This is a genomic window from Jujubicoccus corallicola, from assembly GCF_047345645.1.
Lineage (GTDB): Bacteria > Pseudomonadota > Alphaproteobacteria > Rhodobacterales > Rhodobacteraceae > JBLEFH01.
In genome coordinates, this window is record NZ_JBLEFH010000008.1 from 112,069 (window position 1) to 216,720 (window position 104,652).

At 63.7% G+C, this 104,652-nt stretch carries 100 protein-coding genes, 1 pseudogene and 2 riboswitches; of the genes and pseudogenes, 39 read left to right on the plus strand and 62 right to left on the minus strand.

The window, feature by feature from the left end; all coding sequences use genetic code 11:
• Positions 1 to 69: 69 nt before the first annotated feature.
• Positions 70 to 1,131: a recombinase RecA gene (gene recA, locus ACMA5I_RS12620; protein ID WP_525886638.1), complete on the minus strand. Its 1,062-nt coding sequence runs from the start codon at positions 1,129 to 1,131 to the stop codon at positions 70 to 72.
• A 183-nt stretch (positions 1,132 to 1,314) separates the two neighbouring features.
• Between recA and ACMA5I_RS12625 the strand changes: the two genes are divergently transcribed.
• The gene (locus tag ACMA5I_RS12625) at positions 1,315 to 1,872 is read left to right on the plus strand and encodes a gamma-glutamyl kinase (protein WP_525886639.1); all 558 of its coding nucleotides are present in this window, start codon (positions 1,315 to 1,317) and stop codon (positions 1,870 to 1,872) included.
• Here the strand turns inward: ACMA5I_RS12625 and ACMA5I_RS12630 are convergent.
• From ACMA5I_RS12630 to ACMA5I_RS12755, 26 genes are all read right to left on the minus strand, one after another.
• Positions 1,830 to 4,004: a hybrid sensor histidine kinase/response regulator gene (locus ACMA5I_RS12630; protein WP_525886640.1), complete on the minus strand. Its 2,175-nt coding sequence runs from the start codon at positions 4,002 to 4,004 to the stop codon at positions 1,830 to 1,832. The genes ACMA5I_RS12625 and ACMA5I_RS12630 overlap by 43 nt on opposite strands.
• Before the next feature lie 52 nt (positions 4,005 to 4,056).
• Positions 4,057 to 5,220: an RsmB/NOP family class I SAM-dependent RNA methyltransferase gene (locus ACMA5I_RS12635; protein WP_525886641.1), complete on the minus strand. Its 1,164-nt coding sequence runs from the start codon at positions 5,218 to 5,220 to the stop codon at positions 4,057 to 4,059.
• 41 nt (positions 5,221 to 5,261) lie between these two features.
• Positions 5,262 to 5,963 (minus strand): DUF2793 domain-containing protein, encoded by a 702-nt coding sequence (locus tag ACMA5I_RS12640; protein ID WP_525886642.1) that lies wholly within the window; start codon positions 5,961 to 5,963, stop codon positions 5,262 to 5,264.
• Positions 5,960 to 9,805 carry a baseplate multidomain protein megatron gene (locus ACMA5I_RS12645; protein ID WP_525886643.1) on the minus strand — a complete coding sequence of 1,282 codons (3,846 nt, stop codon included), beginning with the start codon at positions 9,803 to 9,805 and terminating at the stop codon, positions 5,960 to 5,962. Before ACMA5I_RS12645 ends, ACMA5I_RS12640 begins: the two co-directional genes overlap by 4 nt.
• Entirely contained in the window at positions 9,805 to 10,242 is a 438-nt protein-coding gene (locus ACMA5I_RS12650) for a C40 family peptidase (RefSeq protein ID WP_525886644.1), read from the minus strand. Before ACMA5I_RS12650 ends, ACMA5I_RS12645 begins: the two co-directional genes overlap by 1 nt.
• Entirely contained in the window at positions 10,220 to 11,095 is an 876-nt protein-coding gene (locus ACMA5I_RS12655; protein ID WP_525886645.1) for a phage/gene transfer agent baseplate hub protein, read from the minus strand. Before ACMA5I_RS12655 ends, ACMA5I_RS12650 begins: the two co-directional genes overlap by 23 nt.
• Positions 11,092 to 11,712, minus strand: a complete 621-nt coding sequence (locus ACMA5I_RS12660) for a phage distal tail protein, Rcc01695 family (protein WP_525886646.1) — start codon at positions 11,710 to 11,712, stop codon at positions 11,092 to 11,094. The genes ACMA5I_RS12655 and ACMA5I_RS12660 overlap by 4 nt, the downstream gene beginning before the upstream one ends.
• 15 nt (positions 11,713 to 11,727) lie before the next feature.
• On the minus strand, positions 11,728 to 12,279 hold the full coding sequence (locus tag ACMA5I_RS12665) for a phage tail tape measure protein (protein ID WP_525886647.1): 552 nt from the start codon (positions 12,277 to 12,279) through the stop codon (positions 11,728 to 11,730).
• Positions 12,266 to 12,478, minus strand: coding sequence for a rcc01693 family protein (locus ACMA5I_RS12670; protein WP_525886648.1), 213 nt, complete (start codon positions 12,476 to 12,478; stop codon positions 12,266 to 12,268). Before ACMA5I_RS12670 ends, ACMA5I_RS12665 begins: the two co-directional genes overlap by 14 nt.
• Positions 12,475 to 12,789, minus strand: coding sequence for a GTA-gp10 family protein (locus tag ACMA5I_RS12675; protein WP_525886649.1), 315 nt, complete (start codon positions 12,787 to 12,789; stop codon positions 12,475 to 12,477). The genes ACMA5I_RS12670 and ACMA5I_RS12675 overlap by 4 nt, the downstream gene beginning before the upstream one ends.
• Positions 12,789 to 13,199, minus strand: a complete 411-nt coding sequence (locus ACMA5I_RS12680) for a phage major tail protein, TP901-1 family (RefSeq protein WP_525886650.1) — start codon at positions 13,197 to 13,199, stop codon at positions 12,789 to 12,791. The genes ACMA5I_RS12675 and ACMA5I_RS12680 overlap by 1 nt, the downstream gene beginning before the upstream one ends.
• 2 nt (positions 13,200 to 13,201) lie before the next feature.
• Complete coding sequence (gene gp17 / locus ACMA5I_RS12685) at positions 13,202 to 13,621, minus strand: tail completion protein gp17 (protein WP_525886651.1); 420 nt, start codon at positions 13,619 to 13,621, stop codon at positions 13,202 to 13,204.
• A complete protein-coding gene (locus ACMA5I_RS12690; RefSeq protein WP_525886652.1) occupies positions 13,618 to 13,950 on the minus strand; it encodes a head-tail adaptor protein in 333 nt (110 codons plus the stop codon). The genes gp17 and ACMA5I_RS12690 overlap by 4 nt, the downstream gene beginning before the upstream one ends.
• The gene (locus tag ACMA5I_RS12695) at positions 13,947 to 14,507 is read right to left on the minus strand and encodes a head-tail connector protein (protein ID WP_525886653.1); all 561 of its coding nucleotides are present in this window, start codon (positions 14,505 to 14,507) and stop codon (positions 13,947 to 13,949) included. The genes ACMA5I_RS12690 and ACMA5I_RS12695 overlap by 4 nt, the downstream gene beginning before the upstream one ends.
• A gap of 123 nt (positions 14,508 to 14,630) precedes the next feature.
• The gene (locus ACMA5I_RS12700; RefSeq protein WP_525886654.1) at positions 14,631 to 15,818 is read right to left on the minus strand and encodes a phage major capsid protein; all 1,188 of its coding nucleotides are present in this window, start codon (positions 15,816 to 15,818) and stop codon (positions 14,631 to 14,633) included.
• Complete coding sequence (locus ACMA5I_RS12705; RefSeq protein ID WP_525886655.1) at positions 15,815 to 16,369, minus strand: HK97 family phage prohead protease; 555 nt, start codon at positions 16,367 to 16,369, stop codon at positions 15,815 to 15,817. Before ACMA5I_RS12705 ends, ACMA5I_RS12700 begins: the two co-directional genes overlap by 4 nt.
• A gap of 12 nt (positions 16,370 to 16,381) precedes the next feature.
• Entirely contained in the window at positions 16,382 to 16,618 is a 237-nt protein-coding gene (locus tag ACMA5I_RS12710) for a GTA head formation protein, RCAP_rcc01685 family (RefSeq protein WP_525886656.1), read from the minus strand.
• On the minus strand, positions 16,615 to 17,784 hold the full coding sequence (locus ACMA5I_RS12715) for a phage portal protein (RefSeq protein WP_525886657.1): 1,170 nt from the start codon (positions 17,782 to 17,784) through the stop codon (positions 16,615 to 16,617). The genes ACMA5I_RS12710 and ACMA5I_RS12715 overlap by 4 nt, the downstream gene beginning before the upstream one ends.
• Positions 17,785 to 17,842: 58 nt before the next feature.
• Positions 17,843 to 19,189, minus strand: coding sequence for a DNA-packaging protein (locus ACMA5I_RS12720; protein WP_525886658.1), 1,347 nt, complete (start codon positions 19,187 to 19,189; stop codon positions 17,843 to 17,845).
• Positions 19,146 to 19,430, minus strand: coding sequence for a hypothetical protein (locus tag ACMA5I_RS12725; RefSeq protein ID WP_525886659.1), 285 nt, complete (start codon positions 19,428 to 19,430; stop codon positions 19,146 to 19,148). The genes ACMA5I_RS12720 and ACMA5I_RS12725 overlap by 44 nt, the downstream gene beginning before the upstream one ends.
• A 145-nt stretch (positions 19,431 to 19,575) precedes the next feature.
• Positions 19,576 to 20,640 carry an endolytic transglycosylase MltG gene (gene mltG, locus ACMA5I_RS12730; RefSeq protein WP_525886660.1) on the minus strand — a complete coding sequence of 355 codons (1,065 nt, stop codon included), beginning with the start codon at positions 20,638 to 20,640 and terminating at the stop codon, positions 19,576 to 19,578.
• Positions 20,640 to 21,899, minus strand: coding sequence for a beta-ketoacyl-ACP synthase II (fabF, locus tag ACMA5I_RS12735; RefSeq protein ID WP_525886661.1), 1,260 nt, complete (start codon positions 21,897 to 21,899; stop codon positions 20,640 to 20,642). Before fabF ends, mltG begins: the two co-directional genes overlap by 1 nt.
• Before the next feature lie 160 nt (positions 21,900 to 22,059).
• Positions 22,060 to 22,293, minus strand: a complete 234-nt coding sequence (locus ACMA5I_RS12740) for an acyl carrier protein (protein WP_525886662.1) — start codon at positions 22,291 to 22,293, stop codon at positions 22,060 to 22,062.
• 110 nt (positions 22,294 to 22,403) lie between these two features.
• Complete coding sequence (gene fabG, locus ACMA5I_RS12745) at positions 22,404 to 23,141, minus strand: 3-oxoacyl-[acyl-carrier-protein] reductase (RefSeq protein WP_525886663.1); 738 nt, start codon at positions 23,139 to 23,141, stop codon at positions 22,404 to 22,406.
• A gap of 108 nt (positions 23,142 to 23,249) precedes the next feature.
• Positions 23,250 to 24,188, minus strand: a complete 939-nt coding sequence (fabD, locus tag ACMA5I_RS12750) for an ACP S-malonyltransferase (RefSeq protein WP_525886664.1) — start codon at positions 24,186 to 24,188, stop codon at positions 23,250 to 23,252.
• A 68-nt stretch (positions 24,189 to 24,256) separates the two neighbouring features.
• Positions 24,257 to 25,273, minus strand: coding sequence for a hypothetical protein (locus ACMA5I_RS12755; RefSeq protein WP_525886665.1), 1,017 nt, complete (start codon positions 25,271 to 25,273; stop codon positions 24,257 to 24,259).
• Between the two features lie 210 nt (positions 25,274 to 25,483).
• On the opposite strand from ACMA5I_RS12755, the gene rpsF reads away from it, so the two are divergent.
• From rpsF to rplI, 3 genes are read left to right on the plus strand one after another with little or no spacing between them, the layout of a single operon-like run.
• The gene (gene rpsF / locus ACMA5I_RS12760) at positions 25,484 to 25,843 is read left to right on the plus strand and encodes a 30S ribosomal protein S6 (protein ID WP_525886666.1); all 360 of its coding nucleotides are present in this window, start codon (positions 25,484 to 25,486) and stop codon (positions 25,841 to 25,843) included.
• A gap of 23 nt (positions 25,844 to 25,866) precedes the next feature.
• On the plus strand, positions 25,867 to 26,094 hold the full coding sequence (gene rpsR / locus ACMA5I_RS12765) for a 30S ribosomal protein S18 (RefSeq protein WP_525886667.1): 228 nt from the start codon (positions 25,867 to 25,869) through the stop codon (positions 26,092 to 26,094).
• A gap of 10 nt (positions 26,095 to 26,104) precedes the next feature.
• Positions 26,105 to 26,734 (plus strand): 50S ribosomal protein L9, encoded by a 630-nt coding sequence (rplI, locus tag ACMA5I_RS12770; protein ID WP_525886668.1) that lies wholly within the window; start codon positions 26,105 to 26,107, stop codon positions 26,732 to 26,734.
• A gap of 151 nt (positions 26,735 to 26,885) precedes the next feature.
• On the opposite strand, the gene ACMA5I_RS12775 is transcribed toward rplI, so the two are convergent.
• A complete protein-coding gene (locus ACMA5I_RS12775; RefSeq protein WP_525886669.1) occupies positions 26,886 to 27,686 on the minus strand; it encodes a hypothetical protein in 801 nt (266 codons plus the stop codon).
• Between the two features lie 256 nt (positions 27,687 to 27,942).
• On the opposite strand from ACMA5I_RS12775, the gene ACMA5I_RS12780 reads away from it, so the two are divergent.
• Together ACMA5I_RS12780 and ACMA5I_RS12785 are read left to right on the plus strand one after the other, a co-directional pair.
• A complete protein-coding gene (locus tag ACMA5I_RS12780) occupies positions 27,943 to 28,512 on the plus strand; it encodes a shikimate kinase (RefSeq protein ID WP_525886670.1) in 570 nt (189 codons plus the stop codon).
• 286 nt (positions 28,513 to 28,798) lie between these two features.
• Positions 28,799 to 30,277, plus strand: coding sequence for a replicative DNA helicase (locus ACMA5I_RS12785; RefSeq protein WP_525886671.1), 1,479 nt, complete (start codon positions 28,799 to 28,801; stop codon positions 30,275 to 30,277).
• Here the strand turns inward: ACMA5I_RS12785 and ACMA5I_RS12790 are convergent.
• Positions 30,274 to 30,777 (minus strand): GNAT family N-acetyltransferase, encoded by a 504-nt coding sequence (locus ACMA5I_RS12790; RefSeq protein WP_525886672.1) that lies wholly within the window; start codon positions 30,775 to 30,777, stop codon positions 30,274 to 30,276. The two genes, ACMA5I_RS12785 and ACMA5I_RS12790, sit on opposite strands and share 4 nt — an antisense overlap.
• A 136-nt stretch (positions 30,778 to 30,913) precedes the next feature.
• On the opposite strand from ACMA5I_RS12790, the gene alr reads away from it, so the two are divergent.
• The 8 genes from alr to ACMA5I_RS12830 all read left to right on the plus strand — a co-directional run bounded on the left by alr (position 30,914) and on the right by ACMA5I_RS12830 (position 37,575).
• On the plus strand, positions 30,914 to 31,957 hold the full coding sequence (gene alr, locus ACMA5I_RS12795; RefSeq protein WP_525886673.1) for an alanine racemase: 1,044 nt from the start codon (positions 30,914 to 30,916) through the stop codon (positions 31,955 to 31,957).
• Positions 31,950 to 32,210 (plus strand): hypothetical protein, encoded by a 261-nt coding sequence (locus ACMA5I_RS12800; protein WP_525886674.1) that lies wholly within the window; start codon positions 31,950 to 31,952, stop codon positions 32,208 to 32,210. The genes alr and ACMA5I_RS12800 overlap by 8 nt, the downstream gene beginning before the upstream one ends.
• Before the next feature lie 110 nt (positions 32,211 to 32,320).
• Positions 32,321 to 32,797, plus strand: a complete 477-nt coding sequence (locus ACMA5I_RS12805; protein WP_525886675.1) for a paraquat-inducible protein A — start codon at positions 32,321 to 32,323, stop codon at positions 32,795 to 32,797.
• Positions 32,797 to 34,167, plus strand: coding sequence for a DNA repair protein RadA (radA, locus tag ACMA5I_RS12810; protein WP_525886676.1), 1,371 nt, complete (start codon positions 32,797 to 32,799; stop codon positions 34,165 to 34,167). Before ACMA5I_RS12805 ends, radA begins: the two co-directional genes overlap by 1 nt.
• Positions 34,168 to 34,178: 11 nt before the next feature.
• Positions 34,179 to 34,739: a CvpA family protein gene (locus ACMA5I_RS12815; RefSeq protein ID WP_525886677.1), complete on the plus strand. Its 561-nt coding sequence runs from the start codon at positions 34,179 to 34,181 to the stop codon at positions 34,737 to 34,739.
• 18 nt (positions 34,740 to 34,757) lie between these two features.
• Positions 34,758 to 36,215, plus strand: coding sequence for an amidophosphoribosyltransferase (gene purF / locus ACMA5I_RS12820; RefSeq protein ID WP_525886678.1), 1,458 nt, complete (start codon positions 34,758 to 34,760; stop codon positions 36,213 to 36,215).
• Positions 36,216 to 36,231: 16 nt separating this feature from the next.
• Positions 36,232 to 36,882 (plus strand): SDR family NAD(P)-dependent oxidoreductase, encoded by a 651-nt coding sequence (locus tag ACMA5I_RS12825; RefSeq protein ID WP_525886679.1) that lies wholly within the window; start codon positions 36,232 to 36,234, stop codon positions 36,880 to 36,882.
• A gap of 39 nt (positions 36,883 to 36,921) precedes the next feature.
• A complete protein-coding gene (locus ACMA5I_RS12830; protein ID WP_525886680.1) occupies positions 36,922 to 37,575 on the plus strand; it encodes an NAD(P)H-binding protein in 654 nt (217 codons plus the stop codon).
• Positions 37,576 to 37,588: 13 nt separating this feature from the next.
• Here the strand turns inward: ACMA5I_RS12830 and ACMA5I_RS12835 are convergent, their stop codons facing one another.
• The 4 genes from ACMA5I_RS12835 to ACMA5I_RS12850 form a co-directional block, all read right to left on the minus strand.
• Positions 37,589 to 38,233, minus strand: a complete 645-nt coding sequence (locus tag ACMA5I_RS12835) for a CatB-related O-acetyltransferase (protein WP_525886681.1) — start codon at positions 38,231 to 38,233, stop codon at positions 37,589 to 37,591.
• Between the two features lie 123 nt (positions 38,234 to 38,356).
• Positions 38,357 to 39,787, minus strand: coding sequence for a ribosome biogenesis GTPase Der (gene der / locus ACMA5I_RS12840; RefSeq protein WP_525886682.1), 1,431 nt, complete (start codon positions 39,785 to 39,787; stop codon positions 38,357 to 38,359).
• Positions 39,788 to 39,796: 9 nt separating this feature from the next.
• Positions 39,797 to 41,083: a BamB-related PQQ repeat family beta-propellar protein gene (locus tag ACMA5I_RS12845; RefSeq protein WP_525886683.1), complete on the minus strand. Its 1,287-nt coding sequence runs from the start codon at positions 41,081 to 41,083 to the stop codon at positions 39,797 to 39,799.
• Complete coding sequence (locus ACMA5I_RS12850; RefSeq protein ID WP_525886684.1) at positions 41,080 to 41,742, minus strand: tetratricopeptide repeat protein; 663 nt, start codon at positions 41,740 to 41,742, stop codon at positions 41,080 to 41,082. Before ACMA5I_RS12850 ends, ACMA5I_RS12845 begins: the two co-directional genes overlap by 4 nt.
• Before the next feature lie 250 nt (positions 41,743 to 41,992).
• On the opposite strand from ACMA5I_RS12850, the gene ACMA5I_RS12855 reads away from it, so the two are divergent.
• Positions 41,993 to 42,631 carry a hypothetical protein gene (locus ACMA5I_RS12855; RefSeq protein WP_525886685.1) on the plus strand — a complete coding sequence of 213 codons (639 nt, stop codon included), beginning with the start codon at positions 41,993 to 41,995 and terminating at the stop codon, positions 42,629 to 42,631.
• 44 nt (positions 42,632 to 42,675) lie between these two features.
• Here the strand turns inward: ACMA5I_RS12855 and ACMA5I_RS12860 are convergent, their stop codons facing one another.
• Positions 42,676 to 44,436, minus strand: coding sequence for an ABCB family ABC transporter ATP-binding protein/permease (locus tag ACMA5I_RS12860; protein WP_525886729.1), 1,761 nt, complete (start codon positions 44,434 to 44,436; stop codon positions 42,676 to 42,678).
• A 106-nt stretch (positions 44,437 to 44,542) separates the two neighbouring features.
• On the opposite strand from ACMA5I_RS12860, the gene ACMA5I_RS12865 reads away from it, so the two are divergent.
• A complete protein-coding gene (locus tag ACMA5I_RS12865) occupies positions 44,543 to 45,136 on the plus strand; it encodes an LOG family protein (RefSeq protein ID WP_525886686.1) in 594 nt (197 codons plus the stop codon).
• Here ACMA5I_RS12865 and rarD read toward each other — a convergent pair.
• From rarD to cbiE, 9 genes are all read right to left on the minus strand, one after another.
• Positions 45,067 to 46,017 (minus strand): EamA family transporter RarD, encoded by a 951-nt coding sequence (rarD, locus tag ACMA5I_RS12870; RefSeq protein ID WP_525886687.1) that lies wholly within the window; start codon positions 46,015 to 46,017, stop codon positions 45,067 to 45,069. The genes ACMA5I_RS12865 and rarD overlap by 70 nt on opposite strands.
• Before the next feature lie 58 nt (positions 46,018 to 46,075).
• On the minus strand, positions 46,076 to 47,329 hold the full coding sequence (locus tag ACMA5I_RS12875) for an AGE family epimerase/isomerase (RefSeq protein ID WP_525886688.1): 1,254 nt from the start codon (positions 47,327 to 47,329) through the stop codon (positions 46,076 to 46,078).
• 45 nt (positions 47,330 to 47,374) lie between these two features.
• The gene (locus tag ACMA5I_RS12880) at positions 47,375 to 48,367 is read right to left on the minus strand and encodes a siderophore-interacting protein (RefSeq protein WP_525886689.1); all 993 of its coding nucleotides are present in this window, start codon (positions 48,365 to 48,367) and stop codon (positions 47,375 to 47,377) included.
• An 86-nt stretch (positions 48,368 to 48,453) separates the two neighbouring features.
• The gene (cobF, locus tag ACMA5I_RS12885; RefSeq protein ID WP_525886690.1) at positions 48,454 to 49,185 is read right to left on the minus strand and encodes a precorrin-6A synthase (deacetylating); all 732 of its coding nucleotides are present in this window, start codon (positions 49,183 to 49,185) and stop codon (positions 48,454 to 48,456) included.
• Complete coding sequence (gene cobA / locus ACMA5I_RS12890; RefSeq protein WP_525886691.1) at positions 49,178 to 49,906, minus strand: uroporphyrinogen-III C-methyltransferase; 729 nt, start codon at positions 49,904 to 49,906, stop codon at positions 49,178 to 49,180. The genes cobF and cobA overlap by 8 nt, the downstream gene beginning before the upstream one ends.
• Before the next feature lie 13 nt (positions 49,907 to 49,919).
• Positions 49,920 to 51,227 (minus strand): cobyrinic acid a,c-diamide synthase CobB, encoded by a 1,308-nt coding sequence (locus ACMA5I_RS12895; RefSeq protein ID WP_525886692.1) that lies wholly within the window; start codon positions 51,225 to 51,227, stop codon positions 49,920 to 49,922.
• On the minus strand, positions 51,220 to 52,044 hold the full coding sequence (cobM, locus tag ACMA5I_RS12900; RefSeq protein WP_525886693.1) for a precorrin-4 C(11)-methyltransferase: 825 nt from the start codon (positions 52,042 to 52,044) through the stop codon (positions 51,220 to 51,222). The genes ACMA5I_RS12895 and cobM overlap by 8 nt, the downstream gene beginning before the upstream one ends.
• Positions 52,044 to 52,397: a cobalamin biosynthesis protein gene (locus ACMA5I_RS12905; RefSeq protein ID WP_525886730.1), complete on the minus strand. Its 354-nt coding sequence runs from the start codon at positions 52,395 to 52,397 to the stop codon at positions 52,044 to 52,046. Before ACMA5I_RS12905 ends, cobM begins: the two co-directional genes overlap by 1 nt.
• Entirely contained in the window at positions 52,394 to 53,590 is a 1,197-nt protein-coding gene (gene cbiE, locus ACMA5I_RS12910) for a precorrin-6y C5,15-methyltransferase (decarboxylating) subunit CbiE (RefSeq protein WP_525886694.1), read from the minus strand. The genes ACMA5I_RS12905 and cbiE overlap by 4 nt, the downstream gene beginning before the upstream one ends.
• Between cbiE and ACMA5I_RS12915 the strand changes: the two genes are divergently transcribed.
• A complete protein-coding gene (locus tag ACMA5I_RS12915) occupies positions 53,589 to 54,341 on the plus strand; it encodes a cobalt-precorrin-6A reductase (RefSeq protein WP_525886731.1) in 753 nt (250 codons plus the stop codon). The two genes, cbiE and ACMA5I_RS12915, sit on opposite strands and share 2 nt — an antisense overlap.
• On the opposite strand, the gene cobJ is transcribed toward ACMA5I_RS12915, so the two are convergent.
• From cobJ to ACMA5I_RS12950, 7 genes are read right to left on the minus strand one after another with little or no spacing between them, the layout of a single operon-like run.
• The gene (cobJ, locus tag ACMA5I_RS12920; protein WP_525886695.1) at positions 54,317 to 55,066 is read right to left on the minus strand and encodes a precorrin-3B C(17)-methyltransferase; all 750 of its coding nucleotides are present in this window, start codon (positions 55,064 to 55,066) and stop codon (positions 54,317 to 54,319) included. The genes ACMA5I_RS12915 and cobJ overlap by 25 nt on opposite strands.
• Positions 55,063 to 55,800, minus strand: coding sequence for a precorrin-2 C(20)-methyltransferase (gene cobI, locus ACMA5I_RS12925; RefSeq protein WP_525886696.1), 738 nt, complete (start codon positions 55,798 to 55,800; stop codon positions 55,063 to 55,065). The genes cobJ and cobI overlap by 4 nt, the downstream gene beginning before the upstream one ends.
• Positions 55,797 to 56,426 carry a precorrin-8X methylmutase gene (locus ACMA5I_RS12930; protein ID WP_525886697.1) on the minus strand — a complete coding sequence of 210 codons (630 nt, stop codon included), beginning with the start codon at positions 56,424 to 56,426 and terminating at the stop codon, positions 55,797 to 55,799. The genes cobI and ACMA5I_RS12930 overlap by 4 nt, the downstream gene beginning before the upstream one ends.
• The gene (locus tag ACMA5I_RS12935) at positions 56,423 to 57,556 is read right to left on the minus strand and encodes a ferredoxin-like domain-containing protein (RefSeq protein ID WP_525886698.1); all 1,134 of its coding nucleotides are present in this window, start codon (positions 57,554 to 57,556) and stop codon (positions 56,423 to 56,425) included. Before ACMA5I_RS12935 ends, ACMA5I_RS12930 begins: the two co-directional genes overlap by 4 nt.
• Entirely contained in the window at positions 57,553 to 60,831 is a 3,279-nt protein-coding gene (gene cobN, locus ACMA5I_RS12940; protein ID WP_525886699.1) for a cobaltochelatase subunit CobN, read from the minus strand. Before cobN ends, ACMA5I_RS12935 begins: the two co-directional genes overlap by 4 nt.
• A gap of 4 nt (positions 60,832 to 60,835) precedes the next feature.
• Positions 60,836 to 61,891 (minus strand): cobalamin biosynthesis protein CobW, encoded by a 1,056-nt coding sequence (cobW, locus tag ACMA5I_RS12945; RefSeq protein ID WP_525886700.1) that lies wholly within the window; start codon positions 61,889 to 61,891, stop codon positions 60,836 to 60,838.
• Positions 61,892 to 62,311, minus strand: a complete 420-nt coding sequence (locus ACMA5I_RS12950; RefSeq protein ID WP_525886701.1) for a DUF1636 family protein — start codon at positions 62,309 to 62,311, stop codon at positions 61,892 to 61,894.
• Between the two features lie 84 nt (positions 62,312 to 62,395).
• Positions 62,396 to 62,598, minus strand: a riboswitch (cobalamin riboswitch).
• Between the two features lie 38 nt (positions 62,599 to 62,636).
• Between ACMA5I_RS12950 and cobO the strand changes: the two genes are divergently transcribed.
• The 3 genes from cobO to ACMA5I_RS12965 are packed head-to-tail and all read left to right on the plus strand — an operon-like array spanning position 62,637 to position 65,148.
• Positions 62,637 to 63,248 (plus strand): cob(I)yrinic acid a,c-diamide adenosyltransferase, encoded by a 612-nt coding sequence (cobO, locus tag ACMA5I_RS12955; protein ID WP_525886702.1) that lies wholly within the window; start codon positions 62,637 to 62,639, stop codon positions 63,246 to 63,248.
• A complete protein-coding gene (locus ACMA5I_RS12960; protein WP_525886703.1) occupies positions 63,248 to 63,706 on the plus strand; it encodes a metal-dependent hydrolase in 459 nt (152 codons plus the stop codon). Before cobO ends, ACMA5I_RS12960 begins: the two co-directional genes overlap by 1 nt.
• Positions 63,703 to 65,148, plus strand: a complete 1,446-nt coding sequence (locus tag ACMA5I_RS12965) for a cobyric acid synthase (RefSeq protein WP_525886704.1) — start codon at positions 63,703 to 63,705, stop codon at positions 65,146 to 65,148. Before ACMA5I_RS12960 ends, ACMA5I_RS12965 begins: the two co-directional genes overlap by 4 nt.
• A 353-nt stretch (positions 65,149 to 65,501) precedes the next feature.
• Here ACMA5I_RS12965 and cobD read toward each other — a convergent pair whose 3' ends face one another.
• From cobD to ACMA5I_RS12985, 4 genes are read right to left on the minus strand one after another with little or no spacing between them, the layout of a single operon-like run.
• Positions 65,502 to 66,485 (minus strand): threonine-phosphate decarboxylase CobD, encoded by a 984-nt coding sequence (gene cobD / locus ACMA5I_RS12970; protein ID WP_525886705.1) that lies wholly within the window; start codon positions 66,483 to 66,485, stop codon positions 65,502 to 65,504.
• Positions 66,482 to 67,420 (minus strand): adenosylcobinamide-phosphate synthase CbiB, encoded by a 939-nt coding sequence (gene cbiB, locus ACMA5I_RS12975; RefSeq protein ID WP_525886706.1) that lies wholly within the window; start codon positions 67,418 to 67,420, stop codon positions 66,482 to 66,484. The genes cobD and cbiB overlap by 4 nt, the downstream gene beginning before the upstream one ends.
• A complete protein-coding gene (locus ACMA5I_RS12980) occupies positions 67,417 to 68,205 on the minus strand; it encodes a propanediol utilization protein (protein WP_525886707.1) in 789 nt (262 codons plus the stop codon). The genes cbiB and ACMA5I_RS12980 overlap by 4 nt, the downstream gene beginning before the upstream one ends.
• A complete protein-coding gene (locus tag ACMA5I_RS12985) occupies positions 68,205 to 68,780 on the minus strand; it encodes a histidine phosphatase family protein (protein WP_525886708.1) in 576 nt (191 codons plus the stop codon). The genes ACMA5I_RS12980 and ACMA5I_RS12985 overlap by 1 nt, the downstream gene beginning before the upstream one ends.
• Before the next feature lie 43 nt (positions 68,781 to 68,823).
• Here ACMA5I_RS12985 and cobU point away from each other — a divergent pair, with 43 nt between their 5' ends.
• The 6 genes from cobU (at position 68,824) to ACMA5I_RS13015 (ending at position 72,808) form a co-directional block, all read left to right on the plus strand.
• Positions 68,824 to 69,327: a bifunctional adenosylcobinamide kinase/adenosylcobinamide-phosphate guanylyltransferase gene (gene cobU, locus ACMA5I_RS12990; protein ID WP_525886709.1), complete on the plus strand. Its 504-nt coding sequence runs from the start codon at positions 68,824 to 68,826 to the stop codon at positions 69,325 to 69,327.
• A complete protein-coding gene (gene cobT / locus ACMA5I_RS12995) occupies positions 69,324 to 70,334 on the plus strand; it encodes a nicotinate-nucleotide--dimethylbenzimidazole phosphoribosyltransferase (RefSeq protein WP_525886710.1) in 1,011 nt (336 codons plus the stop codon). The genes cobU and cobT overlap by 4 nt, the downstream gene beginning before the upstream one ends.
• Positions 70,331 to 71,074 (plus strand): adenosylcobinamide-GDP ribazoletransferase, encoded by a 744-nt coding sequence (cobS, locus tag ACMA5I_RS13000; protein ID WP_525886711.1) that lies wholly within the window; start codon positions 70,331 to 70,333, stop codon positions 71,072 to 71,074. The genes cobT and cobS overlap by 4 nt, the downstream gene beginning before the upstream one ends.
• Positions 71,075 to 71,120: 46 nt before the next feature.
• Positions 71,121 to 71,328: riboswitch (cobalamin riboswitch) on the plus strand.
• A 34-nt stretch (positions 71,329 to 71,362) separates the two neighbouring features.
• Positions 71,363 to 71,533 (plus strand): CbtB domain-containing protein, encoded by a 171-nt coding sequence (locus ACMA5I_RS13005; protein ID WP_525886712.1) that lies wholly within the window; start codon positions 71,363 to 71,365, stop codon positions 71,531 to 71,533.
• Positions 71,534 to 71,536: 3 nt separating this feature from the next.
• Complete coding sequence (locus ACMA5I_RS13010) at positions 71,537 to 72,238, plus strand: CbtA family protein (protein WP_525886713.1); 702 nt, start codon at positions 71,537 to 71,539, stop codon at positions 72,236 to 72,238.
• 66 nt (positions 72,239 to 72,304) lie between these two features.
• Positions 72,305 to 72,808: a hypothetical protein gene (locus tag ACMA5I_RS13015; protein ID WP_525886714.1), complete on the plus strand. Its 504-nt coding sequence runs from the start codon at positions 72,305 to 72,307 to the stop codon at positions 72,806 to 72,808.
• A 95-nt stretch (positions 72,809 to 72,903) separates the two neighbouring features.
• Here ACMA5I_RS13015 and ACMA5I_RS13020 read toward each other — a convergent pair whose 3' ends face one another.
• The 3 genes from ACMA5I_RS13020 to ACMA5I_RS13030 form a co-directional block, all read right to left on the minus strand.
• Positions 72,904 to 76,434 (minus strand): hypothetical protein, encoded by a 3,531-nt coding sequence (locus tag ACMA5I_RS13020; protein ID WP_525886715.1) that lies wholly within the window; start codon positions 76,432 to 76,434, stop codon positions 72,904 to 72,906.
• A 20-nt stretch (positions 76,435 to 76,454) separates the two neighbouring features.
• Entirely contained in the window at positions 76,455 to 85,616 is a 9,162-nt protein-coding gene (locus tag ACMA5I_RS13025) for a CshA/CshB family fibrillar adhesin-related protein (RefSeq protein WP_525886716.1), read from the minus strand.
• Positions 85,617 to 86,549: 933 nt separating this feature from the next.
• Positions 86,550 to 87,401, minus strand: a complete 852-nt coding sequence (locus ACMA5I_RS13030) for a cation diffusion facilitator family transporter (RefSeq protein WP_525886717.1) — start codon at positions 87,399 to 87,401, stop codon at positions 86,550 to 86,552.
• A gap of 63 nt (positions 87,402 to 87,464) precedes the next feature.
• On the opposite strand from ACMA5I_RS13030, the gene ACMA5I_RS13035 reads away from it, so the two are divergent.
• The 7 genes from ACMA5I_RS13035 (at position 87,465) to ACMA5I_RS13065 (ending at position 93,789) form a co-directional block, all read left to right on the plus strand.
• Entirely contained in the window at positions 87,465 to 87,815 is a 351-nt protein-coding gene (locus ACMA5I_RS13035; protein ID WP_014132722.1) for an ArsR/SmtB family transcription factor, read from the plus strand.
• A 356-nt stretch (positions 87,816 to 88,171) separates the two neighbouring features.
• Entirely contained in the window at positions 88,172 to 89,488 is a 1,317-nt protein-coding gene (locus ACMA5I_RS13040; protein ID WP_525886732.1) for a tyrosine-type recombinase/integrase, read from the plus strand.
• Complete coding sequence (locus ACMA5I_RS13045) at positions 89,466 to 90,107, plus strand: hypothetical protein (protein ID WP_525886718.1); 642 nt, start codon at positions 89,466 to 89,468, stop codon at positions 90,105 to 90,107. Before ACMA5I_RS13040 ends, ACMA5I_RS13045 begins: the two co-directional genes overlap by 23 nt.
• Positions 90,108 to 90,413: 306 nt before the next feature.
• Positions 90,414 to 90,644, plus strand: coding sequence for a hypothetical protein (locus tag ACMA5I_RS13050; protein WP_525886719.1), 231 nt, complete (start codon positions 90,414 to 90,416; stop codon positions 90,642 to 90,644).
• Positions 90,631 to 91,509 carry a DUF7146 domain-containing protein gene (locus tag ACMA5I_RS13055; RefSeq protein ID WP_525886720.1) on the plus strand — a complete coding sequence of 293 codons (879 nt, stop codon included), beginning with the start codon at positions 90,631 to 90,633 and terminating at the stop codon, positions 91,507 to 91,509. Before ACMA5I_RS13050 ends, ACMA5I_RS13055 begins: the two co-directional genes overlap by 14 nt.
• Positions 91,506 to 93,005, plus strand: a complete 1,500-nt coding sequence (locus ACMA5I_RS13060) for a DUF3987 domain-containing protein (protein WP_525886721.1) — start codon at positions 91,506 to 91,508, stop codon at positions 93,003 to 93,005. Before ACMA5I_RS13055 ends, ACMA5I_RS13060 begins: the two co-directional genes overlap by 4 nt.
• 274 nt (positions 93,006 to 93,279) lie before the next feature.
• The gene (locus ACMA5I_RS13065; protein ID WP_525886722.1) at positions 93,280 to 93,789 is read left to right on the plus strand and encodes an HGGxSTG domain-containing protein; all 510 of its coding nucleotides are present in this window, start codon (positions 93,280 to 93,282) and stop codon (positions 93,787 to 93,789) included.
• 1,263 nt (positions 93,790 to 95,052) lie between these two features.
• On the opposite strand, the gene ACMA5I_RS13070 is transcribed toward ACMA5I_RS13065, so the two are convergent.
• Positions 95,053 to 97,416 carry a heavy metal translocating P-type ATPase gene (locus ACMA5I_RS13070; protein ID WP_525886723.1) on the minus strand — a complete coding sequence of 788 codons (2,364 nt, stop codon included), beginning with the start codon at positions 97,414 to 97,416 and terminating at the stop codon, positions 95,053 to 95,055.
• A 100-nt stretch (positions 97,417 to 97,516) separates the two neighbouring features.
• On the opposite strand from ACMA5I_RS13070, the gene ACMA5I_RS13075 reads away from it, so the two are divergent.
• The 5 genes from ACMA5I_RS13075 (at position 97,517) to ACMA5I_RS13095 (ending at position 99,463) form a co-directional block, all read left to right on the plus strand.
• Positions 97,517 to 97,798, plus strand: coding sequence for a metal-sensitive transcriptional regulator (locus ACMA5I_RS13075; protein WP_101459771.1), 282 nt, complete (start codon positions 97,517 to 97,519; stop codon positions 97,796 to 97,798).
• Complete coding sequence (locus ACMA5I_RS13080) at positions 97,798 to 98,121, plus strand: hypothetical protein (protein ID WP_119886899.1); 324 nt, start codon at positions 97,798 to 97,800, stop codon at positions 98,119 to 98,121. Before ACMA5I_RS13075 ends, ACMA5I_RS13080 begins: the two co-directional genes overlap by 1 nt.
• A 93-nt stretch (positions 98,122 to 98,214) precedes the next feature.
• A complete protein-coding gene (locus tag ACMA5I_RS13085; RefSeq protein ID WP_525886724.1) occupies positions 98,215 to 98,694 on the plus strand; it encodes a DUF411 domain-containing protein in 480 nt (159 codons plus the stop codon).
• Positions 98,695 to 98,697: 3 nt separating this feature from the next.
• Positions 98,698 to 99,153, plus strand: coding sequence for a c-type cytochrome (locus ACMA5I_RS13090; RefSeq protein ID WP_119886901.1), 456 nt, complete (start codon positions 98,698 to 98,700; stop codon positions 99,151 to 99,153).
• A gap of 37 nt (positions 99,154 to 99,190) precedes the next feature.
• Complete coding sequence (locus ACMA5I_RS13095) at positions 99,191 to 99,463, plus strand: hypothetical protein (RefSeq protein ID WP_525886725.1); 273 nt, start codon at positions 99,191 to 99,193, stop codon at positions 99,461 to 99,463.
• Between the two features lie 27 nt (positions 99,464 to 99,490).
• Here the strand turns inward: ACMA5I_RS13095 and ACMA5I_RS13100 are convergent, their stop codons facing one another.
• From ACMA5I_RS13100 to ACMA5I_RS13115, 4 genes are all read right to left on the minus strand, one after another.
• On the minus strand, positions 99,491 to 100,141 hold the full coding sequence (locus tag ACMA5I_RS13100) for a L,D-transpeptidase (protein WP_166324110.1): 651 nt from the start codon (positions 100,139 to 100,141) through the stop codon (positions 99,491 to 99,493).
• Between the two features lie 80 nt (positions 100,142 to 100,221).
• Entirely contained in the window at positions 100,222 to 100,743 is a 522-nt protein-coding gene (locus ACMA5I_RS13105; protein WP_235931094.1) for a DUF305 domain-containing protein, read from the minus strand.
• Between the two features lie 137 nt (positions 100,744 to 100,880).
• Positions 100,881 to 101,567 carry a DsbA family protein gene (locus ACMA5I_RS13110; RefSeq protein ID WP_525886726.1) on the minus strand — a complete coding sequence of 229 codons (687 nt, stop codon included), beginning with the start codon at positions 101,565 to 101,567 and terminating at the stop codon, positions 100,881 to 100,883.
• 10 nt (positions 101,568 to 101,577) lie between these two features.
• A complete protein-coding gene (locus tag ACMA5I_RS13115) occupies positions 101,578 to 103,074 on the minus strand; it encodes a multicopper oxidase family protein (protein WP_525886727.1) in 1,497 nt (498 codons plus the stop codon).
• Positions 103,075 to 103,729: 655 nt separating this feature from the next.
• Here ACMA5I_RS13115 and ACMA5I_RS13120 point away from each other — a divergent pair.
• Positions 103,730 to 104,183, plus strand: a pseudogene (locus ACMA5I_RS13120) (integrase arm-type DNA-binding domain-containing protein); the annotation flags it as partial.
• Between the last annotated feature and the right edge of the window lie 469 nt (positions 104,184 to 104,652).

A 104,652-nucleotide genomic window follows, 5' to 3' on the forward strand; every position in this document is an offset into this window, starting at 1 on the left:
GCGACATGCTATCGAGCCTGTCTAGCGCTGTGTCCGGCCCGCCGTCAATGTGCGGCGGGCCAAGCGCGATCAGTCGTCGAGCACCGCATCAGATGGCGCAGCATCGAGTGCTTTCAAGCCCGCGACTTCGCGCAACTTGCTTTCAACTTCACGGGCGATATCAGGGTTTTCCTTCATGTAGCGCTTCGCATTTTCGCGCCCCTGCCCGATCCGCTCATCGCCATAGCTGTACCAGCTGCCCGATTTCGAGAGCATCCCCTTGGCAACGCCCATATCGACCAGCTCACCCACTTTGGAGATGCCTTCACCATAAATGATATCGAATTCCGCCTCGCGGAACGGCGGCGCCATCTTGTTCTTCACCACTTTCACGCGGGTCTGGTTGCCGATCACCTCGTCCCGATCCTTGATCGACGAGATCCGGCGAATATCGAGACGCACCGAAGAATAGAATTTCAGCGCATTACCGCCCGTCGTCGTCTCCGGCGAGCCAAACATGACGCCGATCTTCATGCGAATCTGGTTAATGAAAATCACGGTGCAGTTAGACCGGCTGATCGACGCCGTCAGCTTACGCATCGCCTGGCTCATCAGACGGGCCTGCGCGCCAACCTGCGCATCGCCCATATCGCCCTCAATCTCCGATTTCGGCGTCAGAGCGGCAACCGAGTCGACAACAACCAGCGACACCGCGCCGGAGCGCACTAGCGTGTCTGTAATTTCAAGGGCTTGCTCACCCGTATCCGGCTGTGAAATCAGCAGATCGTCAAGGTTAACACCAAGCTTCTTGGCATAGCCCGGATCCAGCGCATGTTCCGCATCAACGAAGGCCGCGATGCCACCTTTTTTCTGCTCTTCCGCCACCATATGCAGCGTGAGCGTCGTTTTCCCGGAGCTTTCCGGACCGTAAATCTCAACCACCCGGCCGCGGGGGATCCCGCCAATTCCGAGCGCAATATCAAGGCCTAACGAGCCCGTCGGAATGGACGCGACTTCAATCACCGGGCTGTCCTGTCCCAGCCGCATGATCGAGCCTTTACCAAAATTCCGTTCAATCTGACCCAGTGCCGATTCCAGCGCTTTTTGCTTATCCATCTTGCCCGGAAGCCTCTCTGCAAACATATCAGTCATTGCTTATTTCACATCCTTCTTCTCGCGGCAATATGCCGATGTTCTGCTCTTGTTCCTAAATGAACCCAAAACGAGAACATTTCAAGGTTTTTGTGATTCCATATGACCGAGAGTTTCTTTAGAACGGATTAAAACGGAGGAAAAATGCTCGCATCGCTGTCCCATAAACTGGTTTTTTTGGCGATGACGAAGGCGGGATCAAGCGCCGTCGAGGCGGCATTTGCGCCGCACTGCGAAGTTATTCTGTCGAAAGCGCCAAATATTAAGCATATGCGCTATCGGCGGTATGAGAAGGTCGTTTTGCCGTTTCTGGAAAGGTTAACAGACGGCCCTTTCGAGAGTTTCGCGATCCTCCGCGATCCCATTGACTGGCTCGAAAGTTGGCACCGTTACCGCGCGCGACCGGAGTTAAACGGCCACCCGAACAGCACTTCAGACATGACCTTCGAGACCTTCGCCGAACGCTATTTGTCCCGTAATGACGAGACTTTACGTCCGATCGGTCGCCCTAAGGAGTTTCTGAAATCAACCACCCGCACCATCGGCCCGGATCACCTTTTCCGCTATGATCGCATGAAGGACGTCGCCGCGTTCCTGTCGCTACGGCTTGGTAAAGACATCCAGTTTCCAAAAACCAATGTCTCCCCGGATATTGGCCCGCAAAGGCTCCCGCCAGAGCTGCGGCAGCGACTCAAGGATTACTTCGCGCCAGAGTATTCGATCTTGGATTCACTCGCCTGATCTTCCTCTTGTTGCAGTTTATAACTCACAACATCCATCAGATCATCGAGCGAGAAGGGTTTACCTAAAAACTCATAATCGCAGATGGGGGTGTCCGATTCCGCGAGCATGTCGTCCGAGAAGCCGGACATGAAAATCACTGGGCATTTCACGCCCGCCTCAATCGCCTGCGAAACCCACGCTGGGCCATCCATGCCCGGCATTAACACATCTGAAATGATAAGATCCGGCGGCCCCAATGTCTCAATTGATTCAAGGGCTTCAATCCCACTCGACGCCTCGGTCACGTCAAATCCGCGCATGGAGAGCGCCCGCGATGCGAACATCCGCACGGGCACCTCGTCCTCTGCCAAGAGGATTCGCCCGCGGCCCGGAACGGCAGCGGGCTTCTTAACTTTCGGCGCCTCGGCGTCCACCTCATGGGCCGCTACGGGCAGAAACACAGAGAAGGTGCTGCCTTTCCCAACCTCGCTTTCGAGGAAAATAAATCCGCCTGTTTGCTTAATAATGCCGTAAACGGTGGACAGCCCAAGGCCCGTCCCGGCGCCCGCTTCTTTCGTGGTAAAAAACGGATCGAAGATCTTGCGGCGATTGTCTTCGGCGATGCCAACCCCTTGATCCGTCACGTCAATCACAACGTAATCGCCGCGCGGCACGATCACCTTGTCACGCTCGACATCAGCCTTCAGCGTCAGATTGCGCGGCGTGATCGCGATCTGTCCGCCATTCGGCATAGCGTCGCGGGCGTTAACTACAAGATTCATAATCACTTGCTCGAGCTGACGCGCATCCGCACGGACCGAATTCAAATCATCAGGCATGTCGAGATGCAGCGTCACCGGATCGGAAATCAGCCGGTCGAGCAGGTGGAAGAGATCCGCCAGAAGATCATGCATATCAATGATTTGCGGACGCAGCGTCTGTTTTCGCGAGAACGCCAGAAGCTGGCGCACCAGCGCCGCAGCGCGATTCGAGTTGTGGCGGATCTGCATGAGATCCGCATGGGCCGGGTCGTGCAGATCGGTGCGCATCAAGAGCAAATCGCAATGACCGTTAATGGCCGTCAGCAGGTTGTTGAAATCATGCGCGACGCCACCTGCAAGTTGCCCCACAGCCTGCATTTTCTGGCTCTGAACAAACTGCGCCTCAAGCTTTTTGAGGTCTGTCGTGTCCTCAAGCACCGCAATGACGTAGCAATCGCCATCAATACAGGTCCGCCCGAGCGCGAGTTGCAGGAACAGATCCTCGCCGTCGCGGCGATACTTAACCACTTCGGCGCGGCCGAGATAACGCGACTCGAGCGTGTCCGCGAGGCGTTGCTCAAAACTGTGAACCACCCCTTCGGTCAGGCCAGCAAAGGGCGTGCCCACCTCGAGTTGCGGGCCCATCAGTTTCTCGGCGGCTTTGTTAAACCCGACGATGAACCCCTTGGAATCCATCAATACTGAGGAGGCAGGCACATCATCCAGAAGCCGCCCGCGTAGGTCCTGCACCGCCGATCGCGGCAACAAAAGCGTCAGGTCACTGCCCGCAATTTCATGGCGCGCGAGATCCCCGTTTTCGGGCGGCGCGTCACCGCAGGTCATCGCGCGCCGCGTCTCTTCAGGCAACGCTTTGCCAAGCACCAGCGCTTCCCCCTCCGCGTTCATTAACGCAAAGGCCGCACCCTCGACTTGGGGGACCGATAGATCACTGATAATCCACCAGAAAAGACGGTCCTTAGATAGCTTCTGCACGCTGAATTCGACCCGCTCATCGGTGCGGATTGACTGCACCTCGCCTTTTTCGGCGCGCACTGAGGCGCGGTAAGCGAGCGCGCGGACCTCCTCGCTCGCACCGAAAGGCCCGCCGAGCGCTTGCCCGCGCAGATCGCCGTAAGCCTCGCTAAACAGGCGGTTTTGTCGCAAAATAACGCCGTCGAGATCGGTCAGCACAACAGGGCGGTGGCTGAAGGCGGCAAGGCGGTCAAAGATCAGCCTCGGGCCCAGCCATATCAGAAGCAGCGCCAGAAAAGCGGCGCTGAGAATCACCAAAATTGCCCAGATCATGGGCAGCATTGTGGCGCTTGCGCCCGCCAGGATCACGCAAAAAGCGCCGATTGCGTAGAAGGGAAAGACCAGATGCGCCGCCACGAAACCTCCAGAAAGACTCGGGAAGGCTCACATGGAAGACCTTAAGCCATAGTTAATTATGGCGAAATGACGCGACGTAAAATCCGTCACCCTCGGCGGGCGGGCGGAAATGCTGCTCATTTACCAAAATAAAATTTTTATGCCGCTCAAGAAAATCCTGCGTTTGATCCTCATTTTCGGGCGCAAGCAGCGAGCAGGTCGCGTAAACTAACGCGCCGCCGGGCGCGACCAACGCCGCCGCCGCGTCCATCACCTCGCGTTGCGCCGCCAGAAGCCCATCCAGATCCGCTTCCGTTAACCGCCATTTCGCATCGGCTTGCCGCCGCCAGGCGCCACTCCCGGAACAGGGCGCGTCGGCCAAAACGTGATCAAATGGTGCCTCCGTCTCCGGCGCATCCAGCATCGTCACCGCTGCCTGCGCCCTTGCCGCGCGCTCCGGTAAGTCCTTCATCCGCTGGCCAAGTTTGTCGTGGGCGTAGATGCGCTGCCCGGTCAAATCCGCCAGCGCCAGCGTTTTCCCGCCACCCCCGGCGCAAAAATCGAGGATCCGCGTGCCGCCATGCGCCGCCGCATGATGGGCCACCAATTGCGAGGAGAGATCCTGCAGCTCTATTAACCCTTCGCGATAGGCCGCGCTTTGCGCCACGCGCCGCGCGCCTTCGGTCACGCGCAAGGCGGTTGGCGCAAGATCTAGCGCCTCGCTGTTAACCCCGTCCGCCGCCAACACCGCCTGCGCCGCTTCGCGAGACCCGCGCGACAGGTTCACCCGCAAATCCGTCGGCGCGCGCTGCTTTAACGCGGTTAACACCGGCTCCAGATCCGGCCCCAAAGACCGCTCCAAAACCGGTTCCAGAAAATCGGGGATATCGAGGCGAACCGCCCGCGGCGCGTCCTCCAAACGTCGCATCCGCGCCCGCTCTTCCGCGGTCAAAGGCGGCGCGCCGTAGGCGCTGCCATCGAGCAGGTCAAACCCGTTATCCTCTTGATCCAAAAGACCGATCACCAGACCGCGCCCGCTCATCTCGCCCGCCCGCCACGCAAGCGAGCGTTTCTGGCGCAGGGCCGAGAACACGATGTCGCGCACCGCCGCGCGGTCTTTCGATCCGGCGAAGCGGCTGGCGCGGGCCCAATTGGTTAACACGCGCTCGGCGGGCGCCCCGGCGAGGATGGCGTCGAGGCACTCCATGGCGGTGCGGTATCTGGCGGCGGGTGTCATGACCTCTCCTTAGAGCGCGGCCCTTCCGGGATCAATCGCGATCACTCGCGCGGCGGTGTCAGGCGCATCTCGTGGATGGCCAGCGTCACCCGCCCACCGGTCAACGCGCCGCCATTCGCGGTGAACACGAGATCCGTCGGCGTGTAATAGGCCATCGGCGCGCTCGTTAACCCTTCGGCGTAACTGCCTGCCGCAACACCAAACTGGCTGCCATAACGGTTGCGGCTCTCGGCGACCCCGATGGACCAGGTGACGCCCGCCCCGGCCAGCGCGTCATGCGCCCGCGCGGTGACGCCCAGCACCAACCGCCCCGGTTTCAGCGCAGCGGGCACGGTGATTTCTGGCCCTGCTTCCACCTGGACCGCAATCTCCCGCGCCGCCAGCCACGTCCCCGCGCCGCCGGGCGCGAGTGCCGCCTGATCCGCCCGCCAGCGCCCGGCCAGATACCGCAAACGCCCCGCGCCGTGGCTCACCTCCAGCCCCTCGCGCGGCGCAATCTCGCGCCAGAGCCCGCTGAGCCGCAGCGCGACGCTCCCCTTGTCCATCCCGGCGCTGTTCGCGGCGCTCTCCGACAGGAGCACCGCCGCCCCTTCGGCGGGGCTCTCCGGCAGCGCCGTCACCCCCACGGCATCCACCCGCAGACCAAGCAGCGCGTCGGTCAGCATCAGCGCCTCATTCACCGTCACATGCTTTTGCGCCTGCGAGGGCGCGAGCAGCGGCAATCCGAAATTCTGGGTGTTCATGCAAGCTCTCCTTGTCCGAAAAGTCCATGGCCGAAGCTGGCCGAAATTTGGGCGATCTCAACGCGGTAGCGGCCTTCAGGTTGCGTCTCCGCACTGATCCAGAAGGGCGCGTTCACCTCGGTCTCCTCCACCAAATCCGCGCCGCGATAGAGCCGCACGAGATAGCGCTCCGACACCTCGCCGAGCGGGATCTCCGCCGCCCCCCAATGATCCGCATCAACGCGCCCGCGCCGGATCCAGCGCGCCGCGATCCGGCCCGCCTCGCGCGTCACGCGAATATGCACGGGGTTCAGCGGCCGCTCGGCGACGCCGACATAGCTCACCTCCGCCGCGCGATAGCTCCGGCTCCCCGGCGGCGCGCTGCGCGGCCCGCCGCGATACTGCCGCGCCAAACGCCTGAGGCCCGCCGGCACGTCGATCTCGGCAAGCCTTTCATCCAGCAGCACAAAACGGCTCCCCTCAGGCCAAACGTCCGGCATCAGCGCATCGCTGCCGCCCTGCCCGCGCAGCAGTCCGGTCAACAGGTAGCGGCCATGCCCGACCAGCGTCGCGCCCTGAAACTGCACGATTTCCCAATCCTGCGCCCCCGGCCCGCCAATCGCGGCGAGGTTCGCGCCATTCAGCACCGCCGCCGCGGAGCGCCCGCGCAGCGTGCCGCCAATCACCGCAACCTCCAGCGGCGCGCCATGCTGCCAGACCCCGCTTGGCGCGGCGGCCAGCGGCGCGGTCAGCATCCCCATCACCGCGCGCTGCGGCACCAGCGCGGCCAGCTCCAAATCCTCGCCATCATCAGACACATAAACCGCCCCCGCCCCCTGGGCGCGTTTCGACGAAAGCGCACACAAAAGGCGCGGCGTCTCGCCCGGCAGATCGAGATAACTCACCTCGACCCCAGCCCCCCGGCTCCGGCGCCCCCGGCGCACCGGGCGGGCGGGCTTGACCGTCGGCGCATAAGCGCTCGGATCGACGCGCACGGCCTCAATCGAGACCATCTCCCCCTGCTCGCGCCGCTCGATACGGTAAAGATCGCCCTCGAACCCAACCACATCGCCAATCCGCAGCCCCGCTTTCGACAGCGGAAGCGCGGCGCTGAGGGCCTGACTCGACGCCCCGATCTCGCCAGTCCAGCGGCGCAAGACGGCCTCCGCCTCACCCTCCAAAAGCGACACCATCACTTCGGTTTGCGCCACGTCCTTGATGTCATCGCCCGAAAGATGCGACGCCTCGGCGGGCTGGAAATCCCGCGCCTCATCCACATAGGTCAGCTTCAGCTGATCCGGGACCGGCTCGCCCGATTGCTCGCGCCGGTAATCGCCCTCCTCCTGTGCCACGAAATCCTCGCGGCTCAACGTCTCGCGCCCCCGCGCATGGCGGGTCACGGCGCGCAGCACCCCGGCATCGTCAAACACATCGAACCCATGGGTCAGCGCAAGCGATTCCAAGCTCGCCCGCGGCGACTCGATCCGGCTCACCCCATAGCCGCGCAGATGGCCGTAAAGCGCCGCCGTCTCGACCGGCACATCGCCCGCGAGCTCCGTCACCAGATCGCGCAGCGGCACAAGGCTGGTGCGCCCCGGCAGCCAATGGCCCAGTTCGTAATTGTCCCCATCGCTCCAGGTCTCCGCCTGGCGCGGGAAATCGGGCCAGGGCCGCGTATCCCATGCCCAGGTGAACATATGGTTCACATCGACCATCGGCCCGCCATATTTTTCGGAAACAGGGTTATTTTCCGCCGCCCGCCAATAACTATAGATCGCCTGCAAATAGCTGTGCTGGATCCCGTCATCCCGCCCGCCATTGGAAAAATACGGCAGAAACGACTCCGAGGATTTCGGATCGAAAAACACATTTGGCTGGTTCGTCCCCTTATCGACCGCCGGGCAGCCGATTTCGGTAAACCAAATCGGTTTGCTGCGCGGCACCCACGCCGTCGGGCGCGCCTGCCGGACCCCGCCAATGCGCTCGTGATGCGGGTTCGTCCACCAACTCGCGATATCCTTATAGCGATAGACCCAAGGCTCGCCATACGCGCCATCCGTGATCGGCACCCGGCGCTGCGCGGCGCGGGCGTCCGCATCGGGGTAATACCAATCATACCCCTCCCCGCCCTCGATATTGCCTTGCAGATAGTCCAGCGCATAGATCGAGCCCGCCGCCTCATCCGCGTGGCCCGCCTCATCGCGCCAGTCGGAGAGCGGCATGTAATTGTCGATCCCGACAAAATCGATCGCCTCATGCGCCCAGAGCGGGTCGAGATGGAACCGCAGATCGCCCGACCCATCCGCCGGGTGATGGCCGAAATATTCCGACCAATCCGCCGCATAGCCGATTTTCACCTCCGGCCCGAGAATGGCGCGCACGTCTTCCGCCAACTGGCAGAGCGCCTCCACGGCCACATAACGCCCGTCGCGCCCGCGGATCTGCGTCAGCCCGCGCATCTCCGTGCCGATGCAAAAGGCCTCGACCTTGCCCGACAGTTTGCACAGATGCGCGTAATGCAAAATGAACCGGCGATAAGACCACTCAGCCGGACCGGTATAGACCAGCGCCCCGTCGGTGCCCTTCATAAACTGCGACGGCTGCGCCGCCCCGAAAAACCGCGCGACCTCCGCTTCAGCGGCCTCCGTCCCGTCGGTGGACCCCGCCACACCCGGCGCGCGGGCGGTCGTGATCCGCCCCCGCCAAGGGATCGCGGCCTGCTCGTCGCCCTGCCCCCAAGGGTCCGGCAAACCGTTCCCCTTGCCAATATCCATCATGATGAACGGATAGAAGGTGACGGCCAGCCCTCGCGCCGCCATCTCCTCAATCGCTTCCAAAACGCTTTCGTCGGACGGCGTGCCGCCAAAGACCGGCCGCCCCTCCGCGGCGCTCACCGCCCGCGCCGTCTCACGCGAGAGCCCGCTGACCCGCCAGGGCATCCGCTGCCCATCGGCCTCATGCTGCTCCACGCGCGGCGTCAGCGTGCAGTCCCCACAGCGCAGATCATCGCCAAACCAGCTCACCACCAGCGAACTGGCACGGCAGCGCGGCAATTCCGCTGCCAGATGATCGAGCGATACCTCCAGATCCGTCTTGTCCTGCGCGCTGTTCACATTCATCAGCCGCGTGTCGCCAAAGCCGATCTCCATCTCGACCGGCGCATTCGCCAGCGCATATTCCCCGCTGCCGGGGATCATCGCGACCGCCGTGATCTCATGCGACACCGGCACCCGTTCGCCCACCTGACTGCGGATCACCTCCACAGCAATCTGCGGCACCCGGTTGCCAAAACGCGTGATGTCCAGATCATAAAAGACAATATAAGCCACGCCCCGATAGGCCGGCGCGGCCTCCTCCCCTTCAATCGCAGCAATCGCCGGGTCCGGGTCTTGCGTCTCGGTCCCGCGATAGACCTCAAACCGCAGCGCCTCCTTGTCCACCTCGCGGCCATCCATCCAGATGCGGTGAATCCCCGTGATTTCCCCCTCACAAAGCGCCACCGCGAGGCTCACCGAATAGCTGTAATAGGTCACATCGGGCCGTTTGGACGCGCCCTTGCCGCCGCCTTTCTCGGTCTCGCTATGCTCCTTGAAGGCGCTCGCCCAGATCACGTGACCCGGCACCCGCATCCGCCCCCAGACCCGGCGCAAAGCGATCCCCTCGCCCGCGCCGCTCAGCGGCATCCGCTCGATCTGCCCCGACTTCACCGAGGCCGAGCCGCCGCCCAGCACGCGCTGGTCGATCATATTGCCGATCATCGCGCCCGCCGCGCGGCCCGCAATGGCCGCCGTCGCCCCGAGCGCCGCGCCGCCAAAACTGGCCCCGAGCGACGCCCCCACGCTTGCCAAAACCAGTGTGGCCATCAGTTCCTCCCCGGAAAATCGTAAATCCCACGGATGCGCCGCCTCAGCGCATCGCTTATCTCCATTTCGGCGACGCCCAGCGCCTCGGTCGCGTGGATGATCCGCCCCGGCCCGCTCGCAATCGCCGCGTGCCGCGCCGGTCCCCGCGCCTGAAGCGCAAACAGCATGACCTGCCCCGGCAACGCGCGCGCGCCACCAGGCCGAAACCAGCGGGCCACCGCACGCTCCAGCGCCGGATCGCCCCGCCCCCAATGGGGCGCATAGGGCGGCAGCGGCTCCGGCTCCGCGCCAATCACCCCGCGCCAGACCCCGCGAATGAGGCCAAGGCAATCGGCCCCGACGCCGCGAAGACTCGCCTGATGCTGATACGGCGTGCCGATCCAGCGCCGCGCCTCGATGAGCACCGCCGCGCGGTCAGCGCCGTTTGCCGCCATCATTCTCGCCATCCTCCTCGGGAACCAGCGTCAGCCACTCATCCCCCGGCAGATGCGGAAAGCCCCGAAAATTCGCGACATTCCCGAACTTTGCTGCGCAGCATTCAAGCGACCGGTCACACCCGGCCACCAGCGCTGCCGCGTCTCCAACTGCGGGCCTCTCCCGCAGCCCCGTCTCCAGACGCAGCCGGTGCTGCCCGCCCGTCATCTCATGGCTGTCGATCCGCATCATCGCGCCTTTCAGCGCCCCGCCGGTCCAGCGCAGCACCCCGCCGGAGAACCAGCCGCTGCCGCGATCATCGCCGCGCGCAAACACAAGCCACACCTCGTCAATCACCTCGGCAAGCTGCGTCTCCACGGTCAGGCTCTCGGCGCGCAGATCCACACCGCAGCGCGCATCCCCGAGCGCCGCATCGCAGGCGCGCCCATAGGTTCGCCCGACCGGCTTGTTCAGCGCCTCCGCCGCACTGCGCAGCTCCGCCTCGAAATAGCCCGGCCCGGCGGAAACCGCCCCGATCCGCCCCGCAAACACCTGCTCGCGCGCGGTCGGGTCGGCCCAATTCACCAAATATTCCGTGACCTCGGCCCCGTCATAGCGCCCGAGCCGCAGATCCTCGTCGCGGATGCCGTCCCCAGCCAGCGCCCCAAGGATCGAGCCGTTATCGACACTCAAACCCAGCGAGGACACCGCCACCCCGGCACTCAGCGCCCGGTCCGCGCGGTACACCACGCCGTCGAAAGTCAAATCCCCATCATGATCGGTAAACCCCAGCACCGCCCCATCGCGCCGTGTGATCTTCCAGCAGCGGCACAGCGTGGTGCAGCCGGTCGCGAGATGCGCCTCCAGCCCGCTCATAGCCGCAGCTCCAGCACCGGGACATGCGGGATCGCTCCGGCCTCGACATGGGCGACCGTTACGTCCAGGCGGTCCGTGTCAAACCGCACCGGCACGTCAAATTCAAAACCCGCCGTGATCCGCGCATCCCGCGCTGGCGGCGCGGCAAACACCACCGCGCCGTCCTCCACGCGAAACGCCCCGCGCGAAGCCTGCGCATCATTCACCGCGCAGATCACGCTATCCTCCACCGGCTTCTGCACAGGCCGCCAATAATCGCTCTCCCCCGACGCATAAAGTTTGCCGAGCACGAAGCGCCGCGTCTCGCCATCCCCGGTGCCAATCTCCTGATCCCACGCGGAAATCTCCTGCGACGGCGCGCAGGATTTGAAATCCGTCCAGTCCTTCCAGCGAAACCCGTAAAGCTGCCCCGACCGCGCCTCGAAAAACGCCGTGATCCGCGCCAGATCGTCGAGACTGCGCATCCCGACGCCCGCATCCCAGCGCCGCCGCGAATGCCGCCAGGGCGTGTTGCGCTCCTCGCGCCCATTCGACAGCGTGACAATATCGACGCGCCGCTCCGGTCCGCCCGACGCCCCGAAGGAGATGTCGGTCGGAAATCTGACCTCATGAAACATAGCCGTCCCTTTCGCTTATCGGTTGCGCTGTCCGCGCTCCAGCATCCGGCCCATCTGCGCCGCGATCTGGCTTTGCGAGCGCCGGAAGCCCTGCACATCCGGCGTCGAAATATTCATCACCACCTGCACCGGCTGGCCCCCGCTCGCGGCCCGCACCCCGAGCGATCCATCGGTCCCGCGGGTCAGTGGCATGATCGCCTCCGCGCCCGCTTCGCCCATCAGCCCCGTCGCCCCGCTCATCGGGAACGTCGTCGGCGCCGTCACCACCCCGCCCTTGGCGAAGGCCTTGACCGGGCCGGACAGCAGCCCCTCGACGGTGGAGCCCATCAGATCCTTGAGCGGGTTCACGGCGGCATTCAGCCCCGTTTCCAGCATCGAGCGGCCCAGATTGCGCAACGTGTCCGACAGGCTCGCCCCGTCAAAGACCAGCGCATTGACCGCGCCCTTGAGATCCTTGCCCAGCGTCTCGCTCAGCTTGCGCGCATCTTCGCTCGCCAGCCGCATCGCGTCCTGCATGGCCTCCACCTCGCCGCGAAACCCTGCGGCGTCATCGTCAAACGCGTCCATCTTGCGTCTCTCCTTTTGTGGGTGTGTCGGGGAAGCGGGCCATCAGCCGCTCCAAATGGCTGCGCCCCAGCGCCGCCTCCCCGCCGCGTCCCGTCATCAGCAAAAATTCCGCGGGGGTAAGCGCCCAAAACGTCGCGGGCGTCAGGCGCATCTGCCCCAGCCCGAGCCGCATCAGCCCCGGCCAGTCGATGCCGCTCATGTCGCGCCCCGAAAGGCCAGCACCAGCATCCGGCCGCATTGCCGCGCCGCTTCCACGGTGCCGCCCTCGATCTCGGCTGCCTCCAGCGCCGCGCGGTCCACCTCTGCGCCGCCGCCCATCAGCCCGGCCTCGATCAGCCGCAACAAATCGCGCGCCGTAAACGCCCCGCGTTCAAACCGCGCGACCAGCGCCTCCAGGCTCTCCGCCTCCAGCGCCGCCTCCAAAGCGGCCAGCGCGCCGAGCGTCAGCTTCATGCGGCGCGGCGCGCCATCAATGACCAGCGCCACCTCGCCTTGATGCGGGTTCACCATCACAGCGGCTGAAACTCGATCGCGCCCGCCGAGGCGAAGGCCATCTCGTAAAGCGCCTCACCATCATATTTGCCGGAATATTCCAGCGCGGTGAGTTGGAACTTACCGACAATCGCGCCGAAATCCGGGATGATCACCTGCAACTGCGCATGACGCGCGCCAAAGAAAATCTCCCGCGCCCGTTCGTCGGAGTCCCGGTCCCGAAACAGCCCCGACCCGCTCACCGCAACGCTGCGCAGCCCCGCGCCTTCCAGAAGCTCGCGCCACCCGCCGCTCTCCATGGAACTCGCATCCACGGTTGCGGCGTTCAGCGCAATCCGGCTGGCGCGCAGCCCGGCCAGCGTTTCGAAATTTCGCGTCCCATCAAGGTCGATCTTGATGAGCAAATCCTGCCCCTTCTGTGCGGCCATGATTACTCCTCCTCCACAAAGGCTCTGAATGTCAGTGTCATGCGGCGGCGCTCCGGCGCGCTGTCGCGTTTGGCTTCGGCGGCGATGCTCCGCAAATCGCGGATCGCCCCGCCCTCGAGCGGCAGATCGGCCCCCTCCAGCAGCGCGCAAATCTGCTCCGCCACATGTTTGACGTCCGCAAAGCCGCGCGCGTCGGAGATCACCTCTATCGCCAGCTCATGCCGCGCGGCCCCAGCCCCTTGCGATCCACGCGGGCGGATTTTGGTCTCGCCAATCAAAATGTAAGTCCCAACCCGCCCGTCGATCGTCCCGTCAGGCGCGGCATCGAAAATCCCGGTCCCAACCTCGGCGACAATTTCGGGCGAGGCGCGCAAGGCGCCGTAAAGCGCCCGCTGCACCGCGCCGGTCAAGCGAATGGTCATGCGAAATCCCTTTCCTCGACAAGGCAGGTCAGATAGCGCGCCGCCGCATCGGCCTCGCGCACCGCCTGCACTTCGAAAATGCGGCTCCCTTTGCGAAACCGCGCCCCGGCGCGCGGGCGGCGGTCCGATCCCATCGGCGCGGCCCGCACCGTGATGCGGTAGCGCGTCAGGCCCACTTCGCGCCCACCAAACGCCGTCTCCCCCACTGATGCGGGCGTGATCGCGGCCCAAAGCTCGCCCAAAATCTGCCAATGGTTGCGCCAGCCCCCGGCCCCGTCCGGCACCTGCTGCGGCGCTTCGAGAAGCAGCCGGTCGCGCAGCCGGATCATGACACCGCCCCAAGGCGGCGCTGCTGCCAGGGAGAAATCAGCGCGGCGACCGTCGCGGGCAACGCCGTGCCCATCTCGCCGCCGCGATCCTCGAAATACTGCGTCGCCAGCACCAGAACCGCCTGCCGCAGATCGGCGGGCACATCGCGCCACTCGCCAAACCCGGCCTTAAACCGCAGTTCAGCCACCCCGCCATGCGGGATCACCGGCAACGCGCCAAAAATCTCGTTACCGCGCGCATGAAGCGTCACACCCTCGCGGCGCGGCTCGCCCGTCGCACCGATCACATCGACCGACAGCACCTCGATCACCGGCCCGACCGGCAACACCTGCCGCCCGGCCTCCTGCCAGCGGCTCACGGACCAGCTGAACTCCCGCGCAATCAGCGCCCGGCCCGTCCGGCTGCGAATGGTCGCCAGCGCGGCGCGCAGATAATGCTCCAGAAGCGCCTCTTCGCGGGTATCTTCCTCAAAGCCGCGCCCGAGGCGCAAATGCTCCGAAAACACATGGATCGGCAATCGCGAGGCCGCGACCGATCCGATTTCTCTCACCATCATGAAACTCTCCCTCGGCAATAAGAAAACGTCCCCCGCCTTGCATGGGCGGAACGATTGCATTTCAAAGCTGAAAGCGGCGGGGGACGGCGGGCCGCCCTCACGGCGGCCCTATCGGCATCTCCCTTAGGAGACGACGAATTTCAGAAGCTTGATGGCCTGGAAATCGGTCACATCGCCGCCAATCCGCTTGGTCGCATAGAAGAGCACATGCGGCTTGGCCGAGAACGGATCGCGCAGCACGCGCAGATCCGGGCGTTCGGCAATGGTGTATCCAGCCGAGAAATCGCCAAAGGCAATGGCCGACTGGCCCAGCGCAATATCCGGCATCGCTTCGGCGATCAGCACCGGATAGCCCATCAGACGCGCCGGCTCGCCCGCAGCAAACCCGTCGGACCACAGGAAGCGCCCATCGGCATCCTTCATCTTGCGCACCGCGCCTGCGGTCTTGGAATTCATCACGAAGGTCGCATTGGCGCGGTATTGCGCGCCAAGCGCATAGACGAGATCGACAATCGCATCCGCCGGGTTGGTTTCGGCGAAATCGCCATTATTGCCGGTCGCGACATAGCCCAGCTTGCCCCACATGAAATCATCATAAGGCACGGCATCATACGCCATAATGCCCTTGGGCTTGTTGTTGCCATCGCCATTGATGAACGCGTCGGACTCCGCGCGGGCGAACTTGTCCGCGATCCGGCCCGCGAGCCAGCCCTCAACGTCAAACGCCGCATCATCGAGCAAACGCTGCGAGGCTTTGGGCATGGCCGAAAGCTCATGCAGCGGGATCGAAATCCGCTCCACCTGCGGGGTGTAATCGCCTGCGGCCACTTCCGTTTCGCTGCTCCAGCCCGAACCGATATCGGCCTTGTCCACCAGCATATCGAGCGCATTGGCCTCGACATTCACCACATTGGCCACCGCGCGCAGCGACGCAGCCCCGCGCAGCACGTTCTGGATCTCCGCCGAGGTCTGCGGGTCCACCAGATAGCCGCCATCGGAATTGATGGTCATGCCCTTGGCCTCCACCTCGATCCCGCGCAAGCCGTCATCATCGCCCGAGCGCAGATAGCTGCCCATGGCTTTTTTATGCGGCACATCGGCCTCCACGGCGCGACTCAGCGCCGGGCGGCTCACCGCCGATTTGCGATCCAGCATCATCAGCCGATCCTCCTGCTCTTTCATACGGCGCTTCATTGTCTCCTGAAACGCATTGAATTCATTTACGAAACCATTCACCGCTGTCTTCATTTCGAAAACCTCGCATCCGCCTTGATCCATCTCTTTCCCTTTCTCAGATGTCAGATCATTCATGCCGGGCGCGCGCCCAGCTTCGATGTGGCGTCGGTGAAGACCTCGGCCAATCCGCGGGCAAGCGCATGGCTGCGCCCCCCCACCCGTGCTTCGGGAAGCATCGGGAATGTCACCAGCGATACCTCCCAAAGATCCAGTTCCTGCAACTCGCGCCCGCCCGCGGCCTTCCCGGCCCGGAGCGTCCGGTAGCCGATCGACAGCCCGTCAATCGCCCCCGCTTCCAAAAGCGCCTTGGCCTCGCGGCCCGCCTGCACCTCCGTCAAAAGCCGCCCCTTGACCCGCAGGCCATGGGCGTCCTCGACCATCTCATCCCAGACCCCGATGGGCCGCGCCGGATCATGCTGCCACAGCATCTTCACGCTGCGCCCCTCGGCCTTGAGCCGCCCCAGCCCGGCGGCAAAGGCCCCCGGCATCACCCGGTCCCCGCCCTGATCGGCAATCCCAAAGACCGAGGCATAGCCCGCAATCTCGGCCCCTTCGCCGAGCGCGCCGGGCTCCAGCCGCTGGAATTTCACCTCAAGCCCCGGCATGGGGCTCCCCTCAAAAATCATGCGTCTCTCCTTTCATTGCTGGGCGATCAGCGAATAGACGCCCTGTAAAATCACCCCGGCGACCACGCCTGAAACCGCCAGCCACAGCCGCTTTTCCACGCGCTCCAGCACCATCTCGATGGTGTTGAGCCGCCGCTCCAGCCCCAGCCAGCGCTCCTCGCTCACCCGCTCATGCGCCTCGATCCGGGCGCTGGTCACATCAAAGGGTTCGTAGAGAAAGCGGGAGCCGGTATGCCGCCGGGCGCTCATTGCCCCAGCCCGAGAAGGCGGCGCTTTTCCTCGTCATTGAGAAAATCCGCCCCGGCGATCCGCGCCCATTGCGCTTCGCGCTCAAGGCTGAGCGCCGGCACCTGATCGAGATCGGGCCGGAGGCGCAGATCCCGCCCCAGATGCGCCGAAAGCCACGGGCCAAGCGCGCCAGCCACCTTCTGCACCATCGGCAGCACGGTCAGCCGGTAAAACGCCCGGTTCGCCTCCTGATAATTGGCATAGGTCGCATCGCCCGGCAGGCCGAGCAGCATCGGCGGCACCCCAAAGGCCAGCGCCACTTCGCGCGCCGCCGCCTCCTTGGTCTTGTGAAACTCCATATCGGACGGGCTGAACCCCATCGGCTTCCAGTCGAGCCCGCCTTCGAGCAGCATCGGCCGCCCCGCATTGCGCGCGCCCTGATGATTGGCCTCCAGCTCATCCACGAGCCGCGCATATTGGTCATTGGGCAAACTGCCCTGCCCATCCGCACCCTTGTAGACAATCGCGCCCGAAGGCCGCGCCGCATTGTCGAGAAGCGCCTTGGACCAGCGCGAGGCCGCATTATGCACATCCATCGCGGTGGCCGCCGCTTGCAGCGGGCTCATCCCGTAATGATCGTCGGTCGGATGGAAGCTCTTCACATGCAAAATCGGCGAAGGGTCCGCGGCGGCAAAGCGCACCTTCTTACCGCCCACTGCATAATCCCAGGCCGCAGGCCAGCCGTCAGGGCCGGGCACCACCGCCATGCGGTCCGAGCGCAGCACAAACAGCTCCGCCGGGCCGCCGGTCAACATCTCGCCCGCCGCTTCCACATAGCCATTGCCCGAAAGCAAAAGCTGCCCGTAAAGCGCCTCCAGCAATTCCGCGCCGGATTGCGCCGGGTTGGGATTGCCGAGCAGCCGCACCAGCGGATGCTCATCCGCCCGCCGCTCGCCTTCCTCCACCCAAAGCGGCACGGAAGCGGCGGCTTCGGCCAGCATCCGCACGGCGCGAAACACCACCGGATTGCCCGCAAAGCCGCTCCGCACAAGGCTGCTCACATCCCGCGCGCTCCAGGCCGCCCGGCCCGCGCCGTGAAAGGCCACGACCCGGCCCGCCTTCGAGGCTTTCGTCTCCGGCACCGCCGCCGCGCCTTGCGCCTTTGATCGGAAAAAATTCAGCGCCATCCCGGCCCCCTTTCATCCCCATAAAAAAACCCGCCTGAACAGGCGGGTCCGGTCAGCCTCAAAGGCTGCGAATACGTGGCGCGCGCCATCGCGCGGCCGGCTCCAAAATCAACTCGGTCAGCGCCCAAACCAGCGCATCGACCCGGTCCGGGCTGCCCCGTCCGGCAAAGCCGTCGCGCCGCATCGCCGTCATCTGGTCCTCCAGATCGGCAAACAGCGCCGCATGGCCAATCCGCCCCTGCTCATAAAGCGCGGCGACCGGCTCGGCCCGCACCTGCTTGCCGCGGCTCGCCCGCACCGGCTTGTAGCGCAGCGTGGCATCGACCTGCCGCAGCAGGCTCTCCACCAGCTCGCCGCCCTGATTGACCTCGGCGACAATGCAATCCGCCTTGTGCTTGGCGGCCACCTCCACGGCGCGCGCCATCCACTCCACCGGCTTGGCCCCGCGCAGCGAGGCATCTTCCAGCACAACACCGCGCCAGTCCCCCGGCTTGCCGCTGCACTCCGCACCGGCGACGATAATGCCGCATTCATCGGCGCTCGCCCCGCTCGTCATCGGCGGGTCCACCGCCACCACGATCCGCTGCGGCGCGAACATTTCCTGCCCCCGCGCCGTGTCCAGAAGGCTATGCGTCCAAAGCGCATCCTCGTCATCGCCAAGCAAAACGCCGTCCAGCTCCTGCCGCCCGAGCGTCGTCCCGGCATAGCGCGCCGTGATCTTCTCCAGAAATGCCGGGGCCAGATTGACCCGGTTGGCACTCGTCGGCGCTTGCGTCACCACGGTGTCCCTGGCCTCCAAAAGGCTACGCAAAAGCGCCTGATTGCGCGGCGTCGTCGTCACCACCTGCCGGGGCCGCGAGCCAAGCCGCAGGGTGAATTGCAGCATGTCCCACGCCTCCTCGGCGCGTTTCCACTTCGCCAATTCATCCGCCCAGGCCGCGTCGAATTGCGGGCCGCGCAGCCGCTCCGGGTCGCTGGCGGAATAGATCTCCGCCACCGCCCCGTTCGGCCACACCAGCCGCCGCCGCACCGATTGCCATTCGGGCCGCCGGTCGGGCGGCGAGCAGGCCAGGATCCCGCTCTCGCCCAGAACCATCACCTCGCGGGCCTGCTCCAGCGTCTCGCCGACCAGCGCCACCCGGCGGCAAAGCCCCGGATCCCTCGGCCCCGGCCCTTCGACTTGCGCCCGGACCCATTCGGCCCCGGCACGGGTCTTGCCCGCGCCCCGACCCCCAAGGATCACCCATACATTCCAATCGCCCCCCGGCGGCCGTTGATGACCGTCGAGGGCCCAATGTTCAAAAAGATGCGGCAAAGCAGCCAAAGCATTGTCCGATAATCCGTCCAGAAAGCCATCGACATCATTCGCGCTCCCTCCAGCGAGCAACTCTTTCAAGGATTTCATCCCGCGCTCCTTTGAGATCCAACACCGCACCCGTCGCCGCGTGCTTGCCCAGCTTCGCCTGCTCATCGAGCAATGTTTGCAAAGCCTTGGCAAAGGCGCGCAGGGCGCCATCCAGCTTCTTGGGGTCCTCGCCGCCGGCCTTCAGCCGCGCGATCAGCCCCTTCACATCATCCATGCAATGCGCATACAAAAAACGCGCCTGCGTCACCGCATCGCGTGCTTCAAAAACCAAATCTGTCATAAAATAAGCCTTGTCGGGTTCCGCCCGCTACCCCGTCCGAAAATTGTCGGGGGCCTAGAAAGCAGAAAGCGGAGCATCTGCCCCGCTTACCCACTTCTTCCAGCTTGGATGTATCTCTACATCAGAGCGTTCGCTAAGTCAAGCGCTAATTTCCGCCAGCGGTGCTGTCGCCGCCCTCCGGGCCGACCTCTTCGCTCCCGGAATCCGCCGCTTCCGCCTCGGCGGCAGCGGCCCGTTCGGCCTCGATCTGCCGCCATTTCACCACATTCGCCTCATGCTCCGCGAGCGTTGTGGCAAAGGCGTGACCGCCCGTCCCGTCGGCGACGAAATAGACATAATCGCTCTCCGCCGGGTTCAGCGCCGCCGCAATGGCGAGCCGCCCCGGATTGGCGATCGGCGTCGGCGGCAGGCCGGAGATCACATAGGTGTTGTAAGGCGTTTCCGCATCCAGCTCGCTGCGGCGAATCCCCCGCCCCAGCGTGCCCTCGCCCATAGTGATTCCATAAATCACCGTCGGGTCGGTTTGCAGGCGCATCCCTTGCTCCAGACGGTTGGTGAACACAGCAGAAACCAGCTCCCGCTCGCTCGCCACACCCGTCTCTTTCTCAATGATAGAGGCCAGAATCAGCGCCTCTTCCGGGGTCTCCACCGCCGCATCCTCGGCGCGATTCTCCCATTCCTCCGCCAGAATCTGCTCCTGCGCCTCACTCATCAGCGCGATCACCGATTCGCGGCTGGCATTGCGGCTCACCCCATAGGTGTTGGGCGCAAGCGAGCCCTCCGGCGGGATCTCCGTGATCTCCCCGGTCAGAAACTCCACCGAATTGAGAAGCTGCACCACTTGCCAACTCGTCAGCCCCTCCGGCACGGTCACATTCCAGGAAATCGTCCGCCCGGAGGTCACAATATCCAGCACCTGCGCCATGGACGCGCCCGCCGGGATCTCATATTCCCCGAATTTCAGATCGCCTTCCTTGCCCAGATAGCGCGCCCCAATGCGGAACAGGCTGGCATTGGAAATGATCCCTTCCTCGGCCAGCGCCTGCGAGACGCCGCCCATGCTGCCGCCGCGCGGCACCTCGAAGATCACCATATCCTCGGTCGTGCCGCCCTCTTCAAACTGCGCCTTGCCCCAATAGACAACGCCGACCGCCACCGCAAAAAGGACGATCAGAACCGTCAGAACATTGGCCACAAAATGCCGTGCCATCACTTCACCCGTTTAAAGATCACCGATGCGTTGGTCCCGCCAAAGCCGAAACTGTTCGACAGGGCCACATCTATTTGTTTTTCCACTGGTTTCTTCGGCGCGAGGTTCAGATCCGTCTCCACGTCGATATCCTCCAGATTGAGCGTCGGCGGCGCGATATTGTCCCGGATCGCGAGGATCGAGAAAATCGCCTCGATCGCCCCCGCAGCGCCGAGCAAATGCCCCGTGGCCGATTTGGTGGAACTCATCACCGTGTCCTTGGCATGATCGCCCAACAGGCGGCCCACGGCCCCAAGCTCAATGCCATCGGCCATGGTCGAGGTGCCATGCGCGTTGACGTAATCAATATCGCTGACCTCAAGCCCCGCACGCTCCACCGCCGCTTTCATCGAGCGGTAGCCGCCATCGCCATCGCTGGCCGGGGCCGTGATGTGATAGGCATCGCCCGAGAGGCCATAGCCCACCACTTCCGCGTAAATCGTCGCCCCGCGCGCAACCGCGTGGTCATACTCTTCGAGCACAACCACCCCCGCGCCTTCACCCATGACAAACCCGTCGCGGTTCTTGTCATAAGGCCGGCTCGCCGCTTTCGGATCGTCGCGATATTTCGTCGAGAGCGCTTTACAGGCGTTGAACCCGGCAATCCCCAACTCGCAAATCGAGGCTTCCGCCCCGCCCGCGACCATCACATCGGCATCGCCCAGCATAATCAGCCGCGCCGCATCGCCAATCGCATGCGCGCCCGTCGAGCAGGCCGTCACGACCGCATGGTTCGGCCCCTTGAAGCCGTAACGGATCGACACCTGACCGCTCACTAGGTTAATCAGCGAGCCGGGAATAAAGAAGGGCGACACCCGCCGCGGCCCTTTTTCCTTGAGCAAAATCGCCGTGTCCGCAATGGTCGAGAGCCCGCCAATGCCGGAGCCGATCATCACCCCGGTGCGCAGGCGCTCCTCTTCATCTTCCGGCGTCCAGCCCGCATCCTTCACCGCCATATCGGCGGCGGCCATCCCGTAAAGGATGAACGGATCGACCTTGCGCTGCTCCTTCGGCTCCATGAACTCATCGGGGTTGAACGTGCCGCCGGACCCGTCGCCATAGGGCACTTCGCAGGCGTAATTCGTCGCCAGATGGTCAGCATCGAATTTCGTGATCGTCCCCGCCCCGGACTGCCCGTCCAAGAGCCGCGACCATGTCTCCTCGACACCGCTCGCCAGCGGCGTGACCATCCCCAAACCCGTAACTACAACCCGGCGCATCGCGTTCACCTCTTATTTTTCGTTGCGGACTGTTTTATCTGCGCAATCTCGCGGCGTCCAGCGCGCGGCGCGTCACAATGCCGCTGGTTTTGCCGCCATCCGCACAACGAAAAACGCCCGGCGTTGCCACCGGGCGCTTCTCAAGAAATTCGAACGGCTCTTACTGCGCGTCTTTGATGAATTTCACAGCGTCGCCAACGGTCTGGATCGACTCAGCGGCGTCATCGGGGATCTCGATGCCGAACTCTTCTTCGAACGCCATGACCAGCTCAACGGTGTCCAGCGAGTCTGCGCCCAGATCGTCGATAAAGGACGCGCTTTCGGTCACTTTACCTTCGTCAACGCTGAGATGCTCAACAACGATTTTCTTTACGCGGTCAGCTACATCGCTCATAGATTTCTTCCTTATATCATTATGGGCCGAGCCCGTTTGACCGGGCGTCTCCGCCCCCTCACTTCCGCGTCATAGCATGAAAAAACCTCATGGCAAACGCGAATTGAGCCTTAGAACATCGCCATTCCGCCATTCACATGCAAGGTCTGGCCGGTCACATATGCCGCCTCGTCACTTGCAAGATAAAGCGCGGCGGCGGCGATCTCTTTCGCCTCGCCCATGCGGCCCATGGGAATCTGGCCCGAAATCGCCTCTTTCTGCTTGTCGTTCAGCTTGTCCGTCATCGCCGTGGCAATAAAGCCCGGCGCAACGCAATTGACCGTAATCCCGCGCGTGGCAACTTCCTGCGCAAGGCTTTTCGACAGCCCGACGAGACCCGCTTTCGAAGCCGCATAATTGCCCTGCCCCGGATTGCCCGTCGCGCCGACGATCGAGGTGACATTGATGATCCGGCCCGCCCGCGCCTTCATCATCGGGCGCATCACGCCCCGGCAAAGCCGCATGGCGCTGGTCAGGTTCACATCGAGAACGCTCTGCCATTCCTCGTCGCTCATGCGCATGAACACATTGTCCCGCGTGATCCCGGCATTGTTGACCAGAATATCCACCGAGCCCATGGCCTCCGCCGCCTGTTTCGGCAGCGCCTCCACGGCTGCGGCGTCGGACAAGTTGCAAGGCAGCACATGCACGCGCTCCCCCAGCTCATCCGCCAGCGCCTTCAACGGCGCCTCACGCGTGCCGGAAATCCCAACGGTCGCGCCGGCAGCATGAAGCGCCCGCGCAATCTCGCCGCCAATCCCGCCAGACGCGCCGGTAATCAGGGCATTTTTGCCTGTCAGATCAAACATATCTCTGTCCTTCTTTAGTCCTTACCGAAGGTTTAGCGCATCTTTTTCAATGCGATAAGGGCGGATTTTAAAGCACGGAAATTCCCGTTCGAAATCCGCCCCTTAGCCTTAACTCTTCGCGCGCTCTGCCGCCGCTGTCACCTGATCCGGCGTGCCGACCGCCAGCGTCTCGATCCCCTTGTCGATCCGCTTGACCATGCCCGAAAGCGCCTTGCCCGCGCCGATCTCCCAGGCCTCGGTCACACCCTGCTGGCCCATCCACGCGACACTCTCGCGCCAGCGCACCGAGCCCGTGACCTGCTCGACCAGAAGCCGCCGGATCTCGTCCGGGTCCGTCACCGCAGCGGCGCGCACATTGGCCACCACCGGCACTTTCGGCGCAGCGATCGTGACCTCGGCCAGCGCTTCCTCCATCCGGTCCGCCGCGGGCTGCATCAGCGCGCAATGGAACGGCGCGCTCACCGGCAGAAGCAGCGCCCGTTTCGCGCCCTTCTCCTTGGCAATCTCGGTCGCGCGCTCCACCGCCGCCTTGTCGCCGGAAATCACCACCTGCGACGGGTCATTGTCATTGGCCGCCTGGCAAACCTGCCCCTGCGCGGCTTCCTCGGCCACCGCCTGCGCGGTCTCGAAATCAAGCCCGAGCAGCGCCGCCATCGCCCCCTCGCCAACCGGCACCGCCGCCTGCATGGCCTCCCCGCGAATCCGCAGAAGTTTCGCCGTATCGGACAGCGACAGCGCCCCCGCCGCCGCGAGCGCCGAATACTCGCCCAGAGAATGCCCGGCCACGAAATTCGCCGCATCCACCGAAACGCCCTCCGCCTCCAGCGCCGCCATGGCCGCCAGCGAGGTCGCCATCAGCGCCGGCTGCGCGTTTTTCGTGAGGGTCAGCTCCTCCGCATCGCCCTCCCAAATCAATTGGGACAGCTTTTCCCCCAACGCCGCATCCACCTCATCGAACACGGCTTTGGCGGCCGGATAAGCCTCCGCCAGATCCTTGCCCATCCCAATCGCCTGCGCCCCCTGTCCGGGAAACAAAAAAGCCCGCATATGCTCCTCCAAATTTTCGGTGAGACTAGCGGGGGTTGAGGGGAAGGGCTAGGGAAGATTCTGGCTGGCTATCTTCTTCTGAATTTCGCTTTGCGCCCTATACGTATCCTGACGCCACGATCTTTAAGTTGCTGTTGCATCAACACCGCGAAACGGTTTTCCCAGCCATCGGTATGAACTATACGGTCAAATCCACTCGCTTTGGATTTGAGAAGTTCACTACGGGATTTTTGAGATAACTCTTTCCAATCTTCGTAAAGAACGTATAGCGCATTGCCGTATTTCAAGTTTTCGAAAACCACCAAATCATCGGAATATTTTGCTCCGATATAGTAGTCGTTACCGCCCATACCGCGAAGATAATTCTGAGGTTCATATGCGTCGAATAAGCGCATTCTCTCCTCAATCACATCCTTTAGTTCCTCAGATATCGGCTTTCCATCCTTACTAGAAAAGGTTCTGATTACATCGTCAACGTTTTCTGGCGGAAAGACTTCCCAGTCCAGCTCGCTTGTGAAAGTGACTTTAGGATTACCACCATCCGCGATACCAACATCACCGACATTCTCTTGTAGCAGATTCAAAGCAAACAATAAGTCATCTTCGAAAGAGATGGAGTTTCTTGGGATCGGTTCGTCAATAGCGAATACAACATTAAACGAGCCGTCAGGATTAGAGCGCTTAACTTCAATTTCGATTGAAAATAAGTATGGCGGATGCTGGTCACGCTCATAAACCTCTCTAGGAATTGCAACTGTCGTCCAATCGTTTCGAGCAGAATCACCATAAATTAGTATATCTTGGTAGTAATACTTCGTAATCTTGGGAAGATCCTTCCTTACCACCTCCCAACCATCAACGTTTTTTCGAGAAAATCGACCTGTATTTAAATTAGGAATAATTGACCAGGACTTATCAGGCTTGCAGCTTTCCTGATCTAAATTTACGTGCCCATAGACATCTTTTACTATATCTTCCTCAGTTAACTGCTTAGCAACGATGACCTTGACCGTTTCGCTACCCAAGTCATCCAGTCTTTTTACAACTTGGGGCGGTATTTTTCGAAAACTTTTCCATTTAACCATATCAATCAATCCATTTTGTATCTCATCAAGCGAAGCACACTATATATAGTAGTGTGTATTTTTTCAATGAGAAATCAATTCCCTTGCCCCGCCCCCCAAAACCCGCTAAGGACCAGCCTTCCCCGGAAGGTATTGCAACGCGTGGCCTCTCCGAAGCGGGCCGGGGTTTTATTCCGCTGACAGAAGCGCGCCGAAAAAATGGTGAACGATATGGCTCTCTATGAGCATGTCTTTATTTCGCGGCAGGACCTGTCCTCCGCGCAGGCCGAAGAGCTCGTCGAGCATTTCGGTCAGATCCTTGCCGACAATGGCGGCAAGGTCGTCGATCAGGAGATCTGGGGCCTCAAGACCCTCGCTTACAAAATCGACAAGAACCGCAAAGGCCATTACGCCTTCCTGCGCTCCGACGCCCCGTCGGAAGCCGTGCAGGAAATGGAGCGTCTGATGCGCCTGCATGATGATGTCATGCGTGTCCTGACCGTGCGTGTTGACGAGCATGAAGAAGGCCCCTCGGCCTATCTCGCCGCCAAGAACGCCAAGGAAGAGCGCAAGTCGCGCAACCGCGACTAAGCTTTAGCAAAAGGATATAAGACATGGCACAAAAACCGTTTTTCCGCCGTCGCAAGACCGACCCGTTCGAGGGTCCGGATGCGCCGAAGATCGATTATAAAGACGTGAAACTGCTCCAGCGCTACGTGTCCGAGCGCGGCAAGATCGTCCCGTCCCGCATCACCGCCGTGAAGGGCAAAAACCAGCGCAAGCTCGCTCAGGCGATCAAACGTGCGCGGTTCCTGGCGCTGCTGCCTTATTCTGTGAAGTAAGGAGACCATCATGGAAGTCGTACTTCTCGAACGCGTCGCCAAACTGGGCAATATGGGGGAAGTTGTCTCCGTCAAGCCGGGTTTCGCACGCAATTTCCTCTTCCCGCAGAAAAAGGCTCTGCGCGCGTCGAAAGAAAATCTCGCTGTGTTTGAAGCCCAGCGTGCGCAGCTGGAGGCGAAAAACGCCGAAGCCCGCACCGAGGCCGAAAAAGAGCTCGGCAAGATCGACGGCAAGAAGTTCATCCTGATTCGCGCTGCTTCCGAGCGCGGTGCGCTGTTCGGCTCGGTCACGCCGTCCGATGTGGCCGCGTCGCTCTCTGAGGCTGGCGTCGATGTGGATAAGCGTCAGGTCAATATCGACCGTCCGATCAAGGAGCTGGGCCTGCACGATCTCATCGTGACCCTGCACCCGGAAGTCGAAGCGACCATCACGGTCAACGTCGCGCGCAACGCCGATGAAGCCGAGCTTCAGGCGTCGGGCAAGACCATTCAGGACGCTGCTGCGGAAGAAGAAGCCGCTGCGGAAGCCGATCTCGAAGCGCTGTTCGAGGACATCAACGCCGCCGCTGGCGACGACGAAGACCTCGCCGAGCAGATCACTTCGGATGAAGATGAGGCCGAGGACGAAGACGAGGCGTAAGCCGGTCTTCCAACTCTCGCAGAAAGCCCCGGTTCGCGCCGGGGCTTTTTTCGTTTGGGGTGAGCGGGTTAGAGTGCTTTCCTAAATCACATCGTTCTGCCGAAACAGGCGGTTTAGTTGCCTTACCCTTCACCATACCGGACAGCGCGCCTTAATTCGCCTTCCCCTCCAGAACACCCGTCAGCGTCGGCGTATAAGTCGCCTCCACCATCCCCCAATATTGCTGCCCTTCTCCGCGCGTATAAGCAGTCGGCGTGCCGATCAGCCGCACCGTCTCGCCGGTCTCGATCACCCCGATCCGCGGCACGCCGCTATAGTAAAGATCGTCGTCCGGAGGGATCCCAAGCCGCAGATTGGCACTGCTTTTCAAGGTTAACGCCGTATCGGCCCGCAGCGCGTCCGGGGGCGGCGCATCGCGCAAAGTGCTGTCCTCGGTCCACACATCGCGCACCGGGTCAAACGTCCCGAGCCAGATCGCGCCTGTCCCCTTACGCGGCGCAATCGTCACCAGCGGCGCGGTCACTTCCCCCTGCCCGGCCAGCCCCGGCGCGGGCGCCACGACCATCGGCGGCACGGCGTCCCCCACCGTCATCCGAGACATCTCAAATTGCCGCTCCCCCTTCATCAGCGTCTTGATCCGCGCATTCATCTCCGTGATCTGCTGCTCGCTCGCCTCGACCTTCGCGACCATGGCCACGAACTCCTCGCCCGTGATCGCCAGATCCGTCCCATTGACCTCCAGCACCATCCCACCGCCACCCAGCGAGAAGCCGCGGCTCAGGTCCACGATCCCGCGATCCTTGAGCAAACTCAAGAAGATAAGGACAAGAAAGAACACGCCCAGAACCTTCAGAAACAGCTCGCATGGCGCGCGCAGCCAGGAGAAGCTGGACTCCTCCGGGCTACGCCGATGCGCGGTCAAATCCCCGCGCGGTTCGCTCTGTTCGGCCATCAGATGGCCTCCCTTCATAAAACTAGGTGATCGAAAAATCTTTGTTGAAAATGAATATCCCTAACATAACGCAATCCCCGCACCGCGACTGTGATGCAGGTCATAGACAACATTACATTTGACATATTTCCTCGTAGGCGGCGTGTGGGAATCGGTGGGGGCTTGGGGCGATTTTGGGCTTCGGCGAAACATGTCCACATCGCTGCGGAACCGTGTAATCTGGCCCGGCAGACAGACCCCGACGCGAGGCAAACCGATGGAAGCGCCGCCCCGAAACATCCTCCTGATCGGCCCCGGCGGCGTCGGAAAAACGACGTTTGGACAAAGGCTTGCCGCCCGTCTCGATCTCCCTTTCCACGATCTCGACGCGATATTTTGCGCGCAGGTCCTGAACATCCGCCGCTTTATCGAGACGCGCGGCTACACCGCCTATGCGCGCCGTAATGGCCGCCTCCTCGTCGATCTTCTGGAAGGTGCAACAGGCCCCATGGTCGTCGCGCTCTCCTCGGGCGTCCTCAGCGCGGACATGCCGGAACCGCTGCGCAGCAGGCTGATCGCGAAGGTCAAACAGAGCGGCGAGGCCTTTCTGATCCTCCCGCACACGGATGACGCGACCGCCGCCGAGATCGTCGCCGCGCGGCAAATCACGCGCGGTTTCGGCCTGCGCTACGAGCCCGAGCGCGAGAAATATCTCAGGCGCATCCGCGAGTATCGCCAACTCGGCTTTCGCGAAATCATCGTGCCGCCGGAGGCGGATGGCGATACGCCGTTAACCGCCTCTGTCAATTCCCAAATGACGTTAAGGTTAATTCATGAAATGACGTAAAGGTCACAACCTAAAATTGTGTTCCATACATCTCGAAATTTCTAAATTTAATGAAATAGTTGCGCGAATGTGGGCTAAATCACTTCCCATTTGCTGGTAAATAGTCACACTGAATCTACTCCGCAGGGCCGCACGATCGCATGAGCGTTTCAGTTGATCCTCCCTGTCAGGAAGGCAAACGGTCCGTGAACACCATCTTCCTTCCTTTAGGCCCTGCGGAGACTTTTCCTCGACGCTTCCCACGCCCCCGCTTTCGGCGCTATAAGGTCGCTCTAGCGGAGGAATCATGGCAGACGGCGCGCAAGGCTATCAGGCGGAAAAACCGGGCATCCCCCATTCGATCGAAGCGGAACAGGCGCTTTTGGGCGCGCTTCTGACGTCGAATGAGGTGTTTTCCCATTTCGAAAGCTTTTTGAAGCCGGAGCATTTTTACGATCCCGTCCATGCCCGCATTTACCAAGGCGCGATGGAGCGGATTCAGCGCAATGCGCTCGCCTCACCGGTCACGCTGACGCCGAAATTCGAGGATGATACGGGGCTGAAGGAGCTTGGCGGGCCGTCCTATCTCGTCAAACTCGCGGGCGGCGCGTTTACCCTGCACGGGGCCAAGGATTACGCGCAGATGATCTATGATCTCGCGCTCCGCCGGTCCCTCATCGTGATCGGCGAGGAAATCTGCGCCACCGCGTCCCAGCTTGAGGATGATGGCGATCCGAATGACCAGATCACCAAGGCCGAGCAAAGCCTCTATGCGCTTGGCGAAAAAGGCTCTGTCTCCAAGGGTTTCGTCAGTTTTCAATCGGCGATCATCGAAGCCATCGAGACCGCCAATGCCGCCTTCCACCGAGATGGCGGGCTGGCCGGGGTCTCCACCGGGCTGACCGATCTCGATAAGAAACTGGGCGGGCTGCATAATTCCGACCTGCTGATCCTCGCCGGGCGGCCGTCCATGGGGAAAACCTCACTCGCGACGAACATTGCCTTCAACATCGCCAAGGCGCATCGCAAGGGGCGCAAGGAGGATGGCACCGAGGGCACGCTCTCGGGCGGGGTCGTCGGGTTTTATTCGCTGGAGATGAGCGCCGAGCAGCTGGCGGCGCGGATCCTCTCCGAAGCCGCGCGCCTGCCGTCTGAACAGATCCGCCGGGGGGATCTGACGGAGGAGGAATTCCGCCGTCTCGTCGAGGCCGCAAAGGATTTGGAAACCTGCCCGCTCTATATCGACGACACGCCCGCCCTGCCGATCTCGTCGCTGGCCGCCCGCGCCCGCCGCCTCAAACGCACCCATGGGCTCGACGTGCTGATGGTGGACTATCTCCAGCTTGTCCGCCCCGCGACCGCCAAGGACAGCCGCGTCAACGAAGTCTCTGAAATCACGCAAGGTTTGAAGGCGATTGCCAAGGAGCTGAACATCCCGGTCATCGCCCTCTCGCAGCTCTCCCGCCAGGTCGAGGCCCGCGAGGACAAGCGCCCGCAACTCTCCGATCTGCGCGAATCCGGCTCCATCGAGCAGGACGCGGATGTGGTGATGTTCGTCTATCGCGGCGAATATTATAAGGAGCGCGAGAAGCCGGGCGAGGAAAACGCCGAGGCGATGGCCCAATGGATGCAGGATATGAGCCAGCTTGAGGGCAAGGCCGAGGTCATCATCGGCAAACAGCGCCACGGCCCGATCGGCTCGGTCGATCTGGCGTTCGAAGGGCAGTTTACCCGGTTCTCGGATCTCGCGCGGCCCTATCAGAGCCCGCAGGAGGGTGGGTTTTAAGAGCCGCCCTTCGCGCTTTCCCGCTTCATCGGCAGGATCAGCCCCCATTCCGTCTCCTGTGCGGGACCGAACACGGCAAAGCCCAATTTACGGTAAACGGCAATGGCGCGGGCGTTCTCCGGATGCGGGTCCACGGCGACGACCGGCGCGCCCTCATCAAAAAGCTGCTGCACCCGCTGGCCGATCATCGCGGTGCCATGCCCGCGCCCGATCATCTCCGGATCGCCGATAAACTGGTCGATCCCGCGCGTGCCGTCAGGGAGATGCGCGAAGTGATGCGCGCCCCAGCCATGAACCGTATAATCCTGAAGAAAAGCAAAGGGATGCGAGTCGATGCTCACAATGAAGCGCCGCACCCGTGGATCGCTCAACTCCGCCGCATCATAGGGCGGATCGGCGTCCCACCACGCCCGCACATGCGGCTCGGCCTGCCACTCAGCAAGACGCGGCAGATCATCGAGCGTCGCCGGGCGGAAATGATACATCTGAGGCGGCATCATGGCCCCATTATCCGCAGATCGCCGCACGCCGCAACGGGGCGCGGACCAACCCAATCGCCGCAGCTTTCATCCCGCATCTTTTCCTTTTCCCCAACCGGGGTTAGAGTTTTCGCAACATTCGCAGGAAGGACCCCCCATGCGCGCTACGCTTCGCATTGATCTTGCCGCCCTTGCCGCCAACTGGAAGGCGCTGGACCGGTTGTCGGGTCCGGCGGTCGAGACCGGGGCGGTGGTCAAGGCGGACGGTTATGGATTGGGGATGGCCGAGGTTGCGCCGGTGCTGCGCGGAGCCGGGGCGCGGTCGTTTTTCGTCGCCCTTGCCGAGGAAGCCGCCGAGCTGCGGCCGCTGATTGGCGAGGACGATCTTATCTATGTGCTGAACGGGTATATGCCGGGCGATGCGGCGCCGCTCAAGGAGGGGCGCGCCGTGCCGGTGCTGGTCTCCGTCGAGCAGATCGACCGGTTCAAGGCGGAGATGCAGGGCTATGCTTATGGCCTCCAAATCGACAGCGGGATGAACCGGCTCGGCCTTGAGCCGCAGGATTTTGCCGCGACCCTGACCCGCCTGCCGCCCTTCCAGCCGCCGCGCCTCGTGATGAGCCATCTGGCCTGCGCCGATCAGGCGGTCCATCCGCTGAACGCGATGCAACTCGCGACCTTTTCCACCCTCGCGGCGACCTTCCCGGCCAGCACCAAGAGCCTCGCCGCGACCGGCGGCACCATGCTCGGCGCGCCCTATCATTTCGGCCTGACCCGCCCCGGCATCGGGGTTTATGGCGGGCTGCCCTATTCCAACGCCAAGCCGGTGGTGGCGATGGATCTGCCGGTGTTGCAGGTCCGCACCGTGCTGCAAGGCGAGATCATCGGCTATGGCGCGACATGGACCGCGCCGGGCCGCCGCCGCATCGCAACCGTTTCGGGCGGCTATGGCGACGGGATTTTCCGCAGCCTGTCGAACCGCGGCGCGCTCTATGCGGGCGAGACCCGCTGCCCCATCGTCGGCCGCATCTCGATGGACACGATCTCGGTCGATGTGACCGATTTGGGCGGCGAGGTGCCGGACACGCTGGAGCTGATCGGCGCGCACCAGACGCTCGATGCGCTCGCCAAGGATGCCGGGACGATTGGTTATGAAGTGCTGACCGATCTGGGGCGGCGGTATCAGCGGGCGTATGTCTGACACGCCTGAGGACGGCGGGCGGCCACGCAAGAGAAATGGTTTTTACGGCCCCGTCCTGATCGCCTTCATCATGATCTGGACCTTTTTCTGCTTGGTTCTTTCCATGCTCGTTAAAGACCTCTTCGCCGAGGGAAGTCTTTGGGGATTGAGCGTAAGCGCCCTTCTCTTTTTCTGGGTCGTGCGAACCGCCGCCTTCGCCTTTGGCCGCGTCATGCGGCACTACAAACTGCCCTTGAGGATTAAGCGAAACTAAGGGCCGCCGCTCCGTTTGCCCCGTCTCCGGGTCCTGCGCATCAGCCACCCCATTGACCACATCCCCCAACCCGTCTGGCGCTCCCGCTCTCGATCCCCTAAAAGCGGCCTATGACTCCGCTTCGCATCGCCAATCTCGCCCTGCTTGTTCTCTTTCCCATTGCCTGGGCCGCGCCGCTTTTGCGGGCGGGGCTGGTAGTGCCTTGGGGCGGGGCGAAGGTGGCGTTGCCGTTTTTTGACCAGCAGGAAGTGTCGGTCCTCTCGGGCATTGCGGCGCTTTGGGAGTCGGCGCCGTTTCTCTCGGTGATCGTGCTGCTTTTCGCGGTGATCGCGCCGCTGGCGAAGATCGTGGCGGTCGAGATGATGTTCCGGGGGCGTGGCCCTCTCTGGCTAAAACCCGCGACGGTGTTTCTCGCAAAGCTTGCCATGGCTGATATTTTCCTGATGGCGATTTATATCGTGCTGGCCAAGGGGATCGCGCTGACCTCGGTGACGCCGGGCTGGGGGCTCTATCTTTTCACCGCCTGCGTGCTGACCTCGCTGGCGCTCTCTTTTGCGCTGAAGCCCAAAGCGGTTGAGGCGGTTTGATGGCGAAGGCCGCGCTGCAATATGTCTGCCAGTCCTGCGGGTCGGTCTATTCCAAATGGGCCGGGCGCTGCGAGAATTGCGGCGAGTGGAACAGTTTGCAGGAAGAAAAGCCGCTCTCGGACGGGCCGAAGGGCAAGACGCTTGGCGCGAAACGTGGGCGCTCGGCCAAGCTGAGTGATCTGGCGCAGCAGGAAGCGCCGCTGATCCGCACCAAGACCGGGATTGGCGAGCTGGACCGGGTGCTTGGCGACGGGCTCGTCCCCGGCTCGGCCACGCTGGTCGGCGGGGATCCGGGGATCGGGAAATCGACGCTGCTTTTGCAGATGGCGGCGCGCTTTGCGGCGGCGGGTCACAAGACGGTGTATTTCTCGGGCGAGGAAGCCTCGGGGCAGATCCGGATGCGGGCGGCGCGGCTTGGCCTTGCCGATGCGCCGGTGCTGCTCGGGGCGGAAACCAATTTGCGGGACATTCTGACGACGCTGGAGGAGGAGCGCCCCGCCCTCGTCATTATCGACTCGATCCAGACCATGTGGCTCGACACGGTGGAGAGCGCGCCGGGATCGGTCAGCCAGGTCCGCGCCGCCGCGCATGAGCTGGTGAGCTTTGCGAAGAAGCGCAATGTCGCGACGATCCTCGTCGGCCATGTCACCAAGGAAGGGCAGATCGCTGGGCCTCGGGTGGTCGAGCATATGGTGGACACGGTCCTCTATTTCGAGGGCGAGCGCGGGCATCAGTTCCGCATCCTGCGCGCCGTGAAAAACCGATTTGGCCCGGCGGGGGAAATCGGGGTGTTTGAAATGACCGGCACGGGGCTGGCGGAAGTCGCCAACCCCTCGGCGCTGTTCCTCTCGGAGCGCGGCACGCCGACACCGGGCGCGGCGGTTTTTGCCGGGATGGAAGGCACAAGGCCCGTGCTGGTTGAAATGCAGGCGCTGGTTGCGCCCTCACCGCTTGCCACACCGCGCCGCACCGTGGTCGGCTGGGACGGGGCGCGGCTCTCGATGATCCTCGCGGTTCTGGAGGCGCGTTGCGGCATCAGTTTCGGCGGCAATGATGTGTTCTTGAACGTCGCTGGCGGGCTCCGGGTCGGGGAACCCGCCGCCGATCTCGCCGTGGCCGCCGCGCTGCTGTCGTCCCGGCAGGACCACGCCCTGCCCTCGGAGGCCATCTTTTGCGGGGAGATCAGCCTCTCGGGCGCGCTCCGGCCCGTCTCGCAACCCGAAATCCGGCTCCGCGAGGCAGAAAAACTTGGCTTCAACGCGGCTTACCTGCCCGGACGCGGCAAGCTCACAAGCCCGACAAGCCTGACACTTCGCCGATTGAATGACCTCAATGAATTCATTAAAGACTGCTTCGACAGTATTGAGTGAGGGGAAGCATCATGGACGGCTTTACCATAGTTGACGGAATTGCGCTGGTGGTCGTGGTGATCTCGACCCTGCTGGCCTTCAGCCGGGGCTTTGTGCGCGAAGTCCTGTCGATCATCGGCTGGGGCCTTGCCGCCATCGCCGCCTATATTTTCGCGCCGACCGTGGAGCCGCTGGTCTCCGGCCTGCCCTATGTCTCCGATATTCTGGTCGGCAATTGCGAATTGTCCATGGTCGTGGCCTTCGCGCTGGCCGGGATCGTCGCCCTCGTCATCATCGCCCTGCTGACCCCGCTGATTTCCGGCGCGGTGCAAAATTCGGCGATTGGCCCGATCGATCAGGGCTTTGGCGCGCTTTTTGGTGTCGCCCGTGGTATCCTTCTGGTGTCGGTGGCGCTTCTGCTGTTCAACATGGCCCCGGCGAATGATATGACCAGCGAAGTCGCCAACAGCGAGTCCATCGGGCTCTTCGGCTCGGTGCAGGACTGGATGCTCATGCAATTCGAGAACCAGGACTGGGTCGACTGGATCGGCGGCAAATATAACGATCTGATCGCCACCTGCCCGGCCGCGTAACCCATTAAGGACACCGCCATGCTTGCACACCCCTTCGACGACGACAAACTCCGGGAAGAATGTGGGGTGTTCGGCGTCACGGGGGTTGCGGATGCGGCGACCTTCGTGGCCCTTGGCCTTCATGCGCTGCAACATCGGGGGCAGGAAGCGGGCGGCATCGTGGCGTATGAGCCCGAGCAAGGCTTCACCTCCGCCCGCCGCTTTGGCTATGTGCGCGACAATTTCACGAGCGCCGCGCTGATCGAGACGCTGCCCGGCTCCCTCGCCATCGGCCATGTGCGCTACTCCACCTCCGGCAAGAACGAACAGCCGCAGATCCGCGATGTGCAGCCCTTTTTCGGCGAGTTCTCCATGGGCGGCTGCGCCATTGCCCATAACGGCAACATCACCAACGCCATGGCCCTGCGCAAGGAGCTGATCGAGCGCGGCTCTATTTTTCAGTCCTCATCGGACTCCGAGTGCATCATTCACCTGATGGCCCGCTCCATCCAGTCCAACATCCCCGACCGGATCAAGGACGCGCTCCGCCGAGTCGAGGGCGCGTTTTCCATCGTCGCCATGACCCGCTCCAAGCTGATAGGTGTGCGCGACCCGCGCGGCGTGCGCCCGCTGGTTCTGGGCAAGGTGGGCGACGGTTGGTGTCTCGCCTCCGAGACCTGCGCGCTCGACATTGTCGGGGCCGAGTTCATCCGCGAGATCGAGCCGGGCGAAATGGTGGTCATCACCGCGGACGGCGTCGAAAGCTTCTTCCCCTTCGACCGCCAGCAATCGAAATTCTGCATTTTCGAGAAGGTCTATTTCTCCCGCCCGGACAGCATCATCGACGGCCAGTCGGTCTATGAAGCCCGCCGCCTGATCGGCGTGGAACTGGCCAAGGAAGCCCCCGTCGAGGCCGATCTCGTCTGCCCCGTCCCGGACAGCGGCACCCCGGCGGCCATTGGATTTTCGCAAGAATCCGGCATCCCCTTCGCCATGGGGATCATCCGCAACCAATATGTCGGCCGCACCTTCATCGAGCCGACCGAGCAGATCCGCAACATGGGCGTGCGCCTCAAACTCAACGTCAACCGGGCGCTGATCCGGGGCAAACGCGTCGTTCTGGTGGATGATAGCGTGGTGCGCGGGACGACCAGCATCAAGATCCGCGAAATGATCCTCGATGCCGGGGCCGCGGAAGTGCATTTCCGCATCGCCTCCCCGCCGACGCAATGGCCCTGTTTCTACGGGGTCGATACGCCGGAGCGCGAAAAGCTCCTCGCCGCCCGGATGAGCGAGGAGGAAATGGCCGAACATCTCGCCGTGGACAGCCTCAAATTCATCTCCCTCGACGGGCTTTACCGCGCCGCCGGGATCGCCGCGGGCCGCGACGACGCCGCCCCGCAGTATTGCGATGCCTGTTTCTCGGGCGACTACCCCGTCCGCCCCGCCGACCGCATCGAAGCGGGCTTCAAGCTGAAATCCGACAAAGCGGCCTGAGGCCCAAGAGACTGATATGACCGAAAAAACCGCCCTCATCACCGGCGCATCGCGCGGGCTTGGCGCCGCGCTGGCCGAAGCCCTTGCGCCGGAGTACCACATCATCGCCGTCGCCCGCACCCTTGGCGGGCTGGAGGAACTGGCCGACCGGATCGAGGCGAAGGGCGGCAGCAGCACGCTCGTCCCGCTGGACCTCACCGACGACGCGGGCCGCCAGCAGATGTGCAAGGCGATTTTCGACCGCTGGGGTGCGCTCGATCTCTGGGCCCACACCGCCATCCACGCCAGCGCCCTGACCCCGGCGCAGGACATCACCGCGAAGGATTGGGAGAAAAGCTGGAAGGGCAACGCCGAGATGGTCCAGCGCCTGATCCACATGATCGCGCCGCTGCTTGGCAAGACCGGCACCGCGCTATTCTTCGACGACGCGGGCGCCGGCGACGCCTATAAAGGCACCTACGGCGCGACCAAGCTGGCCGGCATGACGCTGGCGAAGGCGTGGCAAGCCGAGACGGTGAACACGGGGCCGCGGGTGATCGTGGAAACGGTTCCGCCGATGCCGACGGCCGTGAGGGCGCGGTTTTATCCGGGGGAGGAGCGGGAGGCGCTGGTGGGGTGCTCGGAGGTGGCGGAAAAGCTGAGCGCCACCCTTCAAAGCGCGGTCTAAGCCCTTACGTCCTTTCAAGCAGAGGATAGGAGGCTCCCCATGGCACAGATCTTTATCATCGGCGCGACGGGCGGCGTCGGGCATCGGCTCGCGCCCCTGTTGGTTGAGGCGGGGCATGAGGTGCGCGGGCTCCACCGCAAGCCGGAACAGGCGGAGGATCTGCGCGCGGCCGGGGTCACGCCGGCTCACGGCGACATTATGGAGATGTCCGCTGAGGACGTGAAGAGTGCCGCAGAAGGGGCAGACATTATTGTATTTTCCGCAGGCGCCGCCGGGAGCGGGTTGGACCGGACCACGGCGATTGATGGCGAGGGTTTGAAAAAGGCGATCACGGCGGCGCAGGCCCATGGCGCGCGGCTTTACCTTGTCTCCGTCTTCCCCGATGCGCGCCGCGGCGGCGAGCTTGGCGACGGGTTCGAGCATTATATGAAGGTTAAGAAAGACGCCGATGTGGCGCTCGCCGCGTCAGGTCTCGACTGGGTGATCCTGCGCCCCGGCACGCTGACCCATGAGGACGCCGACGGGATGGTCACGGCGGGGCGTGCGATTGCTTATGGAGACGTGAAACGCGGCAATGTCGCCGCCACGCTCGCCGCGCTGATCGCGACGCCCGAGATTAACCATGAGATTATCGAGCTGACCGATGGGGACACGCCCGTCGCCGACGCGGTGGCGGCGCTGAGGCGGGGTTAACGCCGAGGGCCCGCTAGACGACCAGAGAGAGCAGATCCACATCCTCATCGCGCGGGATGTGGGTTTCGAAGAACACGCGGTTGGCGGCGATCTTCTCGTCGCTCCACCCCCACCACGCGATTTCAAGCAGTTGCGCAATCACATTGTCGGTGAAGCGCTTGCCGATAACCTTGCCCGGCACGCCGCCGATGATCTCGAACGGCCCGCAGCTTTTGGTGACGGTTGCCCCCGCTGCCAGCACGGCACCATGGCCGACCTGCACGCCGGAAAGAATATTCACCTTGTCGCCGATCCAGACATTATGGCCGATCTCGACGGGGCCGGTGGTGACCATATTGCCCTCAAAACCGAAGCGCCGATGGAGCCATGTTTGCTGGCAGGGCATGTCCGTCCGGTGGTTGCCCGAGAGCACCGAGACTGACTGGCCGAACGCGCAATAGCGCCCGATCCGCACGATGCCGCGCGCGTTGAACGGGCCGTTAATGGTGGTGTATTTCCCGCAGATCACATTGCCCGAGATCGTCCAGCGCTTGAACGGCCCATTGATATGATGCCCGCGCATCAGAGCCGGTCGTGTCATCGGCACGAAACTGTCGAGGTCTTCGCGTGTGAAGATGGATTTCGGCTTCACCGGCGGCTTGCCCACCACTTTGCGCACCGTTTCGGAGGTTCGAAGGGTCTCTTTTACCGATTTTTTCTGAAAGCCAAACATCGTCAATCTGTCTCTATCTTATAGTAACCGCCCGAAGTCATGTCTCGTCAGGCAGAGAGGCTTCCGCGCTCACCCACGCCCCTTCTTATGCTTCTCCAGACTCGTCACGTTCTTTTTCTTGCGGTCCTTATAGGGGTTCTCGCCTTTGCGCATCAGGAGCCGGATCGGCGTGCCGGGCATGTCGAAATCGCGGCGGAGGCCCGATTTTAGAAACCGCAGGTAAGCGGCCGGGAGGAGGTCCGGCAGGGAGCAGAAGACGGCGAAGCTGGGGGGGCGGGTTTTCACTTGCGTCATGTAGCGCAGGCGGATGCGGCGGCCGCCCGGGGCGGGCGGCGGGTGTGCGGAGACCTGATCAGCCAGCCAGCGGTTGAGCGCGCCGGTGGAGACGCGTTTGTTCCAGACCTCATGGGCGCGGATCACCGCGTCGCGCAGTTGCGGCAGGCCCTTGCCCGTGCGGGCCGAGACATAGACCAGCGGGGCGCCGCGAAGCTGCGGCAGCAGGCGTTCGAACTCTTCGCGCAGCTCCTTGATTTTCTCGGATTTGTCGTCCTCAAGATCCCATTTATTGACCGCGATGACGACCGCCCGGCCCTCGCGTTCGGCGAGATCGGCGATGCGCAGATCCTGTTGCTCGAACGGGATTTGCACATCGAGCAGGATCACCACGACTTCGGCGAATTTCACCGCGCGCAACCCATCGGAGACGGAGAGCTTTTCCAGCTTCTCCTGCACCTTGGCCTTTTTGCGCATCCCGGCGGTGTCGAAGATCTTGAAATCGCGGCCATTCCAGTCGGTCGCAACGGAGATGGAGTCCCGCGTGATCCCGGCTTCGGGCCCGGTCAGCAGACGGTCCTCGCCGATGATTTTGTTGATCAGGGTGGATTTGCCCGCATTGGGGCGGCCCACCACGGCCATGCGGATCGGGCCGGTGGGGATCGCGTCCTCGCCCTCTTCGGCCTCCTCCTCGCTGATCTCGACCTCGGTTTCGGCCTCGGTGTCCGGGAACATCTCGGTGAAGGGCTGGAGGGCGGTCAGAAGATCGGCCATGCCCTCGCCATGTTCGGCGGAAATGGCGAGTGGCTCGCCAAGGCCGAGGGAATAGGCATCGTAAATCCCGTCGGTTCCTGCGCGGCCCTCGGCCTTGTTCACCGCCAGAATGACGTGATCGGCGCGTTTCCTAAGGATATCCGCAAAGACCTGATCCGCCGCCGTGACCCCGGCCCGCCCGTCGATGACGAAAAGGCACACATCGGCCATATCGACGGCGCGTTCGGTCAGGTGGCGCATCCGCCCCTGAAGGGACTCGTCGGTGGCCTCTTCCAGCCCCGCCGTGTCGATCACGGTGAAGCGGAGCGGGCCAAGGCGGGCGTCGCCCTCGCGCAGATCGCGCGTCACCCCCGGCTGGTCGTCAACCAGCGCGAGGCGCTTGCCGACAAGCCGATTGAACAGCGTCGATTTGCCGACATTGGGCCGGCCGACAATGGCGAGGGAGAAACTCATGAAATGCCTTTAGCGATAGCCGAGGAGCTGGCCGTTATTGCTCAGCACCCAGGCGGTTCCGTTCACGACGATGGGGGCCGCCGCCGCCCCGCCGGGGATTTGCACAGCGCTGGTCTGCTGGCCGGTCGAGGGGTCGAACATGCGCAGAAGCCCGTCGGTTCCGGCGACCAGAAGCCCGCCGCCCGCAAGGACCGGGCCGTAATAGACATACGGGTCGCGGCGCTTGTCCGGCACCCGGTAGCGCGGCAGATCGGCTTGCCACATCAGCGCGCCAGTGGCGGCGTCGAGGCGGATCAGCTTGGCCATGTCGGTGGTGGCAAAGACGCTGTCGCCCGCGGCGACGACCGGGGAGAAGCTGCCGAAAGAGGCGGTCCAGATGCGGTCGCCCGTCGCTTTATCGAGCTTGGCGATTTGACCCGCCTGCGAGCCGAGATAGACTGCATCGCCCGCGATCACGGGATCGGCGGTGATGTCGTCATAGGCGGCGCGGGCAAGGCCGCGTGTGCCGCCGACGACCGCGCCCTGCCAGACAAGCTGGCGGTTGCGTGCTTCCACGGCGTTCACCTGACCGGAGCTATAGGGCAGCACGATGGTTTGCCCATCGGTTGCCGCCGACGCGCCGCCGCCGACGCCGGAGAGGCCGGGCGCTGCGGAATATTGCCAGTTGATGCGGCCCTGCGCGATCGAGATGCCGTAGGCCATGTCGTCGCGGGCGATCACGACGACTTCGTCGCCAATGACAAGCGGCGCGGCGCGGATCGGGGCGTCCACATCCTGCACCCAGAGGCGCTGGCCGCTGGCCGCGTCGAGCGCGATGAGCTGGCCCATGCCGGTGGTGACGAACAGCTGACTGCCGCCAAGCGCCAGCCCGCCGCCGAAGCCGTCAAAGCTGCGCTGGCCGAATTTGGCGACATCGACGGACCAGACGAGCCCGCCATCGGGGGTGAAAGCGCGCACCGTGCTGGCGGCGTCCTTGGTGTAGATGCGCTGGCCGTCCGACACGGGCGGCTGGAAAATCTCGCCCTCACGGGTCTTGCCGCGCCCGGCCTCGACCTGAACGGCGAGCGACAGGCCCGAGAGACTCGCATGGGGCGCGTTATGGGTGCCGTCATAGCGGGTTTGCGGCCAGGTCGGCAGCGCCTGCATGGGCGGCGCGGCGAAAGTGGTCGGCTGGACGGTCGCGGTGCCCTCTTCGGGGCGGATCGAAATGCGCTCACCGGGCAGGATCAGTTCCTGCTCGCCGCAAGCCGCGAGGGTGACAAGCGCCAGCGCGCCAAGGGTAAGAGAACGGATCATTGCGCCTCTCCTTCAGTTTCGGTTGGCTCCACCACCATCGGCGCATCCGCCGCCGGCTCTTCCAGACCCCAGATCCGGGACAGTTCCAGCACGCGCTGCTGCATCTCGGCAGGCACGCTCTCCGCGCTGGTGATTTGCGACAGATCCGCGCGGGCGGCGTCGAAATCGCCCGCTGCGGCGGCATCAATCGCGCGCTGCTCCAGCGCCAGCAGACGATACGGGCGGTCCGGCCCGATCATCGCATCGAGAAGCTGCGTGCGCAGATCGCCCTCGCTCATCAGCGCCAGTTTGAGCCGCGCCAGATCGCCGTAAAGCGGGTCCTCATTGGCGAGCGCCTCATACGCTGCGCGGGCCTGATCGGTCTCCCCGGCATCGGCCAACGCATCGGCGCGCGCCATTTGCGAGACGAGATCGCTCGCATCCTCAAGCGCCGCCGCCCGCTCCGCGCCCTGAAGCGTGAGCGCATTGGCCAGCCGGTCGCCATTCGCCGCCGCTGCATCCGCACCGCGCGATTTGTCCCATTCGAGCCAGGCCACGGCCCCGACGGCCACAACCGCCACCGTGCCGATCACCCAGGAAAGCCCCTTGAGGCGCGCCATCAGCTTGTCGCGGCGCAGCTCATCGGTGACTTCATCGACGAAACTGTCTCTGTCGCTCACATGTCAGTCCTTTATCCTTTGCCCCCGCTTTATCGTGAAAATCCCGGCGGCAAAAGGGCCTTCGCGCTCAACTTGGGGTCATCGGGCGCGAATGGCCGCTTCGGGCCGCATGGGAAGGCGCTTCGCGGGCCTGCGCGCGCCCGAAAGCGCGGCAAAAACCCGCATCTGAAAAGCTGCCCTGCTGTTCGCTTGCAGTTGAACCTCACGCCCGCGGCAGGTAGTCTTGGCGGATGTGGATGTGAGGTGTGTGATGAAACCCCTTATTCTGGCCTTTTCTGCGGTAGTGCTTGTCGCAAGCTGCACTGCGAAGCCGGGCAGTTTCGTGTCGCCCGATGCGGCCGCGTCGGCGCGGGCGCCCGCGACCCCGACGGCCGCGGGCATTACCGGCAATGCGGTCTTTAGCCAGAGCGAAATGATGACGATCGCCAAGCGCGTCGCGGCCTTTGACCGCGCGACCCGCCAGCGCGATGTGGACGGCATCATGAGCGTGACCCCGCCCGCAATCACCGAAGTGATCGCCGAGCGCAGCGGTGTCGATGCGGAGGATCTGCATCAGGCGCTCCGGGCGCAGCTTTCTGCGATGCTCTCCCAAATCGAACTGGAATCCTACAGCATGGACATGCCCGACGCGACGGCGCATCGCACGGCCGACGGCACGCCCTATTTGCTGATCCCGACCCATACGATCATCAACATCCCCGGCACGGGCCGCGTCGAAAGCCACAGCCAGACGCTGGCGATGGAGGATGCGGGGGTCTGGTATCTGGTGCGCATCAGCGAGGCGAAACAGGTGGCGCTCCTGCGCGAAGCCTATCCGAGCTTCGCCAAGGAGCAGTTCCCCGAAGGCACGCAGATCCTGCTCGATGACGATACCGTCGCGCGGCGTTAAGGCGGGCGCTTCGATCCCCTGAAAAACCAGACCCGCGCGGCGCGTTATTCTTCCTCCGCCTGCTGACGCGCCCACATTTGCGCGTAGCGGCCCTCGGCGGCGAGCAGGTCGGCGTGGGTGCCGCTTTCCGCGACCCGGCCCTCATCGAGAACATAGATACGATCCGCGCCGGTGACGGTGGAGAGGCGGTGCGCGATGACGATGACCGCGCGGCCTTGGCCAAGATCGTCAAGCTCCCCTTGGATCCGCGCCTCCGTCTCGCTGTCGAGGGCGGAGGTCGCCTCGTCGAGCAGCAGGATCGGCGGGTCTTTGAGGATCGTGCGGGCAATGCCGACGCGCTGTTTCTCGCCACCCGACAGCTTCAGCCCGCGCTCGCCCACGCGGGTCTCGAACCCGTCGGGCAGATTGGCGATGAACCCGCCCAGGGACGCCGCATCCGCCGCCGCCGCGATGTCCGCGTCGCTCACCTGATCGCGGCCATAGCCGATATTATAGCCGAGCGTGTCGTTGAACAGCACCGTGTCCTGCGGGACCATGCCGATCTCGGCGCGCAGGGATTTTTGGGTGACATTGCGAATATCCTGCCCGTCGATCTCGATCGCTCCGCCGGTCACATCGAAGAACCGGAAGAGGAGCCGCCCGATGGTGGATTTGCCCGCGCCGGACGGGCCGACGACCGCGATCACCTCACCCCGGCGGACCTCCATATCGACGCCCTTGAGGATCTGCCGGTCTTCCGCATAGCCGAATTTCACGTCCCGGAACCGCACATGCCCGGCGGTGATCTGCAAGGGTTTCGCGCCCGGCGCATCGCCGATATCGGCATCCTCCCCCATCAGGCTGAACATCTCGCGCATGTCTTCCGCGCCCTGCCGGATCTCGCGGTAAACGGAGCCGAGAAAGCCCAGAGGGCCGGTGAGCTGCATCATATAGGCGTTGACCATGACGAAATCGCCGAGGGTCATGGTCCCGTTTTCGACGCCTTGGGCGGCCATCAGCATCACCGCGATCATGCCGAGATTGAGGATCAGCGCCTGCCCGGTGTTGAGGAGCGCCAGCGATTTGGCGAGCCGCACCGCGCCGCGCTCATAGCCCTTCATCGCCGTCTCGTAGCGCATCAATTCGCGCTCCTCGGCGGTGAAATATTTGACGGTTTCGTAATTCAAAAGGCTGTCGATAGCGTTCTGATTGGCCTCGCTGTCGCGCATATTCATGCGGCGGCGCTGGATCACCCGGCGCTGCGTCAGGAACACGGTGAAGGCGATATAGCTCGTCATCGTCAGCACCAGCACCAGCAGGAACCGGGCGTCGAGCGCGAGGGTCAGGATCACCGCGACCATGAGGATTTCGAGGATCAGCGGGCCGAGATTGAACAAAAGCATCCGCAGCATGAAATCGACGCTTTTGACGCCGCGCTCCATGATCCGGCTGAGTGCGCCGGTCTGCCGGTCGAGATGGAAGCGGAGCGACAGGTTATGCAGATGGCCGAAAAGCTGCGCCGCGACGGCGCGGAGCGCCCGCTGGCCGACGGGCGCCCAAAGGACATTGCGCAATTCCGCAAAGCCCGTGGTCATGAGCCGCATCCCGCCATAGGCTACGACGAGCCCGCCCGCGCCCAAGACCAGCGCCGAAACCTCGCCATCGAGCGCGTCCGTCACCCGTTTATAGATGAGCGGCACCGCCACCGTCGCCACCTTGGCCAGCACCAGCGCGATGATCGCCAAAATGATGCGCAGCCGCGCGCCCCGGTTCCCTTTCGGCCAGAGATAAGGCAAAAGTTGACGGAAGGCGGAGAGGTCGGGCATCGGCACTCGTGATCGTGGCTGGAACAGGCTGGATGGGTCAATGTAGGCATGGCGCGCGGCTCCCGCAATGTTTGGTATCAAGGATTTAGGTGAGAGGAGCCGCCCCATGTTGGAAACCGCCCCGTCGATTTGTGTGTTCTGTGGTGCCCGTCCGGGGCGCGATGCGGCTTATGGCGATCTGGCCGAGGAGATGGGCCGCAGCATCGCCGAAGCCGGGATGCGGCTCGTTTACGGCGCGGGCAATGCGGGGCTGATGGGGCGGGTCGCCGAGGGCGCGATCCGGGCGGGCGGCGAGACCTTTGGGGTGATCCCCGAGCATCTCATTCCCGGCGAGCGCGCGCGGCAGGATCTCACGCATCTCGTCGTCACCGAGACCATGCATGAGCGCAAGAAACTGCTCTTCACCAATTCGGACGCGATTGTCACCCTGCCCGGCGGCGCGGGCTCGCTCGACGAGTTTTTCGAGGTGCTGACATGGCGGCAGATCGGGCTGCATGAGAAGCCGCTTTACCTGCTGAACCCGCAGCTGGAGGACGGGCGCGGCTATTGGGATCCGCTTCTGGAGATGCTGGAGCGGGTCGTGGGCGAGGGTTTCGCGGATCCGGGCCTCACCTCCAGCTTTACCGTCGCTCAGGGGCCGGCGGCGTTGATGGCGCGTTTGCGGGCGGACCTCTCCCGCGCCAGCGCGTCGGCGGAGTAGATCGCCAGCGCCAGCCAGATCAGCGGGAAGGCGATCATGTGCCAGCCCGTCACCGGCTCGCCGAACGCGATGGCGGCGACGAGAAACTGGATCGTCGGGTTGAGATACATGATCAGCCCCATGGTCGCATAGGTCAGCCGCCGCGCCGCCATGGCGAAGAGGATCAGCGGGCCGCCGGTGAGCGGGCCGGAGCCGATCAGCAAAAGCGTGTCGCGCCAGTTCTCGCCGAACCAGCCGCCGGGACGGTCCACCAGCCCCTGCACATCCCAGCCATGCACCGCGATGAGCCAGGCGAGCGCAATCGGTGAGATCAGCAGCACCTCCACGGCGACGGAGAGGACCGGCCCCGCCTTGGTTGCCCGTTTGGCCATGCCGTAAAAGCCCATGGTGGTGGCGAGCCAGAGCGAAATCCACGGGGTCACGCCAAGGCCGAAGGCGAGCGTGAGGACCGCCGCGACGGCGAGCAGCACCGCGACGATCTGCACCGGGCGCAGCCGCTCGCGGTAGAAAATCGCGCCGAGGATCACCGCGACGATGGGGAAAATGTAATAGCCGAAACTCGCCTCCATTGCCCGCTCGATCTGGATGGCGAAGATGAAACCGAACCAGTTTTGCGAGATCAGCAGCGCCGCGATCAGCAGCGAAATCACGGTGTGGCGGTCGCGCAAGGCGGCCTTGAGTTCGCCCATACGGCCTTGAATCGTCAGCAGAATCACGAAGAAGACGAGGCTCCACACGGTGCGATGCGCCAGCACCTCAAGGGGCGGCACATGGTCCACCGCCTTGTAATAGAGCATCGACAGGCCCCAGCACACGCACACCCCCGCAGCCGAGAGAATCCCGATTTTGACCTCGCGGTCGGCTGGGGTGGTCACGGTCATGGTGGGGCCTTTCAGCGCGAATTGAACAGGCGCACCAAACGCCCCGCCTTGGCGTTTGTCAATCCGCTGCGCGCGCCAGAACCCCGCCAAGCCCCTGATAGGCCCCGGACAGCCCCGGCGTGAGCGGCAGAAGATCCGCTTGCAGCGCGTGGTAAATGTCCGGTTTGCCCGCAAATTGCGTGACTTGCGGCGCGCCGTCCGGGCCGATTTCAGGGAACCAGCCGCCGCGCGCATGGTCGATGAAATGCGCCGATGCGAAGCGCCAGAGGCGGCGATACCAGTCCTCATCCGCGGGCTGCGGGTCCCATTTGAGAAGCGCCGCGACCGCGCCGATGGCTTCCGTCACGGGCCACCAATAGCGGTCCCGGATGGACGGGCTGCCGTCGAAATTGAGCGTGTAAGAAATCCCGCCCTCGTCCCGCCACGCATCGGCAAACCCGGTGGCGACCAACTGCCGCGCCGCGTTTGGCAAGCCGCTCTCGGGCCGCCCCGCCAGATCCCAATATTGGAGCGCCAGCCGCGCCATTTCGAAGGAATGGCCGGGCGTGGTGCCCGCCGGGCGGAACATCGGATCGCCGCTATAAGCGCGGTCCACCTGCCAGGTTTCGGTGTAATGCTCCGGCAAGCGCCAGTCATATTCCGGGGCCATCTCCAGCAGGAAAAAGGCGAGAATTTTCCCGGCCTTCTCCAAAAACACGCCCTCGCCCGTCGCCTCATAGGCGCCGAGCAGCGCCTCGACCCCGTGCATATTCGCGTTCATCCCGCGATAGGTGGAAAACGGCGTCCAGTCGCGGCTCCATTCATCGGCAAAGCGCCCGTGATCTGGCTCCCAGAAGCGCGTCTCCAGCACCTCGGCCACATCGGCAATCAGCCGGTCCGCCTCCGGGTGGCCCGCCATTTTCGCGCTGGATCCGGCAAGCAAAACAAAGACATGGCCATAGGCGAGTTTGCGATCATCCACCGCCCTATCGCCTTTGATGCCCCAGAGATAACCGCCATGATCCGCGTCCCGGTGATGGGACCAGAGATAGCGCATCCCCTGATCGATGATCGCCTCGCAATCCGCCGCGCCCGCCAGTTTGCCAAGGGCGTAGGCATGGACCAGCCGCGTCGTCGTGTGCAGCTCCTGCAAGTCGCTTTCCAGCGGCGCGCCGTCATAGCCGAGCGTATAGAAGCCCGCGTCAGGCCGCTGGCTGGCGCGGAAAAAATCAAGTTGCCGGGCGGCGTCTTCGGCCAGAAAATCGCGATGCGCGTCGGCGGTCAGCCAAGGGGTGTCGCCCTCGGGGCCGGGTGCGGTGTCTTCTGTGGTCATGGGCGTCTCCTCCGCCCGCCATAACGCCCGATTGCGGCGATGCGGTCAATCGCCCTTGGCGGGCGACGTCGCGGGAGCCGTCCAATAGGCGGCGAGCGCCTGCTGTTTCGGCGAATGCCCGGCGGCTTTCATCCGCGCCCGCGCCTCGGCCACCTCATGCTTTTCGCCGCAAAAAAAGATGTAATCCCAGGCGCTTGGCGGGTGATCTTCAAGGGCGTCAAGGAGGGTGTGCCCGCGCGCGCGCACCCGCCAGTCGATGGTGATCTGCGGATGGCGAATCTCCCGGATGCTCGCCGCGCTTGGCACCAGAAGCGTCGCGCGGCCGGTCGAGTCCGGGCGTTCCTCCAGCATCCGCAGCACCGCAGGCAGCGCGGTTTCATCGGCAAAAAGCGCCCAGTTCGGATGCGCCGGCGCGCCCGACCCGCCCGGTCCGGTCAGCCCCACCTCATCGCCCGGCGAAAGGCCCGCCGCCCATGTGCAGCTCCGCCCGCCCTCATGGATGAAAATGTCGATCTCGATCCAGTCCGCCCCGACGGCGATGATCGTGTAGACGGGCCGATGCGGGAGCGCGCTGCCCTCGGCCCAAACCGTTTTGCCCGTCGCCGCGACCACCGGCCAGCGCTGCGCCCCCGTGCCCGGCGGAACGAGCCGCACATGATAGGCGGTGCTGCGATAGCGGGTCACATCGCCGGTCAGGCGCAGCCGGTGATAGGCGGGGCATATCCGGCGGCAGGACGCGACCGTGAGGATGTGCAAATTCGGCGGCGGGCGGCCCGCATCGAGATGGCTCCAGCGCAAGTCGCCCGCCAGGTCCACGAGGTTTTCGGAGATAAATTCCCGCAGCACATGGAGATCATCCGGATCCTCTGCCGTGATCTCCAGCCGCCCCGGTGTCGCCACGATCTCACCGATGAGGGTCGCGATGGTCACGCGCGCCTCCCCCGCCGCCACGGGCAGCATATTCGCGCCCGCCTCGCGGTGGATGAAGGCGGCGAGCGTGTCAAACGGGATGTCCAGCAATGCGGTGGTCTGCGCCATCTGTCTCTCGGGTTGGGGGCTGGCTGGTGGCGGCTGGCTGATTGGGGCTGGCTCTCTGCGCGGTCTCGCACCCGCCGGTGTCGGGGTCAAGAGCGGCGCAAGAGGTAGCAATCCATGATCCAGCCATGATCGGCGCGGGCTGCGGCGCGGGTTTTGGCGATGCGCGGCCCGGCCTCCGCCAGTGGGCCGTGGTCGAGGATTTCTTCGGGCATGCCGAGAAACGCGCCCCACCAGATGTCGACCCCCGCCGGATCGAGCGTCTCGAAACTCCCCTCCCCGTCGAGCATGACCGCGACGCTCTCGGCCCCCTCCGGCCAGCCTTCCGCGCGCAAGCGGCGGCCCGTCGTCACCGTCACCGCACCGCCGACCGTGTTGAAGGGAATCGCATGGGCGGCGGTCAGCGCTTGCAGGGCGGTGATGCCGGGGATGACGCGGAGTTTCGGGGCCGGATCGAGCCGCGCGGCGATGCGCAGCGTGCTGTCGTAAAGCCCCGGATCGCCCCAGACGAGCAGCGCCACCGGGCCGTCAGGCGCGCCCTCAAGCGCCGCCTGCCAGCGCCGCGCGATCTCGTCATGCCACGCGGCGACGCGGGATTGGTAGGGCAAGGTTTCATCACGTTCGGGCATGGGAAACGGGATGATCTTCGCCTCCGCGCCCGCCGCTTTCAGAATATCCCGCCGCAGATGCGCCAGATCCTCCTTGCCCGTGCCTTTTTGCGGGAGCAGCACCGCCGCCGCCTCGCGAAGTGCCGCCTGACCCTCAAGGGTGACATGGCCGGGATGGCCGGTGCCGATGCCGATCAGCCAGATCTCAGTCATCGCCGAGATCCGCAAGCGGGCCGTAGAGGATGAGCGCGGGTTTATCGCTGACCCCGCCGTCGAGCGCCTCCGCCAGTGCGCCGACCGTGGATCGGGTCAGGCGCTCCTCCGGGGTCGACACCGCTTCGGCGAGCAGCGCGGGCGTCGTCTCCGGCAGGCCCTGCGCAATCAGCTTGGCGGCGAGTTTGGGGAAGGTGCGCTGGCCCATGAAGACCACCGTGCAGGCGGCGGGATCGGCCAGCGCCTTGAGGTCGATATCCTCGGGCAGCGCGCCGCTCGCATCATGGCCGGTCACGAATTGCACCCGCCGCGCGGTGAGCCGCCGGGTCAGCGGAATGCCCGCGCTCGCCGCCGCCGCGATGGCAGACGGCAGGCCGGGGATGATCTCATAGGCGATCCCGGCGTCGCGGAGCGCAACCAGTTCTTCCTCCAGCCGCCCAAAGAGCCCGCCATCGCCGGATTTGAGCCGCACCACCCGCTGACCGGTTTGGGCATACTCCACCAGAAGACGGCTCACATGATCCTGTTTCGGCGAGGGCCGCCCGGCCCGTTTGCCCACCCCGACGAGATCCGCGCCGTCCCGCGCATGGCCAAGGATCGGCCCGGCGGAGAGATCGTCAAACAGCACCGCATCGGCGCGCTGGAGCCGGTCCACCGCTTTGAGCGTGAGCAATTCGGGATCCCCCGGCCCCGAGCCGACGAAACTGACAAAGCCGCTCATGGCCGCCCTCCGCTCATACATCCTCCGCAGAAATCAGATGGAAGAATGTGCCAGAGACCGCGCCGCGATGCGAGCCGGTTTCGGGCACGGGCGCGCCATCGGCGTCATAAACACGGGCGAGCGGCGCGTCGGGTTGCTCCAGAATGGTCGAGTAATGGAACTCATGCCCGCGCAGATGCGCCCCCGGATCATGGCCCGGCAGCGGCGCATCGAGCATGGCGCGGCGATAGCCGAGATGGAATTTACGCGCCTCATAGCTGGTCACGAGGCCGAGCAGCCCGGCCATCTCATGCCGCGCGCCATCCTTGTCGATCAGCGCGGTGCCAAGCGCCATATAGCCGCCGCATTCGCCATGAACCGGCTTTGTTTCCGCATGTTTGCGCAGCCCGGCCTTGAACTGCGACGCGGCGGCGAGCTTGCCCGCGTGCAGCTCGGGATAGCCGCCCGGCAGCCAGACGAGATCGGCGGAAGGATCGGGCGCCTCATCGGCAAGCGGCGAGAAGGGCAAAATCTCCGCGCCCGCCTGCCGCCAGCCCTCGCGCAGATGCGGATAGGTAAAGGAGAACGCCGCATCCTGCGCCAGCGCGATCCGCTGCGCGGGCGGTTTGCAGAGGGCGGTTTTGGGGGGCAGATCATGGCCCGCCGCAATCTCTCGCAACAGCTCCAAATCGAGATGGGCGCGCAGGAAGGTGGCGTAATCGGCGATGGCGGTCTCCAAGTCCGGATGCTCCACCGCCTGAATAAGCCCCAGATGCCGCTCCGGCAGGGTCAGATCGCCGCGCCGCGGCAGCGCGCCAAGGACCCGGATCCCGGCCCGCTCCATGCCAAGCCGCGCCAACCGCTCATGGCGGGGCGAGGCGACGCGGTTCAAGATCACCCCCGCAAAGGGCAGATTGGCGTTGTAGAGCCGGAAGCCAAGCGCCGTCGCCGCCGCCGATTGCGCCTGCCCGCTCACATCGACGACCAGCACCACCGGCCAGCCCATGCGCAGCGCGGTCTCGGCACTGGTCCCGAACCCCGCCCGGCCATGGGTGGCGACCCCGTCATAGAGCCCCATCGAGCCTTCCGCGACGCAAAGATGCGCGCCCTCCGCCTGCCCCGCCACGGCGTTAAGCAGCGCATCGCCCATGGCCCAGGTGTCGAGATTGAAGGACATGCGGCCCGCCGCAGCAAAGTGAAAGGCGGGGTCGATATAGTCGGGGCCGGATTTGAACGGCTGCACCGTCAGCCCCTCATCGGCCAGCGCCCGCAAGAGCCCCAGCATCACCGTGGTCTTGCCCGTCCCCGAGGAGGGCGCCGAAATCAACAAACCTTTAACCATGCTCACCTTCATTGCTCTGGGTTTCTGTTTCGTCTTGGTCCGTCCAGCCCGCCCAAGGGCTTGCGGCGCTTTGCGGGCGGTAGCGGCGGTCGTAATCGGCGGCGTAAAGCGCGCTTTCGACGCCCCCGTCCCCGGCCAGCGCAGGCCCGACAAGGATCAGCGCGGTGCGGGCGATGCCGTCCACTTGGCCCGCGATCTCGGACAGGCGACTCTGCACGATCCGCTGATCGGGCCAGCTCGCGCGGTAGACCACCGCCACCGGGCAGTCGCCCCCATAAAACGGTGTCAGATCCGCCACCACCTGATCGAGATTTTGGATCGAGAGGTGAATCGCCAGCGTCGCGCCCGTGGCGGCAAAATTCGCGAGTGTTTCGCGCGCGGGCATGGACGAGGCGCGGCCCGGAGTGCGGGTCAGGACGAGCGATTGCGCAAGGCCGGGCGCGGTCAGTTCCACTTCCAGCGCAGCAGCAGCGGCGGCGAAGGACGGCACCCCCGGCGTGACCGTGACCGGGATGCCGAGCGCCTTGATCCGCCGCATCTGCTCGCCCATGGCCGACCAGACCGAAAGATCGCCGGAATGGAGCCGCGCCACGTCCTGCCCCGCCTCATACGCGCGTTGAATCTCCACGATAATCGCGTCCAGATCCATCGGCGCGGTGTTCACGATCCGCGCGCCGTCGGGGCAATGGGCGAGGATCGCCTCCGGCACCAGCGAGCCCGCGTAAAGACAGACCGGAGAGGCCGCGATCAGGTCGCGCCCGCGCAAAGTGAGAAGGTCCGGCGCGCCGGGTCCCGCGCCAATGAAATGCACCGTCATTATGGCTCTCCTTCGGCCAGCGCGCAGGTGGCCAGCCGGTCGGTTGAGATCACGCGCGGGCCGAGAAGCCGCGCGCCCTTGAGCGCCGCCAGCGCCGCCGCTTCCGCCACACTGCCCGTCCCGCGCGCGCGCTGCGATGCGGCGGATTGGCTCAGGGTGGCAGCGTGGGTGAGGGTATCGCTGGGGATGGCGATCACCGGCAGGCCGAGGCTTTGCGCCAAGGCGCGAAACGCCGGAGTCTCCGCCTTGTCCGCCGCTGTGGCGAGCGCGTCGGCGGGCCCTGCGAGCGCATAGGCATCCCGCAGGCTTTCCACGCGCGCGGCCTCGCGAAATCCGAACCCCGCCACGATCATAGCACGCCGCTCCATTGCAGGATCGGGAAGCTGGCCTTCCAGCCGCGTTTGGTGCCGATCTCCGTGGGGGTCGAGAGGTCGATCCGCAGCAGATCGCCGCCAAGCCGGGCCTGCGCGCCGATCAGCAGCGCCTCGCTTTCCAAGGTCACGGCATTGGCGACGATCCGCGTGCCGGAGGCGAGGATTTTTTCCAGCGTCTCCAGCAGCTTGGCACTCAGCCCGCCGCCGATAAACACCGCATCCGGGGGCGCAAGACCCGCCAGCGCCTCGGGCGCGCGGCCCGTCACGACCGCCAGCCGATCCACCCCAAGCCGCGCGGCGTTTTCAGCGATCCGCGCCACCCGCTCGGGGTCCGCCTCGATGCTGGTCGCGGTGAGGGTTGGATGGGCCAGCAGCCATTCAATCGCGATGGAGCCGGACCCGCCGCCAATGTCCCATAAATGCTCAAACGGGCGCGGCGCGAGGGCCGAGAGGGTCAGCGCGCGGACCGGGCGTTTGGTGATCTGGCCATCATGGGCGAACACCGCGTCGGGTCGGCCCGAGGCGAGCGGCAGCGCCGTGCCGCCCGCCATCTCCACCGCCGCGCAGACGGGGTGGGCGAAATCGGTTTGCGGCAGCGCGTCCGCCTGCGCGCGCGTCACCCGCTGGCGCGGCCCGCCGAGGGATTCGAGGATGGTGAGGGCAGAGGCGCCGAAGCCCTCTTCGGTGAGGTAATCCGCGAGCGCCCGCACCGCCGCGCCGTCGCGCAAGAGCACAATCGCCCGCGCGCCCGGTGCCAGATGCGGTTTCAGCCGCGAGAGCGGCGCGGCGTGGAGGCCGAAACAGGGCGTGGTCTCCAGCGGCCAGCCGAGTTCCGCCGCCGCGAGCGCGAAGGTCGAGACGCCGGGCAGCGCGCGCCATTCGCCGGGCGCGAGATGTTTCGCCACACTCGTCCCCGCCCCGAACCAGAACGGATCGCCCGAGGCGAGCATCACCACGCGGCGCGGTTTTTGCTGGAGAAGCAAGGGGATACCTTCCGCAAATGGCACCGGCCAAGGGATCACCTCCGCCGCGATCTCCGGCAACAAAGCCAGATGCCGGGGCGCGCCCATCACGACTTCGGCGGCCTCCAGCGCAGCACGGCTTGCAGGCGGCAGGCCATCCGGGCCATCTTCGCCGAGACCGACAATCGTGAGCCAGGGAGCGTCAGCCATCACACCGAACCTTCTCATTCTGGGCGGCACAGCGGAGGCCAGCGCCCTCGCCGCGCGCGTTGCCGAAGCCGGGCTGACCGCCACGCTGTCGCTCGCCGGACGGGTCGCGCGGCCCAAGCCGCAAGCGCTCCCGCTGCGGGTCGGCGGTTTTGGCGGGGCGGATGGGCTGGCGGCGTATCTTCGCTTGAACACCATCACACATCTCATTGACGCAACACATCCTTTTGCCGATCAGATGAGCCGCAACGCGGTGGCGGCGAGCGAAGAGACCGGCGTCCCGCTGATCGCCCTCACCCGCGCGCCGTGGACCGCCGGGCCGGGCGATGACTGGACCCATTTGCCCGATATTCCCGCGACGCTCGCGGCCCTTGATCGCCCCAAAACTCGCATCATGCTGGCCCTCGGGCGGCAGAACCTGCCCGCCTTCGCCGCCGCGCCGCATCACTTCTACCTGCTCCGTCTCGTGGACCCGCCCGAGACACCGCCGCCCCTGCCCGATCATCATGTGATCGTGGATCGCGGCCCCTTCACCGAGGCGGGCGATCTCGCGCTGATGCGGGACCATCGGATCGACCTCATCATCTGCAAAAATTCCGGCGGGACCGGCGCGGCGGCGAAACTGGCCGCAGCGCGCAGCCTTGGCCTGCCCGTCTGGATGATCGACCGGCCCGCGCTCCCGGCGCGGCGCGACGTCGCGAGCGTCGATGCGGTGATGGACTGGCTCGCTCATTCGGCAAATCTCGGCGTGTAGACGTAGGGGGCTCCGTTCCGGGGGATCACCCGCGTGGTCGACGAGCCGACAAGGACCACGGTGCGCATATCCGCCATCTCGGGGGTGCAGTCCGGCAAAGGCACGACGCGGAGCGATTCCTCGGGCGTCGAGACCGCCCGGGCGAAGATCACGGGGCGGGTGTCGCCGCAGGCGTCTTTCAGAATTTGCAGCGTTTTTTCAAAACCTTCAGGGCGGGATTTCGAGCGCGGATTATAGAACCCCATGGCGAAATCCGCCTCGACCGCGAGGCGGAGGCGTTTTTCGATCAAAGCCCATGGCTTCAGGTTATCACTAAGGTTAATCGCGCAGAAATCATGGCCCAGAGGCGCACCGGCGCGGGCAGCGGCGGCAAGCATTGCCGTAATGCCCGGCAGCACCGAAATCGCCAGATCACGCCATGCCTGCGGCCCGGCTTCCACCGCTTCGAACACCGCCGAGGCCATCGCAAAGACGCCCGGATCGCCGGAAGAGACCACCACCACCTGCCGACCGTCCGCCGCCATTTCGAGCGCGTGACGGGCGCGGTCGAGCTCGACGCGGTTGTCCGATGCGTGCAGCGTCAAACCGGGCCGCGCGGCCACCCGCGCGACGTATGGGATATAGCCGACCACATCGGTTGCGCCCGCCAGCGCGGCGGTGACTTCGGGCGTCACCATGGCCTCCGCGCCCGGCCCGAGACCGGCGATCACCAGCGATCCGCTCATGGCCGCCGCCCCTCTCCATGCACCACGATGATGGAGAAATAAGGCACGCTCGCCCCCTCCCGGTCGCTCAGTTTTTGCACAGTCTGGCCCGGCATGGCGGCATATTCCACCAGCCACGCCGCCTCATATTTCCCGGCCCGCTCCAGCGCCCGGCGAACCTTGCCAAGATGCCGCCCAATCTTCATCACAATGAGCGCGTCCGCGCGTTCCATATGCGCCGCGAGATCATCCTCCGGCAGCGTGCCCATCAGAACCGACAGCACATCATCGCCCCATGTGATCGGCTGGCCCGTGGCGCTCCACGCCGCCGACATGCCGGTGATCGCGGGCACGATCTCGATCGGCACCACATCGCACAGGCGGGTGTAGAGGTGCATGAAAGAGCCGTAGAAAAACGGGTCCCCCTCGGCCAGCACCACCACATCCTCGCCCGCTTCGCTCAAGGCGCGCAGATGCGCCGCGCAATCGGCGTAAAAGGCGGCGAGGCGGTTGTTATAGCGCGGGTCCGTAAAGGGAATTTCGGTCGTCACCGGGTATTCCATGGCGAATTCGGTGGCGGTTTCGGGCAGCACCCCCTCGACGATCCGCCGCGCCTGCCCCGGATTGCCCGCCTTGCGAAAATAGGCGACGTGGCGCGCGCCGCGCAGCAGACGGTCCGCGCGGACGCTCATCAGATCGGGATCGCCGGGGCCGAGACCGAGCCCATAGATCGTGCCAAGCGCCGCGCCGCTCATTCTGTGCGGCTCGCGAGGGCGTTGACGGCGGCAACCGTGATGGCGCTGCCCCCGAGCCGCCCTTCCACGATACAGCACGGCACCGGCTGATCGGCCCAAAGCGCGTCTTTCGATTCCACCGCCCCGACAAAGCCGACCGGGCAGCCGATGATCGCCGCCGGGCGGGGACAATCCTTATCTTCCAGCATGTTGAGCAGGTGGAACAGCGCCGTCGGGGCGTTGCCGATGGCGACCACCGCGCCGTCGAGATGGGGCCGCCACAGCTCCAGCGCCGCCGCCGAACGGGTGGTGTTCAGCATCGCGGCCAGCTCGCGGATATTGTCGTTGTGGAGGGTGCAGATCACGGCGTTATCCGCCGGGAGCCGCGTGCGGGTGATGCCTTCGGAGACCATTCGCGCATCGCAGAGGATCGGCGCGCCGCCCTCCAGCGCCGTGCGGGCGGCGGTCGCAAAATCCTCTGAAAACCGAATATGTTGCGCCAGATCGACCATCCCGGCGGCGTGGATCATGCGGACCGCCACCGGCTCTTCCTCCGGCGTAAACCGCGCGAGATCCGCCTCGGCGCGGATGGTGGCAAAGGATTGGCGGTAAATGGCGGCGCCATCGGTCTCATATGTGTATCTCATGGGCGCTCCGGGATGTCGGTGAGGATTTGGGTGGGGGTGAGGCCGCGCCGGGTCGGCGGATCGCTGGCGCGGCCGTTTTCGATGAGGTCGAACCGCCCGTCCCGCCCGACGAGCGTCAGCGCCGCCGGGCTTTGGCGGGCGCAGCTTTTGGCGCAGCCGGAAATATGGACCGACCGGTCGGTATGTTCGGCCAGCTTGCGGGCCAGCGCGCGGGTCGCGACGGTGGCTTGCGGGCAACCGGGCGCGCCGGTGCAGGCGTCGCTCGCCAGAAGCGGCGAGCCGGGGGCGGTGATGAAGGGCGTCTGGAGCGGCATCTCGCCGCCTTCGAGCAGGACCATCCGCCACGGGGTCAGCCGCAGGGCCTCGGCATCGCTGTCCATGATCGCATTGGCCAGATCGCGGGCGCCGAGATGGCCGAAAGGCGCGCCGATGAGCGGGCCGTGCGGGGTCTGGCCGGGTGCGGGACGCGCTGCCGGGGGGTGCGGCGCGGCGGTGGTCCAGTCTGGCGGCAGGGTTTGGGTTTCCAGCACCCGCGCCAAGCGGCGGCGCTCCGGGGTTTGGTGGGCAGTGAACCATGTGGCCATTTCGGTGAGCGCGGTCATCGCGGTGGCTTCGGTCACGGGGCGGCCACGCGGCGCGCCGTCGGCCCGGAGGATCAGGCCCGCATCGCTTTGCTCAAACCGGAAATCCGCCGGGGCGTCTTGCAGGATGGGACGGTCCCCCGCATCCAGCGCATAGCCGATTTTGGCAGGCATTTCGGGGAGGTGCGGGAGGATGTGATGAAGCGCCTCCGCGAGCCGGTCATTGAGATCGCCCGCCTGCCAGTCCGGCGCGACGAGAATGTTGCGGCGAGTCTCCAGCGCCGGGTCCCCGTCGAGCAGGCCGATTGCGTCGAGATCGGCCAGAAGCGGTTCATGCGCGCGCTCGCGGACGGCGCGGATTTGCAGATTGGCGCGGCGGGTCAGCTCCAGCTCGCCCCGCCCGTAGCGCAGCGACAGATCGCAAAGGCCGAGCGCCTGATCCACCGTCAGCCGCCCCTTGCGCGGGCGCACCCGGACCACCAGACCATCCGCCGCGAGCATCGGGCGATGCGCGCCGGGACACCAGCCTTTGACCTCTGCCACGCTCATGCCCCCGCCTCCATCGCCGCGCGGATCGCGTTGCGCCGGGTGCGCCAGAGACCGGCCTGATCGAGCGCCGCGAAACGGGCGGTCATGGCGGCGTAGGCTTCGGGGTTGGCGTCCTCAAGGAAGGCGGCGGTGGCGGGATCGCCAAGGGTCGCGTCATAGTAAAGATCGAACAGATGCGGCCCAACGGCCCCGGCGAGATGGGCAAAGGCGGCCATATGCTCCAGCGTCGCCGCGATCTCCGCCGCGCCGCGAAAACCGTGCGTTTTCATGCCGTTGATCCAGCCCGGATGCGCCGCGCGGGCTTGCACGACGCGGGCGATTTCTTCGGTCAGCGAACGGGCGCGCGGCCGGGACGGGTCCGTATTGTCGAGATGGTAGAGCGCCGCCCTGCCCCCGGTTTGCGCCTGAGCGGCGGCGAACCCGGCCTCATGGGCGGCGTAATCGGTGGCGAGCAGCAGGTCGGTTTCGGGCAGGTCTTGCAGGTGGATGAAGCTGTCGGCCCCGGCCACACGGGCGCGGAGGCCCGCACCGTCCTGCGCCGCCTGATCGCCGTCGAGCGCCCATGAGGACGCCGCCAGCCATGCCTCACCCGCCGCCGCGCGGCCCTCTTCGCTGTAATCGTCGAGAAAATCGGTCATGCCGAGGCCGAAACTGCCGGGCTGCGGGCCGTAGACGCGGGCGAGATCCGCGCGGCCCGCATAGGGGTTCCAGTCCGCCGCCTCGTCGCGGGCGGCGAGCGCGCGGATGGCTTGGGCGAAGAGCGCCGTCAGGGTGGGGAACACGTCACGAAAAAGGCCGGAGACGCGCAAGGTCACGTCGATCCGGGGGCGGTCGAGTTCGGCAATGGGCAGGACCTCGATGCCGCTGACGCGTTCGGACCCTTCGTCCCAGATCGGGCGGACACCGAGGAGCGCGAGGGCCATGGCGAACTCCTCGCCAGCCGTGCGCATGGTGGCGGAGCCCCAGAGATCCACGATCAGCCCGCGCGGCCAGTCGCCTTCCTCCTGCAAATGGCGGCGGATCAGCTCGCCTGCGAGTTTGGTGCCTTGCGCATAGGCGGCGCGGCTCGGGACGGCGCGCGGGTCGGTGGTGAAGAGATTGCGGCCTGTCGGCAGAACGTCGCGCCGCCCGCGATAGGGCGAGCCGGAGGGGCCAGCGGCGATGCGTTTGCCGTTCAGCGCATCCAGCAGGCTGGCGCGTTCGGCGGTGGTGGAGTCGTGGGTGGCGAAGCTGCGGGCCTCCGCCGGACGGCCCCAGATATGCAGACCCTCGCCGAACTGGCTCTCCTTCACATCGCAGACGAACCGGTCGATCCGGGTGATCGCCTCGGCGGGGCAACTGGCGCGGTCAAGGCCAAGATCGTCCTCCACCCCAAGGGCTTGCGCCTCGTCTCTAATGTCGGTTTGGAGCCGGTCGCGGCGTTTCGGGTCGAGCCCGTCGGCGTTGGAAAACTCGTCGAGCAGGGCTTCGAGGCGGGCGAGCCGTTCGGGCGTGCCGCTGTCCTTCAAGGGGGGCGGGATATGGCCGAGCGTGACCGCCCCGATGCGGCGTTTGGCCTGCGCGGCCTCGCCGGGATCGTTGACGATGAAGGGGTAAATGACCGGGAGCGGGCCGGTCAGCGCTTCGGGCCAGCACTGCTCCGAGAGCGCCACGGATTTGCCGGGGAGCCATTCGAGCGTGCCATGCGCACCGATATGGATGAGCGCGTCCGCCTCGCGCTGTAGCCAGAGATAGAAGGCGACATAGGCGTGGCGCGGGACGCGGGCGAGGTCGTGATAGTCGTCGCCGCGAGTTTTGGGGGTGCCGCGCTCGGGTTGGAGGGCGATCAGGGCGTTGCCGAGACGGAGGGCGGCGAAGCGGAACTTGCCGTTTTCGGTGTCTGCTGCGGGGTCGCCCCATGCGGTGTGGAGGGCGTCGCGGAGCGGCTGCGGGAGGGTGGCAAGGGCGGCTTGGTAATCCGCCAGCGGCCATGTGATCTCGCGGGCGGTGAGGCGATTGGCGAGGTCCTCGGGGGCGGCGTCCACCTGATAGCCCGCCGCCCGCAGATCGGCGAGGATGGCGCGGGCCGAGGCGGGCGCGTCGAGGCCGACCGCGTGGCCCATTTGCCAATTTTTGCCGGGATAGGTGGAGAGGATCAGCGCGGGTTTGCGGTCCGCCGGGGGCGTGGACGCGAGGGCCAGCCAGCCATGGATGCGGTCGATGATGGCGGCGATGCGCGATGGCTCCGGGCGGTGGATCTGGCGGGCGAATTGCAGCTCCGCATCCCGCGCCGCGGGGTCTTTGAAGGAGGCGACGCCGGCGAGGATGCGGCCATCGACTTCGGGGAGGACCACATGCATGGCGAGATCGGCGGGCGAGAGGCCGCGCTCCGAGGCGGCCCATGCGGCGCGGGTGGAGGTCGCGAGGGCGGCCTGGAACACCGGCACCTCGCCCGCGTCGAGGGGGGACGCGCCGGTCTCGCCTTTGCCGGAAAAGGCGGTGACATTGACGATGGCCGCCGGGCGCTGGCGGGCGATTTCGGCGCGCAGCCACGCCGCCGCTTCGGGCGCTTTGAGGGACGGCACGAAGAGCGCCAGCGGGTCGTAGCCTTTCGCCGCAAAGCCTTGAAGAAGCGCCGTAATCGGAGCGGTGTCGCCTGCGACGAGATAGGCGCGGTAGAAGGTCAGCAGGATACGCGGGCGGGGTCCCGGCGCGGGCGGGTCGATCACGCCGCGCGCGGGCGACCAAGCGCCGTAATCGGGCACGGATTTCGCCCCCGCGACCGGCCCCGCATAAAGGCCCGCCGCCATGGCGAGTTGCGCGAGTGCCGCCTGCGCCGCGACCGCACCGCCCGCATCGCAAAGGGTTTGCAGTTGGCGGAGCGTGGAGGTCGGGAGGGTCGAATAGGCGTCGAGGCGCGCATCGTCCCGGCCATCGGCGGGCAGCACCGCGAGGGCGAGGCCGCGCCGGTCCGCCAGCGCTTTGACTTGCTGCAATCCATAGGCCCAATACGGCACACCGCCGATGAGACGGATCAGGAGTCCTTTCGCCCCTTCAAGGGTTTGCTCGACATAGGTATCAACCGAGAGCGGGTGTTTCAGCGCCGCGAGATTGGCGAGGCGGAGCGTGGGCAAACCGCCCTGCCCGGCCTCGCAGCTGCGGTGCCAGCCTTCCGCGAAGGCGCCGAGATCACTGTCCGAAAACGACAGGACCACCAGATCGGCGGGGCTTTGCCCCAGATCGGTGGGCGTGTCGGTCTCGTCGAGGCCGTGACTTTCGCGGAAGATGACATGCATGGGCTTACTCGGCGGCCACCGCTTCGGCGCCAAGCGCCGCCCGGATCGCGGCGGGCTGGATATCGTCATGTTCGGCGATCACGACGAGCCGCCCGGCGCGGGCTTCCTCCGCTTTCCACGGGCGGTCATATTGATGACGCACCCGCGCGCCGACGGCTTGGACGAGGAGCCGCATCGGCTTGCCCCGGACCGCCGCATAACCCTTCACCCGCAGGATATTGTGGCTGTTCGCCAGCCCCTCGATCGCCCGGACGAGCGCCGCCGGGTCCGCCTGTTCGGGGATCTCCACCACGATGCTTTCGAAATCGTCATGGTCGTGGTCATGGGGGGCGTCGTGATGGCTGGGGCGCGCGTCCATATCGTCCTCGGCGGCGGCCTCCAGCCCCAGAATGATGCGCGGATCAACCTTGCCTTCGGCGACCTCGATCACCGGGAGCGGGCGCGGCGCCTCGGCGGCGATGATTTCTTTCGCCTTGGCGACGCCCTCCGGCCCGGCAAGATCCGGTTTGGTCAGCAAAATAATGTCGGCGCAGGAAATCTGGTCCTCGAACACCTCGGAAAGCGGCGTTTCATGGTCGAGACTGTCATCGGCGGCGCGCTGCGCGTCCACCGCGGCGACATTGGGGGCAAACCGGCCCGCCGCCACGGCTTCGGCATCCGCCAGCGCGATCACCCCGTCCACGGTGATTTTCGAACGGATATCCGGCCAGTCAAACGCTTTCAACAGCGGTTTCGGGAGCGCCAAGCCGCTGGTTTCAATGAGAATATGATCGGGGCGCGGGTCGAGTGCCATCAGCGCCTCAATGGTCGGGATGAAATCATCGGCGACGGTGCAGCAGATGCAGCCATTCGCCAGTTCCATGATGTTCTCCGCCGGGCAATCGGGGATGGCACAGGATTTCAGGATCTCGCCATCGACGCCCACATCGCCGAACTCATTGACCACCACGGCGAGACGCTTGCCGCCGGGATTTTGCATGAGTTCGCGGATCAGCGTGGTCTTGCCGGAGCCGAGAAAGCCGGTGACGACGGTGACGGGAAGTTTCGACAAATCAGCCATTTATTCGGAGTCCTTCAAGGGATCGTTGAGGGGATCGGTAAACACCGCAGGCGGGATGCGCGCGATGCAGTTGCGTTTGAAATGCTCGGGCCGGGCGCGCCACGGGATGAGGCCATCAGCGGCCTCGCGATATTGCGCCGCGCCACTCAGCAGCATCTCGGCGCTGGCGGCATCAAGACGGCCATAAACATAGGACCAGCGGCCCTCGCCGCGTAGCGCCGCCGTGCATCCGTGATCGCAATTGGAGAGACATTCGACGGCCCGGACGCGCACCCCTTCGGGCCAGTCCTGCGCGGCGAGATCATCGTAAAGACGCCGCCCCGGACGGCGCGCATCCTCTAAAGATTCCGCTCCGCCTCTGCATTTCACGCAGACGAGCAGCTCCACATCGTCGAGGTCGTTTTGACCCGTATCTTTCATTCCTCGGCCCCAATATGGGGACAAAGGGTCTGATGGCGGGTCATGCGTTCGCAATGTCCCGACACCGGAACACCCCGTCCGGTTGCACAATCGGCGATGCTGGCAGGTCTCCCGGCTTGCGGAATCAGGCACTTGGCCCGTGGTCGTCCTGCCTTCCCGGCCAATGGCCAGTGGCTTGGTGGACGCCCGTTTTCCGGTCACGGTCGCGGGGGCGGCTGTGCTCGGCACGCGGCCTGCACATTCCCTTTTCACCTGTTTACACAGGCACCAGCGGAATGATTTAGTGCGCCCATTGCTGCCCCCTGTCAAGCCGAAGGACCGCCCCATGAGCGACACTCTCAACGCCCGCCACGCCGAGAAAATGCGTAAAATCAAGGCCGCGCGGGACAAGATCATGGAAAGCAAGACCGAGGAAAAAGGTCTGATCATGGTCCATACCGGCGCGGGCAAGGGCAAATCCTCCTCCGGCTTTGGCATGATCATGCGCTGTATCGCCCACGGGATGCCCTGCGCCGTGGTGCAGTTCATCAAGGGCAATTGGGCCACCGGCGAGCGCGCGTTTCTGGAGGAGAATTTCGGCGACGCCTGCCGGTTTTTCGTCTCCGGTGAAGGGTTTACCTGGGAGACGCAGGACCGCGAGCGCGACATTGCGGCGGCGGAAAATGGCTGGCGGATTGCCAAGGCGCAGATTCTCGACCCCGAAGTGCAGTTTGTTCTCTTGGACGAAATCAACATCGCGCTGCGTTACGATTACCTCGACATTGACGAGGTGGTTGACTTCCTGCTGACCCAGAAACCGCCCATGACCCATGTGTGCCTGACGGGCCGCAACGCCAAACCGGAGCTGATCGAGGCGGCGGATCTGGTGACGGAAATGAGCCTGATCAAGCATCCGTTCCGGGATGGGGTGAAGGCGCAGAAGGGTGTGGAGTTTTAATGCTGATCGCGCATCTGCCCGTCGGCTATATCACCGCCACGGCGGCGGCGAGGCTTGGCGCGCGCAGCCTGTTTTATGGCCTGTTGGCGGGAAGCGTCCTGCCGGATATCGACATGCTGTGGTTCCATTTTGTCGATCAGGGCGCGGTGCATCATCACGAATATCTGACCCATCGGCCTGTTCTCTGGCTGCTGGTCGGGATGATCGGCCTGCTCTTCAAACGCCATCTGCTGATCGGCCTTGGCATCGGCGGCCTGCTTCATATGGTGCTCGACAGCATCGCCGGCGCCATCGCGTGGCGTTGGCCGCTTTCGGAGGCGACAACCACGCTGGTCACCATCCCCGCAACCCATGACAACTGGGTCATGTCTTTTCTGTTTCATTGGACTTTTCTGAGCGAAATCGCCCTCCTGCTTATCGCTCTCCTGATCCTCGTTTTCAGATGGCGCAGCGCATGAGCCGCGCGCTGATGATCCAGGGGACCGGCTCGAATGTCGGGAAGTCCATGCTGGTGGCGGGACTGTGCCGGGCGGCGGTACGGCGGGGGCTCTCGGTCGCGCCGTTCAAGCCGCAGAATATGTCGAACAATGCCGCCGTGACCGTCGATGGCGGCGAGATCGGGCGGGCGCAGGCGCTTCAGGCGCTGGCAGCGGGGGTGCCGCTGCATAGCGACATGAACCCGGTTTTGCTGAAGCCCGAAACCGATACGGGCGCGCAGGTGATCGTGCAGGGGCAGCGGCTGACCAGCACGCGGGCCGCCGATTATGCGGCGCTAAAGCCGCAGCTTCTCGGCAAAGTTCTGGAGAGTTTTCAGCGGCTTCGCGCGACGCATGATCTGGTGATCGTCGAGGGCGCGGGCAGTCCGGCGGAGGTGAATTTGCGCGCCGCCGACATCGCCAATATGGGCTTTGCGCGGGCCGCCGATGTGCCGGTGATCCTTGCGGGCGATATTGATCGGGGCGGCGTGATTGCCCAGATGGTCGGCACGCAGGCGGTGATGGACCCGGACGATGCGGCGATGGTTTCGGGGTTTCTCATCAACAAGTTCCGGGGCGATCCGGCGCTCTTTGAGGATGGGTATCGGATGATCGAAACCCGCACCGGCTGGCGCGGTTTCGGCGTGCTGCCGTGGTTTCGCGAGGCGTGGAAACTGCCCGCCGAGGATGCGCTCGATCTGGCCGCGCCGGTGCGCGAGCGCGGGTTTCACATCGTCTGCCTCGCGCTCTCGCGAATCGCCAATTTCGACGATCTTGACCCGCTGGCGCAGGAGCCGGGCGTGCGGCTGACCATGCTAGGGCCGGGCCGCGCGCTCCCCGGCGATGCGGATCTGGTGATCCTCCCCGGCAGCAAGGCGACGCGCGCGGATCTCGCATTTCTGCGCGCCCAAGGCTGGGAGACAGACCTCATCGCCCATCACCGGCGCGGCGGGCATATTTTGGGGATTTGCGGCGGATATCAGATGCTTGGCGCGACCGTGGCGGACCCGGACGGGATCGAGGGGATGCCCGGCACCGATCCGGGGCTGGGGCTTTTGGACGTGGACACCACCATCACCCGCGCCAAACGTCTCGGCGAAGTTGCGGCGGTCCATGCGGCCACGGGCGCGGGTTTCACCGGCTATGAGATCCACATGGGCGAGACGACCGGCGCGGACCGGACGCGGCCCTTCGCGACGGTCGGCGGGCAGCCCGAGGGCGCGGTCAGCCGCGACGGGCGGGTTGAGGGCAGTTACCTGCACGGCATGTTCCGCGATGACGGGTTCCGCAAAGCGTGGCTGGCAGGGTTCGGCGTGGCCTCCGAAGGGCGCTACGATGCCGCTGTCGAGGCCGCACTGGACGCGCTGGCGGACCATCTCAACGCGCATCTCGATGTGGACGGGCTGTTGGCAGCGGCGCGTTAGAGTTTGGGAGATGGCAAATCTCGTATTCCGAGTAAGGGAAAATCTGAGATCAGGTTTGCGCTTTTGCGAGTCGGCGGTGCGCATCGGCGGCGTTAACCGGTCAGAGCCGCGGCGAGCCGGTGCTGCTCCGCGGCAGGCCAAGGCAAATCCAGCTTTGTGACTAGGGAAAATCCGCGAATAGATGTGCGCTTCGACGAGCCGGTCCTGCGTGACGGCGTGTTAAGTGCTCAGAGCGACGAGACGTTCCCAGCCGATTTCGCTGCCCGGCTGGCCGAGGCGACTCCATTTTTTGAACAGGGGAAAATTGGCGACCAGATATGCGCCTTGGCGAGCGGGTCCTGCGTGGCTGCGCGTTAGCCGCGAAGGGCGACGGCGAGCCGCGCCCAACTCGTTTCGCTGCCCGGAAGGCCGAGGCGGATCCAAGTTTTTGAGTAGGGGAAAATCCGCGACCATATCTGCGCTTTGGCGAGTTTTTTCTGTGCATCGTCGGCGTTTGGCGTGGCGTAGGTGCGGAAGAGCGGGGTGCCGCCGGTGAGGGTCCAGCCTGCCTTTGCGGCCAACCCGTCAAGTCGGGCAGTGTCCGTTTGGAGCCGTGCGGTGGTTGCCTGTTGCCACGCGCGATCCGCCAGGGCGGCGCGGCCGATGGCGATGGCGGGGCCGCTGACGGCCCATGGACCCGCGAGCGCGCGGAGCCGGGTCGCCATGCCCTCGCCCGACAGCGCGAAGCCGAGGCGCAGCCCGGCGAGGCCGTAGAATTTGCCGAAGGAGCGGAGGACGATCATGTTGTCTGACTCGCTTAAATGGGGTGCGAGGGAAAGGTTCGGCAAGGGGTCGGCGAAGCTTTCATCGACGATGAGGAGTCCGAGATGTTGGCGGATTTCCCGCAGCTTTTCAGAGGGATAAGCCGCGCCGGTGGGGTTGTTGGGATTGACCACCACGGCGAGATCCGCGCCCGCGCAGAAGGCGTCGAGACTGTCCACCTCCTCGACCGTCCAGCCTTGCGCCCGGAGCGCGGCGGCGTGTTCGTTATAGGTCGGCCCCAGAACGAGCGCGCGGCCCGGCGGCATGAGGCGCGGGACGAGTTGGATCGCCGCTTGTGCGCCCGCGAGTGGGGTGATCGCCGCATCGGTTTGGTAGGCGGCGCGGGCGGTGTCTTCCAGCGCCGCGAGGTCGGCGGCATGGGGGAGCCGGGTCCACGCCTCGGACGGCAGAGCGGGCAGCGGATAGGGCACGGGGTTGATGCCGGTGGAAAGATCGAGCCAATCCGCGCCGCCAAAAAGCGCCCGCGCCCGGTCGAGATCACCCCCATGATCACGGCCATGATCGCGCCCGCTCATGCCAGCACCGCCAGCGCCGCGAGGAGCGCGCCGAAACCGATCATGGTCCGCCGGTAAAGGGCGAGACCGGCGCGGATGCCGTTCGCGTCAGGGTCCGGCGCTTCGGGGTTCAGCCACGGCTCGGTCGCGATTTTGCTGCCGTAGACGCGGGGGCCGGAGAGCCGCAGGCCGAGGGCGTAGGCCATGGCCGCCTCGGGCCAGCCCGCATTGGGCGAGCGGTGGCGCGGCGCGTCCTGCCACATGCCGCGCAGGGCCGTGCGCGGCGTTTTTCCGGCGAGCGCAAAGCCCAGACCCGTGAGCCGCGCCGGGATCAGATTCGCCGCATCGTCGATCCGCGCCGCCGCCTTGCCGAAATCGGCGTAGCGGTCATTGCGGTGGCCGATCATCGAGTCGAGCGTGTTGATCGCCTTATAGGCCGCGATCCCCGGCAGGCCGAAGAGACAGCCCCAGAACACCGGCGCGACCACCCCGTCGGAGGCGTTTTCCGCAAGGCTTTCAAGGGCCGCGCGGGCGACGCCGTCCTCGTCGAGCGTGGAGGGATCGCGGCCGACGATTTGCGACACGGCCCGCTGCGCGCCCGCCAGATCGCCCGCCGCGAGCGGCGGCGCGACGGCGGCGACATGGGTGTGAAGGCTGCGCAGCGCGATGAGCGGCCAGGCGAGGAGACCGCCGAGGAGGATTCCGAAAAGCGCTTGCGGCAGAAGGGTTTGGAGGAGAAGCGCCGGGAGCATGGCGGCGGCGATGGTCAGCAGCGTGACCGCCAGCCCGCACCCGAAGCGGAGGGCAGGCAAACCGCGATTGACCCGCCGTTCCAGCCCGGAGATCAGCGCGCCGAGCCATGTGACCGGGTGGCCGATCCGGCGGTGCAGCGCGGGCGGCCAGCCGAGGGCGGCGTCGATCAGGCAGGCGATCAGCATCATGGCGGCAAATGTCACGGGCGGCCTCCGGTGAAAAAGCGCAGGGTCGCGGCAAATCCGGCGGCGCGCAAGGTCTCTTGGGCGTCAGCGGGGGCGGCTCCGGGGGCGAAGATCAGCCCGCGGGCCGAGCCGGTATGGGCGCGCAGCCAGCCGAGCGCGCCGAGGGATTGGGCGAGGCTGGCGGTCGGGTCCTTGGCGGGGCCGCGGAGCGCTGTGGTGCGGGTGGCGGAGCTTGAGGCGATCTCTGCAAGGGTTTGGAGAGGCACGGGATTCTTGATCTGCGCTGCGAGGTCAGAGACATCTGGAAACACCTGATCCGCCGGGTCCGTTGGTGTGGGCGGGCCCCAGAATCCGCCGATGATTTCGGCTTGCGGGAGTGGTGCGAGGTCGGCCAGAACGCGGCCTTCGCGGGGTGCCCAGAGGACCGCATCGGGAGCGGGCAACATCAGCGGATCGCTTGCGCCTTCGGCGGCAAGGCAAACGGCGGTGACGGTTGCGGGGGCCACGCCGCCTGCTTCGGCCAGAGCCAGCAGCGCGGCGGTGGAGGCCCCGGCCCCGCCACCCGGCGGCATGTCGGCGGTGAGGGTGTAATGCCCACGTGCGGCGTGGATGGCAGCGAGGAAGGCAAGCGCCTGATCTTGTGGCAGGATCTGCGGGGTTTGCGTGATGTCGAACCGCTCTCCGGCGGTGAAATCCGCCCGCACCGAGAGCGCCGGGCAGGCCACCGTGACCAGCGCCAGCGGACCTTCCGGGCCGAGCCGCCCTTGCAGCCATTCGCCGAAATGCCCTGCCACCGATGCCATCAGAGGGTCTCGTTGACGGAAAGGATCGTCCAGTCCGCCCCGTCCCGGCGCAGGCGCGTGAGGGACAGCGGGGCGATGGTGAAAGCGAGTCCCTGCGCCGCATCGCCAAGCGCGAGGCCGAGGGCGGCGCGGGCGGTGCCGGCATGGGCGATGACGGCGACGGGCCGGTTGTGGGCGGCGGCGCCGAGGTCATTCAGGACCGGCGTGACGCGGGCGCACATGTCGAGAAAGCTCTCGCCGCCTTGCGGACGGCGGGCGGCGAGATCGGGGCGCGGCAGCGGGCCGAGATCGGGTAAGGCGTTGAAGGGCAAGCCATCTTCGGAGCCGAAATCCTGCTCCCAAAGCCGCGTGTCGGTCGTAATCTCGGCCCCCGGACAGAGCGCCGCCGCCGTTTGCTGGCACCTGAGCGCCGGGCTGGCGACCACCGCCGCGCCCGCGAGAGCCGCGCGCAAGTGCGCCAGATCCGCCGCCGCAGGGAGCAGCGCCGGCACGTCGGTGCGCCCGCAGAGCCGCCCGCCATGATCGGCCGGGGCGTGACGGATCAGCACCAGCTCGCCTGTCTCGATCGCGCGCATTTCGGCTTCCTTCCTTCGCAGATTTCTGCTTTGTCACGAGTTTATGGGAAAGTCGATCCTCATTACCGGCGGCGCGCGCTCGGGCAAAAGCACGCTTGCGGAGCGCATGACGCTCGATTTGGGGCCGCGTGCGATCTATATCGCGACCGCCGAGGCGCATGACGGCGAGATGGCGGCGCGGATCGCGCGGCACCGGGCGCGGCGCGGGCCGGAATGGGAGACGGTGACCGCGCCGATGGACATTGTTGGCGCGTTGGAAGCAAGCGATGGCGCGCCCCGGCTGGTCGATTGCCTCACGCTGTGGCTGACGAACCTGATGCTTGGCGGCGCGGATTGGGAGGCGGAGACGGAGGCGCTGATCCGCGCCCTGCCCGACCAGACCGCGCCGGTGATTTTCGTGACCAATGAGGTCGGCGCCGGGATCGTGCCCGAGAACAAACTGGCCCGCGAGTTTCGCGATGCGGCGGGTCTGATGAATCAGCGCGTGGCGCGGGTCTGCGACGCGGTTTGGCTGAGTGTCGCGGGCTATCCGGTGAAGGTGAAATGACGGATTTGGTGCAAAATTTGGCGGATGTGGCGGGGCTGGCGGAGACGCTGCCGCGCTTTGATGAGGCGGCGGCGGAAGCGGCCAAGGCGCGGCAAAATACGCTGACGAAACCGCCGGGATCGCTCGGGCGGCTGGAGGATTTGGCGGCGTTTATGGCGGGCTGGCGCGGGACGGCGCAGCCCCGGATCGACACCGCGCAAGCCCTTGTCTTTGCAGGAAATCACGGGATTTGCGCGCAAGGGGTGAACCCGTTTCCGCAGGAGGTCACGGCGCAGATGGTCGCGAATTTCGAGGCGGGTGGCGCAGCGATTAACCAGCTTTGCCGGGAAGCCGGGGCGGCGCTCTCGGTGGTGGCGCTGGATCTGGACCGTCCGACGGCGGATTTTACGGGGGGTCCGGCCATGAGCGAAACCGAGTGCATCGAGGCCATGACACGCGGCGCGGCTGCGGTGGACCCGGAGGCGGATGTGCTGATCCTTGGCGAGATGGGGATCGGCAATTCGACCGTCGCCGCCGCCCTCGCCCATGGGATTTTCGGCGGCGCGGCGGAGGATTGGGTCGGGCGAGGCACCGGCTCGGACGCGGCGGGCTTGCGGCTCAAAGCGCGGGTGGTGGCGGAAGGCGCGGCGCGTCATGCGGACCTTTCCCCGGCTCAAAAACTCGCGGCGCTTGGCGGGCGCGAGCAGGCGGCGATTTGCGGCGCGGTGCTGGCAGCACGGGCCGCGCGGGTGCCGGTGATCCTCGACGGGTTCATCTGCACCGCCGCGACCGCACCGCTCTATGGGACGGACCCGGCGCTGCTGGCCCATTGCGTGATCGGCCATGTCAGCGCCGAACCGGGCCATCGCCGCCTCTGCGAGGCGATGGACAAAACGCCGATCCTCTCGCTCGACATGGCGCTTGGCGAGGGCTCCGGCGCGGCGCTGGCGCTGATGATCGTCAAGGGGGCGCTGGCCTGTCACAACGGCATGGCGACCTTCGCCGAGGCCGGGGTCTCGGGCGGATGAGGTGGCTGGACGAGCTGCGCCTTGCGGTGATGTTTCTGACCCGCCTGCCCTGCGGATCGTTCAACGGCGCCGCGCCGCCGCTCTCCGCCGCCCTTTGGGCCTTTCCGCTGGTCGGTTTGATCACCGGGGCGATCGGCTGGGGCGTGCATCTGTTGCTGACCTGCCTCGGGGCCACCCCGCTTCTCGCCAGCAGCGTCGCACTCGGCGCAACGACGCTGGCGACGGGCGCACTCCATCATGATGGGCTCGCCGATTTCGCCGACGGGATCGGCGGCGGGCGCGACCGGGCGCATGTGTTGGAGATCATGCGCGACAGCCGGATCGGCAGCTACGGCGTGCTGGCGCTGCTCTTCGCCGTGGCGTTGCAAATCAGTGCCTTGGCGAGTTTTTCGGGCAGTATCCCGCTCACCGCTTTCCTGCTCATCGGCGCGGGCAGTCGCCTTTCGATGCTGGGGCTGCTCACCCTCATGCCGCCCGCCCGTGCGGAGGGTTTGGGGCAAAACGCGCGCGGCGGGCAGAACCTGAAAACCGCCCTGCCCGGCGCGATCCTCACCGTCCTGCTCGCCCTTTTCCTCTGCCTCGCCGGGCTTGCCGCCCTCGCCGCCATGACCCTCGGCGCGGCCCTCATCGCCCGCCTTGCGCACCGCCGCCTTGGCGGGCAGACCGGCGACGTTCTCGGCGCGGCGCAGATGGTGGCGGCGACCCTCGGCTGGATCGCGCTGTCCCTGACGCTCCCGTAAAATCTGCCGCGCTGCGACAAAATCCTTTTGCGCGCCCCGGTTTTTCTGCTACGCACAAAGGCACGGTGCCACCGCCCGCCGCAAACGGGCATGGCTTAATAGGGAATTCGGTGCCGCCCGGAAGGGCCAAATCCGAAGCCGCCCCCGCGACTGTAAGTGGGAAGCTGCCGCCAAGATCCACTCATGTTTTCATGGGGAAGGAGGCGACCAGCGCTGATCCACGAGCCAGGAGACCTGCCGCCCATGAAACCCTCGAACGCTGTCGGGTGAGACAGCAAGGAGCGATAGATGCAGACGACCACCCAAGCCGTGCAGGCGCGCGAGAGCCGCATTCTGCCCATTTTTGCCGCCATGCTGATTGGCTTTGGCATTCTCTTTGTGACCGGCCATGCGCAGGCGACCGCGATCCATGACGCGGCCCATGATGTGCGCCACGCGACCGGCTTTCCCTGCCACTAAGCGATGTTTAGCCGTCTTGTGACCAGCGCTTTGCTCGCTGGTGCTGCTGCGGGGTTGATTGCCGCCCTGCTTCAGCTTGTTTTCGTGCAGCCCGTGCTGCTTCATGCCGAGCTTTACGAGTCCGGCCAGCTCACCCATTTCGGAGGGGGCGCGCCAGCCCCGGCTGAGCAGGATCTCGGCGGGTTCGCCCCGATGCGGGACGGGCTGAGCATTCTTTTCACCATGCTGACCTATTCGGGCTATGCGCTGATCCTCACCGCCGGAATGGCGCTGGCGGAGACGCGCGGCGCGCGGATCGATGGCCGGATGGGGCTTCTTTGGGGGCTGGCGGGGTTCTTCGTGTTCCATTTCGCGCCGGGCTTCTCGCTCGCGCCCGAAGTGCCGGGGGTCGCCGCCGCCGATGTCACCGCGCGGCAGATCTGGTGGCTCGGCACCGTCATCACCGCCGCCGCCGCGCTCTGGCTCATCGCCTTTCATGGCAAGCCGCTCCTCTGGGGCCTCGCCGCGCTCCTGCTCCTCGCCCCGCATCTGATCGGCGCGCCGGAGCCGGACGCGTTCACCGGCCCCGTTCCCACCGAAATCGGCGCGCTCTTCGCCGCGCGCGCCTTTGGCGTCGGCATGGCGGCTTGGGTGCTGCTCGGCGTTTTCGCGGGGTATTTCTGGGAAAAAGAGGGCGCGTCGCAAAGCGCGCCGCACACCGCCTGATGCCGCCTCTTTCAACGACAAACACCATGGCTGACCTTGCCATGGTGCTCAAGCAAGGGGCCTAGGATGGACCGTTCCCTTCCCATGCTGATGATCGGCCTCATCTTCGGCGGCGGCCTTGGCTTTGCCTTCGGGATGAGCGAAGGCAGCGGCGCGGCGGGCCATGATCATGCAGACCCGGCCCAGCACAGCACCGCCATGGCCGCCGGGATGAGCATGGCGAGCCACAGCCATGACAATCCGGTGGAGGTCGCGGCGGACGAAACCGCCCCCGCGATCACGCTCACCGCCGAAAAGGACGCGATGGAGGGCTGGAACCTGCATCTGATGCCGCAGAATTTCCGCTTCACCCCGGAGAATGTGAACACCGATTATGCACCCGGCGAGGGCCATGCGCATATCTATGTGAACGGGCAAAAGCTGATGCGCGTCTACAGCGAATGGGTGCATCTCGGCGCCTTGCCGAGCGGCGATCTCACCATCACCGCAAGCCTTTACAGCAACGACCACCGCCCGATCATGGTGGATGGCCAGCCGGCTGAGGCGCAGACGCAGATTACGGTGGAGTGAAGGGCGGCGCTTTTTCGCGCTGCCCCTGAAAGAAAGTGGGCCGGTTCATCCCTCAACAGTGAACCGGCCCTTTTCCTCATGCGCCGCCGCGCGGTTTAGAACTTTGCGATGGCGTTGAGGAACACGCCCTGATCGTCCAGTGTCAGGTCGGTCAGGTCATCCGAGAATTTGCCGAAATTATAGCCCGCGCCGACTTTGAAATTGTTGCCAAAGTGGCGGTAGCCGGCGGCGAGAAAGCCGCTATCGGTGGTGTCGGCCTGCTCTTGATGGAGCGCACGGGCTTCCAGCAGCACGTCCCAGTTATGGACGATGTGATAGCGTGCATTGGCGACCACGAGCCAGGCGTCGTTTTCATAGAAATCATCGCTGGAGGTGGAGGCCGCTTCGGACCAGCGCCCGCCGATCTTGCCGCCAAGGGCCCATTTCTCGGTGAGGTCATATTCCGCATCGAGGGTGAAGACATGGCTTTCCTGACGGGGGCCGCGGGAATCCGTGCCGTCCACGGTTTGGCCATACATATCATAGAGATAGCGGTATTTGAACAGCATGTTCAGCCGGTCATTCGTCACCGGGCGCAGGGCGAAACCGAGGACCACATCGGTCAGGCGGCCATCGCGGATCGAGCTTTCATCGGTGTCGGTATCCGCATAGTCGAAATAGCCCAGAAGCGTGCGGGACTCGTCGATGTCGTAATCGGCTTTCATGCTGATCAGCAGCGTGTCGGCATCGCGGTCGAGGGTCATCGGGCGGTCGTCATCATCGCGCTCGCGGCGATATTCGATCCGGCCCGAGGCGGTCAGTTTGTCATCCTGATATTTCGCCCCGAGGCTGACGGCGCGGCGCTTGAAATCGCCGCTTTCGTCGTCCTCTATCTGCCCGATATCGAAGCCGAGCGAGTAGGTCAGGAAGTCGTTCGCCTGATAATCGACGCCGTAAGTGCTGGTGAGCGTGTCGCGGTCGCTGAACACCTCATAGGTGTTTTCCGCATACATGGTCGTGCGGTCATTGACGTTGCGCCGCCCGCCGACGACGAAACGGCCCTTGTTTTCGCTGAGCGAATTGAACGAGCCGCGGCGGTCGAAGGCGTCCGGGTCCAGCTCATAGCCGAAATAGAGGCTGCTGCCATCCTCGCGCTCATAGGAGGCCAGCACATCCGCGCCGGTGCCGAGCGTGCCGTCGGAGATCTCACCCGCCAGCGTCCAGCCATTGCCGAAATCGCGCTCGACGCCAAGGCCGACGCGGTTGTTGCGCGAGAGCCCGTCATGGCTGACCGTGGTTTGGCCGAGCAGCGAGAAGCTGAGATCTTCGCTCACGACGCGGGTGTAGCGCAGGGCCACATCGGTCCGCTTGCCGCTTTCGCGCAGGGTTTCGCGGCGCACATGCTCGATGCCGAAGGCCCATTTGTTGGTGCCGTCCATATCGTAAAGCGCTTCGAACCCGCCCTCTTCCTCGCGGCGGTCCTCATCGTCGCGGACGGTGTCGTAATAGCCGCGCCATGTCAGGCGTTCGGAGGATCTGATATCGGCCTCAAAGCCCCAGAGGCGCTCGCCGGTCGAGACGGTGTAATCGAGCGAGGTGAAGCCCTCTTCGCGGTCCTCATAATAGGCCGTAACAACGCCTTCCGTGGTCAGCCCGACCTCTTGCAGATCAATCTCCGCATCGACGCGAAGCGCGTCGCCGGTGCCGTCTTCGCTGTCCGTGGTGTCATAGATCAGGCCGCCATCGAGCGAGGAGCGGTAGCCATAGCCCGGCCCTTCGCTGCGCGCATATTCAGCCTCGATGAAGCTGCGCGCGCCGAGGCGGAAATGAATGTCGCCGCCATACGCTTCCTGATCGGCAAGGCCCGTGTCATCATGCTGGCCGGAGACGCCGACGCGGACGCTGTCCGTCAGCCACGCCTCGGCCCGCCCGCCAAGCGAGGAGCCATCGACGGAGAGATCCACCGGCGTGTATTCATATTGCACGACGAGATTGACCTCGGAATCGCCGCCCGGATTGGTGACGACGACGCCCTCGCCCGCCCATGCCGAAAGCGGCTGCGCGAGGCGCACGCTGCCTTGCAGATGGTTCACCTCATAGTCGATTCCGGGGCGCAGTTGGCGGCGGTCGATCACCCGGCCGGTGGTGCTGTCGCGCAGCTCCACCGTGACGACTTCGGAGCCGCGGGTAATGTCCTGACGGCTCAGGAAATAGATGGAGCCGCCGGTGCCGCGCAACACATCGCGCTGCGGCAGGTTGTCGGGGCGCGCGGCATAAAGCGTGAACTGCGCGCGCGGCTCGCCAAAGGAGGTCTGGCGCTGCGATTCCCAATGGGCGTTGGCGCCGTAAAGCACCCGCTCATTACGCAGATATTCGGTGTTGGAAAGCTCCGCCTGCGAGTTGCCCCAGATGAAATAATTCCGGTCCTTCTCGACGCGCAGATAGAATTTGCCCTGGGTCGGCGCATCCTCAACGATAGAGGAGCCGTCGCCATAGGTCGGGTAAAACTCATTGGGGTCGATGCGGTCGAGCAGGCTGGAGGGGTCTTTCTCGTCAAATTCGGAGAAAAGATCCTGCACATCGTCTTCCTGCGTGTCGGCGGCGATGGTGAACTCCGTGCCATCCGCCGTGTAGCCGTTGACGTAGAAAGCGAGACGCCCGCGGGTATAGGTGTCCGTGTCGCCATCTTCCTCTTCATTGAGGCCGATCGTCACATCGGTGAGCGCGGTGTAGAAAATGTCGTAGCGCGGGATTTCGATGTCGCGGGAGAAGCTGAGATCCTGCGACGGGCCGACGACGCGCACATCAATGGCATGGGCGCCGACGGGCAAGATGCGCTGCATCACGAAATCGCCCTCGGGTGCGGGGGCAACCGCTTCGCCAAGCGTGTAGACCGTGCCGCCGGGCGCGACATTCTCGCCCGACACGGTGACCGCGCCGCCCCGGACCGGGATCGCCCGGCGGGTGGCGGCATCGCTGCCCTCTTCCACCCCTTCGGCCAGGTTGCGGCTGTCCGAGAGCGAGAGCGGAATATCCATCGTCTCGTCGTAACGGCCCTCAGCGTCATAGACGCGATGAACGGCGACAACGCGGCCCCCTTCCGGCACCGTAATGGTCGCCTGCCCGTTCGGGTCCACCGGAACCACCGCGAGGAGTTTGCCCTCGCTGCCGATCCCGGCGCGGTCGATCACGCGGATCTCGCCACGGGTGACATAGGCGGGATAGTTGAGCTGGCTGGTGAAGGTCACGGTATCGCCCGCCACCATCTCACGGGTCGCCTCGCTGCGCTGCATATCGAGGCGCGGCTTGGCCCCGAGGCCGTCGAAGCGGATCTGGATATCCGCATCGGCCAGCGCCAGATCGGTCTGGCGGATGCTGTCCTCGACCCGCTCGTCGCCAATCAGCGGCTGCCCGTCGATGACGATCTGGAAGCCGACGCCGGTGTCCGGTGCGCCGCCCTGATCCCACTCGCTATTGGGCTCGGCGGGCATGGTGACGACCGTGCCGCCATTGGCGCGGTCGCACCCATCGGGCAGAACCCCCGCAACGAGATCACAGGCCGGATCGCCCAAGGGCTGCGCGAGCGCGCCACTGGCCGCCAGAGTGAGAACCGCCGTGCCGCAAAGCAGAAGAGAATTTGTAGTCATTTTCAACATCGTTACCCGCCTCACTGGACTCTCTTTGAGGTTCGTTCGATCACAAGCTTGTAGCGGCCCTGGCTGCTCCAATGCTTCCTTATGAGTTTCTCGACCGTATCGAGACGCGCGCGCACCAGCGCCGGGTCTTCACCGCGCTGATAGTAGGAGAGCCGCAGAACCGTGGGCGTGCTGCGAATGCTCGCCACCATCTGCGCGATCCCGTTCGCGAGCGCCTGCGTCGGCTGCGCGGTGCCCGGTGCGAAGGCCGCGTCCATCAGGTCGATATCCGTGACCTTGCCGAGCGACACACCGAAATTGATGCGCACCATCTTGCCGGCCGTGGCGCGGACCACACGCGGGTTTTCCGTCGTCAGGCGGTAGCCCGTGGGCAGGCTGCGCGTGTCGAGCTTGAGCGAGATGTTCTCGCCAATCGACGGCGGCATCGCGGCGCAAGGCACGTTGAAGCGGCCATGTTCGTCGGTGGTGATCAGCTCGCCCCCGAGGGTCACGACGCGCACATTGGCCATGCCCGGCTCGCCCTCATCCTGCACACCGTCACTGTCGCGGTCGTCAAAGACCTTGCCGATCACATCGGTACAGTCGAACACATGCTCCGGCTCGCGGGAAATCTCCGCCTCGGCCACATTCGAGATGACCTCGCCATTGCGGTCGGTCGCCCAGGTGCGGTTGACGGCGCTCTCGCCCGCATCGAGCACGGTGATGCGCGCATCGAAGGTGATGGTGAGCTTGTCGCCCTTCGCCAGATCGAGCGGCGCCCAGACAAGCTGGCGGCCATTGATCTTCGGCTCCTGATCGCTGCCATCCACAACCCCCGAGCCTTCGACATACTGGATGCGGGACGGCAATTCGTCGATCACCTTAAGATCGCTGCCGCTGACATCGCCGGTGTTCTCGAAGGTCAGCGTATAGGTCACGACCTCGCCGATCTGCGGGCTGGGGTTGCTCACGGATTTCGTGGCGTCCAGCTCCGGCGTGTTGACCGGAAGGATGGTCACGGTCGGATCGTCCGGGATGCCGTCATTGTTGAGATCGCGATTGCTGATCACGTCCGGGTCGTCCGAGATCACGGTGAACATATTGCCCTGCGGGTCCGTCGCCGAGGCGGTCGCGGTGTTGACCACGCGGCCCGCATCGAGATCGGCTTGCGTCAGGACATATTCCGCCGTGAAGGTCGCGCTGTCGCTGTCCCCCGGCTCCAGCGTCGCCAGTGGCCCGCCGGTCACCTCCACCATCGGATCGTCGATATCGACATCCGAGAGGGTGATGTTGCCGGTGTTGCGCACGGTGAAGCTGTAGCGGATCGTGTCGCCCACATCGGCCACATCATCACCGCCAAGATCAAGCTGGTCGGTCTTGAGCAGGCTCAGCGCCGCCTCCAGCGGGAGCGCGATCACGGTCGGATCATCGGGGTTGCCGTCGCCATCCGCATCCACATCTTCGGCATTGGCCGGATCGTCGGACACATCGCTGACAGGGTTGCCGCTCGGATCGGTGCCGTTCGCGGTGGCCGAGTTTTCGACCTCGCCCGCATTCAGATCGTCCTGTGTGATCGTGTAGACCGCCGTGAAGGTGGTGCTATCGCTCTCGCCCGGCTCCAGGCTGGCAATCGGGCCGCCCGTGACCGCCACCAGCGGATCGTCGATGGTGATATTGCTCAGCGTCAGCGTGCCATTATTGGTCACGGTGAAGGCATAGCTGATCGTGTCACCCGCATTGGCCACGCCGTCCTCACCCGCATTGAGAGTGCCGGTTTTCTCCAGCGTCAGCCCGCCGGTGCCTTCGAGCGCGATCACGGTCGGGTCATCCGGGTTGCCGTCCTCATCGGGATCGACATTGGTCTCATTGGCCGGATCGTCGGAGACATCGGTGATCTCTTCGCCGCTCGGATTGGTTCCGGTGACGGTGGCCGAGTTCTCGACCTCGCCCGCGTTCACATCGTCTTGGGTGATCGTATAGACCGCCGTGAAGGTGGCACTGTCGCTCTCGCCCGGTGCGAGCGTCGCAATCGGGCCGCCGGTCACTTCGACGAGCGGGTCGGCAATGGTGATCTCGCTCAGGGTCAGATTGCCGGTGTTCGTCACGGTGAAGGCATAGGTGATGGTGTCCCCTGCATTCAGGATCTCATCCTCACCCGCATCGAGCGTGCCGGTTTTCTCCAGCGCAATCGCGCCTTCGCTGACGAGCGCGATCGCGGTCGGATCGTCCGGGTTGCCGTCGCCATCCGGGTCCGCATTGGTGCCGTCGGTCGGATCATCGGAGAGGTCCGTCACCGGCTCGCCATAAGGATCGACACCCTCGCCAAGCGCCTGGTTGGTGACTTCGCCCGCATCGAGATCTTCCTGGGTCAGCTCGTAGCTGGCCGAGAAGATCGCGGTCACGCCGGTCAGAAGATCCGCGCCGTCGCCCTCGCCATCCTCATCGGTGCCGCCCGAGACATAGGCCGGAACCGGGGTCTCGCCCGCGCCGCTAAAGGTGGTTTCGGTGACGGTCACGTCAAACACGGTCGCGGTGCCGGTATTGGTGACTTCATAGATATAGGTGAGCGTGTCGCCGACATTCGGCTCCCCGTCACCGCCATCATCAAGCGCTACGGTTTTCTGCACATCAATGCCGCTCGATGTGACCACAATGGTCGCCACCGCCGTGTCGCAATTCTCGGGGTTGAGAATTTCGCAGATCGTATACTCGTAAGTATAGCTGCCCGCTGACGTTCCCGGCGCGATGGTGATCGTGCCATCGGGGTTCATGATGATCGAACCGGTCTCCGGGGTCGGCTGAGTACCCGGCGTCAGGGTGATCGCGTCCGGGTCCACCGGCTCGCCATTGAGCGTGTCGTTTTCGAGGACCGACGGCGTTTCCCCACCCAGTTCCCCGCTATAGGGCGAACCGGAGAGGTCATCATCCACCGCATCAATCGGCGCGGCATCGACCACGACGGTCGCCGTGTTGGTCGAGCAGTTCTCCGGGTTGAGGATCTCGCAGATCGTATACTCATAGGTATACGTCCCCGCTGTGGTCCCTTCGGCAACCGTGATCGTGCCATCCGGATTCATCGTTATCGACCCGCTCGCAGGCTCCGGCGCGGTGCCGGGCGTCAGCGTGATATCCGCCGGGTCCACGATCTCGCCGTTCAGCGTGTCGTTGTCGAGAACCGAGGCCGTATCGCCACCACTCGCGCCATTCACCGGCGAGCCAGAGAAATCATCCACAATCGCCTCAATCGGCGCTTCGCTGACGACAACGGTCGCGGTGTTGGTGGAGCAATTCTCCGGGTTCAGGTTCTCGCAGATCGTATATTCATAAGTATACGTGCCCGCGGTGGTCCCTTCGGCGACGGTGATGGTCCCGTCCGGGTTCATCGTGATCGACCCGCTCGCAGGCTCCGGCGCGGTGCCGGGGGTCAGCGTGATATCCGCCGGGTCCACCACTTCGCCGTTCAGCGTGTCGTTGTCGAGAACCGAGGCCGTATCGCCGCCGCTCGCGCCATTGACCGGGCTGCCCGAGAAGTCATCCACAATCGCCTCAATCGGCGCTTCGCTGACCACAATCGTGGCTTGGTTGGTGGAACAATTGGTCTCGTTCAGAACCTCGCAGATCGTATAGGAATAGGTATAGGTCCCTGCGGTGGTCCCGGGCGCGACCGTAATCGTGCCGTCCGGATTCATCGTGATCTCACCATTTTCCGGGTTCGGCGCGGTGCCGGGCTCAATCGTGATATCCGCCAGGTCCACGATCTCGCCATTCAGCGTATCGTTCTCCAGAACCGAACCCGTATCACCGCCACTCGCGCCATTGATTGGCGTTTCGGAGAAATCATCGACAATCGCCTCAATCGGCGCGGCTTCGACCACGACAGTCGCAAAGGTGGTCGCGCAGTTCGTCTCGTTCAGCACTTCGCAGATGGTATAGGGATATGTGTATGTCCCTGCGGTGGTGCCGGGCGCGACCGTGATGGTCCCATCGTCGTTCATCGTGATGGACCCATTCTCGGGGTTCGGCTCCTCGCCGCGCTCAAGCGTGATCTCCGCCGGATCGACCACCTCGCCGTTCAGCGTGTCATTCGCCAAAACGGTGCCGGTGGTGCCGCCATTGGCCCCATTGATCGGCGCGTCCGAGAAGTCATCGACAATCGCCTCGATGGGCGCGGGATCGACCACAATCGTCGCGGTGTTGGTGCTGCAATTGTCCTCATTGAGCACCTCGCAGATCGTATACTCATAGGTATAAGTCCCTGCCGTCGTGCCTTCGGCGACCGTGATCGTGCCATCCGGGTTCATCGTGATCGAACCACTCGCCGGGTTCGGCGCGGTGCCGGGCTCAAGGGTGATCTCCGCCGGATCGACCACTTCGCCATTCAGCGTGTCGTTCGTGAGAACCGACGCCGTCTCCCCGCCATTCGCGCCATTGATCGGCGTGCCGGAGAAATCATCCACAATCGCTTCAATCGGTGCGGGCTCGACCACGATGGTCGCGACCGCCGTGTCGCAGTTGGTCGGCGTGGTCGTCTCGCAGATCGTATAGGGATAGGTGTAGGTGCCTGCGGTCGTGCCGGGCGCGACCGTGATGGTCCCGTCCGGGTTCATGATGATCTCACCATTTTCCGGGCTCGGCTGGGTGCCGGCCTCAAGGGTGACATCCGCCGGGTCCACAGCCTCGCCATTCAGCGAGTCATTACCAAGCACGGACTCGGTCGTTCCGCCATTGCGGCCATTGATCGGCGCGGGCGCATCATCCACCGCATCGAGCGCCGCCTGATCGACGATCACCGTCGCCGTGGTGGTGCTGCAATTGCTCGGGTTGATGGCCTCGCAGATCGTGTATTCATAGACATAGGTGCCCGCCGTCGTGCCTTCGGCCACCGTGATCGTCCCGTCCGGGTTCATGATAATCTCGCCGAAGTCCGGGTCCGGCTGCGTGCCGGGCGTCAGCGTCACATCGGCCGGATCGAGAATCTCGCCGTTCAGCAAATCATTCGCCAGGACGCTCGGCAGGGTCGCGCCATTGAGACCGCTCACCGCCGTCGGCTCGTCAATCACCGCCTCGATCGGCGCTTGCCCCACCACGACCGTCGCATTGGTCGTGCTGCAATTGCTCGGGTTGAGATTTTCGCAGATGGTATAGGGGTAGGTGTAGGTGCCCGCCGGGGTCCCCTCCGCCACCGTGATGGTGCCATCGGGGTTCATGGTGATGCCGGGGTTCGGGGCCTCGCCGGGGGTCAGCGTGATTTCCGACGGGTCGACCGGCTCGCCATTCAGCGTGTCATTGGTCAGAACCGACGGCGTGTTCCCGCCGCTCGCGCCCGTGATCGGCGTTTCGGAGAAGTCATCCACCACCGCTTCAATCGGCGCTTCGCCAACCACGATGGTCGCGGTGGCGGGGCTGCAATTCGTCTCGTTCAGAACCTCGCAGATTGTGTAGTTATAGGTGTAGGTGCCTGCGGTCGTGCCGGGTGCGACCGTGATCGTGCCGTCCGGATTCATGGTGATCTCACCATTGTCCGGGTTCGGTGCGGTGCCGGGCGTCAGCGTAATATCCGCCGGATCGACCGGCTGACCATTCAGAGTGTCATTCGTGAGAACCGACGCCGTGTCGCCGCCGTTCGCGCCCGTGATCGGCGCGCCGGAGAAATCGTCATCAATCGCCTCAATCGGCGCTTCGCCCACCACAACGGTCGCGTTGGTGGTGCTGCAATTGGTCGGATTGATGACTTCGCAGATTGTATACTCATAGGTGTAGGTCCCCGCGGTCGTGCCGGGCGCAACCGTGATCGTGCCGTCCGGATTCATAGTGATCTCACCATTTTCCGGGTTCGGCTGCGTGCCGGGGGTCAGCGCGATATCCGCCGGATCGACCACTTCGCCATTCAGCGTGTCATTGGTCAGAACCGAGGCCGTATCGCCGCCGCTCGCGCCATTGACCGGGCTGCCGGAGAAATCATCGACAATCGCCTCAATCGGCGCTTCACCAACGACAATCGTTGCGGTCGCGGGGTTACAATTGGTGTCGTTCAGATTTTCGCAGATCGTATAATCATAGGTATACGTGCCTGCGCTTGTCCCGGGCGCGACCGTGATCGTGCCATCCGGATTCATGGTGATCTCGCCGAAGTCCGGGTCCGGCGCAGTGCCGGGGGTCAGCGTGATATCCGCCGGGTCCACGATCTCGCCGTTCAGCGTGTCATTGGTGAGAACCGATGCCGTGTCACCGCCGCTCGCGCCTGTGATCGGCGTGCCGGAGAAGTCATCATCAATGGCTTCAATCGGCGCTTCGCCCACCACAACGGTCGCGTTGGTGGTGCTGCAATTGGTCGGATTGATGACTTCGCAGATTGTATACTCATAGGTGTAGGTCCCCGCGGTCGTGCCGGGCGCAACCGTGATCGTGCCGTCCGGATTCATAGTGATCTCACCATTTTCCGGGTTCGGCTGCGTGCCGGGGGTCAGCGCGATATCCGCCGGATCGACCACTTCGCCATTCAGCGTGTCATTGGTCAGAACCGAGGCCGTATCGCCGCCGCTCGCGCCATTGACCGGGCTGCCGGAGAAATCATCGACAATCGCCTCAATCGGCGCTTCACCAACGACAATCGTTGCGGTCGCGGGGTTACAATTGGTGTCGTTCAGATTTTCGCAGATCGTATAATCATAGGTATACGTGCCTGCGCTTGTCCCGGGCGCGACCGTGATCGTGCCATCCGGATTCATGGTGATCTCGCCGAAGTCCGGGTCCGGCGCAGTGCCGGGGGTCAGCGTGATATCCGCCGGGTCCACGATCTCGCCGTTCAGCGTGTCGTTCGTCAGAACCGAGGTCGTATCGCCGCCGCTCGCACCTGTAATGGGCGTGCCGGAGAAGTCATCATCAATCGCTTCAATCGGCGCGGGATCGACCACAATGGTCGCGCTCGTCGTGCTACAATTATCCGGGTCGAAATTCTCGCAAATCGTGTACGGGTAAGTATAAGTCCCCGCCGAGGTCCCCTCTTCCACCGTGATCGTGCCATCGGGGTTCATGGTGATCGACCCGGTTTCCGGGCTCGGCGCGGTGCCGGGCGTGAGGGTGATCTCCGCCGGATCAACCACTTCGCCATTCAGCGTGTCATTCTCCAGAACCGAGCTGGTCGTGCCGCCATTGGACCCGTTGATCGCCGCATCCGAGAAGTTATCGACAACCGCTTCAATCGGCGCCGGCTCGACCACGATGGTCGCATTGGTCGTGCTGCAATTGGTCGGCAGGCGGATCTCGCAGATGGTGTATTCGTAGGTGTAAGTCCCGGCGGTCGTGCCGGGCGCGACCGTGATCGTGCCATCCGGGTTCATGGTGATCGACCCAGCTTCCGGGGTCGGCGCGCTGCCGGGCGTCAGGGTAATATCCGCCGGATCCACCACCTGTCCGTTCAGCGTGTCATTCGTCAGGACCGACGCCGTATCGCCGCCATTGAGGCTGTTGATCGGCGCACCGCTGAAATCGTCGATAATCGCCTCGATCTCGACCTCGGGCAGCTCGACAATCGTCGGATCATCCGGCTCGCCATCCTCTTCGCTGTCGATGTTGGTCGCGTCACTCGGGTCGTCGGAAATATCGGTGATCGGGTCGCCGCTAAAGGTGATCGCCGTGGCGGTCGCGGTGTTCTCCACCTCACCCGCATCCAGATCCGCCTGGGTCAGCGTGTAGGTCGCCGTGAAGGTCGTTGAATCGCTCGCCCCCGAGGCAAGCTCGGCAATAGGCCCGCCGCTGACGGTGACAAGATCGTCGTCGATCTCGATATCTGTCAGCGTCGTCTGCCCGGTATTCGTGACGGTGAAGCTGTACTCGACCGTATCGCCCACATTCGCGATCCCATCACCGCCATCATTCAGCGTGCCGGCTTTTTCCAACTCAATATCGGCGGATTGGATCTCAATGACATAATCCTCGATCTCGCCATTAAGTATGGGCCGGTCCGGTCGCCAAGACACGGCCGAGCCGGACAAAATCTTGAACCGCGCATAGGTGACTGTTCCCGCAGGCGCGATATCGTCAAATGTCCAGACCAGATCGCCGTCGAGCGCGCCGCCAGAAATAGTGGTATAGGTGAATTCATCCTCATCAAACGCACCGTTCTTGTCGACATCAATCCAGCCGCGCAGAACACCGTTGCCGGTCACATCGAAGGATGACGCCGTCATTGTGTAACTCGTCGTTCCGGCGATCAGCGGCGGAAAATTCAAGACCCCATCTTCATCGTCGATCCCGTTGGCATCGTCGCCGGTTGCCGTCGCGTTTTCCTGATTGCCCGCCTCTGAATCGCGTTCAAATGCGCCGAGATAGGGGCCACCACCCTGCCTCACCGTCGCGCGCGCGATGCTTTGCTGGGGGGTCAGAACAGTCGGGCGGCCGCCGCCCGAGGCAGACGCTGGCAAATAGGCGCCTGCAGTGTCATAGCCGGGCGCATCGCCGAAATCAGAGGCAAGAAAAATTCCGAAGGCGAGCGCTTCCTTCCCGCCCGCGAACATCTGCACATTCACCGTGCTAACGTTCTGAGCCAGCCCGAGGACGGTTCCACCGCCGGTATCAACCGTATCGGTCATAGTGACGGATTGGCCGCTCGAATTAAATCGCATGTTCAACATGCCAGCGCCCTCGATCAGTTCCCAAGGCCGCCCGGTCGTCGTCCATGTGGCAGATTCGCCACCAAGCCCGGTATCCTCAGCTTCCGCAACGACAATATCCAAAGGCAGCGGACGACCGTCGAGGGTCGCCGAGAAGCTCACCGAATAGGCCGGATCCTGACCGTTCACCGTGTTCGCAAGCCCGATCGGATTCACACCGCTATACATGCTGTCAAGGATATCGCCGCGCCATTGGCCGGTGTTATACGGGCTGATCGCGACGTTCCGCGCAGAGATGGTCGCTGTAATCTCGATCTCGCCCGGCACGCTCCAGCGTTTGGTCACGGTTGAATTGGCGGGAAAGGTCGTTGTGCTGCCGCAGGACCAGTCGAGCCAGAAAATCTCATCCTTGTATTGCCCCGTCCCGCCGGTTGCGAAGCCAGAGCCTTCCGTGGAGCCCTGCTCCGTGCCGCAGTCGATGGCCTGCGCCTGCGCCAGCCCCGGAACCGAGAGGATCAGGATCTGGACCGCCAGCAGCACGACAAAAAACGCGGCGCGGCCGAAAGCTTTGAAAATATTCATGGAAAGGCCCATTTCTGGAGCGGAGCCGGTGGCCCCTGTCTGCTGACGTGATGTGGACTTGATGGGACGATTCGCGATACAGCCGCTGTTCGGCGCGCGGAACGCCGGTCTTTCCGCCTGCCCCGGCTGTTTTGCACTTTGTTGCGGCGAAGTTTCGGCGCCCATCCCCAACATACATCCATCCTGAATTTTCGGGGATGCAGCAAAGCGCGGTCCCGAAACACTGTTTAAAGAGTGCTTAACCCCGACGACGCGGATGCATTTTTCCTGTGATGCCTAGCTTCAAATTCCGGAAACGACCCTTCCGGACGGTGCCCCCACCACATATGCACGACCATCGCGGTCAAACAAATGTTAATCCGCAATTAACCTAATCAGCAAAAAATTGCCAAGTGAAAACCCTGCGTCATGCAAGAAATAACCAAGATTAAATATGGTTTCAAAGTGAAACTGTTATAATATACAAAGATTTTCTTCAGTTGCTTTCTACCTATTCGGCTATGAATATTAACCCTTAAGAAAATCGGGAAAACTTTAAAAACGACATGTAAATGATATAAACTTTGATAAATCGCTAGGAGAAATACTGCAAAGGAGAAACGCGCCCGACCGGCCCCTCTTCGAGAATATCGGTCAGGCAGATGCGGCAAAACTGTGACAATGTTTTGACAGCATCGTCTGCGGCGACATTACGCATTGACTTTGCGGAAGCGGATCAATTTTCGATTCGAATGCGATGAGGATGACACCTCAGCCATCGTCCTAAACAATGATTTGAGTGCCTTAATCGCTTAGGGGCTCACGGTAGGCAAAACTCCCGCAGCGGCCCGCCTTTCAGCGCGCAACTAAGGTCGGGTTTGAGCCCAAAGTTCCGGACTCGCTGCGCAGTGGCGAATGTCGGTTTCCGGTTCGCACGTCAGCTTTTCCGCCAGATCACTCGGTTTCTGACAGATCACTCCGCGCATCCAGGATGATCATCCATGACGAATGCAGGAACAGCCCTGCGATGGCGAAAGCAACGATGAGGTCAGGCCAGGCACTGCCGAGCCAGGCGACCAGTCCGGCAGCGATCACCACGGCGAGGTTGCCGATGGCGTCGTTCCGGGAGAACAGCCATACGGCCCGCATGTTGGCGTCGCCCTTGCGGTGTTTTAGCAGCGGCAGCACCGCAAGAATGTTTACGATCAGCGCGCCCACGGCGAAGGCTCCCATTAACCCGGCCTCTGGTGTCGTCTGATTCAGGACACGCCAGATTGTGCTGCCGACAACGCCAAGCCCCAGAAATCCCAAGAACACGCCCTGGATCATCGCCGACCGCGCCCGCCATGTCAGACTCCAACCGATAGCGAGCAGGCCCAGAAAGGTGATTGCGCCGTCGCCCAAAAAATCCAGGGCATCTGCTTTCAAAGCTTGCGATCCGGACAGGAACCCGCCGAACATCTCGATCACCCCGTAGCCGAGATTGAGCAGGACCACGATCCAGAGCGCGCGGCGATAGCTCGGGTCTTTGTAAGCCGGATCGGACGATGTATCCCCGCTCTTGATCAGCTCAAAGCCATAGCCGGTTGCGTCCAGTGCTGGACGCACTTTCGGCAAGTCGTCTTCGGCGATCCGCAATGTCATGACATGGGTTGCGGCAGACACCTTCACATCGCCTTCAGCCACGCCCGCAGACCGAGCGGCCCGTTCGATCTCGGCGGCATCCTTGGCGCAGTCCATGCCATGCACCCGCATCCGGATCGGCAAAGACGTTGTAGGCAATGTGGTGTTATCTGCTCGGCTCATATGCGATCCTCTTGAAGGTAGCGTGCGAAAGAAGTCGCCGCTAACGTATCAGTGGATAATGATATGACATTGCAAAACATTCAAGACGATCTTTCGGCAGCTGACACCCTTGAGCCGCGGGCAAAGCTCTTCCGGGGTCTCGGCGACCCCAGCCGTCTTGCGATCCTCGATGCGCTACTGTCGGACGAACGCAGCGTGCAGGAAATCGTTACCCAAACAGGGCTTGGTCAGCCCAATGTCTCGAACCATCTGCGCTGCCTTTTGGATTGCGGTCTGGTCAGTCGCAGGAACGAAGGTCGGTTCGTCCGGTATCGCCTTGCGGACAGGCGGATCGCTGATCTCATCCGCGACGCAGATCAACTACTTGCCTCGACAGCCGTAGGGGTCGATGCCTGCCGAAGCTATACGGATTAACCGACGTGTCCTGCTGCAATGTTCTATTGGTGCGCCAGGCCTAAAGCAGCCAATTTGCGCAGCCGCAGCAAAATGGCGCTTTGTCCGCAAAGCAGACATATACTGCGCCGCACGCACCCTTCTACACTGCGAAGAACCTGAACCGCGATGATTAACAGCCTAGCGCGTAAGATGATCGGCGACAAACCGCAGTTTTTGGCGGAGGAGGTGCCCGCCATTCTAGTGATGCCCAATGTTTCGATCTGTAGCAGATTACTTAGCAAACACAGATTTTTATGGCGAAACGGTGTCGTGAGCTGTTGCATTCAATCTCTATCAGAGCCATTCTCTATGGATGGTATTTTGGGGGGTTGATGATGCCACGCGTTGCGAAGGAACTATCGGCAATCGAGTTGAAGCGGTTACAGCACTCGGGAAAGGGGCAGAACGCAAAGTTTCCTGTCGGTGGCGTATCCGGTCTATTGCTACAAATTACGCCGAACGGTGGGCGGTCTTGGCTGCTGCGCGTCCAGGTAGGCGGCAAGCGCAGAGAGATTGGCCTTGGTGGCTATCCTGACGTGACGCTTGCAATGGCTCGTGATCGAGCCCGCGAGGCAAAGGACAAGATTAGGAACGGTATCGATCCTGTCGAGGAACGGCGCGCGCTTCGCGCAGCCTTGGCGACGGCAAGAGCGCGGGGGCTAACTTTCGCGGAGGCAACTGAGCGTTACCTTGAGGCTAAATTGGGTGCTTTCAAGAATGCCAAGCATCGCCAGCAATGGCGCAACACCCTCACAACTTACGCTCTACCGGAGCTTGGCAAGATGCAGGTGCAGGACATCACTGTGCAGGACGTTCTGCGAGCGCTGGAACCGATCTGGCACGCCAAAACGGAGACCGCATCGCGCGTACGCGGTCGAATTGAGGCTGTCCTATCCTGGGCAACCGTTGCCGGGCATCGCTCAGGTGATAATCCCGCGCGATGGGCTGGAAATCTCAAGGAACTTCTTCCTGCTCCTTCGCGAGTGGCGAAGGAAGGAAATCACCCTGCTGTACAGATCGCGGATGCGCCACGTTGGTTCTCGTCCTTGCGCAAACGGGAGGGCATCGGCAGCCGGGCACTTGAGTTTGTCGCTCTAACTGCTGCCCGCTCTCAGGAGGTTCGCGGGGCGCGCTGGGATGAAATCGACTTCGATGCCCAAATGTGGATTGTTCCTGCCGAGCGCATGAAGATGGATCGTGAACATCGTGTTCCGCTCAGCGCGGATGCGGTGGCACTACTGAAGGCCCTGCCACGTTTTGACAACAACCCGCTGGTGTTTCCCGCCCCGCGTGGCGGTGAAATGTCGGACATGACATTGAGCGCGGCCATGAAGCGACTACACGCTGCCGATGTGACAGCGGGCGCTGGCGGCTTCGTTGATCGCGTCAGCAAGCGTCCCGCTGTTCCACATGGACTACGCTCGACTTTTCGCGATTGGGTAGCTGAAGAGACCCACTTTCCCGGAGATATGGCAGAAGTGGCTTTGGCTCACCGTATCGGAAATGCGGTCGAAGCCTCCTATCGACGTGGTGACATGGTCGAAAAGCGGCGAGCAATGATGAATGCGTGGGCTGGGTATTTATCCAATACTATCCAGTCAGAATCTAGATTAGCCGAGGCGGAGGAAAATGTCATACCAACAGGCCGTTGAATTTGCTACGAGATGGCTTGAGAAGCATGCCAAAGGGCCACAAGTCATCTCTTATGAGCTTGAGCCGACTGAAATCGTGTATGCGCTGGGCGTTGGGTTAGAACATCAGTTCGACGATCATCAATTTTGCCCATCAAAGTACGTTATTTCCGATATTGCTCTGAATTGGCTGTGCATGACAGCTGAGCGGGATAAGGGGGCGTTCGAGCTAGTGCGTCGGATCGCGATAAGCAAACTTCTCCGTAACGAGCCGCTCTCCATGTCTGTCAGCCTATTCGCGGGAATGGTTTTGGCAGGGCTTAAGAAGTCACCGCCACCTGAGTCACAACGACTTTCCAAAACTTTTGCCAGAAACTTACACCTTGTCTATCTTGCGAGAAGTATTTCGAGATTGTTTGGACTTGCGCTCACTCGTAACGATTCTAGCGGAGGAAGCGGTGTCTCGGCCTGTGACGCGATATCTGATGCCCTAGAAAACCTTGATATTTTTATGTCGCCTCGCGCCATAAAGGATCTCTTGGTTCACAAAAGCAGCCTCCGGGTTCGTGAAATCGCGGACGAGATTGAGGAGATCCACCGAAACGGCTCTCCGTTTCTCGCTTCGATGAAACATCCCTAGCAGTTCCAGCGCAGTCCCACGTCGGGTGAGCGAGTTTCGCTGACCTCCGTCATGCCTGGGGGCTGGCTTCGTGAGATGACGGTTTCAATCGTAAAACATTGGAGCGCGTCGCATGGACGAAATATTTGTTTCAGACACCCAAGTTGCCGCACGCTATGACGTGCATCGCACGACACCGTGGCGGTGGGTCAAGACACTTCCCGACTTTCCGAGGCCTATCACCCTGACACCAGGCTGCACGCGCTGGAAACTTTCCGAGCTTGAGGCTTGGGAAGCAAAGCGCTCCGTCGATTGAGGGGAAGTGACATGATTGCTGAAATTGTAATCCCCGGCGCGCTGGCGGGCGCCACCGGGGCATTTATCGAAACGGTCCGTTTCTCTGAAAAACATTACGGTAGTCCGACTCAAGCCGCAACGCATTTTGGCGCCACAGATCTGCGCTTTGTGCATCTGCCTTCTCGGCACGGGTCGAACGATGACCTCACCGCGCACACGGGAGCCTTCATACATGCGGAGGCTGACGATGAACGCACGTGAGATTACCATGGCTCTTCACGGAAAATGGTATCGGCGCTATGGTATTGCCTGCTGCCCAGCTCATGGCGACCGCAAGCCGTCGCTAACGCTCGCGGATGGCAACGAAGGTCGTTTGCTCCTGTCATGCAAGGCCGGCTGCGACTTCCTTGCAGTACTGAATGCTTTGCGTAGCCTGGGCATCATGAATGGTCGGGAGGGCTTAAGACCCACTGATCCTATCGAAATGGCGAAGCGTGAAATCGAAGAACGTGCCGCAGCTGAACGGACGGCACGCAAGGCACTGGCAACGTGGAAGGAAGCGCTGCCAATAGCTGGCACCATCGCCGAGACCTATCTTCGCAATCGCGGCATAACCTGCACGCTACCCGCAACTTTACGCTTCCATCCAGAATGCTGGCACCCATCCGCCAAGCGGTTTCCGACTATGATCGCACTAGTCGAGGGCTTGCCCCTCACAGCGATCCATCGAACCTATTTGCGTCCCGACGGCGAGGGTAAAGCAGACGTTCACCCCCAGAAGGCGATGCAGGGTGCATGCGCTGGTGGCGCAGTACGTCTTGCGAGAGCCGATGGCCCGCTTGTGGTGGCTGAGGGCATCGAAACCGCCTTGAGCCTTTGCAGCGGCCTATTGCATAGGCCAGCGACGATTTGGGCAGCGTTATCCGCGCCCGGCATCGCCGCGCTGCGGTTACCAGATCAGCCGAAGCGGCTGACGATCGCCATCGATGGAGACGCTACTGGCATGGTCGCGTCCAACAAACTGGCCGAACGCGCCTACTCTTTGGGTTGGAATGTCAGACTCTTGCCCGCGCCAGAGGGCAAGGACTGGAACGACATTCTCATGATGAAGGATACGAGAGCATGAACGTGATGCCAGAGCCGATTCCGTTCAAGCCAGAATGGCCTGATGCAGATCTGCGTCTTCTGCGCGCAGATCGGCCCGAGCCGCCAGTTCTGCCACTTGATGATGTCTTCTCCCCAAGTTGGGCACATTGGATGCGCGGCGCTGCCGCATCAAAAGGGGCACCCCCCGATTACATCATGGCCGCTCTGCTGGTGGTCTGCAGCACCCTCATAGGGAATACTCGTTGGACATCGCCATGGAATAGCTGGGCTGAGCCTCCGGTAATCTGGGCAATGAACATAGGTAACCCGAGTGCCGGAAAGAGCCCTGCCATAGATGCTGTACTGGTGCCTCTTAGGCGCGCCGAACGAAAACTGAGGGAGGCGGCGCGAGAAGATGTAGCCGCGTGGAGCGAAAAGGCCGAGATTGCGCATCTGGCAGAGCGCGCATGGAAAGAAGAGGTTAAGGCCGCAATCAAGGCGGGAGAAGAACCGCCAGCACGGCCCGACGCCGCAAATGCTGGACCGCAACCGGTCATGCCCTGCTTGGCACTTTCCGATGCAACCATTGAAAAATTAGCGGGAATCGTTGCGGGGCAGCCGCGCGGCACTCTGCTGGCGAGGGATGAATTGGCGGGCTGGCTGCAAAGCATGACCCGCTATGCTGGTGGCGGGTCAGATCGCCCATTCTGGCTTGAAGCGTACGGCGGGCGTTCTTTCTCGGTTGAACGCGTGGGCCGAGATCCGGTTTATGTCGATCGTCTTACCATCGGGGTTCTCGGCGGCATTCAGCCTGACCGACTGCGAAACCTGCTGATGAAATCCGACGACGACGGATTGCTCGCTCGTTTTATTCCCGTTTGGCCTCACCCCGCACCGGTTAAGCGGCCTGAAAGCACGCACAACGAAGCATTTCTCGAAGACGCCATCTCGCGTTTGTTGTCGCTAGAAATGTCAACCGATGGACAGGGACACCAGCAGCCATGGATGGTCCCTTTCGAGAACTCAGCCCAAGACGCCGTTGATAGGTTTCGTCAGTCTGTACGAAATTGGGAAGTAGAGGCGGAAGGCCTCCTGCTGTCGTATCTAGGCAAGTTGCCAGGTATTGCCGTGCGTCTGTCTCTGGTAATAGCCCTGATGGAATGGGCCAGCGGCGAGACTTCTCTCGCCGATAAAGTCACGCTCGATCACTTTGAACGGGCTGCTCTCTTGGTTGAGTCGTATCTTGTTCCAATGACCCGTCGCGCCTATGCGGAACAGTCTGGCGGCCCGGCACAAAAATCCGCACGCGCGCTCGTCGCGCTTATCCGCGGAGAGGCCTGGAAAAGTTTCGCTGCACGTGAGGTTCGCCGGAAGCAGCGTAGCCACCTGCAGAGTATGGAGGTGATCAATCAGGCCCTAAAAATCTTGGAAACTGACGACCTTATCCGGCCCGTCGATTGTCAGGCTAATCCTAAAGGTGGCGCGCCAAAACGCTTATATTCCGTCAATCCAGTGATTTTTGAGAATGACGAATGACATATCCACGCAAGCCCGCGTGCCGAACTGACGCACTGACAAAACTGACAAAACCTTGTCTTCCCCGACCACTACCAGCTTCGTGGAAAGCCGCCATGGGTTTTGTCAGTTTTGTCAGTACGTCAGTTCGACAAAGCGATCACGCTGACTTCGTTGCAGGGGCCAGATTGATCAAAGCGCGCATGGTGATCTACGGCTCGAGCGCAGGTTCAGCCCGGCATCAACTGCCCGCGCAATCGATTTCCATGAAGTTCATCAAGTCGGTCCGAACGCCATGACGGGAAAGGAACTCGCTATTCTGCGCCGCCGGGCGCGACTTTCACAGTCCGCGCTCGCACAGCGTCTTGGCGTGTCGCACCAGACCATAAGCTATTGGGAACAACGACCGGCTCTGGACGGCCGGTCGCCCATGCTTCAACAGATCGCAAACATGCTTTGCCCCGATGATGCTTGTCGGCTCCTTTCTTCTCGGCACGGCTTGGGCTTCATGACCTTGAGTTTCAACCAGAATGTCACGCAACAGGAGATACAGCTGATCTCCGATGCGATGACCGTCCGAAAGGAGACATTGGATGGGCTGGCGCGAAAGTCTTGCAACGCTCGGACGCGCAACGGTACGCTCTGTCGATCAAAAAGTGAGCCTGGAAAATCTCGGTGCCGGCTTCATGGTGGATTATCGACGGGGCCGAGAACGCTGGAAGGACGCAAGAAGATCGCGGCTGCTCAAAGAAAGCGTTGGGAACAACATAACAAGAAGAAGGCCGACAAGCATATTCGCTGCTAACCGAACGGAGATATTTTCTCTGCGGTCATGGGGTCTTAGCGGATAAGCATCATGCTTGGGGCGTCATGTTCGCCGGTTCGCCAGCATCAAGGCCGCGCCGCGTGGCCGTGTGCGAAACGGTATACGGCCAACAATTCTATGATCGAAACCTTCGATCTTTTTCCAGTCCCCGATCCGGATGCCTGATTGACGTGTGGGATGCCTGGTCGGAGCCAGCAAAACGAGTAGCCACATGCTTGCGATAGCGTTCCAGGTTACCGAAGAAGATCCTGAAGCGCAAAAGATCCCTGCCAAGACACGGGTAGTCAACCTGGCATCGCGGTGGGATCTGGAAAGGACAGGCCTGAGTTGGCGACCCCGAAGGACTTTCATCTATAGCTTTGTCCCTGAACGTGCTTTTGCGGAAAGAACGCCTGCTGCGTATTCTCGCCACATTGTCGGTAAAATCTCAACAACTCTGCCGACTATTCTTATTAAGAACGCGCAGGTTTTTGTATATCATAAATGCCTAGGAGCATTTGCGGCAACGGATCCGTTAAGGTTAGGCCCATTAACTTTGAGTGTCCGCACGTTTATGGGAGCGAAGGCGAGAACCGCGAAGACTTCGGCTATCGTAGCGGTTCTCGCCTTCGCATACTCAATGGTTTTAAAGGGCGGGAAGCCGACATGCGGCGGCGCGGCGTTGCGACTGCAGAAATTCGGCGATAACCGCCATTCGTTCTCAGCGCAGCGAAATTCGCACCATCGCAGGCCCATCGGGCGGAGAGCCGACTTGCGGCAGTGCGGCGCAGCATTGGCAACAATCTGTATAAGCCGACATTCAGGGGCAAGATCACGAGAGACCGGCACGAGCTAATGGTCGGGCGGGATTTGCACCTACGACCTTCAGGTTATGAGCAGATCAGAGGCGAAATTCGGGCACCCCGTAATTTCAGTATGTTACGGGACAATCGATTGATTTATTGCGATTTCCATGCCGACGCTCAACTGCATTGAGCGACATCTGACGGAACAACCTGCACGAGAACTGCAGCCAAGGGTTGAGGTGGCGTTGAGGTAGATGATTTTTCCAGCATCGTAAGTCTGACAACAAAAGTGCGGCCCATGCGTTGCCAGTAAGAGAGGGCTCGCTGAGAAGAAAACTCACATTGCCAACGGTCGTCGTTAATGTCGTCGCCCTGATGGAAAGCCGCGACCTCTGTTTGGGACTACCCTGATCGGGCTGAAACCGAAATTTCAAACCCACACACCGCTCCCTCAACCCTATAGCTTCACTCGCTTCAGCCGCAACGCATTGGCGATGACCGAGACCGAGGACAGCGACATGGCCGCCGCCGCGATCATCGGCGATAGCAGCAGGCCAAAGACCGGATAGAGCAGCCCTGCCGCCACCGGAATCCCGGCTGCGTTATAGATGAAAGCAAAGAACAGGTTCTGTCGGATGTTGCGCATGGTGGCCACGGCGAGCTTGCGGGCGCGGACAATGCCGGTCAGGTCGCCGCCCAGCAGGGTCAGCCCGGCGCTTTCGACCGCCACATCGGCGCCGGTGCCCATGGCGATACCGACATCCGCCGCAGCCAGCGCTGGTGCGTCGTTTACCCCGTCGCCCGCCATGGCGACCTTGTCCCCCTTGCCGCGCAGCCCGTCGATCAGATCCTTCTTGCCCTCGGGCAGCATTCCGGCGCGGACCTTGTCAATGCCCAAGCGGCTTGCCACGGCCAGCGCCGTGCGTTCGTTGTCGCCGGTTGCCATGATTACCTTTATGCCCAGATCGTGCAGGTCACGGATCGCGGCTTCTGCGGCCGGCTTGATCGGGTCGGCCACGGCGACCAGCCCCGCCAGCCTGCCATCCAGCGCCAAGAACATTGCGGTCTTACCCTCGCCGCGCAGACGGTCCGCAGTGTCCTCCCCGGTGTCGCAGTCGATACCAAGCGAGGTCATCATGGCGTTATTGCCAAGCGCCACATCGCGGCCATCGACCTTGCCGATCACACCCTTGCCGGTGACGGCCTCGAACTCCTCGCCATTGCCAAGGCTGAGCCCACGCGCCTTGGCGCCCTCGACGATCGCCTCGGCCAGCGGGTGTTCGGAGGCGCGTTCCAGTGCGGCGGCTGCGGCCAGCAACTCATCCTCGGACACGTCGCCGAAGCTGGTCACATCGGTCAGCGCGGGCTTGCCTTCGGTCAGCGTGCCGGTCTTGTCGACGATCAGCGTGTCCACATCGGCCATCAGTTCCAGTGCCTCGGCATTCTTGACCAGTACGCCGGCCTGCGCCCCGCGCCCCGCTGCCGTGGTGATGGAAATCGGCGTCGCCAGCCCAAGCGCACAGGGACAAGCGATGATCAGCACCGAAACCGCCGAGGCAATGGCAAAGACATAGGACGGGCTGGGGCCAAAGATCAGCCAGACGACAAAGGCCAGAATGGCGATCACCACCACCGCCGGCACGAAGATCGCCGAAACCCGGTCGGCCAGCCCCTGAATCGGCGCTTTGGAGCGTCGCGCGCCGGCGACCATCTGGACGATCTGCGACAGCACCGTATCGGCGCCGACATCGGTGGCGCGGATCGCCAGCGTGCCGTTCTTATTAATCGTGCCGCCGGTCACGCGGTCGCCCTGCACCTTCTCGACCGGCACCGGCTCGCCCGTGATCATGCTTTCATCGACGGAAGAACGGCCTTCGACCACCTCGCCATCGACCGGCACGCTGTCGCCCGGCCGCACGCGCAAGAGATCGCCCGCTGTGATGTTTTCCAGCGGCGCGTCATATTCCGCGCCATCGGGCAGGATGCGCCGGGCGGTCTTGGGCGCGAGATCCATCAGCGCCCGGATTGCATCGCCGGTGCGTTCCCGCGCCCGCAATTCCAGTACCTGCCCGACAAAGACCAGGGCGACGATAACCACGGCGGCCTCGTAATAGGTGCCAACCATGCCGCCCATCCGGTATTCCTCGGGAAAGATGCCCGGCAGGAAGGTGGCGAAGAGCGAATAGAGATAGGCCGCGCCGACACCCAGCGAGATCAGCGTCCACATGTTCGGTGAGCGGTTTTTGAAGGAATCCAACCCGCGCTGAAAGAAGGGCCGCGCCGCCCAGAGCACGATGGGCGTGGCCAGCAGGAACTCCAGCCAGACGGCGGTGCGGTGCCCGATCCAGTCACGGACCGGGATGCCCACCATCTCGCCCATGGTCAGGATCAACAACGGCACCGCAGCGGCCACGCTGACCCAGAGCCTGCGGGTGAAATCAGTCAGTTCATGGCTGGGTTCATCCGAGGGAATCATCGGCTCCAAAGCCATGCCGCAGATCGGGCAGGCGCCTGGTTCATCGCGCACGATCTCGGGATGCATCGGACAAGTCCATTGCGTGCCTGCCGGGGCGGATTTTTCGACCTTGGCCGCCGCGCCCGAGGCGTAGAACCACGGATCGCCGTCGAACTTCGACTGGCAACCGTCCGAGCAGAAATAGAAGGTCTGTCCCTCATAGTCGCGGTGCCGGGCCTCGGGCTTGATCGTCACCTGCATCCCGCAAATCGGGTCGATGGCCTTGCCGGGATCAGCCTGTGCCGGTGCGCCACCGTGTGTCCCGTGATCGTGATGCCCATGCGAATGATCGTGCTTGTGGTCCATGACTCTCTCCCGGCAGATACCTATAGGGGGTATATCAGACTTGCTCTATACCCCTTGAGGGTATAGCACAAGCCGCAGATGTTGAAGTTCGGAGCCCTCCTTGGCGCATGACAAGCAGAACCGAGACGCGATCCTGAAGCGGCTTTCCCGCCTGAACGGTCAGGTGCAGGGCGTCTCGCGTATGGTCGAGGATGGGCGCTATTGCGTCGATATCCTGAACCAGACCGCCGCCATCCGGTCTGCCCTGCGCGGCGTCGAACGCCTGCTGATCGAGGATCACGCGCGAAGTTGCATGGAAGACGCGATCCAATCCGGCGATCAGGACCGGCAGCGGGTGATGTTCCGCGAGGTCGTCGAGCTGATGGAAAAGGTGCGCGACTGATGCGCCTGCTGCTGTCGGTCGTGCTTGCCGCCCTGCTGGCGGTGACGATGCCGCTGGCCCTGACCGGCGCCGCCTCGGCGGAGGCATCGCCGATGGCCTCGATGGCCGAAACATCCGCGTCGCCAGTCGCGCATGAATGCTGCACCACGCAGCCGGATTCTCCACATGGCGACTGTGCGGCCTGTGCCGCCATCGGCCATGCCGAAGTCACGGCGAACGCGGCCCGGTTGCCACGCCGAATCCGGCACATTCCCCCGCTGCAGGATATGAAATCCGCCAGGCCGCGTTTGCCGCTGCCCCCTCCGCGATCCGCTGCTCTCTGACGCTACATGGCCCGAGTGGCCACAAGTCGATCAACTGCGCCATGACAGGGATGAATGACCCTACGGCGCGCAACATCCCGAAGGACATCAGATATGAGCAACCCCAATTTCTCGCGTCGCAGGGCGATCCTTGCGGTCGCGGCGATACTGTCGACAACCTCTACCCTTGCCTTCGCCGCCACCAGCTCGGATGCAAAGCCGAACCTGCTGAGTGTCACCAAGGACCCCGGCTGCGGCTGCTGCGGCGCCTGGGCCGACCTTGCCATCGAGGCGGGGTTTGAGGTCGAAATCACTGAGGCCAGCGACTATGTCGGCATGAAGCGCGACGCCGCTGTGCCCGAAAACCTGTGGTCCTGCCACACGACCCGGATCGGCGGCTATATCGTCGAGGGCCATGTGCCCTTCGCGGCCATAACGCAGCTTCTGGATCAGCGTCCCGACATCTCCGGGATCGCCGTGCCGGGGATGCCCGCCGGCTCTCCGGGCATGGGCGGCGGGGTCGAGGCCACCGCCGAGGTCATCGCCTGGGGCGGCATTGCCGGTGACGGGCGCGCCTTTCCGCTGGACGGATAACAGATGACGCGCAACGCACTCATCCTCATCGCGGCGGTCGGTCTGGCCGCTGCGATCCTGATCCTCTGGCGCGGCAGCGCGGCGACTGAGACAGCCGCACAGGATCAGGCCGTCATCGCGCTTGGCCAGCGGCTCTACGCCGACAACTGTGCCAGTTGCCATGGCGCCGATCTGGAAGGGCAGCCGGACTGGCAGACCCCACTCGCAAATGGCCGCTATCCGGCGCCCCCGCATAACGAGACCGGCCACACATGGCATCACGCCGACGCGCTTCTGGAACAGATCGTCCGTGACGGCACCGCCGCCGTGGTCGGGGATGGTTATGAAAGCGACATGCCCGGCTTTTCTGATGTCATGAGCGACGCCGAGATCGCCGCCGTTCTGGCCTATATCAAATCCACCTGGCCGGAACGCGAGCGCGCAATCCAGAGCCGTATGACCAAGGACAGCGCGTCCTAACACCCCGCGCGTCACCACCCCACCCAAGGAGTTTCCCATGAAGAAAAGAACCGCCGCCATCGCCCTGACGCTGCTCGTCCTTGCCGGATGCGCGGCCCAGGCGCCCGATATCGCTGCCGAAGCGGCCTCGCCGTATCCCATTCCGAACGAGGTCGTCGCCATCGCCGGCCCCAACCAGGACCTGACAACGGCGCGGCTGGACCCGGCGGATGATTGCTATTGGTATTATCATGCCGGGCCGGTCGAAACGACGCTGGTGCCGCTGCGGGCGGCCAACGGCAACCATATCTGCAACGCGCGTACGTCCTGACGCCCGGCCTCGCCAGAGGGCGACCGTTCAGCTGATGGCCGTCACGCTGCCCTCCGGCGAATAGAGATAGGCGGTCGCGCCGATCTGGACGCGTGGATAGAGTCCGTTGATATGGGCCATGACCATGCGGACGCAGCCGGAACTGGCGCGGCTGCCGATCGAGGTCGGAAATGGCGTGCCGTGAATGCGCAGATAGGTGTCGCGCTCGCCGAGATAGAGATAGAGCGCTCGCGAACCCAGCGCGTTCCGGGGGCCGGGCTCCATGCCATTTTCATACTGCGCATAGACCTCGGGTTCGCGCTCGATCATGTTCCGGGTCGGGGTCCAGTGCGGCCATTCGGCCTTGCGCTTGATTGTATAGGTCCCCGGCTCGTAAAGATCGCCCCGACCGATGGCCACGCCGTAACGCATCGCCGTGCCGCCCTCTTCGATGTGGTAGAGGTATCGGGCCACGGCATCGACGTGGATATCGCCCGGCACCAAACCGTCATTCGCGACAATCCGCTGCGGCAGGAAACGCTGGTGCAGGCCCCATGGATTGGGACCACCGGCTTCCACCTCGGCATCCCAGGCGGCCTTCTGCGCCGCATCGGGCCAGGACGAGGCCATCAGCGGGCTGGCGGCGGCAGCCGAGAACAGCGCGGTTGTCGTTCGGATGAAATGTCTGCGTGTCAGCATGTGATTGCTCCCCGTAATGGTTTAACCTTCAGATGACTGCGGCAAGCGCAGCGGAAGCCGCGATTGCCGAACGTATCGTCTCAGCGCCCGTCAACCTCTGGCGTCGCCGCAGGTCCGCCTTCCAGATCGGCGATCAGCGCCTTCATCTCCGCGATTTCCAGTGTCTGGGCCTCGATGATGCTGTCCGCCAGCGCCCGGACGCGAGGATCCGAGATATCCGCACGGGTGGATGTCAGGATCGCAATCGAGTGATGCGGAATCATCGCCTTCATCCAGGCGGTGTCGTCGACCGTTGCCTGACTGCGAACCAGAAACAGGCCGAGGGCAAATGCCAGAATTGAAAGGCCCGCGACGATCAAATTGGCACGCGGATTGCGGTACATCCCCAGCATGAAAGCCAGCATGATCAGCGCCATGGCGCCGCCCATGTAGAGCGCCATCCACATCCGGGTCTGGCTGAAAAAGACGTGATCCATTGCCCAGGTGTTCAGATACATCAACCCGAACATGACCACCGTCGAGGTAACGATCATCGCGGCAAAGCGGCCATAGCTTCCGCCGCTCATGTTTCCGTGGCTCTTGTGTCGATCAGAATGATCCATAGCATTGTCCTTTCTTGAAATTTGTCAGTTCCGGCGCGAGGCCGCGACCAGTTCGGCCAATTCGGATGAAGAAATGGCACCAAAGCGCGAATCCGATCCGGCGATGAAGGTGGGGGTGCCCCCCAGTCGTCCCTCGTTCATAACGAGAGTCCTTGGTGTTGATAGTGGTCGGTTTCGGGTTGGGCAAGCGCGCCGGGCGCGGCGCCCTCAGATTGCTCAAGCGCCCGGCGCGCGTCGGACGGGGTCTTGTTGCCCAGCGAGGAATGGGGCCTGACGTTGTTGTAGTCATAGCGCCAGAGGGCCAGCTTGCGGCGGGCATCGGCCAGCGCATTGGACTGCTGGATATGTTGGGCAATCTCCGGGCCGCCCATATCGCGCTGCAACTGCTGAGTGTCTAAACCCATGGATCGCGCAACACGCAGGACGCTGGCCCTTTCGGCCCGGGGTTTCTGACTCATCAAGGCGCGATGAAAGTCGGCGTAGCGCCCCTGCTTGCGCGACGCCAGCGCCGCGCGGGCCGCGAAAACCGAACCCTCGCCAAAGACCGGCCATTCCCGCATCACCATCCGCAAGCCGGGATCGGCTCCTAACACGGCATCCACCACTGGCATCATCGCACGGCAGAACTGGCAGTTATAGTCGAAGAACTCGATCAGAGTCGCATCGCCGTCAGGATTGCCGAAGATCGGCGCATTCGCGTCATGTTCAAGCTGCCTGCGGAATTCGGGTGGAAGCGAATGACCAGCCCAAGATAGGCGCGGTGCGATGGCCATCGCCGGGGCGGTAAGGGCCAGGGTCAGGATCATGCGTCGCTGAAACATCATGTCACTCCCGTCACGCCGAGACCGCGAACGTCGTCATCATGCCGCTGGCAAGATGCGGCATGTGGTGACAATGCAGCATCCATTCCGCCGCCTCGCCCGCATCCAGCGCCACCGTGACCATCGACATGGGCGGCACATAGACCGTGTCGCGCAATGCACCGGAAAACCGTCTGCCATTGATCGCGACAACTTGGAAATGATGGCCATGCAGATGCATGGGATGGCCCATCATCGACATGTTGTGGAACATGATCTCGACCCGCTGGCCTGTTTTGGCCGTAACCGGAATCCGATCCTCGAACACGCGGTCGTTGATGGTCCAGCGATAGGGCTGCATCTGCCCGCCCAGCATCACCATGGGTGATGCATCGGCAACTCGTTCCGTCAGCGGAGCAACGGCCCGCAAGGCGGCTTCCTGTGCAAGGTCGATATCGAATGCAGGTGCGGCCTCGTCTGCCATTCCAAGCATGACCGGCACCTTGGCGCCAGCGGTCGCAAGGATCAGGCCGGCGCGCTCATGCGCGCCTTCACGCAGCGCAAGGATCGGCCAGGCGCCGCCTTCGGCGGGCAGGTCAAGCTCGATATCAAGGCGCTGCCCCATGGCCAGACCGAAGCGCGTTCCTGAAAAGGGCTGCACCGGCTGGCCATCCACCGCCACAAGCCGTCCCGGAACCTCGCCGCTGTCGAGCCAGAACACCGTGGCCGCAGCCGCATTGATGACCCGCAGCAGGACCCGGCCACCCTTTTCCACCTGCACGACCTCGGGGTCGCCCAGGGTGCGGTCATTCGCCAGATAAGCGTCGAAATCGAAATCGTTGAGGTCCATCTGCATCCCGGTCATGCCGGGCATGGACATGCCGCCCATTTCCGACATCCCATTCATGGCCATACCATCGCCCATGTCATGACCGGCATGAGGATCGGCTGGTTGCGACATTTCGGCTTCGGCGGCCTCATCATGCCCCTTTCCCGAGCGGATTTCGTCCAGCACCTCTTCCGGCGAGCGGAACGAAAAGTCGTGAAGGAACATGGTGACCTCTTGCCGATCAACTCGCAGATCCTCAGGGCGGCGGACGATCAGGGGTGCGGCCAGCAACTGCATCTCCTGAATGGGCACATGGCTGTGCATCCAGTGCGTGCCTGCGGCGGCCTCAAAATCATAGGCACGCGTCTCTCCTGGCTGCAGCAGCGGCATCGGCATATCGGGAACGCCGTCCTGCGCGTTCGGCGGGATCTGTCCATGCCAATGAATGATCGTCGGCTCGGTCAGATCATTGGTCAGGTCCAGCAGGAAACGCTGGCCCGGATCCAGAACCAGACCGGGCGTTCCGTTGCCGTTGATCAGCCCGAAAACCGTGGCGGCGCGGCCATCGATGTCAAGCGTGCGCGTCGTTGCCTGCAATGCCAGCGCGGCTGGCTGCGCCATGCTCGTGCGTGGGATGGCAAAAGCTGCGGCCATGGCAGCGGATGCGGCCAGAAAGCCGCGGCGATTCAGTGTGCAAGTCATATGAATAATCCATCAGACCCCGTAGGGCGAACCATGTTCGGCACCTTGAAAGGTGCGGCAAAGCAAGTGTTCAGATGGATTTCGGAGGGCGGTATCCGGGGCCGACCAGAAGGCCATCACGTGTCACCGCTATAGAGTGCCATTTCAGCGAATGCTCGGTCTCAACAGGCGCAAGTTGCGCGGCAGCAAGCCAGGGCGTAGGTGTGCCGACACATAAAATCGCACAGGCATCGGTCATATCGTGCCGAGAGGTTTCCCCCGAAGAGCCGTGCTCATGCCCGCCTTTGTCACCGGGATGGCTGATCGAAGCGACAACTTGATCGGCCGACAGTCCGGCTGTGCCAGTACTTTGCCCATGCTGCGTCACGCCCGCGAACACGAGCAGGACAACAAGCAGAGAACATATCGCGCGGCACATCATGTGGTTGAGTTGGAACCTATGAAACTAGCTTGACAATAAGCAGGACAGACTCTCGTTGCAATTCACGGAGTAGTCAACAGAGGGTGTAGGTTTTTCCCTTCTGAGCCATTGACCGGCAGCCCTCCCCCTAGGTTCTGCCACCTTCCGCCTCCCCGCCGGTCCGACCGGCGATGCATGACTCGCGATGAGCGCGAGGCTGAGCCTTGTGTGGGATGCAAGAAGGAGGCGCTGGGCGTGGTCAAAAGACTGAGATTGAACGAGAAATCGGTGCGGGAGGCGGTGCCGGAACCGGGCCGGGACTATCAGATTTTCGACAGCGAGGTGCGGGGATTTGCCATCTGCATCTACCGCTCGGGCAACCGGGCCTTCACGCTGGATTACCGCCATGCCGGACGGCAGCGGCGGATGACGCTGGGGCGCTGGCCGGAATGGTCGACGGCAGCGGCGCGGGAACGGGCAAAGGAGCTGCGCCGCAACATCGATGCCGGTGGCGACCCGCTGGGCGTGAACGAAGACGGGAGGGACGGGCCCGCAAGCTGCAGGGATCGAAACCAACGCCGGTGTGCGCCAACCGGGTCGGCGAGGTGCTCCGAAAGATGTTCACCTATGCGCAAAGCTGGGCTGGAGTGAGGACAATTCGGCATCGGGATTACGCCGCCGGATCGAGAACCCACGCGAGCGGTTCCTGCCACTGGGGGACCAACAATCGTGGTCGGAAGTAAGTGGTTGCCGCTTGCCGTCAACGGGCCAACGTAAAATGCCGCGCCAAGCATGCAATGGCAGGTCTGGTGATTGCTGCAATGTAGCGCCGAACTGAGCGCAAAAGTCCGCTCTGGGCCGTCTCTGCAGGGCAGACCGCTGACCTGGGCGCCCAGCACGCCGCGTTACCGCATGACCGGTTACAGCCCAAACTCGACATTTCTTTCGAATTGACCCGCAAGGGGAAGCGGACCTGCATCCCAAGTCCATTAGACGAGCGAGTTGCGGATCAAGTTGACTTTCGACGAACGGCAGCTTCCGGTCTAGGGCAAAAACGGTCGATGCTGGTGAAAAACTCTGACCTTGATCGAGACCCAACCGACTGATTCACTTGCCTTATCGGCAGGGAGGATCAGGCGATGATGGGACGTCTGGAGGCGCAGGAGAACCTTTTTTAT

Bases quoted from the DNA above. Each gene is read 5' to 3' on its own strand.
- ACMA5I_RS12710 (WP_525886656.1), bottom strand. From the start codon at position 16,618: ATGAGCGCCCGGCGGCATACCGGCTCCCGCTTTCTCTACGAACCCTTT.
- ACMA5I_RS12930 (WP_525886697.1), bottom strand. From the start codon at position 56,426: ATGAGATACACATATGAGACCGATGGCGCCGCCATTTACCGCCAATCC.
- recA (WP_525886638.1), bottom strand. From the start codon at position 1,131: ATGACTGATATGTTTGCAGAGAGGCTTCCGGGCAAGATGGATAAGCAA.
- ACMA5I_RS13105 (WP_235931094.1), bottom strand. From the start codon at position 100,743: ATGGATCATTCTGATCGACACAAGAGCCACGGAAACATGAGCGGCGGA.
- ACMA5I_RS13095 (WP_525886725.1), top strand. From the start codon at position 99,191: ATGAAGAAAAGAACCGCCGCCATCGCCCTGACGCTGCTCGTCCTTGCC.
- ACMA5I_RS12690 (WP_525886652.1), bottom strand. From the start codon at position 13,950: ATGATCCGGCTGCGCGACCGGCTGCTTCTCGAAGCGCCGCAGCAGGTG.
- ACMA5I_RS12625 (WP_525886639.1), top strand. From the start codon at position 1,315: ATGACGAAGGCGGGATCAAGCGCCGTCGAGGCGGCATTTGCGCCGCAC.
- rplI (WP_525886668.1), top strand. From the start codon at position 26,105: ATGGAAGTCGTACTTCTCGAACGCGTCGCCAAACTGGGCAATATGGGG.
- ACMA5I_RS13050 (WP_525886719.1), top strand. From the start codon at position 90,414: ATGATTGCTGAAATTGTAATCCCCGGCGCGCTGGCGGGCGCCACCGGG.
- ACMA5I_RS12935 (WP_525886698.1), bottom strand. From the start codon at position 57,556: ATGAGCGTGGCAGAGGTCAAAGGCTGGTGTCCCGGCGCGCATCGCCCG.
- ACMA5I_RS12980 (WP_525886707.1), bottom strand. From the start codon at position 68,205: ATGGCATCGGTGGCAGGGCATTTCGGCGAATGGCTGCAAGGGCGGCTC.
- ACMA5I_RS12660 (WP_525886646.1), bottom strand. From the start codon at position 11,712: ATGTTTCATGAGGTCAGATTTCCGACCGACATCTCCTTCGGGGCGTCG.
- ACMA5I_RS13100 (WP_166324110.1), bottom strand. From the start codon at position 100,141: ATGCTGACACGCAGACATTTCATCCGAACGACAACCGCGCTGTTCTCG.
- ACMA5I_RS12985 (WP_525886708.1), bottom strand. From the start codon at position 68,780: ATGCGCGCGATCGAGACAGGCGAGCTGGTGCTGATCCGTCACGCCCCG.
- fabG (WP_525886663.1), bottom strand. From the start codon at position 23,141: ATGTTTGATCTGACAGGCAAAAATGCCCTGATTACCGGCGCGTCTGGC.
- ACMA5I_RS12700 (WP_525886654.1), bottom strand. From the start codon at position 15,818: ATGAATGATCTGACATCTGAGAAAGGGAAAGAGATGGATCAAGGCGGA.
- ACMA5I_RS13070 (WP_525886723.1), bottom strand. From the start codon at position 97,416: ATGGACCACAAGCACGATCATTCGCATGGGCATCACGATCACGGGACA.
- rarD (WP_525886687.1), bottom strand. From the start codon at position 46,017: ATGACCGTGACCACCCCAGCCGACCGCGAGGTCAAAATCGGGATTCTC.
- ACMA5I_RS13005 (WP_525886712.1), top strand. From the start codon at position 71,363: ATGCAGACGACCACCCAAGCCGTGCAGGCGCGCGAGAGCCGCATTCTG.
- ACMA5I_RS12645 (WP_525886643.1), bottom strand. From the start codon at position 9,805: ATGGCCACACTGGTTTTGGCAAGCGTGGGGGCGTCGCTCGGGGCCAGT.
- cobO (WP_525886702.1), top strand. From the start codon at position 62,637: ATGAGCGACACTCTCAACGCCCGCCACGCCGAGAAAATGCGTAAAATC.
- cobT (WP_525886710.1), top strand. From the start codon at position 69,324: ATGACGGATTTGGTGCAAAATTTGGCGGATGTGGCGGGGCTGGCGGAG.
- ACMA5I_RS12725 (WP_525886659.1), bottom strand. From the start codon at position 19,430: ATGACAGATTTGGTTTTTGAAGCACGCGATGCGGTGACGCAGGCGCGT.
- ACMA5I_RS13045 (WP_525886718.1), top strand. From the start codon at position 89,466: ATGTCATACCAACAGGCCGTTGAATTTGCTACGAGATGGCTTGAGAAG.
- ACMA5I_RS12785 (WP_525886671.1), top strand. From the start codon at position 28,799: ATGGCAGACGGCGCGCAAGGCTATCAGGCGGAAAAACCGGGCATCCCC.
- ACMA5I_RS13015 (WP_525886714.1), top strand. From the start codon at position 72,305: ATGGACCGTTCCCTTCCCATGCTGATGATCGGCCTCATCTTCGGCGGC.
- cobS (WP_525886711.1), top strand. From the start codon at position 70,331: ATGAGGTGGCTGGACGAGCTGCGCCTTGCGGTGATGTTTCTGACCCGC.
- ACMA5I_RS12875 (WP_525886688.1), bottom strand. From the start codon at position 47,329: ATGACCACAGAAGACACCGCACCCGGCCCCGAGGGCGACACCCCTTGG.
- ACMA5I_RS12790 (WP_525886672.1), bottom strand. From the start codon at position 30,777: ATGATGCCGCCTCAGATGTATCATTTCCGCCCGGCGACGCTCGATGAT.
- ACMA5I_RS12880 (WP_525886689.1), bottom strand. From the start codon at position 48,367: ATGGCGCAGACCACCGCATTGCTGGACATCCCGTTTGACACGCTCGCC.
- rpsR (WP_525886667.1), top strand. From the start codon at position 25,867: ATGGCACAAAAACCGTTTTTCCGCCGTCGCAAGACCGACCCGTTCGAG.
- ACMA5I_RS12950 (WP_525886701.1), bottom strand. From the start codon at position 62,311: ATGAAAGATACGGGTCAAAACGACCTCGACGATGTGGAGCTGCTCGTC.
- ACMA5I_RS12635 (WP_525886641.1), bottom strand. From the start codon at position 5,220: ATGACACCCGCCGCCAGATACCGCACCGCCATGGAGTGCCTCGACGCC.
- ACMA5I_RS12860 (WP_525886729.1), bottom strand. From the start codon at position 44,436: ATGCCCGACCTCTCCGCCTTCCGTCAACTTTTGCCTTATCTCTGGCCG.
- ACMA5I_RS12650 (WP_525886644.1), bottom strand. From the start codon at position 10,242: ATGATGGCGGCAAACGGCGCTGACCGCGCGGCGGTGCTCATCGAGGCG.
- ACMA5I_RS12825 (WP_525886679.1), top strand. From the start codon at position 36,232: ATGACCGAAAAAACCGCCCTCATCACCGGCGCATCGCGCGGGCTTGGC.
- cobF (WP_525886690.1), bottom strand. From the start codon at position 49,185: ATGACTGAGATCTGGCTGATCGGCATCGGCACCGGCCATCCCGGCCAT.
- ACMA5I_RS13085 (WP_525886724.1), top strand. From the start codon at position 98,215: ATGAGCAACCCCAATTTCTCGCGTCGCAGGGCGATCCTTGCGGTCGCG.
- ACMA5I_RS12830 (WP_525886680.1), top strand. From the start codon at position 36,922: ATGGCACAGATCTTTATCATCGGCGCGACGGGCGGCGTCGGGCATCGG.
- ACMA5I_RS12855 (WP_525886685.1), top strand. From the start codon at position 41,993: ATGAAACCCCTTATTCTGGCCTTTTCTGCGGTAGTGCTTGTCGCAAGC.
- ACMA5I_RS13080 (WP_119886899.1), top strand. From the start codon at position 97,798: ATGCGCCTGCTGCTGTCGGTCGTGCTTGCCGCCCTGCTGGCGGTGACG.
- ACMA5I_RS13090 (WP_119886901.1), top strand. From the start codon at position 98,698: ATGACGCGCAACGCACTCATCCTCATCGCGGCGGTCGGTCTGGCCGCT.
- ACMA5I_RS12705 (WP_525886655.1), bottom strand. From the start codon at position 16,369: ATGATTTTTGAGGGGAGCCCCATGCCGGGGCTTGAGGTGAAATTCCAG.
- ACMA5I_RS12680 (WP_525886650.1), bottom strand. From the start codon at position 13,199: ATGGCCGCACAGAAGGGGCAGGATTTGCTCATCAAGATCGACCTTGAT.
- cobN (WP_525886699.1), bottom strand. From the start codon at position 60,831: ATGCATGTCATCTTCCGCGAAAGTCACGGCCTCGACGAGACCGACACG.
- ACMA5I_RS13110 (WP_525886726.1), bottom strand. From the start codon at position 101,567: ATGATGTTTCAGCGACGCATGATCCTGACCCTGGCCCTTACCGCCCCG.
- ACMA5I_RS12805 (WP_525886675.1), top strand. From the start codon at position 32,321: ATGACTCCGCTTCGCATCGCCAATCTCGCCCTGCTTGTTCTCTTTCCC.
- rpsF (WP_525886666.1), top strand. From the start codon at position 25,484: ATGGCTCTCTATGAGCATGTCTTTATTTCGCGGCAGGACCTGTCCTCC.
- ACMA5I_RS13055 (WP_525886720.1), top strand. From the start codon at position 90,631: ATGAACGCACGTGAGATTACCATGGCTCTTCACGGAAAATGGTATCGG.
- ACMA5I_RS12670 (WP_525886648.1), bottom strand. From the start codon at position 12,478: ATGAGCGGCATCGACTGGCCGGGGCTGATGCGGCTCGGGCTGGGGCAG.
- radA (WP_525886676.1), top strand. From the start codon at position 32,797: ATGGCGAAGGCCGCGCTGCAATATGTCTGCCAGTCCTGCGGGTCGGTC.
- cobM (WP_525886693.1), bottom strand. From the start codon at position 52,044: ATGACGGTGCATTTCATTGGCGCGGGACCCGGCGCGCCGGACCTTCTC.
- der (WP_525886682.1), bottom strand. From the start codon at position 39,787: ATGAGTTTCTCCCTCGCCATTGTCGGCCGGCCCAATGTCGGCAAATCG.
- ACMA5I_RS12965 (WP_525886704.1), top strand. From the start codon at position 63,703: ATGAGCCGCGCGCTGATGATCCAGGGGACCGGCTCGAATGTCGGGAAG.
- ACMA5I_RS13020 (WP_525886715.1), bottom strand. From the start codon at position 76,434: ATGACTACAAATTCTCTTCTGCTTTGCGGCACGGCGGTTCTCACTCTG.
- cobI (WP_525886696.1), bottom strand. From the start codon at position 55,800: ATGAGCGGCGCGGCGCTTGGCACGATCTATGGGCTCGGTCTCGGCCCC.
- cobU (WP_525886709.1), top strand. From the start codon at position 68,824: ATGGGAAAGTCGATCCTCATTACCGGCGGCGCGCGCTCGGGCAAAAGC.
- ACMA5I_RS12800 (WP_525886674.1), top strand. From the start codon at position 31,950: ATGTCTGACACGCCTGAGGACGGCGGGCGGCCACGCAAGAGAAATGGT.
- ACMA5I_RS12695 (WP_525886653.1), bottom strand. From the start codon at position 14,507: ATGATGGTGAGAGAAATCGGATCGGTCGCGGCCTCGCGATTGCCGATC.
- ACMA5I_RS12640 (WP_525886642.1), bottom strand. From the start codon at position 5,963: ATGAACACCCAGAATTTCGGATTGCCGCTGCTCGCGCCCTCGCAGGCG.
- ACMA5I_RS13010 (WP_525886713.1), top strand. From the start codon at position 71,537: ATGTTTAGCCGTCTTGTGACCAGCGCTTTGCTCGCTGGTGCTGCTGCG.
- ACMA5I_RS13060 (WP_525886721.1), top strand. From the start codon at position 91,506: ATGAACGTGATGCCAGAGCCGATTCCGTTCAAGCCAGAATGGCCTGAT.
- gp17 (WP_525886651.1), bottom strand. From the start codon at position 13,621: ATGACCATTCGCTTGACCGGCGCGGTGCAGCGGGCGCTTTACGGCGCC.
- cobJ (WP_525886695.1), bottom strand. From the start codon at position 55,066: ATGAGCGGATCGCTGGTGATCGCCGGTCTCGGGCCGGGCGCGGAGGCC.
- ACMA5I_RS12740 (WP_525886662.1), bottom strand. From the start codon at position 22,293: ATGAGCGATGTAGCTGACCGCGTAAAGAAAATCGTTGTTGAGCATCTC.
- ACMA5I_RS12675 (WP_525886649.1), bottom strand. From the start codon at position 12,789: ATGGTGAACCCGCATCAAGGCGAGGTGGCGCTGGTCATTGATGGCGCG.
- purF (WP_525886678.1), top strand. From the start codon at position 34,758: ATGCTTGCACACCCCTTCGACGACGACAAACTCCGGGAAGAATGTGGG.
- cbiE (WP_525886694.1), bottom strand. From the start codon at position 53,590: ATGGCTGACGCTCCCTGGCTCACGATTGTCGGTCTCGGCGAAGATGGC.
- cobW (WP_525886700.1), bottom strand. From the start codon at position 61,891: ATGGCTGATTTGTCGAAACTTCCCGTCACCGTCGTCACCGGCTTTCTC.
- ACMA5I_RS12960 (WP_525886703.1), top strand. From the start codon at position 63,248: ATGCTGATCGCGCATCTGCCCGTCGGCTATATCACCGCCACGGCGGCG.
- ACMA5I_RS12720 (WP_525886658.1), bottom strand. From the start codon at position 19,189: ATGAAATCCTTGAAAGAGTTGCTCGCTGGAGGGAGCGCGAATGATGTC.
- cobA (WP_525886691.1), bottom strand. From the start codon at position 49,906: ATGAGCGGCTTTGTCAGTTTCGTCGGCTCGGGGCCGGGGGATCCCGAA.
- ACMA5I_RS12655 (WP_525886645.1), bottom strand. From the start codon at position 11,095: ATGAGCGGGCTGGAGGCGCATCTCGCGACCGGCTGCACCACGCTGTGC.
- mltG (WP_525886660.1), bottom strand. From the start codon at position 20,640: ATGGCACGGCATTTTGTGGCCAATGTTCTGACGGTTCTGATCGTCCTT.
- ACMA5I_RS12775 (WP_525886669.1), bottom strand. From the start codon at position 27,686: ATGGCCGAACAGAGCGAACCGCGCGGGGATTTGACCGCGCATCGGCGT.
- ACMA5I_RS12845 (WP_525886683.1), bottom strand. From the start codon at position 41,083: ATGATCCGTTCTCTTACCCTTGGCGCGCTGGCGCTTGTCACCCTCGCG.
- ACMA5I_RS13035 (WP_014132722.1), top strand. From the start codon at position 87,465: ATGACATTGCAAAACATTCAAGACGATCTTTCGGCAGCTGACACCCTT.
- ACMA5I_RS12665 (WP_525886647.1), bottom strand. From the start codon at position 12,279: ATGGACGCGTTTGACGATGACGCCGCAGGGTTTCGCGGCGAGGTGGAG.
- fabF (WP_525886661.1), bottom strand. From the start codon at position 21,899: ATGCGCCGGGTTGTAGTTACGGGTTTGGGGATGGTCACGCCGCTGGCG.
- cobD (WP_525886705.1), bottom strand. From the start codon at position 66,485: ATGAGCGGGCGCGATCATGGCCGTGATCATGGGGGTGATCTCGACCGG.
- ACMA5I_RS13065 (WP_525886722.1), top strand. From the start codon at position 93,280: ATGACGGGAAAGGAACTCGCTATTCTGCGCCGCCGGGCGCGACTTTCA.
- ACMA5I_RS12905 (WP_525886730.1), bottom strand. From the start codon at position 52,397: ATGATCGTGGCGGGGTTCGGATTTCGCGAGGCCGCGCGCGTGGAAAGC.
- ACMA5I_RS12715 (WP_525886657.1), bottom strand. From the start codon at position 17,784: ATGGCGCTGAATTTTTTCCGATCAAAGGCGCAAGGCGCGGCGGCGGTG.
- ACMA5I_RS12895 (WP_525886692.1), bottom strand. From the start codon at position 51,227: ATGGTTAAAGGTTTGTTGATTTCGGCGCCCTCCTCGGGGACGGGCAAG.
- ACMA5I_RS12780 (WP_525886670.1), top strand. From the start codon at position 27,943: ATGGAAGCGCCGCCCCGAAACATCCTCCTGATCGGCCCCGGCGGCGTC.
- fabD (WP_525886664.1), bottom strand. From the start codon at position 24,188: ATGCGGGCTTTTTTGTTTCCCGGACAGGGGGCGCAGGCGATTGGGATG.
- ACMA5I_RS13115 (WP_525886727.1), bottom strand. From the start codon at position 103,074: ATGACTTGCACACTGAATCGCCGCGGCTTTCTGGCCGCATCCGCTGCC.
- ACMA5I_RS13025 (WP_525886716.1), bottom strand. From the start codon at position 85,616: ATGAATATTTTCAAAGCTTTCGGCCGCGCCGCGTTTTTTGTCGTGCTG.
- alr (WP_525886673.1), top strand. From the start codon at position 30,914: ATGCGCGCTACGCTTCGCATTGATCTTGCCGCCCTTGCCGCCAACTGG.
- ACMA5I_RS13030 (WP_525886717.1), bottom strand. From the start codon at position 87,401: ATGAGCCGAGCAGATAACACCACATTGCCTACAACGTCTTTGCCGATC.
- ACMA5I_RS13040 (WP_525886732.1), top strand. From the start codon at position 88,172: ATGCCACGCGTTGCGAAGGAACTATCGGCAATCGAGTTGAAGCGGTTA.
- ACMA5I_RS12815 (WP_525886677.1), top strand. From the start codon at position 34,179: ATGGACGGCTTTACCATAGTTGACGGAATTGCGCTGGTGGTCGTGGTG.
- ACMA5I_RS12865 (WP_525886686.1), top strand. From the start codon at position 44,543: ATGTTGGAAACCGCCCCGTCGATTTGTGTGTTCTGTGGTGCCCGTCCG.
- ACMA5I_RS12755 (WP_525886665.1), bottom strand. From the start codon at position 25,273: ATGGTTAAATGGAAAAGTTTTCGAAAAATACCGCCCCAAGTTGTAAAA.